This window comes from Azospirillum sp. TSO35-2 (assembly GCF_003116095.1).
Lineage (GTDB): Bacteria > Pseudomonadota > Alphaproteobacteria > Azospirillales > Azospirillaceae > Azospirillum.
Map to the genome: position 1 here is coordinate 1 of NZ_LGRA01000021.1, position 111,537 is coordinate 111,537.

At 69.5% G+C, this 111,537-nt stretch carries 112 protein-coding genes, 2 tRNA genes and 1 pseudogene (1 of these 115 only partly in view); 72 read left to right on the forward strand and 43 right to left on the reverse strand.

Features of this window, described 5'->3' with window-relative positions; genetic code table 11:
* Positions 1–1,257, reverse strand: a pseudogene (locus TSO352_RS16140) (mechanosensitive ion channel protein); the annotation flags it as partial.
* Positions 1,258–1,567: 310 nt separating this feature from the next.
* On the opposite strand from TSO352_RS16140, the gene TSO352_RS16145 reads away from it, so the two are divergent.
* Both TSO352_RS16145 and TSO352_RS16150 read left to right on the forward strand, forming a co-directional pair.
* Positions 1,568–2,281, forward strand: coding sequence for a sulfite oxidase-like oxidoreductase (locus tag TSO352_RS16145; protein WP_199231635.1), 714 nt, complete (start codon positions 1,568–1,570; stop codon positions 2,279–2,281).
* 55 nt (positions 2,282–2,336) lie between these two features.
* Positions 2,337–2,413, forward strand: a tRNA-Arg gene (locus tag TSO352_RS16150).
* A gap of 15 nt (positions 2,414–2,428) precedes the next feature.
* On the opposite strand, the gene ybaK is transcribed toward TSO352_RS16150, so the two are convergent.
* The 3 genes from ybaK to apaG all read right to left on the reverse strand — a co-directional run bounded on the left by ybaK (position 2,429) and on the right by apaG (position 4,488).
* Positions 2,429–2,911: a Cys-tRNA(Pro) deacylase gene (gene ybaK, locus TSO352_RS16155; RefSeq protein WP_199231636.1), complete on the reverse strand. Its 483-nt coding sequence runs from the start codon at positions 2,909–2,911 to the stop codon at positions 2,429–2,431.
* Between the two features lie 156 nt (positions 2,912–3,067).
* Positions 3,068–3,700: a GTP cyclohydrolase I FolE gene (gene folE, locus TSO352_RS16160; RefSeq protein WP_199231746.1), complete on the reverse strand. Its 633-nt coding sequence runs from the start codon at positions 3,698–3,700 to the stop codon at positions 3,068–3,070.
* A 395-nt stretch (positions 3,701–4,095) separates the two neighbouring features.
* Positions 4,096–4,488 (reverse strand): Co2+/Mg2+ efflux protein ApaG, encoded by a 393-nt coding sequence (apaG, locus tag TSO352_RS16165; protein ID WP_109108366.1) that lies wholly within the window; start codon positions 4,486–4,488, stop codon positions 4,096–4,098.
* A gap of 536 nt (positions 4,489–5,024) precedes the next feature.
* Here apaG and TSO352_RS16170 point away from each other — a divergent pair.
* The 17 genes from TSO352_RS16170 to pnp all read left to right on the forward strand — a co-directional run bounded on the left by TSO352_RS16170 (position 5,025) and on the right by pnp (position 25,279).
* Entirely contained in the window at positions 5,025–5,705 is a 681-nt protein-coding gene (locus TSO352_RS16170; RefSeq protein ID WP_109108367.1) for an N-acetyltransferase, read from the forward strand.
* 181 nt (positions 5,706–5,886) lie between these two features.
* Positions 5,887–7,335, forward strand: coding sequence for a tRNA (N6-isopentenyl adenosine(37)-C2)-methylthiotransferase MiaB (miaB, locus tag TSO352_RS16175; RefSeq protein ID WP_247872200.1), 1,449 nt, complete (start codon positions 5,887–5,889; stop codon positions 7,333–7,335).
* Positions 7,332–8,417 carry a PhoH family protein gene (locus tag TSO352_RS16180; protein WP_247872201.1) on the forward strand — a complete coding sequence of 362 codons (1,086 nt, stop codon included), beginning with the start codon at positions 7,332–7,334 and terminating at the stop codon, positions 8,415–8,417. The genes miaB and TSO352_RS16180 overlap by 4 nt, the downstream gene beginning before the upstream one ends.
* Positions 8,414–8,920 carry an rRNA maturation RNase YbeY gene (gene ybeY, locus TSO352_RS16185; protein WP_109108368.1) on the forward strand — a complete coding sequence of 169 codons (507 nt, stop codon included), beginning with the start codon at positions 8,414–8,416 and terminating at the stop codon, positions 8,918–8,920. The genes TSO352_RS16180 and ybeY overlap by 4 nt, the downstream gene beginning before the upstream one ends.
* Entirely contained in the window at positions 8,917–9,873 is a 957-nt protein-coding gene (locus TSO352_RS16190) for a hemolysin family protein (RefSeq protein WP_109108369.1), read from the forward strand. Before ybeY ends, TSO352_RS16190 begins: the two co-directional genes overlap by 4 nt.
* Positions 9,874–10,049: 176 nt before the next feature.
* On the forward strand, positions 10,050–11,654 hold the full coding sequence (gene lnt / locus TSO352_RS16195) for an apolipoprotein N-acyltransferase (protein ID WP_109108370.1): 1,605 nt from the start codon (positions 10,050–10,052) through the stop codon (positions 11,652–11,654).
* 129 nt (positions 11,655–11,783) lie between these two features.
* Complete coding sequence (locus TSO352_RS16200; RefSeq protein ID WP_109108371.1) at positions 11,784–12,278, forward strand: helix-turn-helix transcriptional regulator; 495 nt, start codon at positions 11,784–11,786, stop codon at positions 12,276–12,278.
* A 226-nt stretch (positions 12,279–12,504) separates the two neighbouring features.
* Positions 12,505–13,674: a methionine adenosyltransferase gene (gene metK / locus TSO352_RS16205; RefSeq protein ID WP_109108372.1), complete on the forward strand. Its 1,170-nt coding sequence runs from the start codon at positions 12,505–12,507 to the stop codon at positions 13,672–13,674.
* Between the two features lie 120 nt (positions 13,675–13,794).
* Positions 13,795–14,508, forward strand: a complete 714-nt coding sequence (locus TSO352_RS16210) for a tRNA (guanine(46)-N(7))-methyltransferase TrmB (RefSeq protein WP_109110675.1) — start codon at positions 13,795–13,797, stop codon at positions 14,506–14,508.
* 296 nt (positions 14,509–14,804) lie between these two features.
* Positions 14,805–15,305 (forward strand): ribosome maturation factor RimP, encoded by a 501-nt coding sequence (gene rimP, locus TSO352_RS16215; protein WP_109108373.1) that lies wholly within the window; start codon positions 14,805–14,807, stop codon positions 15,303–15,305.
* 91 nt (positions 15,306–15,396) lie between these two features.
* On the forward strand, positions 15,397–16,950 hold the full coding sequence (gene nusA / locus TSO352_RS16220; protein WP_109108374.1) for a transcription termination factor NusA: 1,554 nt from the start codon (positions 15,397–15,399) through the stop codon (positions 16,948–16,950).
* A gap of 58 nt (positions 16,951–17,008) precedes the next feature.
* On the forward strand, positions 17,009–17,770 hold the full coding sequence (locus TSO352_RS16225) for an RNA-binding protein (RefSeq protein WP_109108375.1): 762 nt from the start codon (positions 17,009–17,011) through the stop codon (positions 17,768–17,770).
* A 21-nt stretch (positions 17,771–17,791) separates the two neighbouring features.
* On the forward strand, positions 17,792–20,650 hold the full coding sequence (infB, locus tag TSO352_RS16230; protein WP_109108376.1) for a translation initiation factor IF-2: 2,859 nt from the start codon (positions 17,792–17,794) through the stop codon (positions 20,648–20,650).
* 306 nt (positions 20,651–20,956) lie between these two features.
* Complete coding sequence (gene rbfA, locus TSO352_RS16235; RefSeq protein ID WP_109108377.1) at positions 20,957–21,574, forward strand: 30S ribosome-binding factor RbfA; 618 nt, start codon at positions 20,957–20,959, stop codon at positions 21,572–21,574.
* Positions 21,564–22,502, forward strand: coding sequence for a tRNA pseudouridine(55) synthase TruB (gene truB / locus TSO352_RS16240; protein ID WP_109108378.1), 939 nt, complete (start codon positions 21,564–21,566; stop codon positions 22,500–22,502). The genes rbfA and truB overlap by 11 nt, the downstream gene beginning before the upstream one ends.
* A gap of 17 nt (positions 22,503–22,519) precedes the next feature.
* Positions 22,520–22,789 carry a 30S ribosomal protein S15 gene (gene rpsO, locus TSO352_RS16245; RefSeq protein WP_045581302.1) on the forward strand — a complete coding sequence of 90 codons (270 nt, stop codon included), beginning with the start codon at positions 22,520–22,522 and terminating at the stop codon, positions 22,787–22,789.
* Positions 22,790–23,167: 378 nt separating this feature from the next.
* Positions 23,168–25,279: a polyribonucleotide nucleotidyltransferase gene (gene pnp, locus TSO352_RS16250; protein ID WP_109108379.1), complete on the forward strand. Its 2,112-nt coding sequence runs from the start codon at positions 23,168–23,170 to the stop codon at positions 25,277–25,279.
* Positions 25,280–25,357: 78 nt separating this feature from the next.
* On the opposite strand, the gene TSO352_RS16255 is transcribed toward pnp, so the two are convergent.
* Positions 25,358–26,092, reverse strand: a complete 735-nt coding sequence (locus tag TSO352_RS16255) for an SDR family oxidoreductase (RefSeq protein WP_109108380.1) — start codon at positions 26,090–26,092, stop codon at positions 25,358–25,360.
* A 108-nt stretch (positions 26,093–26,200) separates the two neighbouring features.
* On the opposite strand from TSO352_RS16255, the gene TSO352_RS16260 reads away from it, so the two are divergent.
* The 12 genes from TSO352_RS16260 to TSO352_RS16315 all read left to right on the forward strand — a co-directional run bounded on the left by TSO352_RS16260 (position 26,201) and on the right by TSO352_RS16315 (position 35,199).
* Entirely contained in the window at positions 26,201–26,911 is a 711-nt protein-coding gene (locus tag TSO352_RS16260; RefSeq protein ID WP_109108381.1) for a YafY family protein, read from the forward strand.
* A gap of 111 nt (positions 26,912–27,022) precedes the next feature.
* Entirely contained in the window at positions 27,023–27,418 is a 396-nt protein-coding gene (locus tag TSO352_RS16265) for a VOC family protein (protein ID WP_109108382.1), read from the forward strand.
* Entirely contained in the window at positions 27,415–27,876 is a 462-nt protein-coding gene (locus TSO352_RS16270) for an EVE domain-containing protein (RefSeq protein WP_109108383.1), read from the forward strand. The genes TSO352_RS16265 and TSO352_RS16270 overlap by 4 nt, the downstream gene beginning before the upstream one ends.
* 256 nt (positions 27,877–28,132) lie before the next feature.
* Positions 28,133–28,864, forward strand: a complete 732-nt coding sequence (locus TSO352_RS16275) for a heme ABC transporter permease (RefSeq protein WP_109108384.1) — start codon at positions 28,133–28,135, stop codon at positions 28,862–28,864.
* Positions 28,865–28,870: 6 nt separating this feature from the next.
* Positions 28,871–29,116 carry a heme exporter protein CcmD gene (ccmD, locus tag TSO352_RS16280; protein WP_109108385.1) on the forward strand — a complete coding sequence of 82 codons (246 nt, stop codon included), beginning with the start codon at positions 28,871–28,873 and terminating at the stop codon, positions 29,114–29,116.
* Positions 29,113–29,577 carry a cytochrome c maturation protein CcmE gene (gene ccmE, locus TSO352_RS16285; protein ID WP_109108386.1) on the forward strand — a complete coding sequence of 155 codons (465 nt, stop codon included), beginning with the start codon at positions 29,113–29,115 and terminating at the stop codon, positions 29,575–29,577. Before ccmD ends, ccmE begins: the two co-directional genes overlap by 4 nt.
* A 7-nt stretch (positions 29,578–29,584) precedes the next feature.
* Positions 29,585–31,579, forward strand: coding sequence for a heme lyase CcmF/NrfE family subunit (locus TSO352_RS16290; protein ID WP_109108387.1), 1,995 nt, complete (start codon positions 29,585–29,587; stop codon positions 31,577–31,579).
* Positions 31,580–31,638: 59 nt separating this feature from the next.
* The gene (locus TSO352_RS16295) at positions 31,639–32,178 is read left to right on the forward strand and encodes a DsbE family thiol:disulfide interchange protein (protein WP_109108388.1); all 540 of its coding nucleotides are present in this window, start codon (positions 31,639–31,641) and stop codon (positions 32,176–32,178) included.
* Positions 32,178–32,648 (forward strand): cytochrome c-type biogenesis protein, encoded by a 471-nt coding sequence (locus TSO352_RS16300; RefSeq protein ID WP_109108389.1) that lies wholly within the window; start codon positions 32,178–32,180, stop codon positions 32,646–32,648. Before TSO352_RS16295 ends, TSO352_RS16300 begins: the two co-directional genes overlap by 1 nt.
* Positions 32,648–34,066: a c-type cytochrome biogenesis protein CcmI gene (gene ccmI, locus TSO352_RS16305; protein ID WP_109108390.1), complete on the forward strand. Its 1,419-nt coding sequence runs from the start codon at positions 32,648–32,650 to the stop codon at positions 34,064–34,066. The genes TSO352_RS16300 and ccmI overlap by 1 nt, the downstream gene beginning before the upstream one ends.
* A 131-nt stretch (positions 34,067–34,197) precedes the next feature.
* Entirely contained in the window at positions 34,198–34,773 is a 576-nt protein-coding gene (locus TSO352_RS16310; RefSeq protein ID WP_109108391.1) for a Smr/MutS family protein, read from the forward strand.
* Positions 34,774–34,797: 24 nt separating this feature from the next.
* Complete coding sequence (locus TSO352_RS16315; RefSeq protein ID WP_109108392.1) at positions 34,798–35,199, forward strand: helix-turn-helix transcriptional regulator; 402 nt, start codon at positions 34,798–34,800, stop codon at positions 35,197–35,199.
* 172 nt (positions 35,200–35,371) lie between these two features.
* On the opposite strand, the gene TSO352_RS16320 is transcribed toward TSO352_RS16315, so the two are convergent.
* The 7 genes from TSO352_RS16320 to hisB form a co-directional block, all read right to left on the reverse strand.
* Positions 35,372–35,740, reverse strand: a complete 369-nt coding sequence (locus TSO352_RS16320) for a histidine triad nucleotide-binding protein (protein WP_109108393.1) — start codon at positions 35,738–35,740, stop codon at positions 35,372–35,374.
* Positions 35,741–35,787: 47 nt separating this feature from the next.
* A complete protein-coding gene (locus TSO352_RS16325) occupies positions 35,788–36,111 on the reverse strand; it encodes a phosphoribosyl-ATP diphosphatase (protein ID WP_109110676.1) in 324 nt (107 codons plus the stop codon).
* A gap of 31 nt (positions 36,112–36,142) precedes the next feature.
* Entirely contained in the window at positions 36,143–36,934 is a 792-nt protein-coding gene (gene hisF / locus TSO352_RS16330) for an imidazole glycerol phosphate synthase subunit HisF (RefSeq protein WP_109108394.1), read from the reverse strand.
* Positions 36,934–37,680 (reverse strand): 1-(5-phosphoribosyl)-5-[(5-phosphoribosylamino)methylideneamino]imidazole-4-carboxamide isomerase, encoded by a 747-nt coding sequence (hisA, locus tag TSO352_RS16335; protein ID WP_109108395.1) that lies wholly within the window; start codon positions 37,678–37,680, stop codon positions 36,934–36,936. The genes hisF and hisA overlap by 1 nt, the downstream gene beginning before the upstream one ends.
* Positions 37,681–37,695: 15 nt before the next feature.
* Entirely contained in the window at positions 37,696–38,241 is a 546-nt protein-coding gene (locus TSO352_RS16340) for a GNAT family N-acetyltransferase (protein ID WP_109108396.1), read from the reverse strand.
* Positions 38,242–38,243: 2 nt separating this feature from the next.
* Positions 38,244–38,888, reverse strand: a complete 645-nt coding sequence (hisH, locus tag TSO352_RS16345) for an imidazole glycerol phosphate synthase subunit HisH (RefSeq protein WP_109108397.1) — start codon at positions 38,886–38,888, stop codon at positions 38,244–38,246.
* A gap of 73 nt (positions 38,889–38,961) precedes the next feature.
* Positions 38,962–39,585: an imidazoleglycerol-phosphate dehydratase HisB gene (gene hisB, locus TSO352_RS16350; protein WP_109108398.1), complete on the reverse strand. Its 624-nt coding sequence runs from the start codon at positions 39,583–39,585 to the stop codon at positions 38,962–38,964.
* Between the two features lie 146 nt (positions 39,586–39,731).
* On the opposite strand from hisB, the gene TSO352_RS16355 reads away from it, so the two are divergent.
* The 3 genes from TSO352_RS16355 to hslU all read left to right on the forward strand — a co-directional run bounded on the left by TSO352_RS16355 (position 39,732) and on the right by hslU (position 43,245).
* Positions 39,732–41,261, forward strand: a complete 1,530-nt coding sequence (locus TSO352_RS16355) for a S1C family serine protease (protein ID WP_109108399.1) — start codon at positions 39,732–39,734, stop codon at positions 41,259–41,261.
* A gap of 77 nt (positions 41,262–41,338) precedes the next feature.
* Positions 41,339–41,902, forward strand: a complete 564-nt coding sequence (hslV, locus tag TSO352_RS16360) for an ATP-dependent protease subunit HslV (protein ID WP_109108400.1) — start codon at positions 41,339–41,341, stop codon at positions 41,900–41,902.
* Between the two features lie 5 nt (positions 41,903–41,907).
* Positions 41,908–43,245 (forward strand): ATP-dependent protease ATPase subunit HslU, encoded by a 1,338-nt coding sequence (gene hslU, locus TSO352_RS16365; protein WP_109110677.1) that lies wholly within the window; start codon positions 41,908–41,910, stop codon positions 43,243–43,245.
* Between the two features lie 203 nt (positions 43,246–43,448).
* Here hslU and TSO352_RS16370 read toward each other — a convergent pair whose 3' ends face one another.
* Both TSO352_RS16370 and TSO352_RS16375 read right to left on the reverse strand, forming a co-directional pair.
* Entirely contained in the window at positions 43,449–44,666 is a 1,218-nt protein-coding gene (locus TSO352_RS16370; protein WP_109108401.1) for a murein transglycosylase A, read from the reverse strand.
* Between the two features lie 26 nt (positions 44,667–44,692).
* A complete protein-coding gene (locus TSO352_RS16375) occupies positions 44,693–45,388 on the reverse strand; it encodes a Tim44/TimA family putative adaptor protein (RefSeq protein ID WP_109108402.1) in 696 nt (231 codons plus the stop codon).
* Positions 45,389–45,613: 225 nt separating this feature from the next.
* On the opposite strand from TSO352_RS16375, the gene TSO352_RS16380 reads away from it, so the two are divergent.
* Entirely contained in the window at positions 45,614–46,225 is a 612-nt protein-coding gene (locus tag TSO352_RS16380) for an FxsA family protein (RefSeq protein ID WP_109108403.1), read from the forward strand.
* 201 nt (positions 46,226–46,426) lie between these two features.
* Positions 46,427–46,924 (forward strand): protein-export chaperone SecB, encoded by a 498-nt coding sequence (secB, locus tag TSO352_RS16385; protein ID WP_109108404.1) that lies wholly within the window; start codon positions 46,427–46,429, stop codon positions 46,922–46,924.
* A gap of 153 nt (positions 46,925–47,077) precedes the next feature.
* Here the strand turns inward: secB and rho are convergent, their stop codons facing one another.
* The 4 genes from rho to hemE all read right to left on the reverse strand — a co-directional run bounded on the left by rho (position 47,078) and on the right by hemE (position 51,360).
* Positions 47,078–48,334 (reverse strand): transcription termination factor Rho, encoded by a 1,257-nt coding sequence (gene rho / locus TSO352_RS16390; RefSeq protein WP_109108405.1) that lies wholly within the window; start codon positions 48,332–48,334, stop codon positions 47,078–47,080.
* Positions 48,335–48,693: 359 nt separating this feature from the next.
* Positions 48,694–49,122: a protoporphyrinogen oxidase HemJ gene (hemJ, locus tag TSO352_RS16395; protein ID WP_109108406.1), complete on the reverse strand. Its 429-nt coding sequence runs from the start codon at positions 49,120–49,122 to the stop codon at positions 48,694–48,696.
* A 28-nt stretch (positions 49,123–49,150) separates the two neighbouring features.
* Positions 49,151–50,257, reverse strand: coding sequence for a ferrochelatase (gene hemH, locus TSO352_RS16400; RefSeq protein ID WP_109108407.1), 1,107 nt, complete (start codon positions 50,255–50,257; stop codon positions 49,151–49,153).
* A 77-nt stretch (positions 50,258–50,334) separates the two neighbouring features.
* Positions 50,335–51,360, reverse strand: a complete 1,026-nt coding sequence (hemE, locus tag TSO352_RS16405) for a uroporphyrinogen decarboxylase (protein WP_109108408.1) — start codon at positions 51,358–51,360, stop codon at positions 50,335–50,337.
* Between the two features lie 510 nt (positions 51,361–51,870).
* Between hemE and TSO352_RS16410 the strand changes: the two genes are divergently transcribed.
* Genes TSO352_RS16410 through dnaQ form a run of 5 tightly spaced genes read left to right on the forward strand, consistent with a single transcriptional unit; the run spans position 51,871 to position 55,522 of the window.
* Positions 51,871–52,710, forward strand: coding sequence for a pyruvate, water dikinase regulatory protein (locus TSO352_RS16410; protein ID WP_109108409.1), 840 nt, complete (start codon positions 51,871–51,873; stop codon positions 52,708–52,710).
* Positions 52,707–53,321 (forward strand): Maf family protein, encoded by a 615-nt coding sequence (locus TSO352_RS16415; RefSeq protein WP_199231637.1) that lies wholly within the window; start codon positions 52,707–52,709, stop codon positions 53,319–53,321. Before TSO352_RS16410 ends, TSO352_RS16415 begins: the two co-directional genes overlap by 4 nt.
* Complete coding sequence (locus TSO352_RS16420; protein WP_109108410.1) at positions 53,318–54,184, forward strand: shikimate dehydrogenase; 867 nt, start codon at positions 53,318–53,320, stop codon at positions 54,182–54,184. The genes TSO352_RS16415 and TSO352_RS16420 overlap by 4 nt, the downstream gene beginning before the upstream one ends.
* Positions 54,185–54,192: 8 nt before the next feature.
* The gene (gene coaE / locus TSO352_RS16425) at positions 54,193–54,846 is read left to right on the forward strand and encodes a dephospho-CoA kinase (RefSeq protein WP_109108411.1); all 654 of its coding nucleotides are present in this window, start codon (positions 54,193–54,195) and stop codon (positions 54,844–54,846) included.
* Positions 54,839–55,522, forward strand: a complete 684-nt coding sequence (gene dnaQ / locus TSO352_RS16430) for a DNA polymerase III subunit epsilon (RefSeq protein WP_109108412.1) — start codon at positions 54,839–54,841, stop codon at positions 55,520–55,522. Before coaE ends, dnaQ begins: the two co-directional genes overlap by 8 nt.
* Positions 55,523–55,652: 130 nt before the next feature.
* Here dnaQ and TSO352_RS16435 read toward each other — a convergent pair whose 3' ends face one another.
* From TSO352_RS16435 to TSO352_RS16445, 3 genes are read right to left on the reverse strand one after another with little or no spacing between them, the layout of a single operon-like run.
* The gene (locus TSO352_RS16435; protein ID WP_109108413.1) at positions 55,653–56,627 is read right to left on the reverse strand and encodes a quinone oxidoreductase; all 975 of its coding nucleotides are present in this window, start codon (positions 56,625–56,627) and stop codon (positions 55,653–55,655) included.
* Between the two features lie 43 nt (positions 56,628–56,670).
* On the reverse strand, positions 56,671–57,168 hold the full coding sequence (locus tag TSO352_RS16440; protein WP_109110679.1) for a methylated-DNA--[protein]-cysteine S-methyltransferase: 498 nt from the start codon (positions 57,166–57,168) through the stop codon (positions 56,671–56,673).
* A 23-nt stretch (positions 57,169–57,191) separates the two neighbouring features.
* Positions 57,192–59,243, reverse strand: coding sequence for a thioredoxin domain-containing protein (locus TSO352_RS16445; protein WP_109108414.1), 2,052 nt, complete (start codon positions 59,241–59,243; stop codon positions 57,192–57,194).
* A 186-nt stretch (positions 59,244–59,429) separates the two neighbouring features.
* On the opposite strand from TSO352_RS16445, the gene TSO352_RS16450 reads away from it, so the two are divergent.
* From TSO352_RS16450 to TSO352_RS16480, 7 genes are all read left to right on the forward strand, one after another.
* Positions 59,430–59,681, forward strand: coding sequence for a DUF6489 family protein (locus TSO352_RS16450; protein ID WP_109108415.1), 252 nt, complete (start codon positions 59,430–59,432; stop codon positions 59,679–59,681).
* Complete coding sequence (locus tag TSO352_RS16455) at positions 59,678–60,037, forward strand: (2Fe-2S) ferredoxin domain-containing protein (protein WP_109108416.1); 360 nt, start codon at positions 59,678–59,680, stop codon at positions 60,035–60,037. The genes TSO352_RS16450 and TSO352_RS16455 overlap by 4 nt, the downstream gene beginning before the upstream one ends.
* A 16-nt stretch (positions 60,038–60,053) precedes the next feature.
* Positions 60,054–61,382, forward strand: a complete 1,329-nt coding sequence (mnmE, locus tag TSO352_RS16460) for a tRNA uridine-5-carboxymethylaminomethyl(34) synthesis GTPase MnmE (protein ID WP_109108417.1) — start codon at positions 60,054–60,056, stop codon at positions 61,380–61,382.
* Between the two features lie 113 nt (positions 61,383–61,495).
* Entirely contained in the window at positions 61,496–63,364 is a 1,869-nt protein-coding gene (gene mnmG, locus TSO352_RS16465; protein ID WP_199231638.1) for a tRNA uridine-5-carboxymethylaminomethyl(34) synthesis enzyme MnmG, read from the forward strand.
* Complete coding sequence (gene rsmG / locus TSO352_RS16470; protein ID WP_109108419.1) at positions 63,361–63,975, forward strand: 16S rRNA (guanine(527)-N(7))-methyltransferase RsmG; 615 nt, start codon at positions 63,361–63,363, stop codon at positions 63,973–63,975. The genes mnmG and rsmG overlap by 4 nt, the downstream gene beginning before the upstream one ends.
* 64 nt (positions 63,976–64,039) lie before the next feature.
* Positions 64,040–64,849 carry an AAA family ATPase gene (locus tag TSO352_RS16475; protein ID WP_109108420.1) on the forward strand — a complete coding sequence of 270 codons (810 nt, stop codon included), beginning with the start codon at positions 64,040–64,042 and terminating at the stop codon, positions 64,847–64,849.
* The gene (locus TSO352_RS16480) at positions 64,846–65,766 is read left to right on the forward strand and encodes a ParB/RepB/Spo0J family partition protein (RefSeq protein ID WP_109108421.1); all 921 of its coding nucleotides are present in this window, start codon (positions 64,846–64,848) and stop codon (positions 65,764–65,766) included. Before TSO352_RS16475 ends, TSO352_RS16480 begins: the two co-directional genes overlap by 4 nt.
* Before the next feature lie 217 nt (positions 65,767–65,983).
* Here TSO352_RS16480 and TSO352_RS16485 read toward each other — a convergent pair whose 3' ends face one another.
* The 5 genes from TSO352_RS16485 to TSO352_RS16505 all read right to left on the reverse strand — a co-directional run bounded on the left by TSO352_RS16485 (position 65,984) and on the right by TSO352_RS16505 (position 70,345).
* Complete coding sequence (locus TSO352_RS16485) at positions 65,984–66,478, reverse strand: dihydrofolate reductase (RefSeq protein ID WP_109108422.1); 495 nt, start codon at positions 66,476–66,478, stop codon at positions 65,984–65,986.
* A 33-nt stretch (positions 66,479–66,511) separates the two neighbouring features.
* Positions 66,512–67,678 (reverse strand): radical SAM family heme chaperone HemW, encoded by a 1,167-nt coding sequence (hemW, locus tag TSO352_RS16490; protein ID WP_109108423.1) that lies wholly within the window; start codon positions 67,676–67,678, stop codon positions 66,512–66,514.
* On the reverse strand, positions 67,666–68,265 hold the full coding sequence (rdgB, locus tag TSO352_RS16495) for an RdgB/HAM1 family non-canonical purine NTP pyrophosphatase (RefSeq protein WP_109110680.1): 600 nt from the start codon (positions 68,263–68,265) through the stop codon (positions 67,666–67,668). The genes hemW and rdgB overlap by 13 nt, the downstream gene beginning before the upstream one ends.
* A 12-nt stretch (positions 68,266–68,277) precedes the next feature.
* Complete coding sequence (gene rph / locus TSO352_RS16500) at positions 68,278–68,997, reverse strand: ribonuclease PH (RefSeq protein WP_109108424.1); 720 nt, start codon at positions 68,995–68,997, stop codon at positions 68,278–68,280.
* Between the two features lie 79 nt (positions 68,998–69,076).
* Positions 69,077–70,345, reverse strand: a complete 1,269-nt coding sequence (locus tag TSO352_RS16505; RefSeq protein WP_199231639.1) for an MFS transporter — start codon at positions 70,343–70,345, stop codon at positions 69,077–69,079.
* A 328-nt stretch (positions 70,346–70,673) separates the two neighbouring features.
* On the opposite strand from TSO352_RS16505, the gene TSO352_RS16510 reads away from it, so the two are divergent.
* Positions 70,674–72,938, forward strand: a complete 2,265-nt coding sequence (locus tag TSO352_RS16510; RefSeq protein WP_109108425.1) for an NADP-dependent malic enzyme — start codon at positions 70,674–70,676, stop codon at positions 72,936–72,938.
* 88 nt (positions 72,939–73,026) lie between these two features.
* Here the strand turns inward: TSO352_RS16510 and TSO352_RS16515 are convergent, their stop codons facing one another.
* Both TSO352_RS16515 and TSO352_RS16520 read right to left on the reverse strand, forming a co-directional pair.
* Positions 73,027–73,584 carry a GNAT family N-acetyltransferase gene (locus TSO352_RS16515; protein ID WP_109108426.1) on the reverse strand — a complete coding sequence of 186 codons (558 nt, stop codon included), beginning with the start codon at positions 73,582–73,584 and terminating at the stop codon, positions 73,027–73,029.
* A 29-nt stretch (positions 73,585–73,613) separates the two neighbouring features.
* The gene (locus tag TSO352_RS16520; protein ID WP_109108427.1) at positions 73,614–74,201 is read right to left on the reverse strand and encodes an XRE family transcriptional regulator; all 588 of its coding nucleotides are present in this window, start codon (positions 74,199–74,201) and stop codon (positions 73,614–73,616) included.
* 145 nt (positions 74,202–74,346) lie between these two features.
* Between TSO352_RS16520 and TSO352_RS16525 the strand changes: the two genes are divergently transcribed.
* From TSO352_RS16525 to TSO352_RS16555, 7 genes are all read left to right on the forward strand, one after another.
* Complete coding sequence (locus TSO352_RS16525) at positions 74,347–76,032, forward strand: ATP-binding protein (RefSeq protein WP_109108428.1); 1,686 nt, start codon at positions 74,347–74,349, stop codon at positions 76,030–76,032.
* 135 nt (positions 76,033–76,167) lie between these two features.
* Positions 76,168–77,211, forward strand: a complete 1,044-nt coding sequence (locus TSO352_RS16530; protein ID WP_109108429.1) for a PstS family phosphate ABC transporter substrate-binding protein — start codon at positions 76,168–76,170, stop codon at positions 77,209–77,211.
* Between the two features lie 43 nt (positions 77,212–77,254).
* Positions 77,255–78,637, forward strand: coding sequence for a phosphate ABC transporter permease subunit PstC (pstC, locus tag TSO352_RS16535; RefSeq protein WP_109108430.1), 1,383 nt, complete (start codon positions 77,255–77,257; stop codon positions 78,635–78,637).
* Positions 78,630–79,940, forward strand: coding sequence for a phosphate ABC transporter permease PstA (pstA, locus tag TSO352_RS16540; protein WP_109108431.1), 1,311 nt, complete (start codon positions 78,630–78,632; stop codon positions 79,938–79,940). The genes pstC and pstA overlap by 8 nt, the downstream gene beginning before the upstream one ends.
* 89 nt (positions 79,941–80,029) lie before the next feature.
* On the forward strand, positions 80,030–80,776 hold the full coding sequence (pstB, locus tag TSO352_RS16545) for a phosphate ABC transporter ATP-binding protein PstB (protein ID WP_109110682.1): 747 nt from the start codon (positions 80,030–80,032) through the stop codon (positions 80,774–80,776).
* A gap of 93 nt (positions 80,777–80,869) precedes the next feature.
* Positions 80,870–81,574 (forward strand): phosphate regulon transcriptional regulator PhoB, encoded by a 705-nt coding sequence (gene phoB / locus TSO352_RS16550; RefSeq protein WP_109110683.1) that lies wholly within the window; start codon positions 80,870–80,872, stop codon positions 81,572–81,574.
* A 178-nt stretch (positions 81,575–81,752) separates the two neighbouring features.
* Complete coding sequence (locus TSO352_RS16555) at positions 81,753–82,481, forward strand: SAM-dependent chlorinase/fluorinase (protein ID WP_109108432.1); 729 nt, start codon at positions 81,753–81,755, stop codon at positions 82,479–82,481.
* An 89-nt stretch (positions 82,482–82,570) separates the two neighbouring features.
* On the opposite strand, the gene TSO352_RS16560 is transcribed toward TSO352_RS16555, so the two are convergent.
* The 3 genes from TSO352_RS16560 to TSO352_RS16570 form a co-directional block, all read right to left on the reverse strand.
* Positions 82,571–83,296 (reverse strand): Bax inhibitor-1/YccA family protein, encoded by a 726-nt coding sequence (locus TSO352_RS16560; RefSeq protein ID WP_109108433.1) that lies wholly within the window; start codon positions 83,294–83,296, stop codon positions 82,571–82,573.
* A gap of 147 nt (positions 83,297–83,443) precedes the next feature.
* Positions 83,444–85,984, reverse strand: coding sequence for an FtsX-like permease family protein (locus TSO352_RS16565; protein ID WP_109110684.1), 2,541 nt, complete (start codon positions 85,982–85,984; stop codon positions 83,444–83,446).
* 187 nt (positions 85,985–86,171) lie between these two features.
* Entirely contained in the window at positions 86,172–86,915 is a 744-nt protein-coding gene (locus TSO352_RS16570) for an ABC transporter ATP-binding protein (RefSeq protein WP_109108434.1), read from the reverse strand.
* Positions 86,916–87,042: 127 nt separating this feature from the next.
* Here TSO352_RS16570 and TSO352_RS16575 point away from each other — a divergent pair, with 127 nt between their 5' ends.
* The 5 genes from TSO352_RS16575 (at position 87,043) to TSO352_RS16595 (ending at position 91,678) form a co-directional block, all read left to right on the forward strand.
* Positions 87,043–87,651: an arylesterase gene (locus tag TSO352_RS16575; protein ID WP_247872202.1), complete on the forward strand. Its 609-nt coding sequence runs from the start codon at positions 87,043–87,045 to the stop codon at positions 87,649–87,651.
* Positions 87,652–87,658: 7 nt separating this feature from the next.
* Positions 87,659–88,858, forward strand: coding sequence for an FIST N-terminal domain-containing protein (locus TSO352_RS16580; protein WP_247872203.1), 1,200 nt, complete (start codon positions 87,659–87,661; stop codon positions 88,856–88,858).
* 28 nt (positions 88,859–88,886) lie between these two features.
* Complete coding sequence (locus TSO352_RS16585) at positions 88,887–89,930, forward strand: NADP(H)-dependent aldo-keto reductase (protein ID WP_109108436.1); 1,044 nt, start codon at positions 88,887–88,889, stop codon at positions 89,928–89,930.
* 37 nt (positions 89,931–89,967) lie between these two features.
* Positions 89,968–90,513 (forward strand): RNA 2',3'-cyclic phosphodiesterase, encoded by a 546-nt coding sequence (thpR, locus tag TSO352_RS16590; protein WP_109108437.1) that lies wholly within the window; start codon positions 89,968–89,970, stop codon positions 90,511–90,513.
* An 82-nt stretch (positions 90,514–90,595) separates the two neighbouring features.
* Entirely contained in the window at positions 90,596–91,678 is a 1,083-nt protein-coding gene (locus TSO352_RS16595; RefSeq protein WP_109108438.1) for an NAD-binding protein, read from the forward strand.
* Here TSO352_RS16595 and TSO352_RS16600 read toward each other — a convergent pair.
* From TSO352_RS16600 to dnaK, 3 genes are all read right to left on the reverse strand, one after another.
* Entirely contained in the window at positions 91,638–92,804 is a 1,167-nt protein-coding gene (locus TSO352_RS16600; protein WP_109108439.1) for a GGDEF domain-containing protein, read from the reverse strand. The two genes, TSO352_RS16595 and TSO352_RS16600, sit on opposite strands and share 41 nt — an antisense overlap.
* Before the next feature lie 236 nt (positions 92,805–93,040).
* On the reverse strand, positions 93,041–94,201 hold the full coding sequence (gene dnaJ / locus TSO352_RS16605; protein WP_109108440.1) for a molecular chaperone DnaJ: 1,161 nt from the start codon (positions 94,199–94,201) through the stop codon (positions 93,041–93,043).
* Positions 94,202–94,349: 148 nt separating this feature from the next.
* Entirely contained in the window at positions 94,350–96,266 is a 1,917-nt protein-coding gene (gene dnaK, locus TSO352_RS16610) for a molecular chaperone DnaK (RefSeq protein ID WP_109108441.1), read from the reverse strand.
* A gap of 666 nt (positions 96,267–96,932) precedes the next feature.
* On the opposite strand from dnaK, the gene TSO352_RS16615 reads away from it, so the two are divergent.
* Positions 96,933–97,136 carry a hypothetical protein gene (locus TSO352_RS16615; protein WP_109108442.1) on the forward strand — a complete coding sequence of 68 codons (204 nt, stop codon included), beginning with the start codon at positions 96,933–96,935 and terminating at the stop codon, positions 97,134–97,136.
* Between the two features lie 139 nt (positions 97,137–97,275).
* Here TSO352_RS16615 and TSO352_RS16620 read toward each other — a convergent pair whose 3' ends face one another.
* The 3 genes from TSO352_RS16620 to ddpX all read right to left on the reverse strand — a co-directional run bounded on the left by TSO352_RS16620 (position 97,276) and on the right by ddpX (position 99,738).
* Positions 97,276–97,848 (reverse strand): hypothetical protein, encoded by a 573-nt coding sequence (locus TSO352_RS16620; RefSeq protein WP_247872204.1) that lies wholly within the window; start codon positions 97,846–97,848, stop codon positions 97,276–97,278.
* A gap of 107 nt (positions 97,849–97,955) precedes the next feature.
* Entirely contained in the window at positions 97,956–99,011 is a 1,056-nt protein-coding gene (locus TSO352_RS16625; protein WP_109108443.1) for a polysaccharide deacetylase family protein, read from the reverse strand.
* Between the two features lie 178 nt (positions 99,012–99,189).
* Complete coding sequence (ddpX, locus tag TSO352_RS16630; RefSeq protein ID WP_109110687.1) at positions 99,190–99,738, reverse strand: D-alanyl-D-alanine dipeptidase; 549 nt, start codon at positions 99,736–99,738, stop codon at positions 99,190–99,192.
* 164 nt (positions 99,739–99,902) lie between these two features.
* Between ddpX and tsaB the strand changes: the two genes are divergently transcribed.
* Together tsaB and TSO352_RS16640 are read left to right on the forward strand one after the other, a co-directional pair.
* On the forward strand, positions 99,903–100,622 hold the full coding sequence (gene tsaB / locus TSO352_RS16635) for a tRNA (adenosine(37)-N6)-threonylcarbamoyltransferase complex dimerization subunit type 1 TsaB (RefSeq protein WP_109108444.1): 720 nt from the start codon (positions 99,903–99,905) through the stop codon (positions 100,620–100,622).
* Positions 100,619–101,113, forward strand: a complete 495-nt coding sequence (locus TSO352_RS16640; RefSeq protein ID WP_109108445.1) for an N-acetyltransferase — start codon at positions 100,619–100,621, stop codon at positions 101,111–101,113. Before tsaB ends, TSO352_RS16640 begins: the two co-directional genes overlap by 4 nt.
* Positions 101,114–101,116: 3 nt before the next feature.
* Here the strand turns inward: TSO352_RS16640 and TSO352_RS16645 are convergent, their stop codons facing one another.
* Entirely contained in the window at positions 101,117–101,371 is a 255-nt protein-coding gene (locus TSO352_RS16645) for a sulfurtransferase TusA family protein (RefSeq protein ID WP_109108446.1), read from the reverse strand.
* Between the two features lie 89 nt (positions 101,372–101,460).
* Here TSO352_RS16645 and TSO352_RS16650 point away from each other — a divergent pair, with 89 nt between their 5' ends.
* The 4 genes from TSO352_RS16650 (at position 101,461) to TSO352_RS16665 (ending at position 104,053) form a co-directional block, all read left to right on the forward strand.
* On the forward strand, positions 101,461–101,874 hold the full coding sequence (locus TSO352_RS16650) for a MucR family transcriptional regulator (protein WP_109108447.1): 414 nt from the start codon (positions 101,461–101,463) through the stop codon (positions 101,872–101,874).
* Positions 101,875–102,140: 266 nt separating this feature from the next.
* Positions 102,141–103,037, forward strand: coding sequence for a GNAT family N-acyltransferase (locus tag TSO352_RS16655; RefSeq protein WP_109108448.1), 897 nt, complete (start codon positions 102,141–102,143; stop codon positions 103,035–103,037).
* A 7-nt stretch (positions 103,038–103,044) separates the two neighbouring features.
* A complete protein-coding gene (locus TSO352_RS16660; RefSeq protein ID WP_109108449.1) occupies positions 103,045–103,944 on the forward strand; it encodes a lysophospholipid acyltransferase family protein in 900 nt (299 codons plus the stop codon).
* Positions 103,945–103,979: 35 nt separating this feature from the next.
* Positions 103,980–104,053: transfer RNA gene (locus TSO352_RS16665), tRNA-Gly, on the forward strand.
* Between the two features lie 409 nt (positions 104,054–104,462).
* On the opposite strand, the gene TSO352_RS32965 is transcribed toward TSO352_RS16665, so the two are convergent.
* The gene (locus TSO352_RS32965) at positions 104,463–104,714 is read right to left on the reverse strand and encodes a hypothetical protein (RefSeq protein WP_146210769.1); all 252 of its coding nucleotides are present in this window, start codon (positions 104,712–104,714) and stop codon (positions 104,463–104,465) included.
* A gap of 366 nt (positions 104,715–105,080) precedes the next feature.
* On the opposite strand from TSO352_RS32965, the gene TSO352_RS16675 reads away from it, so the two are divergent.
* The 3 genes from TSO352_RS16675 (at position 105,081) to TSO352_RS16685 (ending at position 106,532) form a co-directional block, all read left to right on the forward strand.
* Positions 105,081–105,638: a YgjV family protein gene (locus TSO352_RS16675; RefSeq protein ID WP_109108451.1), complete on the forward strand. Its 558-nt coding sequence runs from the start codon at positions 105,081–105,083 to the stop codon at positions 105,636–105,638.
* A gap of 134 nt (positions 105,639–105,772) precedes the next feature.
* Positions 105,773–106,216 carry a PA2169 family four-helix-bundle protein gene (locus TSO352_RS16680; RefSeq protein ID WP_109108452.1) on the forward strand — a complete coding sequence of 148 codons (444 nt, stop codon included), beginning with the start codon at positions 105,773–105,775 and terminating at the stop codon, positions 106,214–106,216.
* 94 nt (positions 106,217–106,310) lie between these two features.
* On the forward strand, positions 106,311–106,532 hold the full coding sequence (locus TSO352_RS16685; protein ID WP_109108453.1) for a hypothetical protein: 222 nt from the start codon (positions 106,311–106,313) through the stop codon (positions 106,530–106,532).
* Here TSO352_RS16685 and TSO352_RS16690 read toward each other — a convergent pair.
* Positions 106,516–106,788, reverse strand: a complete 273-nt coding sequence (locus TSO352_RS16690; protein WP_109108454.1) for a DUF1289 domain-containing protein — start codon at positions 106,786–106,788, stop codon at positions 106,516–106,518. The genes TSO352_RS16685 and TSO352_RS16690 overlap by 17 nt on opposite strands.
* Positions 106,789–106,900: 112 nt before the next feature.
* Between TSO352_RS16690 and TSO352_RS16695 the strand changes: the two genes are divergently transcribed.
* Positions 106,901–108,643, forward strand: a complete 1,743-nt coding sequence (locus TSO352_RS16695) for a hypothetical protein (RefSeq protein ID WP_146210770.1) — start codon at positions 106,901–106,903, stop codon at positions 108,641–108,643.
* A 46-nt stretch (positions 108,644–108,689) separates the two neighbouring features.
* On the opposite strand, the gene TSO352_RS16700 is transcribed toward TSO352_RS16695, so the two are convergent.
* The 3 genes from TSO352_RS16700 to trpA all read right to left on the reverse strand — a co-directional run.
* Positions 108,690–110,051: a folylpolyglutamate synthase/dihydrofolate synthase family protein gene (locus TSO352_RS16700; RefSeq protein ID WP_109108456.1), complete on the reverse strand. Its 1,362-nt coding sequence runs from the start codon at positions 110,049–110,051 to the stop codon at positions 108,690–108,692.
* A 23-nt stretch (positions 110,052–110,074) separates the two neighbouring features.
* Positions 110,075–111,088, reverse strand: coding sequence for an acetyl-CoA carboxylase, carboxyltransferase subunit beta (gene accD, locus TSO352_RS16705; RefSeq protein WP_109108457.1), 1,014 nt, complete (start codon positions 111,086–111,088; stop codon positions 110,075–110,077).
* A 157-nt stretch (positions 111,089–111,245) separates the two neighbouring features.
* A protein-coding gene (gene trpA, locus TSO352_RS16710) for a tryptophan synthase subunit alpha (RefSeq protein ID WP_199231640.1) crosses the window boundary here: on the reverse strand, positions 111,246–111,537 show its 3' end. The gene runs 554 nt beyond the window's last position; only the last 292 of its 846 coding nucleotides appear in the window; the start codon falls outside the window, past its right edge; it ends in the stop codon at positions 111,246–111,248.

The window sequence follows — 111,537 nt, forward strand, 5'->3', positions numbered from 1 at the left end:
CAGGACGGTTACGGCGGTGCCGCGGGCCAGATACTCGAACCCGCCATAGACGTTCAGCACCCAGACGCCGAAGGTCACCACGACGTAGAGGATGGCCAGCACGTGCCAGATCTCGGCGAAGCGGCGGCGGGCGGAGCGCAGGACCGCGCCCTGCCCTTCCGCCTCGCGCCGCGCGGTGGCGACCGGGTCGCCGTCGCCCGACAGCGGGTTGCCGCGCATCCAGGCGGCGACGCTGGCACGGTTCTGCAGGATCAGCACGATCAGCATGCCGGCGATGACGACGCCCAGCAGCTTCAGCAGAGCGCCGTAGGCGCCCAGCGGCAGCCCCAGCACATAGGCGCCCTCGGCCAGGAAATAGCCGTAGACCGCGGCGGCGATCAGCCGGCGCGACCAGACATAGCAGCGCTGCGCCCCCTCGTCGCTGGTGTGGACCAGCCGCAGGTTGGCGGTGTCGGGCGAGAACAGCATCCGCACCAGGATCAGCAGCGCCTGGGTGATGACGGTGGCGTTGACCACCGCCAGCGCCACCAGACGCACGCGCGGCGCCGGTTCGGTCACCGACAGGATGGTGTAGGCGACGACGATGAAGCCGACGATCGGCGCCAGTTCCAGCACGGCGCGGCCCAGCAGCAGCGGCACGCGCAGCAGGGTGGAGCCGATGTGGCGCGACGCCAGCGCCCGCCGCGGCCGGCTGAGCAGCCACGCCACCCCGCGGCCGACCACCGCGCCGATGCCGAGGATCATCGCCAGTTGGACGCCGATCTGCACCCAGCGCTCGCGCGCGGTGTCGTCGCTCGCCTGCCGCTGGACCCAGGACAGCGCCCCCGGCAGGTCGGAGAAGACGTTGACCACCTGCACCAGCTGGCGGCTGACCACATCCATGCGCGCCGCCAGGAAGGACAGCGCGCGGGCGCCGATGGTCTGCGGCAGGGCCGACTCACCCTCCGCCTCCTTGGCCTGGGCGAGGCCGCGCTGGGCGGCGATCAGGCTGCGCAGCTGCGTCACCAGCTGGGTCCGCGCGTCCTGGTTCTCCAGCGTCGAGACCATGGATTCAAGCTGGTGGATGGTCGCCTCGTCGACCACGACGGGGACAGCCCCGCCCTGGGGCCCACCCTGGGCCGGGGCCGACGCGCCGCCGGCCGGCGCTGGTGCGGCAGCGGCGGGTGCGGGCGTGGACGCGGCGGCCAGGGTGGGTGCCGCCACGCCGAACAGCAGGGCGACAAGCAGCAGGACGGCCAAGCCGCCGGAAATGGACAAACGCCAAGCGCGTGCGAAGGGCGTGCGTGCGACGGGCGCTGCGAACCGGATCATCGGCAAATCACTCGACTGGTCTTGAAAACGGGCGGCGGGGGGCTCCCGGCCGGCCAATATCCACGGAATTGGGCGGCGGGAACCATCACCCGGAACTGTGGCTCGAATAAGCCGGGCTTCGGGAAGGTACGTCTCCCGCTTCCGCTTGCCAACCCGGCCATCCGTACCTTTTTTAAGCCGTGCCCATGCTTGACCCCCATGCTTGACCTCCATGGCTGGGATGACGAGATGTGGGCCGACACCACAGGGAACCGCCATGACCGACACACCCGCAGGAGCCAATGACGAGCCCGGCAACGGATCGGACGGCCCGGTCGAACGCGAGGGCGCCGTCCGCGACAAGCTGGTCGCCACCAAGGAGCAATGGGCCCGCGACGGCCGCGCGCTCACCGGCAACGCCGCCGACCCGGCGCGCGACCGGCTGCCGCCCGGCCAGCGGCTGGTGACGGACTGGCCGGTGCTCGACCTCGGCATCACGCCCAAGGTGACCACCGGCAACTGGACGCTGACGGTCGACGGGCTGGTGGAGAACCCGCTGTCCTGGCGCTGGGAGGATTTCCAGGCCCAACCGCAGGAGCGCTTCGTCTCCGACATCCACTGCGTCACCACCTGGTCGCGCTACGACAACCAGTGGGAGGGTGTCAGCGCCCGCCGCCTGCTGGAGCTGGCCCGGCCGAAGCCGGAGGCGCGCTTCGTCGTCTTCCACTCCTTCGACGGCTACACCACCAACGTCGCGCTGCCGGATTTCGACGATGACGGCGTGCTGCTGGCGACGAGCTGGGAAGGCCAGCCGATCAGCCGCGACCATGGCGGGCCGGTGCGCGTCGTGCTGCCCAAGCTGTATTTCTGGAAGAGCGCCAAGTGGGTGAAGCGGATCGAGCTGCTGGCCGGCGACCGCAGGGGCTACTGGGAGGTCCGTGGCTATCACAACCACGCCGACCCGTGGACGGAGGAGCGCTATTCGGACTGAAGGGCGGGAAAACCCACTTTCACCGCGGGAGCGAAAACGTTAAGGTGCGGCCCGTGGCCCCGTAGCTCATCAGGATAGAGCGCGAGTTTCCTAAACTTGAGGCAGCAGGTTCGAGTCCTGCCGGGGTCACCACCGCAATCTTATCCGTCAATGGGCGACGATCGCGCAGACCGTCGCCTTCGCCGCCTTGGCCAGATCGGCCGGCGCCAGCAGGATTTGCAGGCCGCGGCGGCCACCGTTCACCACCATCTCCGGCAGCGCTTCGGCGCTCACATCGATGAAGGTCGGCAGCGCCTTTTTCTGGCCGAGCGGACTGATGCCGCCGACCAGGAAACCGGTGGTTTTTTCCGCCAGCGCCGGGTCGGCCAGATCGGCCTTCTTCGCCTTGGCCGCCGCGGCGATCGCCTTGAGGTCGAGCTTGGCGGCGACCGGGATCACGGCGCAGGCCAGCCCCTTGGGCTCCAGCTGGACGATCAGCGTCTTGTAGACGATGGCGGGGTCGAGTCCGAGCGATTCCGCCGCGTGCAGGCCGATGGCGTCGGCCGACGGGTCGTAGTCGTACTCCATCAACCGGAAGGCGACGCCCGCCGCCTTCGCCGCGTTGACCGCCGGTGTCACCTTCGCCGCCATGCCCAGCATCCGTTCACTGCCCGATCACGGCCGCGAGCTTGGCAGAGCGGCCGACGCGGTGGCAAGGGGCTTTGCCCCCTCCCCAACCCTCCCCCGCTCCCGGCGGACCGAAGGTCCGTCCGATCGCGGGAGAGGGAGGGGGCACCGGCGCGAGGATCACTCCATCCCGCGCGAGGACGGGTTGCCGATCATCGTCAGGAACTCGCGGCGTGTCGACGGGTCGGTGCGGAAGGCGCCGAGCATGCGGCTGGTCACCATGGTCACGCCGGTCTTGTGGACGCCGCGGGTGGTCATGCACTGGTGCTGCGCCTCGACCACCACGGCGACGCCCTCAGGCTGGAGGACCTCGTCGATGGTGTTGGCGATCTGCGCCGTCATCTTCTCCTGGATCTGCAGGCGCTTGCCGTAGGCCTCGACCAGACGCGCCAGCTTGGAGATGCCGACGACGCGGCGGCGCGGCAGGTAGGCGACGTGCGCCTTGCCGATGATCGGCACCATGTGGTGCTCGCAGTAGGATTCGACGCGGATGTCGCGCAGCACGACCATCTCGTCGTAGCCGTCGGTCTCCTCGAAGGTGCGCGACAGGATCTCGACCGGGTCGATGCCGTAGCCGGCGAAGAACTCCTCGTAGGAGCGGACGACGCGGTCTGGCGTGCCGACCAGCCCCTCGCGCGACGGGTCGTCGCCCGCCCAGCGGATCAGCGTGCGAACCGCGTCCTCCGCCTCGGCACGGGACGGCTTGGCGATGGCGGGCGCGTCGGGACGGGGCCGGCCGGGGCCGCGAAGCACGTTCTCGGCGAGCGGAGTCTTGGTAGCCGTCACGGGGACTTCCTTTCCATGGCTGGGCAGCGCCTTGCGCCAGGCCGGCGGCGGGAACCGCGCAACGCGCCCATCGGTGTGTAGCGTCTGTACGGAGCGGGAACCCCGGTGGATCATTCCGCCGGCTCGAAAGCCGGTTTGGCCGCCAGCCCGAAAGCCGGTTTGGCCGCCGGCTCAAAGGCCGGACAGGCCGCCGCCCCGCGAGCCGGACCGGATGGCCGCTCCGGTCCGGGCAGCCCATCGCGTCGTTCTTCGGGAGTCCCAACATGGTTCCCGTCCTATGGCTTTCAAGATACGGACGGCAAGTGTGGTTGTCAAAGTCCAGATAAAATGCAACCTTGAGGTTTCTTTTCCGGTTCCGGCCGTCAGTTGAGCTGCATCGGCTGGTGCGGGCTGTCGAGCGAGAAGGCCGGGATGGTCACGTCGAAGGAACGGCCGTCCGCCCCCTCCATGCCATAGCTGCCGGCCATGATGCCGGACGGCGTGCCGAGCGGGGTGCCGCTGGTGTATTCGAAGTGGCCGCCCGGCTCCAGCACCGGCTGTTCGCCGACGACGCCGGGCCCCCGCACCTCCTGCACGCGGCCCATGGCGTCGGTGATGCGCCAGTGGCGGGTGCGCAGCCGCACCGTCTCGTTCCCCTCATTCTCGATGCGGACGTGATAGGCCCAGACGAAGCGCCCTTCGGCCGGGGCGGACTGGTCTTCCAGGAACACCGGCTGGACGGTGATGCGGATGTCGTGGGTGACGGCGGTGTACATGGCGGGGATCCGGTTGCGGGCGGTCCGGCGGCAAGGGGTTCCGCGGACGGGGTCCGGGAGCCGAGCGGCGATACGGCGCAGAATAAAGTCTGCCCCTCCCCACTGTCCAGAATCCAGGGGGCCGGAGGGCCGCGGGCCGGCGGTCCACCAAGTGGTACGACAATGGAAAAGCCGGGGAAAAGCCGGGGCGGCCACTCCCGCGACATCACCATCCCAAACCGATTCCAGGCCACGCACGGACATTGACACAGTCATGCAGGATGTCCGGGTCAGCATGGTCTTGCGACGGGGGGGCGACGATGATATATGCGCAAGTCCCAGCAACGGCCGATGAGCCTTGTCCATGTCTCGTTCGCACGTCCTTCGCATCCGACGACGGAGCCTCGCACCGCGATACGCGGTTGCGGCCGTCCTTGGGTCGCGTGCGAACGCCAAAGGCACATCGGGGACCTGACACCCCCGGCCTTCCGGCGGCGGCGCGATCCGCCCTTCAAAAGCCTTCTGAGAAGACTTTCTTCCCGCCGGGAGCCCCACGCATGATCATCATCGTCGAAGAGCCGAAGCACGCCGCCGCCATCGAAGCCCTGCTGGACGCGTCGTTCGGCCCCGACCGCTTCAACAAGACCGCCTACCGGCTGCGCGACGGCGTCGACTCCATCCCGGCGCTGAACCTCGTCGCCATCGAGCATGACGAGCACGGCCACGAGATCGTGGTGGGCACCATCCGCTATTGGCCGATCCTGGTCGGCGGCACCACCCCGACCCTGCTGCTCGGCCCCATCGCGGTGGCGGCGCACCTCCAGGGCAGCGGGCTCGGCAGCAAGCTGATCCGGATGAGCCTGAACAAGGCGGTGGCGCTCGGCCACAAGTCGGTCATCCTGGTCGGCGACGCCCCCTATTACGAGCGGTTCGGCTTCTCCCGCGCGCTGACGCTGGGCATGCAGATGCCCGGCCCGGTCGACATGAACCGGCTGCTGGGCCTGGAGCTGGTCGACGGCGCGCTGAGCGGCGTCGCCGGCATGATCGGCCAGGCGCCGAAGGCCGACGCGCTGGGCCGGCCGATGGCCGTGCCGGCCACCATGGCGGCCAACCTGGCGGGAGACACCTCCGTCCCTTTCAGCTTTCTGTTCAGCCGGACGGCGACGGAGCGAGTCTGGACTGACCGGGTGCGGACCGACTGGTTCTGGCGCGGCGGACTGCAAGCCGGGGCGGCGTGACGCTTTCGGATTGCGGAAAACGCCGTCTTTGCAAACATGGGTGGGGCGGAGCGGGATTGACTCGTTAAGCCCCACACGCGATACCATCTCTTCAGGAGCGGCGCCGGTCGGACGGCGTGCGGCGCGCCACGCAGCATCGTGAGCGCGCTATTCGTTTTTGTTCTGAGCGGAAGGGTGCGGGTTGACCAAGAAGCTGTTCATCAAGACCTGGGGCTGCCAGATGAACGTCTATGACTCCGCCCGCATGGCGGACGTCCTGGCACCGCTGGGCTACCAACCGGTCGATGAACCGGACGGCGCCGACATGGTGATCCTCAACACCTGCCACATCCGCGAAAAGGCGGCCGAGAAGGTCTTTTCCGAGCTGGGCCGGCTGCGGATCCTGAAGGACGGCAAGGCCGCCGCCGCTGCCAGGGGTGAGACCGACGGCCAGGACGGCCGGATGATCCTCGCCGTCGCCGGCTGCGTCGCCCAGGCCGAGGGCGAGGAGATCGTCGCCCGCGCGCCCTTCGTCGACATGGTCTTCGGCCCGCAGACCTACCACACCCTGCCGGAGATGGTGGCCAAGGCCAGCCGCGCCGCCGGCAGCGTGCTGAACACCGACTTCCCCGCCGAATCCAAGTTCGACTTCCTGCCCGAGGAGGCGGCGAGCCAGGGCGTCTCCGCCTTCCTGGCGGTGCAGGAGGGCTGTGACAAGTTCTGCACCTTCTGCGTGGTGCCCTACACCCGCGGCGCCGAGTTCTCCCGCCCGGCGGCCCAGATCCTGGCGGAGGCCCGGCGCCTGGTCGCCGGCGGCACGCGCGAGATCAACCTGCTGGGCCAGAACGTCAACGCCTGGCACGGCGACGGGCCGGACGGCGGCAGCTGGGGCCTCGGCCGGCTGGTGCGGGAGCTGGCGGAGATCGACGGGCTGGAGCGCATCCGCTACACCACCTCGCATCCCCGCGACATGGACGACGACCTGATCCGCGCCCATGCCGAGGTGCCGCAGCTGATGCCCTACCTGCATCTGCCGGTGCAGGCCGGGTCGGACCGCATCCTGGCGGCGATGAACCGCAAGCACACCGCCGACGATTACCGCCGGCTGGTCGACCGGCTGCGCACCGCCAAGCCCGACCTCGCGCTGTCCGGCGACTTCATCGTCGGCTTCCCCGGCGAGAGCGACGCCGATTTCGCGGCGACGCTGAAGCTGGTGACCGAGGTCGGCTATGCCCAGGCCTACACCTTCAAATACAGCCCGCGCCCGGGCACCCCGGCGGCGGTGGACGGCGCCCAGCTGTCGGAGGAGGTGAAGGAGGCCCGGCTGGCCGCGCTGCAGCAGTTGATCAATGCGCAGCAGGTCGCCTTCAACCACGGCTTCATCGGCCGCACCGTGCCGGTGCTGTTCGACCGGGTCGGCCGCCGCAGCGGCCAGCTGCTCGGCCGCAGCCCGTGGATGCAGTCGGTCCACGCCGAGGCGAACGAGCGGCTGCTCGGCCGCATCGTCACGGTGCGGGTCGACGCCGCCCTGGCCAACAGCCTTGCCGGCACCGTCGCCACCGGCGAATTCTCGACGTCTGCCATCGGGCCATCTTCCATCGGGTTGGCGCCCACCGGTCCCGTCACCCAAACTCTGGAGGCCAGCGCTTGAACGGTCAGCCCGAACGGCGTATCGACGTTCAATTCGACGACAACCGGCTGCTGCCGATGCTGTATGGCGAGCATGACCGCAACCTCGCCCGCATCGAAACCCTTCTGGGCGTGTCGCTGATCTCGCGCGGGAACACCCTGACCATTTCCGGCCCGCCCGAAGCCGCCGAAACCGCGCAGGCGGCGCTGAACACGCTGTACGCCCGGCTGACCCGTGGCCAGACCATCGACGGCGGCGAGGTCGACGGCGCCGTCCGCATGGCGACCGCCGACGGCGGCTCGACGCCGGGTGCGGACGAGCCGCGCAGCGCTGCCCAGGCCACCATCACCCGGGCCGAGATCGCGCTGCGCACCCGCCGGCGCGGTCCGATCACCCCGCGCTCGCCGACCCAGGCCGCCTATCTCCAGGCCCTGGCGGAAAGCGAGCTGGTGTTCGGGCTCGGCCCCGCCGGCACCGGCAAGACCTATCTGGCGGTCGCCCACGGGGTGGCGCTGCTGACCACCGGCCAGGTCGACCGCATCGTCCTGTCCCGCCCGGCGGTGGAGGCCGGGGAGCGTCTGGGCTTCCTGCCCGGCGACCTGAAGGAAAAGGTCGATCCCTACCTGCGCCCGCTCTACGACGCGCTGCACGACATGCTGCCGGCGGAACAGGTGAAAAAGCGGCTGGAATCCGGCGAGATCGAGATCGCGCCGCTCGCCTTCATGCGCGGCCGGACGCTGGGCAACGCCTTCGTCATCCTGGACGAGGCGCAGAACACCACGCCGATGCAGATGAAGATGTTCCTCACCCGCCTGGGCGAGGGCGGTCGCATGGTCGTCACCGGCGACATCTCGCAGATCGACCTGCCCACCGGCACCCGGTCGGGCCTGCGCGACGCGCTGGAGATCCTGCAGGGGGTGGAGGGCGCGCGCTTCGTCCGCTTCACCGACGCCGACGTGGTCCGTCACCCGATGGTCGCCCGCATCATCCGCGCCTATGACCAGGCCGATGCCCGGGCGGAGGCGCGCAAGCAGGCGCGCCGGGCCGCGTCCGACACCGGAATGACCACCGATGACGCCAGGATCGTTGGAGAACCGGAATGACCAGCGCGGTCGACGTCACTGTTTCACGTGAAGCCGGCGACTGGGCCGAGGACGCCGACTGGCTGGCCGAACGCGCCGCCCTGGCGGCGCTCGGCGCCACCTACGACGACGCGGACGGCCCGGCCGAACTGTCGGTCGTGCTGGCCGACGACGCGCTGGTCCACCGCCTGAACCGCGAGTATCGCGGCAAGGACAAGCCGACCAACGTGCTGTCCTTCGCCCTGACCGAAGCCGAGGAGCCGGACCCGGAAGAGGGCGTCCCGGTGATGCTGGGCGACGTCATCCTGGCCTATGAAACCGTCGCGCGCGAGGCATCCGAACAAGGAAAAGCCTTCGCCGACCACATGACTCACCTTGTGATGCATGGTGTTCTGCATCTGCTGGGCTATGATCACGAATCGGACGACGAGGCCGAGGAGATGGAGGCGCTGGAAACCCGGCTGCTCGCCACCCTCGGAATCGCCGACCCCTACGCCGCCAACCACCAACCACCGGACCAATGAGCGAGATATCCGACAGTCGCACGCCCCGTGATGACCACGGGGCCGAAGACCATTCCCTGGGCCACCTGTTCAAGGGGTGGATCCGCACCGTCTGGGGTGGGCGGGAAGACACGTCCCTGCGCGGCACGATCGAGGAACTGATCGCCGGGCTGGACGACGCCGCCGGCGAGGAGGGGGAGGAGTCGCTGGGGGCCGGCGAGCGCGCGCTGCTCACCAACATCCTCAAGCTGCGCGACCGCACCGTCGTCGACGTGATGGTCCCGCGCGTCGACATCGTCGCCGTCGACATCGACACCCCCTTCCCCGCCCTGGTCCAGCGCGTCGCCGAGGAGGGGCATTCCCGTCTGCCGGTGTACCGCGACACGCTGGACGACGTGGTCGGCGTCATCCACATCAAGGATGTGCTGACCCTGCTGGCCCAGCAGGCCATCGCGCCCGAGGGGCTGCGCCACAAGCCCGACCTGTCCGGCATCATCCGCGAGGCGAAGATCGTCGCGCCCTCCATGCATGTCCTCGACCTGCTGGTGCAGATGCGGCAGACCCGCCAGCATCTGGCGCTGGTGGTGGACGAGTTCGGCGGCATCGACGGCCTCGTCACCATCGAGGATCTGGTCGAGGAGATCGTCGGCGAGATCGAGGACGAGCATGACGAGGCGACCGCCCCGCGGCTGGTCGAACGCCCCGACGGCAGCCTGATCGCCGACGCCCGCCTGCCGATCGAGGATTTCGAGGAGCGGGTCGGCCCGGTGCTGACCGAGGAGGAGCGCGAGGACATCGACACGCTGGGTGGGCTGGTGGTCTCCATCGCCGGCCGCGTGCCCGGCCTCGGCGAACGGCTGGTCCACCCCTCCGGACTGGAGTTCGAGATCGTCGACGCCGACTCCCGCCGGCTGAAGCGCCTGCGTGTCCACAACGTCCCGGCCAACAGCGTGGAACTGGCGGAGACCGGGTGAGCGGCAGCGCCGACACCCCTCTCCCCCTGGTGCTTCTCTCCGGCTGGTGACGGCCCCCCGTCGCCACCCGCCACAGCAGGCTTGGCTGCCATCCCGCGCGGCATTACCTATGGCGCCGCACCACCCATGGCGCCGCACCCCCGGCGCCGCTCGCTGCCGCTGCCGGAGTTTCCGCTTTGACCGTCACCGACACGCTGCCCGTCCCGGCCCGGCTGGGCCGCGTCTCCATGCGTCTTGCCGCGCTGTCCGGCTGGCGCCGGCTGGCCGCCGCCGCCGCCCTGGGCGGGCTCGCCACCCTTGCGCTGCCGCCGGTGGACGCGCTGCCGGTCCTGCTGGTCGCCTTCCCGGGCCTGATCTGGCTGCTGGAGGGCGCGCGGAGCGGGCGCAGCGCCTTCGCCATCGGCTGGTTCTTCGGGTTCGGCCACCATCTGCTGGGGCTCTACTGGATCAGCGCCGCCCTGTTCACCGACATCGGGCGATTCTGGTGGGCGCTGCCGCTGTCGGCGGTCGGGCTGCCCATCCTGCTGGCGATGTTCAGCGGCGCCGCCACCCTGACCTTCCACGCGCTGCGGGGTCGCGGCGCCGGCGGCGGTCTGGCCCGGCCGCTGCTGTTCGCCGCCTGCTGGTGCCTGTGGGAATGGCTGCGCGGCCATGTCCTCACCGGTTTCCCATGGAACCTGATCGGCTATGGCTGGGTCGGGGTGCTGCCGGTGCTGCAGACCGCGGCGCTGATCGGTATCTATGGCCTGACCCTGGTGACGGTGCTGGTGGCGTCGCTGCCCGCCGCCCTGCCCGACCCTGCCAGCACGCCGCGCCGCGCCTGGGCGGGGTTCGCCGCCGGACTGGCGCTGCTGGCGGCGCTGGGCGGCTGGGGAACGTGGCGGCTGGCCGGCGCGGTGGACGAGCCGGTGCCCGGCGTTCGGCTGCGGCTGGTCCAGGCCGCCATCGACCAGCGGCTGAAATGGGCGCCGGCCGAGCGGGTTCAGCATTTCCAGAGCCACCTCGCCCTGTCGGCCGCACCGCCCGTCGATCCGTCGGCCCCGCCGCCGAACGTGATCATCTGGCCGGAGACCGCCGTCCCCTTCTTCGTCGAGGACGACGCGCGGGTGCGGCAGGCCCTGGCCTCGGTCATACCGTCCGGCGGGTTGCTGATCACCGGGGCGCCGCGCACCGACCTCGATACCTCCGGTGAGCGGCATTATTACAACAGTCTGATCGCGGTGGACGGCAGCGGCGCGGTGGTCGGCAGCTTCGACAAGTTCCACCTCGTCCCCTTCGGCGAGTACATGCCGCTGCGCCGCTGGGTGCCGGTCGACGCCATCGCCACCAACGGGGCCGAGTTCTCCCCCGGCCCCGGACCGCGCACCCTTCACCTGGGGACGGACCTGCCCCCCCTCAGCCCGCTGATCTGCTACGAGGGCATCTTCCCCGGCGCGGTGATCGACGGTACCGACCGGCCGCAATGGCTGCTGAACCTGACCAACGACGCCTGGTACGGCCACACCGCCGGACCGCACCAGCATTTCGCCATCAACCAGGTCCGGGCCGTCGAGGAAGGGCTGCCGCTCGTGCGCGTGGCGAATACGGGAATTTCCGGGGTGGTCGACGCCTACGGACGTGTGCAACAATTGCTCGGTCTGGGTGAGCGAGGGTTCATCGATACCACGTTACCGAAAGCACCGCAGGGAGCCACACCCTACGCCCGTATTAGGGACTGGATGTTCGGCATACTGCTTATTGCCTGTTTCTTTGGGTCCTTGGTCTCGCGATATCACCGGTGACGCCGCAATACGGGCATTCCGCCCCCACGTGTGAAGAAAATTCGTGTGACAGGTTTGACGCAAGCACACTTGACTGCATACGTGGATATGTCTTAACTAGGTTGCACAACCGTTACAGGGATAGACGAGATGCAAACAGAAACTGGAGCGCCGCGCGGGCGCCGTGCGGGTGCCGGCCGTCCGAAGACCGGAAAGCCGAATCCGATCGACGTGCATGTCGGATCCCGCGTCCGTCTGCGCCGCACTTTGCTCGGAATGAGCCAGGAGAAGCTGGGCGAGGCCATCGGCCTGACCTTCCAGCAGGTGCAGAAGTACGAACGCGGCGCGAACCGCATCGGCGCGTCCCGCCTGTTCGATCTCAGCCGCGTCCTGGACGTGCCGGTGTCGTTCTTCTTCGACGACATGCCGGCCGACGCCGCCGCCGCCCGGGTCGAGGACGATGAGGACGGCAACCCCGTCGAAGAGCGGGCCGCCGGCGCTTACGAGCCCGACCCGATGGCCAAGCGCGAGACGCTGGAACTGGTCCGTGCCTACTACAAGATCAGCGATCCGTCGGTGCGCAAGCGCCTGTTCGAGCTGACCAAGGCCGTCGCCAGCGCCGCCGTGGCCGAAGCTGCGGCGTAACACCACACGGCCTTGCCTTCGCCGAACGGGGGAACGCGCGGCTTGACCGCGCTCCCCCTTCGTCTACGTGCGGTGCGCCAAGGGGTCCCGAACTGCCACCGGCAGTTTTCTTGACCTCGGGGAAATTCCTTGTCAAAACCGGTCTTGGATCGGTGTCCTGCGGCCGCTGTACCGATCTGTCGTTTCGACTTATGAAATAGCGCGCCGCCGAATGCCGAGGTTCCCCGTGGCAAAGCTGAATTATGTCTTCACCAGCGAGTCCGTGTCGGAAGGTCATCCCGACAAGGTTTGTGACCGCATCTCCGACGCCATCGTCGACCTCTATCTTTCGCACGACCCCCACGCGCGCGTCGCGGTGGAGACGCTCGCCACCACCAACCAGGTCGTGCTGGCCGGCGAAGTCCGCGGGCCCGACAGCATCAAAGCCGAGCAGATGGTCGAAGTCGCCCGCGCCGCGGTGAAGGACATCGGCTACGAGCAGGACGGCTTCCACTGGGAAAAGATGGACGTCAAGTGCTTCGTCCACTCCCAGTCCGCCGACATCGCCGTCGGTGTCGACGCCGCCGGCAACAAGGACGAGGGTGCCGGCGACCAGGGCATCATGTTCGGCTACGCCTGCCGGGAAACCCCGGCGCTGATGCCCGCGCCGATCTACTACTCCCACGCCATCCTGAAGTCGCTGGCCGAAGCGCGCCATTCCGGCGCCGCCCCGCAGCTCGGTCCCGACGCCAAGAGCCAGGTGACGCTGCAGTACATCAACGGCAAGCCGACCCGCGCCACCGCCATCGTGCTGTCGACCCAGCACGCCGAGGGGCTGGACCAGGACGCCGTGCGTGAGATCGTGCTGCCGCACATCGTGAACTGCCTGCCGGAAGGCTGGATGTGCGATGCGCCGAACCTGTACGTCAACCCGACCGGCCGCTTCGTCATCGGCGGTCCGGACGGCGACGCCGGCCTGACCGGGCGCAAGATCATCGTCGACACCTACGGCGGCGCGGCCCCGCACGGCGGCGGCGCCTTCTCCGGCAAGGACCCGACCAAGGTCGACCGTTCGGCGGCCTACGCCGCGCGCTACCTCGCCAAGAACGTCGTTGCGGCGGAGCTGGCGGAGAAGTGCACGATCCAGGTGTCCTACGCCATCGGCGTGTCGAAGCCGCTGTCGGTCTATGTCGACACCCACGGCACCGGCAACGTCGACGAGGACCGTCTGTCCGACGTGCTGCAGCAGCTGGTCGACCTCAGCCCGCGCGGCATCCGCACGCATCTGGGCCTGAACAAGCCGATCTACGCCCGCACGGCCGCCTACGGCCATTTCGGCCGCGAGCCGGACGTGGACGGCGGCTTCTCCTGGGAGAAGACCGACCTGGTCGCCGATCTGCGCACCGCCTTCACCTGAACGCGCACATCCGTGTCTTGGGAAACGCAGGGGCCGGAAACGGCCCCTGCGTTCTTTTTTAGAGACCCCCTCTTTTCCGAACTGCGTCCCGCCATGACCGATCCCAAGCCGTCCGATCCCATGTCCCCCGATCTGGGCCCCGACTCCGGCACCCGCCTGTTCGGACGCCGCAAGGGCCGCCCGCTGCGCAAGCGCCGGACGGAGCTGATCGGCACGCTGCTGCCGACCCTGGAGATCCCGGTGCCCAAGCCCGGCGACCGCCTGGATCCGGCGACCCTGTTCGCAGCCCCCAGGCGCGACATCTGGCTGGAGGTCGGGTTCGGCAGCGGCCATCACCTCGCCTGGCAGGCGCGCCACAACCCGGACGTCGGCATCATCGGCGCCGAACCCTTCGTCAACGGGGTCGCCGCCCTGCTCGGCCTGCTGGAGGATGACGGGCTGGAGGACAATGTCCGGGTCCTGCCCGACGATGCCCGGCCGCTGCTGGATGCCCTGCCGGACGCGTCGATCGGCCGCGCCTTCGTGCTGTTCGCCGACCCCTGGCCGAAGAAGCGCCACGCCGACCGCCGCTTCATCGGGCCGGAGAACCTGCCGCGGCTGGCCCGCGTGCTGAAGGACGGGGCGGAGCTGCGGCTGGCCAGCGACGACATGGGTCTGGTGCGCTGGATGCTGGAACACACGGTCAAGCACCCCGACTTCGAATGGACGGCCCGACGCCCGGCGGACTGGCGGGTCCGGCCCGACGATTGGCCGGCGACGCGCTACGAGGAAAAGGCGATCATCGCCGGCCGCAAGCCGGTTTTCCTGCGCTTCGTCCGCCGCCCGCGCGCCTGATCGCGCCTGAACGCGGTCCATCGCAGCCGCCGATCCCCAGCCGCCCGTCACGCTTATCGCGGCCGTTGCACCGACCGTTCCGGAAAAGGCTTGCGGCTTCGGGCGGAATGGCTATATTCAGCCTCTGAGAACCCATACGGATCGGCGGCCCGGGCAACCGGGCCGGCGAGACGCTTTGCGGGTGGGCTTTTGCCCACTTATTTTTTTATCAGCGTGTGGCAACACGCGCTTCCTAAACCTCGTGTTGTGGAAACCTCGTCCGGTTCGATCCCGGCCGCAGGCTCAGGTCAGGTGGAATGGACGCTTCAGGTCGCATCGAACAGATCATCACGCCGTCAATCGAAGCCATGGGCTATGAGGTCGTGCGCGTTCAGATCTCCGGCGGCCAGCGCGCGGTTCTCCAGATCATGGCGGAACGCGCCGACGGCGCGCCCATGACGGTCGAGGATTGCGCCGACATCAGCCGGTCCGTTTCCGCCCTGCTGGACGTGGAAGACCCGATCCGCGAGGCTTATACACTGGAGGTCAGCTCGCCCGGCATCGACCGGCCGCTGACCCGACTGAAGGATTTCGAGCGTTTCGCCGGCTTCGAAGCCAGGCTTGAGACCCGACAGGCCGCCGACGGCCGCAAACGTTTCAAGGGCATGCTGAAGGGCGTCGAGGACGGCCTGGTGTGCATCGATACCGAACAGGGAGCCGCCCGGCTGGAGTTCGACAACATCCTGCGCGCCAAGCTGGTGCTGACGGACGATCTGATCCGCGCCAGCCAGGAGCAGCAGGACGGCCACCAGGCCTGACGGGTTCAGGACTGACCGGCTGACGCCGACCCGCCGTCCATGCATAACGCAAGACCGGCATCACGCAAGACCGACTCAGGAAGTGTAACGGATGGAACTGCTGCAAGTCGCTGACGCGGTCGCCCGCGAAAAGAACATCGACCGGGACGAGGTCCTGGAGGCGATGGAGCAGGCGATTCAGAAGGCCGGCCGCTCCAAGTACGGCCATGAGCACGACATCCGCGCCCGCATCGACCGCAAGACCGGCGACATCCACCTGACCCGCCACCTGGAGGTGGTCGAGACGGTGGAGAACGAGGCGACGCAGGTCACCCTGCCCTACGCCCAGCGCCGCAAGCCGGGCGCCAAGCTCGGCGACTTCCTGGTCGATCCGCTGCCGCCCATCGATTTCGGCCGCATCGCCGCGCAGACCGCCAAGCAGGTCATCGTGCAGAAGGTGCGCGACGCCGAGCGCAAGCGCCAGTTCAACGAGTACAAGGACCGCAACGGCGAGATCGTCAACGGTCTGGTCAAGCGCGTCGAGTACGGCAACGTCACCGTCGACCTGGGCCGCGCCGAAGCGATCCTGCGCCGCGACGAGCTGCTGCCGCGCGAGCACTTCAAGAACGGCGACCGCGTCCGCGCCTACATCTTCGACGTCCGCGAGGAACCGCGCGGCCCACAGATCTTCCTGTCGCGCACGCATCCCATGTTCATGGCGAAGCTGTTCGCCCAGGAAGTGCCGGAGATCTACGACGGCATCATCGAGATCCGGGCGGTCGCCCGCGATCCGGGGTCGCGCGCCAAGATCGCCGTGCACAGCAACGACAGCTCGATCGACCCGGTCGGCGCCTGCGTCGGCATGCGCGGCAGCCGCGTCCAGGCCGTCGTCGGCGAGCTGCAGGGCGAGAAGATCGACATTATTCCCTGGGCCAGCGAGGCGGCAACCTTCGTCGTCAACGCCCTGGCCCCGGCCGAGGTCGCCAAGGTCGTGCTGGACGACGACAACCACCGCATCGAGGTGGTGGTGCCGGACGACCAGCTGTCGCTGGCCATCGGCCGCCGCGGCCAGAACGTGCGCCTCGCCTCGATGCTGACCGGCTGGGACATCGACATCCTGACCGAACAGGAAGAGTCGGAGCGCCGGTCCGAGGAAATCCACAGCCGGTCCGGCCTGTTCATGAAGGCGCTGGACGTCGACGACGTGATCGCCCACCTGCTGGTCGCCGAAGGCTTCACCTCGGTCGAGGAGATCGCCTACGTCGAGACCGAGGAGCTGGCCGAGATCGAAGGCTTCGACGAGTCGGTCGCCGACGAGCTGAAGCAGCGTGCGCTCGCCTTCCTGGAAGAGCAGGATACGGTGGCGAACGAGCGCCGGCTGGAGCTGGGCGTCGAGGACATCATCGCCGAACTGACCGGCTTCACCGCCGTGCAGTTGGTCAAGCTGGGTGAGAACGGCGTGAAGACGCTGGACGATCTGGCCGACCTGGCCGGCGACGAGCTGGTCGAAATCCTGGGCAAGGACGGCCCCTCGGAAGAGGAGGCGAACGCGATCATCATGGCCGCGCGCGCCCACTGGTTCGAGGGTGAAGGCCAAGGTGGCGAAGCCGCCGCGGTCGCTCCGGTCGCCGAGGGTTCGGCCGAGGGACAGGGCGCGCAGGCCTGACAAGGGCCCGCACGCCGATTGGAACAATTTTGGGACCGCGTGAGCGGATGACGATCGGATGACCGAACGGAACGACGAACGGACACCGACCGCCGCCGAGGACGCGGTGCCCGACCTCGACGCTGCAGAGCACGAGGTCGCAGAGACGGAACGCCTGCCGGCGGACGACGAGAAGGGGCCCCTGCGCCGCTGCATCGCGTCGGGCACGGTCCACCCGAAGGGGGGTATGATCCGGTTCGTGATCGCCCCCGACGGCGAGGTGGTTCCGGATCTGGAAGAAGCGCTGCCTGGCCGAGGCCTTTGGGTCACGGCCGACCGGGATGCCCTGGCGAAGGCCATGAGCAAATCGGTGTTCGCCAAGGCGGCACGGCGGGCGGTCAAGGTGCCGCCCGATCTGGCCGAAAGGCTGGACCGGCTGCTGGAGCGGCGTTGTCTGAACGGCTTGGGCCTCGCCCGCCGTGCCGGACACGTCCTGGCGGGGTATGAGAAGGTGCGCGAGGCGTTGAAGGCCAACCAGGTCGGTCGTGCGGGTCCCCCGCCGGCCCTGCTGGTCGAAGCCGCCGACGGCTCGCTGGACCAGCGCGGCAAGGTGACGGCGCTCGCGCCGTCGCTGCCCGTGATCGACCTGTTCGTGTCGTCGGCCTTGGCCGCGGCGCTGGGGCGCGATCACGCGGTGCACGCCGTTGTGGCGCGGGGCAGGCTGGCTTCAGGGCTGGCCCGCGACGCGGCCCGCCTCAAGGGACTCCGAGGTCCTGCGGGGCAACAGGTATCTGATAAGGGCTGGGGAGTCGGCGATTCGGCCGGCCGGCCTGCGATGTAACGTCTGACCACTCGGGAACCGATGACCGATAGCAACGACCAGGACCAGAAAAAAGTCTTGCACCTAACCGGCGCCAGCAAAGGAAAGCTGGAGTCGAAGAAGCCGGTCGAGACCCAGGTCCGGCAGAGCTTCTCCCATGGCCGGTCAAAAGCGGTGACCGTCGAGGTCAAGCGCAAGCGTCATGTTGAAAAGGGTGCCGTGCCCGGCGTCGCCGACGGCGGCGCCGCCGCCCGTCAGGCTGCCCAGGGCCTGCCCATTCGCGGTGCGTCGGGGGGCCAGCGGCCCCGCGGCGGCGGTGCCCCTGCCGGGCGCCAGTTGACCCGTGAAGAGCTGGAATCGCGCCTGCGCGCGCTTCGTGGCGCCGCCGCGTTCGAAGAACAGCGCCGTGTCGAGGCCGAGGAAGAGGCGGTCCGCGCCGAAGCCCGCGCCGTCGAGGCCGCCGAACGCGCCGCCGCTGAACCGGAGATCGCTCCGCCCGACGCCGCCCCGCCGGCATCCGCCGATGCCCAGGCCCCGGCCCCGGCCGCGCAGGACGACATGCCGCCCGTCATCCTGGACGCCGACACCTTGCGCCAGCGCGAGCTGGACGAGATGCGCGCCATCCAGGAGGCCGAGCGCAAGATCGCCGAAGAGGCCGAGCGCCGCCGCAAGGAAGAAGAAGCCAAGCGCAAGGAAGTCGAGGACGCCAAGCGTCGCGACGCCGAGCCGGCGCCCCGCCGTGACGGCGGCCGCGACGGCGCCGGCCGCGATGGCGCGCGTCCGGTGGGTGCCCGTCCGGGTGCCGACCAGCGCCCCGGTGGCGCCGCTCCGGCCCGCCCCGCCGCCGACGCCGCTCCCGGCCGTCCGCAGCCGGGCGTCGGTGCCGCCCCGGCCCGCGCCGAGGAAGAGGACGACACCCGCCGCAAGGGTGGGCGCAGTGGTGCTCCGGCCAAGGCCGCGCCGGCCCGTCCGGCCGCCAAGGCTCCGGTCGGCGCCGACCGCCGCAAGGGCTCCAAGATGACCGTCTCGCAGGCGCTCAGCGACGATGGCAGCGACCGCACCCGGTCGCTGGCCGCCGTGCGCCGTGCCCGCGAGCGTGAACGCCTGCGCCAGATGAGCCGTCAGGAGACGGCGAAGGTCACCCGCGACGTCGTGCTGCCGGAAGTCATCACCGTCCAGGAGCTGGCCAACCGCATGGCCGAGCGTGGCGCCGACGTCATCAAGGCGCTGATGCGCATGGGCGTGATGGCCACCATCAACCAGACCATCGACGCCGACACCGCCGAGCTGCTGATCACCGAGTTCGGGCACCGCGTCCGCCGCGTGTCGGAGGCCGACGTCGAAATCGGCCTGCGCGCCACCGAGGAAGAGGGTGCGGTCCTGGTCTCGCGTCCCCCGGTCGTCACGATCATGGGCCACGTCGACCACGGCAAGACCTCGCTGCTCGACGCGCTGCGCCAGACCGACGTGGTGTCGGGCGAGGCCGGCGGCATCACCCAGCACATCGGCGCCTATCAGGTGCAGCTGGAGTCGGGTGCGAAGATCACCTTCATCGACACACCCGGTCACGCCGCCTTCACCGAGATGCGTGCCCGCGGCGCCAACGTCACCGACGTGGTCGTGCTGGTGGTCGCCGCCAACGACGGCGTCATGCCGCAGACCATCGAGGCGATCCGCCACGCCAAGGCCGCCAAGGTTCCGATCATCGTCGCCATCAACAAGTGCGACCTGCCGGATGCCAAGCCGGAGCGTGTCCGCCAGGAACTGCTCCAGCACGAGCTGGTGGTGGAAGAGATGGGCGGCGATGTGCTCGACGTCGAGGTGTCGGCCAAGGCCAAGCTCAACCTGCACAAGCTGGAAGAGGCCATCCTGCTCCAGGCGGAAATCCTGGAGCTGCGCGCCAACTCCGAGCGGGCCGCCGAAGGCGTCGTCATCGAGGCGAAGCTGGAGCGTGGTCGCGGTTCGGTGGCCACCGTGCTGGTCCAGCGCGGCACGCTGAAGGTCGGCGACGTGTTCGTGACCGGTGCCGAATGGGGCCGCGTCCGCGCCCTGATCAACGACCGCGGCCAGACCGTCAACGAGGCGGCCCCGGCCGTGCCCGTGGAGGTCCTGGGCCTGAACGGCACGCCGATGGCCGGCGACGACTTCTCCGTCGTCGAGTCCGAAGCCCGTGCCCGCGAGATCGCCGAGTTCCGCCAGCGCAAGAAGCGCGAAGCGGCGGTGGCGGCCTCGGCCCGCGGTTCGCTGCAGGACATGTTCAGCCGCATCCAGGCCGGCGAGGCCAAGGAACTGCCGGTCGTCATCAAGGGCGACGTGCAGGGCTCGATCGAAGCCATCGCCAGCTCGCTGGAGAAGCTCACGGCCGAGAACACCGAGGTCAAGGTCCGCGTCCTGCACAACTCGGTCGGTGCGATCAACGAGTCCGACATCACGCTGGCGAACGCGTCCAACGCGATGATCATCGGCTTCAACGTCCGCGCCAACCCGCAGGCCCGCGACCTCGCCAAGCGCGACGGCGTGGAGATCCGCTACTACTCGATCATCTACAACGTGATCGACGACGTGAAGGCGGCGCTGACCGGTCTGCTGTCGCCGACGCTGCGGGAACGCTTCATCGGTTACGCGACGATCCGCGAGGTGTTCAACATCACGAAGGTCGGCAAGGTTGCCGGTTGTATGGTCACGCAGGGCACCGTCAAGCGCGGCGCCGGCGTCCGCCTGCTGCGCGACAACGTCGTCATTCACGAAGGCACGCTCAAGACGCTCAAGCGCTTCAAGGACGAGGTCAAGGACGTCCGCGAGGGTTACGAGTGCGGCATGGCCTTCGAGAACTACGACAACATCCAGGCCGGCGACCAGATCGAAGCCTTCGAGATCGAGGAAATCGCTCGGGAGCTGTAAGGTCGACGCTGTAGGATCGACGGCCCGCCCGGCCCCTTCCGGCCCATCTTGCGATGGATCACCGGAGCGGGCCGGGCGGTTCTTCTTCTGTGTGGGGGCGTGGGACATGTCCTGCGCCCTATTTCACTGCGGTGATCGGAACTTCTGTTGCTTTGCTCCCGCGGGAGCAGCCGACACAAACCCCCACCCCATCCCCTCCCCCAATGGGAACGGTTCAGGGGTAGGTTGGGGTGGCAGGTCCCCATGTGTGATCAGCCGGAGACCTGAACCGGCCCCGGCACAAGACACCGACGAAAGACATCGACCATGGCCAGCAAGAAGCGCGGCGCGTTCGTCGCCGGCAAGCCCCCGTCCCAACGGCAACTGCGCGTCGGCGAGGAATTGCGCCACGCGCTCGCCGACCTGTTCCGCCGCGGGGACTTCTACGATCCGGAGTTGGCCTCGCTGAACGTCACCATCACCGAGGTGCGGGTCAGCCCCGATCTGTCGAATGCCACCGTCTTCTACGCGACGCTGGGCGGCGAGCGGATGGAGGAGGCGCAGACCGCGCTGCGGCGGGCCGCCGCCTTCCTGCGCGGCCAGGTCGCCCGCATGGTCAACCTGCGCCACGCGCCGACGCTGACCTTCGAGGCCGACACCTCGTTCGACTACGCCCACCACATCGACAACATCCTGCACAGCCCGGAGGTCGCCCGCGACCTCGGCGGTCATCCGCTGGGCCGCGTCAACGGCGACGACGACCATGACGAGGATGAGGACGACGGCTGGGACGAGGACGACGACGAGGACGGTGAGGACGACGACCTCGGCCCCGACGAGGCGGACGAGGACGCCGAAGACGAGGACGAGGACCGCGCCATGCTCGACGATGAGAGCAAGGGCGAGGCCGACGACGAGAGCCGGGGCGGCCGTCGTGGCTCGTAAGCGCAAGGGTACGCCGATCCATGGCTGGATCGTGCTCGACAAGCCCGAAGGCATGACCTCCACCCAGGCGCTGTCGAAGGTGCGCCGCCTGCTGAACGCCGAAAAGGCCGGACACGGCGGCACGCTCGACCCGCTGGCGACCGGCATCCTGCCGATCGCGCTGGGCGAGGCGACCAAGACGGTGTCCTACGCCATGGACGGCGCCAAGACCTACCGTTTCTCCATCCGCTGGGGCGAGCGCACCAGCACCGACGACCGCGAGGGCGAGGTGATCGACCGCTCCGACCACCGGCCGTCGACCGAGGCGATCCGCGCCGCCCTGCCCGCCTTCCTGGGTGAAATCGAGCAGGTGCCGCCGCAGTTCTGCGCCATCAAGATCGGCGGCGAGCGCGCCTACGACATCGCCCGCGAGGGCGACGCGGTCGATCTGGCCGCCCGCACCGTGCGCATCGACCGCTTCGAACTGGTCGAGGAACCCGACGCCGATCACGCCCTGTTCGAGGTCGATTGCGGCAAGGGCACCTACGTCCGTTCGCTGGCCCGCGACCTGGCGGAAGCGCTGGGCACCGTCGGTCATGTCGGGCTGCTGCGCCGCCTGCGCGTCGGTCCCTTCACGCTGGACGGCGCGATTTCCCTGGACGAATTGGCGGCAATCGAGCAAGGTGCCGCCGTCGAACGACTTCTGTTGCCGATCGAGACCGCGCTGGACGACATCCCGGCGCTGGCCCTGACCGAAGCGGAAGCGCACCGACTGAGGCACGGCCAGACGGTCGCTCTCCTCACCCGGCAGGACCGTGAACGCCTGATGGCGCTTCAGGGGGCTGACGGTGGGGATGGCACCGTCATTGCGCTTTTCGGCGGAAAGCCGGTGGCGTTGGCCCGTGTCGAGGGGGCGGAGGTCCGTCCGGTGCGCGTTCTCAACCTCTGAAGATTTAGGAGACCCCGATGTCGATTACGCCCGAGCGCAAGCAAGAGCTGATCAAGGAATATTCGCGCGGTGAGGCCGATACCGGTTCGCCCGAGGTCCAGGTGTCGATCCTGACGGAGCGCATCAGCAACCTGACCGAACACCTGAAGAGCCACAAGAAGGACTTCCACTCCCGCCGTGGTCTTCTGGTGATGGTCGGCCAGCGTCGTCGTCTTCTTGACTATCTCAAGAAGAAGGACAACTCGCGCTACGCCACGCTGATCGAGCGTCTGGGCCTGCGCCGCTGATCGGCGCACGGTTTCCGTGACCGGACGCGACCCCCGGCCCAACCGCCGTCCCGCCGAACCTTCGGGTTCCGGCGGACATGGCGCGATGGCCGGGGCGTCGGCCCGCGAGGCCGCGGTGTTTACGGCTGCATCATTTCGGAACTCGTCATTGGTTTATGGCAATAGAAACTCGATCTTGAGCGTTTCGTGACGGTTGGGCCGGCCCGTTTTCTTCGGGGACCGGCCTTTTTTGCATCCGCCGCGCCTCTATCTTGCTTCGTTATTCCTGTTGTCGTGCACCACATCCAATGCTTTCTCGCGGGGTCCTACGACCGATGGCCCCGGCCTTGAGCGGCAATCCGGCCGTTTTTCAGGGTGTCGGATGGAAGGAAAGAATCCATGTTCACTGTTCATCGTAAAGAAATCGAATGGGGCGGCCGCAAGCTGGTCCTGGAGACGGGCAAGATCGCTCGTCAGGCCAATGGCGCCGTTCTGGTGACCTACGGCGACACCACCGTCCTGTGCACCGCCGTCGCCGCCAAGGCGCCGAAGCCGGGCGTCGATTTCTTCCCGCTGACCGTCAATTACCAGGAAAAGGCCTTCGCGGCCGGCAAGATTCCCGGTGGCTTCTTCAAGCGTGAAGGCCGTCCGACCGAGAAGGAGACGCTGGTCAGCCGCCTGATCGACCGTCCGATCCGTCCGCTGTTCGCCGATGGCTTCCGCAACGAGACCCAGGTCGTCTGCACCGTGCTGAGCCACGATCTGGAGAACGATCCGGACGTCGTCGCGATGGTCGGCGCCTCGGCCGCGCTGACGATCTCCGGCATCCCGTTCCTGGGCCCGATCGCCGCCGCCCGCGTCGGCTACAAGAATGGCCAGTACATCCTGAACCCGACCCGGGACGAGGTCGGCGACAGCGATCTGGACCTGGTCGTCGCCGGCACCATCGAAGGCGTGCTGATGGTCGAATCGGAAGCCAAGGAGCTGACCGAGGAGGTCATGCTGGGCGCCGTCATGTTCGGCCACACCAACTTCCAGCCGGTGATCAACATGATCATCGACCTGGCCGAGGAAGCCGCCAAGGAGCCGTGGGACCTGCCGGAGCCGGCCTATGACCGCCCGGCCCTGAAGGCCCGCCTGCGCGCCACCGTCGGTTCCGACGTCGAGGCCGCCTACACCGAGACGGTGAAGCAGAGCCGCTACGAGAAGGTCGGCGCCGCCAAGGCGAAGGCCCTGGAAGCCCTGGCCGAAGAGTTCGACGCCCAGTCGATCGGTTTCGAGTTCAAGGAGCTGGAAGCCGACATCCTGCGCGGTGCCGTCCTGAAGACCGGCCGCCGCATCGACGGCCGCGACACCAAGACCGTGCGCCCGATCGTGTCGGAGGTCGGCATCCTGCCGCGCGCCCACGGCTCGGCCCTGTTCACCCGCGGCGAAACCCAGGCGCTGGTCGTGACCACGCTGGGCACCAGCCAGGACGAGCAGATCATCGACGCGCTCGAAGGCGAGTACCGCGAGCACTTCATGCTGCACTACAACTTCCCCCCGTACTCGGTGGGTGAAGCCGGCCGCATGGGCAGCCCGGGCCGTCGCGAGATCGGCCACGGCAAGCTGGCGTGGCGCGCCATCCACCCGCTGCTGCCGAAGAAGGAAGATTTCCCCTACACCCTGCGTGTCGTGTCGGAAGTCACCGAGTCCAACGGCTCCTCCTCGATGGCCACCGTCTGCGGCACCTCGCTGTCGCTGATGGACGCCGGTGCGCCGCTGATCCGTCCGGTCGCCGGCATCGCCATGGGCCTGATCAAGGAAGACCACGGCTTCGCCGTCCTGTCGGACATCCTGGGCGACGAGGATCACCTCGGCGACATGGACTTCAAGGTGGCCGGGACGGAAGTCGGCGTCACCGCGCTGCAGATGGACATCAAGATCACCTCGATCACCGAGGAGATCATGAAGATCGCGCTGGGTCAGGCCAAGGACGGCCGCCTGCACATCCTGGGCGAGATGTCGAAGGCGCTGACCGGCGCCCGTGAAGGCGTCAACGAGAACGCCCCGCGCATCACCGTGATCAACATCCCGAAGGAGAAGATCCGCGACGTGATCGGCTCCGGCGGCAAGGTGATCCGCGAGATCGTCGAGCAGACCGGCGCGAAGATCGACATCGACGACGACGGCACCGTCAAGGTGTCGGCGGTCGACCAGAAGAAGTCGGACGCCGCCATCGAGTGGATCAAGGGCATCGTCGCCGAGCCGGAGATGAACGTCGTCTACACCGGCAAGGTGGTGAAGGTCGTCGATTTCGGCGCCTTCGTGAACTTCCTGGGTTCGCGCGACGGCCTCGTCCACATCTCCGAACTGGCGCAGCAGCGCGTCGGCAAGGTGTCGGACGTCGTCGCCCAGGGTGACTCGGTGAAGGTCAAGGTCATCGGCTTCGACGACCGCGGCAAGGTCAAGCTGTCGATGAAGCAGGTCGACCAAGCCACCGGCGAAGACCTGACCAAGAAGGCGGAGTGATCCGTCCCACCCGGTTCGGGTAACGAAAAGCCCCGGTTCGCAAGAACCGGGGCTTTTTCTTTGCCGTCCGCGGGGACGTCAGCGCCCGCCAGCCACGTCGAGAATCGCCCCGGTGGTGTAGGACGCGGCGTCGCTCAACAGCCAGACAATGGCCTCGGCCACCTCGTCCGCCCGACCGGCCCGGCCGAGGGGGGCGTTGACGCCCAGACGCTGGGCGCGGCCGGGCTGACCGCCGCTGGCGTGGATGTCGGTGTCGATCAGACCGGGCCGGACCGCGTTGACCCGGACGCCTTGCGGCCCGAGTTCCTTCGACAATCCAATGGCCAGCGTGTCGAGCGCCGCCTTCGACCCGGCATAATCGACATACTCGAAGGGTGAGCCGAGCCGGGCCGCAGCCGAGGACACCAGGACGATCGATCCGCTCCCGCGTGGCGCCAGACGGCGTGCGCTCTCCCGCGCGCACAGATAGGCGCCGAAGACGTTCACCTCGAACACGCGGCGCATGCGCTCGGCCTCCATCTCGGCCAGCGGGCAGGAGGGCGCGACGATGCCGGCGTTGACGACCACGCCGTCGAGCGGCCCAAGCCGCTCTTCCGCCGCCTGGAACATGGCGACCACGTCGGCTTCGACCGCCACGTCGCCGCGCAGCGTCTCCGCCTGCCCGCCCGCCGCCCGCACCGCATCGGCGGTTTCCCGGGCGGCGGCGTCGTTGCCGACGTAATTGATGGCCACCGACCAGCCGCGGCCGCCGGCCAGCAGCGCGACGGACCGGCCGATTCCCCGCCCGCCACCGGTGATCAGGATGGTGGTCATGAGGTCCCCCTGGGTTGAGCCGCAACCATCGCGACACTATGCTCGACAGACCGGGGCGAACAGCCCAAACCCACCGTCCCGCCCCCTGCCCTCCACCCGCGGGTCCCCATGTCGCGCGCCGAACGTCTCCTCGATCTGATGCAGGTGCTGCGGCGGCATCGCCAGCCGGTCAGCGGGCGAGCGCTCGCGGCCGAACTCGGCGTCAGCCTGCGCACGCTCTACCGCGACATCGCGACCCTCCAGGCGCAGGGCGCGGCGATCGAGGGCGAGCCGGGAGTCGGCTATCTGCTGCGCGCCGGATTCCTGCTGCCGCCGCTGATGTTCACCGAGGAGGAGATCGAGGCGCTGGTGCTGGGGTCGCGCTGGGTGGTCGACCGCGGCGACAGCCGGCTGGGCGGGGCGGCGCGCAACGCGCTCGCCAAGATCGCCGCGGTGCTGCCGCCGGACAAGCGCGACGGGCTGGACGGCTCCGCCCTGCTGGTCGGTCCCGGTGAGCCGATCGGCGCAGGCGATAAGAGCGTCGCGGCCGGCGACGCCGAACTGGCGACCATCCGCGCCGCCATCCGCAGCGAACGCAAGCTGGAGCTGTCCTACCGCGACCGCGACGGATCGGACAGCCGGCGCACCGTCTGGCCCTTCGCGCTGGGCTTCTTCGACCGGGTGCGGGTGGTGGTGGCGTGGTGCGAGCTGCGCCAGTCCTTCCGCCATTTCCGCACCGACCGCATCCAGGCGCTGACGCTGACCGACAGCCGCTATCCCCGCCGCCGGCAGGCGATGCTGAAGGAGTGGCGGGCGGCGGAGGGCATTCCGCAACCCTGATCGCGCCACCCCGATCACCGCTGCCCGATCACTGCTGCCAGAAACTGACAGCATGGCGGCTTAGGCTTCGCTCCATCACCACACGACGATCACCCCATGATGGAGCCAGCGATGCCCACCCTCGATTTCGTCCTTCTCTACGTCGACAGCCCGGTCGCCAGCGCCGCCTTCTACGCCGACCTGCTGGGCAAACCGCCGGTGGAAGCCTCCGCCACCTTCGCGATGTTCGCCGCGGGAGAGGGGTTGATGCTGGGCCTGTGGTCACGCCACACGGTGGAGCCGGCGGCGACGGCACCCGGCGGCGGCGAGATCGCCTTCACCGTGGCCGACGCGGCGGCGGTCCGCGCCACCCACGCCGACTGGAGCGCCCGCGGCCTGCCGATCCTGCAGGCGCCGACGGCGATGGATTTCGGTCATACCTTCGTGGCACTCGACCCCGACGGTCACCGGCTGCGCGTGTTCGCGCCGTTGCCGCCGCAGGCCGACGACGCCGGGGCCCACCAATGAGCGGCGTCGTCACCGGGGCCGGCGCCTGGATCGCGGTCGCCAGCGCCGAGCATGTCCGGCGCGGACGGGCCGGCGGCTTCATGCAGGTCTGCCACGGCAAGGCGGCGCCGCTGCGGCGGATCCGGCCGGGCGACCGGGTCGCCTACTACTCCCCGACCGACCGTTTCGGCGCGGCGGACGGGCTGAAGGCCTTCACCGCCATCGGCAAGGTCCTGCCGGGCGATCCCTACCCCTTCGACATGGGCGGCGGCTTCGTCCCCTTCCGGCGCGACGTGGCGTGGTGGCCGGCCGACGAGGTGCCGATCCAGCCCCTGCTCGACCGGTTGGAGCTGACCGCCGGCCAGCGGAACTGGGGGTACAGGTTCCGTTTCGGCCTCGTGCCGGTCAGCGGCGGCGACATGGACCTCATCGCCGCGGCCATGGGGGCGGTCCTGGCGGCGGCGAGTATCGCAGCCTGACAAAATTCCGGCCGATGGCGGGGAAGAAACCACCCGCCGCCGGCGTCTCCTTCCTGGCAGCCCATCCCTTGTCCCAGTGTCGGTTCCCCATCCAGGCGGAACGGGGTGGCACCCCTCATACCTTCGTGTCAGAGTCGAACCTGCCGTGACGCTTCCTGACCGAGATCAAGGCGAAACCCCTCGCAGTCCGCCATACATGCGCCTATATCGTCCGCTAGCCTGACCAAGGTCATCTTTGTACCGAGGCCATCGTTCCATGCACCGTTTCGCCAACCCCGCCCGCTTCCTGCGCCTGTCGGCCGCGCTGCTGCCGTGGTGCGCCGGGGCGACCGTGATCCTGACGATCCTCGGGCTGTGGCTCAGCCTGTTCGGCTCGCCGCCCGACTACCAGCAGGGCGAGACGGTGCGGATCATGTACATCCATGTGCCCGCCGCCTGGATGAGCATGTTCGTCTACACCAACATGGCCGCCGCCGCCGCCGCCGGGCTGGTGTGGAAGCACCCGCTGGCCGACCTGTTCGCCAAGGCGGCCGCGCCGATCGGCGCCGGCTTCACCTTCGTCTGCCTGGTGACGGGGTCGCTGTGGGGGGCGCCGATGTGGGGCACCTGGTGGGTGTGGGACGCGCGGCTGACCAGCGTGCTGATCCTGTTCTTCCTGTATCTCGGCTACATGGCGCTGGTGAACGCCTTCGACGATCCGCAACGCGGGACGAAGGCGGGCAACATCCTGCTGCTGGTCGGCATCGTCAACGTGCCGATCATCAAGTTCTCGGTCGACTGGTGGAACACGCTGCACCAGCCGGCCAGCGTGGTGCGGATGGGCGGCCCCGCCATCGATGCCAGCATGCTGGCGCCGCTGCTGGTGATGGCCGCCGCCTTCACCGCCTATTTCCTGTCGGTCGTCATCCTGCGCCTGCGCACCGAGATCGCCCTGCGCAAGATCCAGACGCTGCGGCTGGCGGTGGCCGGTGATGGAATGCGGGGGTAAGGGACGATGAACGAGTTTTTTGCCATGGGCGGCTACGCCGCCTACGTCTGGCCGGCCTACGCCCTGGCGGCGCTGGTCCTGCTGGGGCTGCTGGCCGCGACCTGGAAGGGGCTGCGCGACGCCGAGACGACGCTGAAGGCGCTGGAAAGCGCCCGCCCGGCGCGCCGCCGGCCTCGCAACGCCGGACGGGCGTCCCTGAACGGCAGCGCCGACAACAGCGCCGGTTCGCCGGCGGAAGCGAGCGAAGGATGACCCGCAAGAAACGCCGCCTCTACATGCTGGGCCTCGCCCTCCTGGGGCTGGGCACGGCGACCGCCCTGGCGCTGACCGCCTTCCAGGACAACATCGTCTTCTTCTACAGCCCCAGCCAGCTGCAGACGCAGCAGGTCGGCGAGCGCAATTTCCGCCTGGGCGGGCTGGTCGAGGAAGGCAGCGTCCAGAAGCTGCCCGATGGCGTCACCACCGCCTTCCGCGTCACCGACACCGCCCACACGGTCGACGTCCGCTACCGCGGCCAGTTGCCCGACCTGTTCCGCGAGGGCCAGGGCGTGGTGGCCGAGGGGCGGATGACCTCCGGCGTCTTCGTCGCCCGCGAGGTGCTGGCCAAGCATGACGAGAAATACATGCCGCCCGAGGTGTCGGAGGCGTTGAAGCAGGCCGGCATGTACAAGAACCCTGCCGAATCCGCGACGAAGACCGCGAAGAAGGAGTAGCGGGACCGTGATCCCCGAACTCGGCCATTACGCGCTGGTGCTGGCGCTGTTCGTCGCGCTGGTGCAGACCGTGCCGCCACTGGTTGGCGCCGCCACCCGCAACGCCGCCTGGATGAACGTCGCGGTGCCCGCCGCCATCGCCCAGATGCTGCTGGTGCTGATCGCCTACGGCGCACTGACCTGGGCGCATGTGGTGTCCGATTTCAGCGTGCTGAACGTCGTGCAGAACAGCCACTCGCTGAAGCCGATGCTCTACAAGGTGTCGGGCGTCTGGGGCAATCACGAAGGCTCGATGATCCTGTGGATCGTCATGCTGACGGTGTTCGGCGCCGCGGTGGCGGTGTTCGGCCGCAACCTGCCGCCGACCTTGAAGGCGCGCGTGCTGGCGGTGCAGGGGCTGATCGGCATCGGCTTCCTGCTGTTCATCCTGATGACCTCCAACCCCTTCATCCGCGTCATCCCGGCGCCGCTGGACGGCAACGACCTGAACCCGCTGCTGCAGGATCCGGGGCTGGCCTTCCACCCGCCCTTCCTCTACGCCGGCTATGTCGGCTTCTCGATGGCCTTCTCCTTCGCCGTCGCCGCCCTGATCGAGGGGCGGGTCGATCCGGCCTGGGCGCGCTGGGTGCGGCCCTGGACGCTGGCCGCCTGGTCGACGCTGACCATGGGCATCGCCATGGGCTCCTGGTGGGCCTATTACGAGCTGGGCTGGGGCGGCTGGTGGTACTGGGACCCGGTGGAGAACGCGTCCTTCATGCCCTGGCTGGCCGGCACCGCGCTGCTGCACTCCGCCATCGTGGTGGAGAAGCGCGACGCGCTGAAGAGCTGGACCATCCTGCTGTCGATCGTCACCTTCTCGCTGTCGCTGATGGGTACCTTCCTGGTGCGCTCCGGCATCCTGACCTCGGTGCACGCCTTCGCCGTCGATCCCAAGCGCGGCATCTTCATCCTGGTGCTGCTGGCGGTCGCCACCGGTGGGTCGCTGCTGCTCTACAGCCTGCGCGCGCCGGCGTTGAAGGCTGGCGGCCTGTTCGCACCGATCAGCCGCGAGGGCGCGCTGGTGCTGAACAACCTGCTGCTGTCGACGGCGACGGCGACGGTGTTCATCGGCACGCTCTACCCGCTGTTCCTCGACATCATGAAGCTGGGCAAGGTGTCGGTCGGCGCCCCCTTCTTCAACGCCACCTTCGTGCCGGTCGCCATCCCGGTGGTGATCGCCATGGTGGTCGGCCCGTTCCTATCGTGGAAGCGGGCGGATCTGGGGGCGGCCCTGACCCGGCTGTGGGTCGCCGGCGTCGCCGTGGTGGCGGCGGTCGCCGTCACCGCCTATGTCCAGGCCGGCGGCGGTCCGCTGACGGCGCTGGTCGGCATGGCGCTTGCCGCCTGGGCCTTCGTCGGCTCGCTGGTCGAGTTCGCCGAGCGCATCCGCCTGTTCCGCGTGCCGATGGCCGACAGCTGGAACCGCGCGGTGCATCTGCCGCGCAGCGCCTGGGGCATGACCATTGCCCACGCCAGCATCGGCCTGTCGATCCTGGGCATGACCGGCACCTCGGCGTGGCAGACCGAATCGATCACCGCGATGAAGCCGGGCGACCACACCGCGGTGGCCGGCTACGAGTTCCGCTTCGACAGCGTCGGCCTGGTCGACGGCCCGAACTTCAAGGCGGAGCGCGGCGTCTTCACCGTCACCCGCGACGGCAAGCCGGTCGCCACGCTGGAGCCGGAACGCCGCAGCTACAGCACCACCCGGATGACGACGACGGAATCGGCGATCCACACCACGGTCTTCTCCGACCTGTATGTGGCGCTGGGCGACCCGACGCAGAACGGCTCCGCCTGGATCGTCCGTATCTACCACCACCCGCTGGTGCCGTGGATCTGGATCGGCGGCGTCGGCATGATGCTGGGCGGGCTGGTCAGCCTGACCGACCGGCGCTTCCGCGTCGGCGCGCCGGAACGGCGCCGCCGGCAGGGCAAAGCGGCCCCGCTTCCCGCCGAATGAGCGTGTCGGGTCGGCGTTTCGCCGGGCGAGTTGGCCGAGCTTGAGGATAACGAACGACGATGCGCCGCCTGCTGTATCTGCTGCCCTTCCTGCTGTTCATCGGGGTGGGCGTCGCCTTTTACCTGGGGTTCGAGCGTGACCCGCGCGACATCCCCTCCGCCCTGATCGACAAGCCGGCGCCGGTCTTCGACCTGCCGCCGGTGCCGGGCCAGCCGGCGACCGGCGGGCTGTCCTCCGCCAAGCTGGCGGGCGACGTCACGCTGGTGAACGTCTTCGCGTCCTGGTGCATCCCCTGCAAGGCGGAACACCCGGTCATCACCCGGCTGTCGCGCGAGCAGGGGGTGCCGGTCTACGGCATCAACTACAAGGACAAGCCGGAGGACGCGCTGACCTGGCTGTCGCGCAACGGCAACCCCTACGCCGCCATCGGCGCCGACCAGGATGGCCGGGTGTCGATCGACTGGGGCGTCTACGGCGTGCCGGAAAGCTACCTGATCGACCGCCAGGGCCGGATCCGCTTCAAGCATGTCGGCCCGCTGACCCCGCAGGTGGTGGAGGAACAGATCCTCCCGATGGTCAAGCATCTGAGGCAGGGCTGATGAAGCGCGTCCTTCTCGCCACGCTGCTGGCGCTGTCCACCCTGTCGCCCGCCCTGGCGGTGCAGCCCGACGAGATGCTGCCCGATCCGGCGATGGAGGCGCGCGCCCGCGACATCAGCCAGGAGCTGCGCTGTCTGGTCTGCCAGAACCAGTCGATCGACGACAGCAACGCGCCGCTGGCCCGCGACCTGCGCCTGCTGGTGCGCGACCGGCTGAAGGCCGGCGATAGCGACGACAAGGTGCTGGCCTTCGTCACCGACCGTTACGGCGACTATGTGCTGCTGCGCCCGCCCTTCAAGGCGACGACGCTGGTGCTGTGGCTCGGCCCCTTCGCGATCCTGCTGCTGGGGGCCATCGGCACCTTCCTGTTCCTGCGCGGGCGGCGTGGCGTGGCCGCCGGCGCCGACACCGCTCCCCTGAGCGCGGATGAGCGGCGGCGGCTGGACGCCCTGCTGCGGAAAGACGAGTGATGCTGTTCTGGATTCTCGCCGCCACGATGACCGCGGGCGTGCTGTTGCTGATCGTGCCGCCGCTGCTGCGGTCGCCCGGATCCGGCTCCGACCGTCCGCTCGGCCGTGACGCCTTCGACCGTGAAGTCTACCGCGACCAGCTGGACGAGCTGGAGCGCGACCGCGCGCGCGGCCTGATCAACGACGCCCAGACCGAGGCCGCCAAGGCCGAGATCGCCCGCCGCATGCTGGCGACCACCGACACGGAGGGAGGCGCCGCCGGCGCCGCGCCGCGCGGTGGCCGGATCCTGGCCATCCTGCTGGCGCTGGTGGTGCCGGTCGGCGCGCTCGCCGTCTACAGCACGACCGGCCATCCGGAGCTGCCGGCCCAGCCGCTTGCATCGCGCAACCTGGAACAGGAACGCGGCGGCCCGCCCAAGAGCGTGCTGGCGGCGATGGACAAGCTGAAGGCGCAGCTCGCCGAGAATCCAGCCGATCTCCAGGGCTGGATCATCCTGGGGCAGGCCTACGTCAAGATGGGCCGCAACACCGACGCCGCCGACGCCCTGCGCCACGCCGTGGCGCTGAACAAGGACGATCCGGAGCTGCAGGGCCTGTTCGGCGAGACGCTGGTGTCGGCCAACGACGGCACCGTGCCGGAGGAGGCGGTCATCGCCTTCGACGCCGTGCTGGCCAAGGAGCCCAAGGACGCGCGCGCCCGCTTCTTCGTCGCGCTCGGCCGCTACCAGGCCGGCGACCAGCGGGGGGCGCTCGACCGCTGGCGCGCGTTGATGGCGGATTCGCCGGCCAACGCGCCGTGGGTGCCGGTGCTGCGCGACCAGATCCGCGAGGCCGCGGTCGCCCTGAACCTCGACCCGGCCAGCGTGACGCCGCAGCCGCTGCCGGCGCAGACCACGGCGGACAGCTCGGGCGCGGCGCAGCCGGCCGGGCAACCCGAGACCGCGCAGCCCGCCATGCCGGCGGAGCAGCAGGAGATGATCCGCGGCATGGTCGCCAACCTCGCCGCCCGGCTGGAGGCCGACCCGTCGGACATCGACGGCTGGCTGAAGCTGGTCCGCTCCTACGGCGTGCTGGGCGAGCCGGCCAAGGCGCTGGACGCCGCCCGCAAGGCGCGCGACCACGCGCCGGGCCGCGCCGACGTGCAGGTCGCCTACGCCAACGCCGTGCTGCAGAACGAGCCGCGCAGCGAGACGCCGCGGGCGTTGCCGACCGAGGCGACCACCGCGCTGCGCGCCGCGCTGCAGGCCGATCCGGACAATCGCGACGCGCTGTGGCTGCTCGGCCTCGACGCGATGGCCGCCGGCCGCCGGGACGAGGCGGTGGCCCATTGGGGCAAGCTGATCGCCCAGTTCAAGCCGAGCGACCCGGAATACACCCTGTTGAAGGGGCGTTTGGACGCGTTGAAGGCCGGGGGCTGAGCGCTCTCCCGCTGTTTGGCCGATCGCACCTTTTCGTTTGCGTTGCGGCAACACACATTGACAGGGGCGCGCCGACGGGCTTTATCCGGCGGCGTCGCCCCTTTTCCCTGTCCGCAGAAGGTTCCGCGCCGATGACCCGCAGACGACTGCCCACGCCCGACGAGCGGCGCCTGTGGCGGATCGCCATGCGCGACGCCGAGCCGCTGCCGGGCCGTCAGGCCGAGCTGGAACCGGAGCCGCAGCCGCTGATGACCGAGCTGATGGACGAACCGGTCGCCACCAGCCTCGTGCCACCGCCCAGCCCGCGCCGTTCCTCCTCCCCGGGCGGCGGCGGCCGGCCGCCGCTGCCGCCGCTGACCCCCGGCTCGACCGCCAACATCGACCGCCGCACCGGCGACCGCTTCCGCCGCGGCGAGCTGTCGATCGACGGCCGCATCGACCTGCACGGCATGACCCAGGCCCAGGCGCACCACGCGCTCGCCGGTTTCGTCCATCGCGCCTGGAACGAGGGGCGGCGCTGCGTGCTGGTCATCACCGGCAAGGGCAGCTTCGGCAGCCTGGGCATCCTGCGGCAGGCGACCCCCCGCTGGCTGGCGGATCCGGCGCTGCGGCCGATGGTGCTGGCGATCCAGCCGGCGCAACCCAAGGATGGCGGCGACGGCGCGCTGTATGTCTTGATCAAACGGCGCCGCGACCGTAAGGACTGAGTCCCAACCCCTGAGGGACGTCTCATGACCCCGTTCGGCGAACGGGTCCGGTCGCTGCGCGACGCCAAGGGCGTGACGCTGAAGCAGATGGCGACCGACCTGTCCATCTCGTCCGCCTATCTGTCGGCGCTGGAGCATGGCAAGCGCGGCCAGCCCTCGCCGCAGCTGGTGCGGCAGATCTGCGCCTATTTCGGCATCATCTGGGACGAGGCGGAGGAGCTGGAGCGGCTGGCGGATCTGTCCCACCCGCGGGTGACGGTCGACACCGCCGGCCTGACCGCCAAGGCGACCGAACTGGCCAACCGCCTGTCGGAACGCATCGCCGACCTGGACGAGGAGCGGATCGCGGCGCTGCTGGCGATTCTGGACGCCGCCCCGCCGCCGAAGCTGAACGGCCGGCGCCGGGTGGCGGCGCGGCGGCGGTAGGGGCGATGGAGGAGTGTCGGCTGGCGATGCCCCCTCCCCGACCCTCCCCCGCTTGTCCGCGGGAGAGGGAGTAAGTTCCGAAGCGGCGGCAGTCCCCTCCACCGCGATCGGACCGGCCTTCGGCCGGCCGAGGGCGGGGGAGGGTTAGGGAGGGGCAGAACGCCTGTCAGCCTCAACCTTTGCCGATCATCCGCCCGAGGTCGCGGCCGGCGAAGAGGTGGATGTGCAGGTGGGGCACTTCCTGGTGGGCCGCTTCGCCGCAGTTGGACAGGGTGCGATAGCCGGGGCCGTCGGCGCCGAGCATGCGGGCGACCTCGCCCACCGCGCGGAACAGGCCGGCGATCTCGGCGTCCGACCCCTTGGCGGTGAAATCGTCCATGTCGATGTAGGGCCCCTTGGGGATCACCAGCACATGGACCGGCGCCTGCGGGTCGATGTCGTGGAAGGCGAGCGCGTGCTCGGTCTCGTGGACCTTCTTGCACGGGATTTCGCCGCGCAGGATGCGGGCGAAGATGTTGTTGCTGTCGTAGCTCCTGGCCATCGCTGTCCCTTTCCTGGTTCCGCCTCGGTCCTGATCAGGATGCCCTGTCAGGACTTGCGGGACTTCTTCTCGTCGATGCCGCTGGTGCCCTCGCGCTGGGCCAGCTTGCTCCAGACCTCGGCCGGCTCCAGCCCGCAATCGGCCCACAGCACCAGCAGGTGATAGAGCAGGTCGGCGGATTCGGCGGCCAGCGCCGCCTTGTCGCCGCGCACCGCCTCCAGGATCGCCTCCACCGCCTCCTCGCCGACCTTCTGGGCGATCTTGGCGGTGCCGCGGCTGTAGAGCTTCGCGGTGTAGGAGCTTTCCGGATCGGCGCCCTTGCGCGACTGCACGGTGACGAACAGCCGGTCCAGCACCTCCGCCGACGGCATCGGCGGTGCCTTGTCGGCGCCCTTCTTTCCGTCAGCCATGCGTGGCCTCCAGCGTGGCGGCGGCGGCCGGGCGCACCGGCACGCCGGCGGCGCTCAGCGCGACCTTCGCCTGACCGATGGTGTAGGTGCCGAAATGGAAGATCGAGGCGGCGAGCACCGCGGTGGCGTGCCCCTCGCGGATGCCCTCCACCAGATGGTCGAGCGTGCCGACGCCGCCCGACGCGATCACCGGGATGCGGATCGAGTCCGCCACCGTGCGCGTCAGCTCCAGGTCGAAGCCGCTCTTGGTGCCGTCGCGGTCCATCGAGGTCAGCAGGATCTCGCCCGCCCCCAGCGATTCCATCCGCTTGGCCCACTCCACCGCGTCGATGCCGGTGGCGTTGCGGCCGCCGTGGGTGAAGACCTCCCACTTGCCGGGCGCCGTCTTCTTGGCGTCGATGGCGACGACGATGCACTGGGCGCCGAACTTCTCCGCGCCCTCGCGCACGAAGTCGGGGCGGTGGATCGCCGCGGTGTTGATCGACACCTTGTCGGCGCCGGCCAGCAGCAGCTTGCGGATGTCGTCGACCGTGCGGACGCCGCCGCCGACGGTCAGCGGCATGAACACCTGCTCGGCGGTGCGGCGCACCACGTCGAAGATGGTGTCGCGGTTTTCATGGCTGGCGGTGATGTCGAGGAAGGTCAGCTCGTCCGCGCCCTCGCGGTCGTAGACGCGGGCCTGCTCCACCGGATCGCCGGCGTCGACCAGATCGACGAAGTTGACCCCCTTGACGACCCGGCCGTCCTTGACGTCCAGGCAGGGGATGACGCGCATCTTCAGCATCAGTCGGCGTCCTCGATGGCGGGGGCGGACAGCAGCGCCAGCGCCTCCTTGGGGTCGATCCGCCCGTCATACAGCGCGCGGCCGCAGATGACGCCCTCGATCCCGGTGTCCTCCTCGACCTTCAGGGCCTTGAGGTCCTCGATCGACGACACGCCGCCCGACGCGATCACCGGCGTGGTCAGGTGGAAGGCGAGGTCGGAGGTCGATTCCACGTTGACGCCGCCCATGGCGCCGTCGCGGTTGATGTCGGTGTAGATGATGGCGGCGACGCCGCAATCCTCGAACTTCAGCGCCAGATCCAGCGCCCTGATGTCGGAGGTCTCGGCCCAGCCGGCCACCGCGACGTAGCCTTCACGGGCGTCGATGCCCACCGCGATCTTGCCGGGGAATTCCCGGCAGGCGGCCTTGACCAGATCCGGGTCACGCAGCGCCACCGTGCCCAGGATGACGCGGCTGATGCCCTTTTCCAGCCACATGCCGATGGTGCTCAGGTCGCGGATGCCGCCGCCGAGCTGCACCGGGATGGTCACCGCCTTCAGGATGCTCTCCACGGCGGCGCCGTTGACCGGCTTGCCTTCGAAGGCGCCGTTCAGGTCGACCAGATGCAGCCACTCGAAGCCCTGGCTCTGGAACAGCCGGGCTTGGTCGCCGGGGTCGTTGTTGAAGACCGTGGCCTGGCTCATCTCGCCGCGCAGCAGGCGGACGCAGGCACCGTCCTTGAGGTCGATGGCGGGATAGATGATCATCGCGGGCGTCTCGTCCTATGGCGTGGCTGGCGAGGTGGAGTCGGGTTGCAGGTCTTTGCAGTAGAAATGTCCGGCCAGGGGCTTGCCCTGCACCAGCGCGTAGAAGGGGTGGGTGCCCCATCGCTTGAAGCCGAGCGTCTCGTACAGCGCGATGGCGGCCTCCTGCGTCACGCGGACGTCGAGGTTCAGCACCTTGAATCCGGCGGCGCGCGCCTCCTCCACCACGGCCAGCGTCAGCCGGCGGGCGAGCCCGTGGCCGCGCGCCCAGGGGGCGACGAAGCTGGTGGTGAGCTGGGCGGAGTGGGCCTGCGCCTCGTTGTTGCGCGGCGGCTTGACCAGCTGGGCGGATCCGGCGACGACGCCGTCCAGGCGGGCGACGAACAGGATGCGTTCCGGCACCACCAGCACGCCCTTCCAGAAACGCTCCATCACGTCGCGCGGCGGCGGCTCGACCCAGCCGAAGCCGCCGCCGGCGCGGATGGCATCGTCGGCCGCGTCGCACAGGTCGTGGAGGTCGGCGGTCTTGAGCGTCTCCACCCGGTCGACGGCGATCTCCGCCATCGTCAGACCTTCCAGCGCAGGAAGTTGGCGATCAGCGCCAGACCGGTCGCCTGGCTCTTTTCCGGGTGGAACTGGGTGCCGACCAGATTGTCGCGCCCGACCACCGCGGCGAACGGCCCGCCGTAATCGGCCGAGGCGATCAGCGTGTCCGGGTCGTCCAGCTTGAACTGGTAGGAATGGACGAAATAGGCGTGCGCCCCCTCCGGCAGCCCGGCCAGCACCGGGTGGGGATGGCGGATGTTCAGCTCGTTCCAGCCCATGTGCGGGATCTTCAGGGCCGGATCCGCCGGCTCCAGCTTCACCACCTCGCCCCTGATCCAGCCGAGCCCCTCGGTCACGCCATACTCGCGCCCGCGCTCCGCCATCAACTGCATGCCGACGCAGATGCCGAGGAACGGCCGACCGCGGCGGTGCACCACCTCCTCCAGCGCCTCCAGCATACCGGGAACCTCCGACAGGCCGCGCTTGCAGTCGGCGAAGGCGCCGACGCCGGGCAGCACGACGCGGTCGGCGTTGCGCACCGCGTCGGCGTCCGAGGTGACGAGGACGGAGTAGGAGGCTTCGGCCTCACCGGCGGCGCGCTCGATCGCCTTGGCGGCGGAGCGCAGGTTGCCGGAGCCGTAATCGATCAGCGCGACCGTTTCCATGGACGTGACATACCTTCACATGGGCCGACAGAACGGCCTTCAAATGGGACGGCGGAAAACCCGGATCCGGCCGTCAGAGCGAGCCGCCCAGCGTGCCCTTGGTGGACGGCACCGCGTCGCGTTTGCGCGGGTCGATCTCCACCCCGGCGCGCAGCGCGCGGGCAAGCGCCTTGTAGCAGCTTTCCACGATGTGGTGATTGTTCTCGCCATACAGGTTCTCGACGTGCAACGTCACGCCGGCCGCCATGGCAAAGGCCTGGAACCACTCCCGGAACAGCTCGGTGTCGAAGTCGCCGATCTTGTCGCGGGTGAAGTTCACCTTCCAGATCAGATAGGGCCGGTTGGAGAAGTCCAGCGCCACCCGCGTCAGCGTCTCGTCCATCGGGATGTAGGAATGGCCGTAGCGCTGGATGCCCTTGCGGTCGCCCAGCGCCTTCGCCACCGCCATGCCGATGGCGATGCCGCTGTCCTCGGTCGTGTGGTGGTAATCGATGTGCAGGTCGCCGTCGGCCAGCACCGTCAGGTCCATCAGGCTGTGGCGCGACAGCTGCTCCAGCATGTGGTCGAGGAACCCGATGCCGGTCTTGACGTCGTAGACGCCGGTGCCGTCCAGGTTCACCGCGACCCGGATCCGGGTTTCGGTCGTGTTCCGCTCGATCGAGGCGCGGCGGCCGCCGTTGGTAGGGCTCTGGTCCATGGCGGTTTTGTAGCAGGAAGCTTACGCACGCGCCAGCGCGCGGCACGAATGCCCGACCCCTGTCCACTCCGCCATTGGTTCTAATGATTGTCGGGAAAAGGTGTGCGGGGTACAGTCCTTCACACTTCCTGCGTGCATAGTCCGATATGAAGCCCGACCCGCGCCGTTTCGCCGCACTCTCCACCGCCCTCCTGCTGCTGCCAATTCTGGCGGGCTGCCAGACCGCGGTCCCCGCCTCGCCGTCGCGGCCGGCGCCGGCGGTCGCTCCCGGTACGACGGCGCCCTTCCGTTTCGGCGAGCTGGCGATCGGCTCGATGCGACGTGGGATGCAGATCGGCCGCTATGTCTGGGGCCTGGACTGCGCCCCGCCCTACGACGACGTCTATTGGACCAGCGGCGTCAACATGCGGCGCGGCGCCACCTTCGACGAACGCTTCGGCGAGACGATGACCGCCGCCGGTTTCGACGTGGTCGGCCGGCTGGGCGGACCCGACAGCCCCGACGGCAACCGCAGCCGGGCGCGCTTCACCGTGCAGGGCGACCTGACCGACGTGCGGCTGGAGCTGTGCCACCGCAGCCACTGGCTGACCGGCGCCGACAAGGGCACGTCGGGCAGCGGCAGCGTCAAGGTCGATTGGACCGTCTACGACGCGCGCAGCGGCCAGCTGGTCCACCGCCTCGCCACCACCGGCACCGCCACGCACGACAATGGCGTCCCCCAGGGCGACACGCTGCTGATCGAGGAGGCCTTCGCCGGCGCGGTCGAGGCGTTGGCCGGCGACGGCGGCTTCCGCACTCTGCTGTCGGGTGGCGGCGTGCCAGCCGCCTCCGCAACTCCGGGAATGGCACCGCGTCCCGTGGCGGCCGCAGCCGGATCCGCAGCCGGATCCGGCCCGCTTCCGCTGACGCCGGCCGCGCCATCGATGGCTTTCCCGCCCGCTGCGGCAAGCCGTCTGCTGCTACGAACCAGCGCCGGATCCGGCCGGACCGCCGTGGCCCGGGTGCCGGTCGCCGGGGTCCATGGTCTGGTGATCGGCGAGACGGAGGTCGGGGGCGAGGCGCAGGCGGTGCTGCTGGCGCCGGTCCCCGGATCCGACCCCACCGTCACCGTGCGTCCGGCGCGCGGGGTGGAATTGACCGGCTGGGTGGTCGGGCGCGACACCGCCAGCGGCTTCGCCCTGTTGCGGGTGCCGGCACGGCTGGCCGCCCTGCCCCTGCGCACCGTCGCCCTGCGGATCAGCGAACCGGTGCGGGCGGTTCCGGACGGAGGGGGGCGGGAGATCGCCGGGATCGTCGGCGGGCTGCTGTCCGATGACGGCGCCAAGGGCTCGCTGATCCAGGCGGATCTGGGCTCCGCCGCGCTGTTCGGTGGGGTGACCGAGGCCGGCGACCCGCTGCTGGACGGCAACGGCGCGCTGGTCGGGGTGGCGGTGGCGTCCGGTCGTTCGGTGGTGACACCGGCCGGGCTGGTCGAGTTCCTGGCGCTCGGTCCCCTGCTGAACCGGCTGGGGGCGGATCCGGTGGGCGGGGCATCGTCGGACCCTGCGCTGTCCGGGTCGTCGCCCGACCGTGGTGGACCGCGCGCGACGGATCGCGGTGGCCGGCGCCGCGACGCCAAGGCTCCACCGGCGTGGCAGGAGGACGCGCTTGACGGGGACGGCGACCCTCCCACATAGACCGGATGCCCGAACGAACGCCGTCGAGATTGATCGCGACGGTGGGCGGTATCCCCTTTTCCCAACGTGGTTCCCGCATGACCTACCCAGCGTCCAACCCCCACGATCCCATTCAGTGGCACGGAACCACCATCCTGTCGGTGCGCAAGAACGGTCAGGTGGTGATCGCCGGCGACGGGCAGGTCTCGGTCGGTCCGACGGTGATGAAGGCGAACGCGCGCAAGGTGCGCTGGTTGGCCGGCGGCGCGGTGATGGCCGGTTTCGCCGGCGCCACCGCCGACGCGATGACCCTGTTCGAGCGGCTGGAAGCCAAGCTGGAGCAGTATCCCGGCCAGCTGACCCGCGCCTGCGTCGAGATGGCGAAAGACTGGCGGACCGACCGCTACCTGCGCCGGCTGGAAGCGATGATGGCGGTGGCCGACAAGACCGTCAGCCTGGTGCTGACCGGCAACGGCGACGTGCTGGAGCCGGAGGATGGGCTGATCGGCATCGGCTCCGGCGGGTCCTACGCCCTGTCGGCGGCACGCGCGCTGATCGACATCGACGGCATGGACGCGGAGGCGGTGGCGCGCAAGGCGATGAAAATCGCCGCCGGCATCTGCGTCTACACCAACGAAAACGTCACCCTGGAAAAGCTGTGACCGCCATGACGACCCCGACTGTCTCCCCCGACACCGCCGCCTTCAGCCCGCGCGAGATCGTCTCCGAACTGGACCGCTACATCGTCGGCCAGAACGAGGCCAAGCGCGCGGTCGCCATCGCCCTGCGCAACCGCTGGCGCCGGCAGCAGCTGCCCGAGGGCCTGCGGGAAGAGGTCCTGCCCAAGAACATCCTGATGATCGGCCCGACCGGCGTCGGCAAGACCGAGATCGCCCGCCGCCTCGCCAAGCTGGCCCAGGCGCCCTTCCTGAAGGTGGAGGCGACCAAGTTCACCGAGGTTGGCTATGTCGGCCGCGACGTCGAGCAGATCGTCCGCGATCTGGTGGAGGCCGCCATCGGCCTGACCCGCGAGCGGCTGCGCAAGGAGGTCGCCGCCAAGGCGGAGCTGCGGGCGGAGGAACGCGTGCTCGACGCGCTGTGCGGCGACAGCGCCAGCCCCGACACCCGCGCCAAGTTCCGCAAGATGCTGCGCGAGGGCACGCTGAACGACAAGGAGATCGAACTCCAGGTCGCCGACAGCGGCGCCGGCGCCATGCCGACCTTCGACATCCCCGGCATGCCGGGCGCCCAGATGGGCATGCTGAACCTGAACGACATGTTCGGCAAGATGATGGGCGGCCGGACCAAGACCCGCCGCATGACAGTCGCCGAAAGCCACGGCGTGCTGCTGGCCGAGGAATCGGACAAGCTGCTGGACCAGGAAAAGGTGGTGGCGGAGGCGATCCGCGCCGTCGAGCAGAACGGCATCGTCTTCCTGGACGAGATCGACAAGATCTCCGCCCGTTCCGACGCGCGCGGCGCCGACGTCAGCCGCGAGGGCGTGCAGCGCGACCTGCTGCCGCTGATCGAGGGCACCACGGTGTCGACCAAGCACGGCCCGGTGAAGACCGACCACATCCTGTTCATCGCGTCGGGCGCCTTCCACATCGCCAAGCCGTCCGACCTGCTGCCGGAGCTGCAGGGCCGCCTGCCGATCCGGGTCGAGCTGAAGGCGCTGAGCCAGGACGATTTCAAGCGCATCCTGACCGAGCCGGAAGCCAGCCTGATCCGCCAGTACAAGGCGCTGATGCAGACGGAGGAGGTCGATCTGGTCTTCACCGACGACAGCATCGCCGAGTTGGCCCGGCTCGCCGCCGAGATCAACAGCTCGGTCGAGAACATCGGCGCGCGGCGCCTGCACACCGTGCTGGAGCGCCTGTTGGAAGAGATCAGCTTCGCCGCCAGCGACCGCGCCGGCGAAACCATCACCATCGACGCCGCCCTGGTCCGCGAGCGGGTCGGCGATCTGGCGAAGAACGCCGATCTGTCGAAGTTCATCTTGTAATGGGGTGTGGGGGTGCTTGCTTCGGGTGCCCCCTCCCCATCCCTCCCCCGCTTCGCGGGAGAGGGGGCAGGATACTTGCCAGGAGCTTTGACACGCAGCGGCGGAGTTCCCTCTCCCGCGAAGCGGGGGAGGGTTAGGGAGGGGGCAATCGACGCCAACACCCTCCACCCTGCTTCACGTGAAACATTCCCCGCCCGGGCGCCCTACCCGCCCGCCGCCGCCACCTTCACGCTCTTCGGCAGCAGCAGGGCATAGCTCCCGCGGCTCTTCATCACGCCGGCCTTCTGCTCCGCCTCCGGGCCGTGACCCCAGAAGACGTCGCCACGCACCGGGCCGCGGATGGCGCCGCCGGTGTCCTGGGCAACCAGCAGGCGCTGCAGGCGCTGCTTGCCGTCCAGCGGGTCCTCGGCGTCCAGCCAGACCGGCACGCCGTAGGGCATGAACTTGGAATCCACCGCCAGGCTGCGGCCCGGCGTCAGCGCCACGCCCTGGGCGCCGTTCGGGCCGTCGCCGTTCAGGACCTGGAAGAAGACGTAGGACGGGTTGACGTTCATCAGCGCCGTCGCCTGGTCGGGATGGGCGCGCAGCCAGTCGCGGATGGTCTGCAGCGAGACCTCCTCGCGCTTCAGCGCGCCGCGGTCGATCAGCTCCTTGCCGATGGCAACGTATTTGTGGCCGTTCTGACCGGCGTAGCCGACGCGCATCTCGCTGCCGTCGGCCAGCCGGATCCGCCCCGATCCCTGGATGTGCAGGAAGAAGGCGGCGATCGGGTCCCTGACCCAGGCCAGTTCCAGCCCCTTGCCGGACAGCGAGCCGGCAACGATGGCGGCGCGGTCCTCATAGGGTTTCAGGCGGCCGTCGACCACCCGGCCGGCGGTGCGCTCGCCCTTCCAGCGCTCGGCGAACTCGCCGAGGTCGACCATCACCAGATCGGATGGCCGACGGTAGAGCGGCACCGGGTAGGCCGGATCCGGGCTGCGGCTGCCCTCCAGCTCGGCCTCGTAATAGCCGGTGAACAGGCCTTCGCGTGCGCCGTTGTTGCCAGCGGCGTAGGGGGTGAAGTTGGCCTCGAAGAAGGCGCGGACGGCGGCCTCGTCACCCGGCGGCAGCGTGGCGAGCCGGGCGCAGGGCGCCAGCCAGTCGCCGATGCTGCCGCCCACCCCGTTCGGCCCGACCGGCCGATCGGCCGGCTGGCCCTTGAAGCGGGCGCAGGAGCGGGACAGCGCCGGAACCGCTTCGGCGACGCGGTCGGACGACCAGCCCGGCAGGGCGGTGAAGGGGATCGGCGCCAGCGTCAGCGCGTCGGGCGCCGGCTTCGCCTCCTCCTTGCGGTCGCAGGCTGAAAACAGCAGCGCCACCGCACCCAGCAGCAGGGCGGTGGCGCGAAACCGGCGGGACACCGCCGGAACCAAAGCGGACATCGCGGAAGCCCCAGTCACTGAAACAGTCACTGAACCGGGCGAACCTCGACCAGCGACCAGTTCGGGTCGCGCGAGCGGGTGTTGCGGGCGAAGGTCCAGACGTCGACATTCTCGACCAACGCCTTGGGATCGCCGTCGATCACCGCGCCGTTGCGGTCGCGCACGACGTTGATCTGGTCGGTGACCAGACGGACCGTCACCCGGGCGGTGCGCGCGGCGTCGAGCCTGGCCTCCACCACCTCGGCCTCGCGGACATACTCGATGCGGGCCTCGTGCTGCTCGCCGGCGGCTTCGCGGTCTCGGATGACGCGGTCAAAGCTGGCGTAGACATCGTCGGCCAGCAGCGGGCGCAGCGTGGCGGTGTCGCCCCGGGCAAAGGCGTCGACGATCATGCCGAAGGCCGCCTTGGCACCTTCCAGGAAATGCTTTTCATCGAAGGTCGGGTCGGCGGCCCGGATCTGGTCGATGGAGGCGGCCAGCGACAGCGGCTCGTCCGACACCGGCGCGTCCGACAGGGGTGCGGCATCAGGTCGCGGCCGGTTGCGCTCCGGCAGGGTGACGACGTTGTCGGGCTTGGTCGGGGCGGGGGACGCGGTGAAGGGATTGGGACGCTCGCGCTCCTCCCCCGTCCGGCGGCCCAGGACGCTGCGCAGCCGGTAGACGAGGAACGCCGCGATCATCGCGAAAATGATGATCTCGATGAACACGAACCCGTCTCCCATCATCTGTTCCTTCCCGAGCGCCCCTGGCGCGTTCGGCCTGGGGCTGCCTGATTGTGTGAGGCCGGCGCATCTGGCGACGCCACCCCTGGACCTTGCGGCCGGGCGGCATTACGTGTTGCGAGGCCCGGCAAACGAAACCGCCGAATGGATGGGCCCAACCGGCTTTCGACCGGACGACCTATCCAAACCTAGATAGGGGCAGAGAGCCCGAAGAGCAAGGACACCATGAATCCCCTGCTGTTGATCCTTCTTCTGCCGATCCTGGAGATCGTCGGATTCATCCAGGTCGGCGACTGGATCGGCGCCGGGCCGACGATCGGCCTGCTGGCCTTGTCGGCGCTGGTCGGGATGATCCTGGTCCGGCACCAGGGGCTGGGATCGCTGACCCGGGCGCAGGCCGCGGCCGCGCGTGGCGAGGCACCGATCGGCACCGTGCTGGACGGCTTCTGCGCGGTGTTCGCCGGCATCCTGCTGATCATCCCCGGCTTCCTGACCGACCTGCTGGGACTGGCGCTGCTGGTGCCGCCGTTGCGCCGCGGCCTGGGCCGCTGGCTGCTGGGCCGGATCGGCGGCGGGTTGCCGGTCTTCACCACGGGGCCGGGGGCTGGCTTTGGCCGGGGAACCGGAGCCGGGGGGTTCGAGGGCTTCGGCGAAACCGCCGGCGATCCGTTCCGGCCCGGCCAGGATCACGGCCGCGGCGCCAGCTCCGCCCCCGGGGTGATCGACGGCGATTACCGCGACGTCACGGCGGACGAGCACAGCCGCCGGACCGGCGCCGAGGCGCCCCGCCTGTCGGATTCACAATGGGGGAAGCACCGCCCGGATGAGCGGGGCTGAGGCGTCCGCCGCGTGGTGGTTTCCGTTGGCAGGACGGCCGATCCGTGATAGCCAGCCGTTGGGCGAAGGTACAACCATCGCGAACCAAACCCTGTCACCCCACCATATCCGGGTCGGCCCGCCACCCTGCCCTGCCCCACGCCGACCTGACGGCGATCCGGGGCAACCGGGACGGCCGGGCCGGCGATTCAGGAGTCCGTTATGTCCGATCAGATGAGCAACGGTGCCGAGCAGCAGCAGGCGTCCTCGCTGCCGATGCATATCCTCGCGCAGTATGTGAAGGACTTCTCGTTCGAGAACCCCAACGCTCCGCAGAGCCTGCTGCCGAACCAGCCGCAGCCGCAGGTCAACATCGGCGTCGACGTCCAGGGCCAGAAGGTCGGCGAGGACATCTATGAACTGACCCTCCAGCTGCGCTGCGAAGCCCGCCAGGAAGAGACCGTCGCCTTCATCGTCGAGCTGTCCTACGGCGCGCTGTTCCAGTTCCCCGGCCTGCCGGAAGAGCATCACCGCCCGGTGCTGATGATCGAAGGCGCGCGGATGATCTTCCCGTTCGCCCGCGCCATCATCTCCAGCGCGACCCGCGAAGGCGGCTACCCGCCGCTGATGATCAACCCGATCGACTTCGCCGAGCTGTACCACCGCCAGAGCGGCCAGCAGGCCCAGGGCGGCGCGCAGCCCCAGCAGCCGCCGTTCTGATCCGGGACGGTTCGCTGCCGGGCTGAAAAGCCGGCATGAAAAAGGGCGGGTGGCCGACAGGCCCCCGCCCTTTTTTCTGTCCGGTTCCCGGCAAGACCGTCCCGGATCCACGGCGGAACCGCCGCGGATCCGGAGGGTGCCGGGTGGATCCGGCTACTGGTTCATGCTTTCGAAGAAGTCGTTGTTCGACTTGGTGTGCTTCAGCTTGTCGACCAGGAAGTCGACCGCGTCGGTCACGCCCATCGGCATCAGGATGCGGCGCAGGATCCACATCTTCGACATGGTGCCCTTGTCGACCAGCAGCTCCTCCTTGCGGGTGCCCGACTTGGAGATGTCGATGGCCGGGAAGGTGCGCTTGTCGGAGAGCTTGCGGTCCAGCACGATCTCGGAGTTGCCGGTGCCCTTGAACTCTTCGAAGATCACCTCGTCCATGCGGCTGCCGGTGTCGATCAGCGCAGTGGCGATGATGGTCAGCGAACCGCCCTCCTCGACGTTGCGGGCGGCGCCGAAGAAGCGCTTGGGCCGTTGCAGCGCGTTGGCGTCGACACCGCCGGTCAGCACCTTGCCGGAGCTGGGAACCACCGTGTTGTAGGCGCGGGCGAGGCGGGTGATCGAATCCAGCAGGATGACCACGTCGCGCTTGTGCTCGACCAGGCGCTTGGCCTTCTCGATCACCATTTCCGCGACCTGGACGTGGCGGGTCGCCGGCTCGTCGAAGGTGGAGCTGATGACCTCGCCGCGGACCGAGCGAGCCATGTCCGTCACTTCTTCCGGACGCTCGTCGATCAGCAGGACGATCAGGTAGGCTTCGGGGTGGTTGGTGGCGACCGAATGGGCGATGTTCTGCAGCATCACCGTCTTGCCGGTGCGCGGCGGCGCCACGATCAGCCCGCGCTGCCCCTTGCCCAGCGGCGCCACCAAGTCGACGATGCGGCCGGTCAGGTTCTTCTTGGTCGGGTCCTCGACCTCCATCCGGATGCGCTCTTCCGGGTAGAGCGGCGTCAGGTTGTCGAAGTTGATGCGGTGACGGACCTTGTCCGGCGTGTCGAAATTGATCGTGTTGACCTTCAGCAGGGCGAAGTAGCGCTCACCGTCCTTGGGCGAGCGGATCTGCCCTTCCACCGTGTCGCCGGTGCGCAGGCCGAAGCGGCGGACCTGGCTGGGGCTGACATAGATGTCGTCGGGACCCGGCAGATAGTTGGCTTCCGGCGAGCGCAGGAAGCCGAACCCGTCCTGCAGCACCTCCAGCACGCCGTCGCCGAAGATCGGAATATCGTTTTCGGCCAATTGCTTGAGGATCGCGAACATCATGTCCTGCTTGCGCAGCGTGCTCGCGTTCTCGATCTGCAACTCCTCCGCGAACGCCAGAAGTTCGGCGGGGCTTTTGCACTTCAGCTCTTGGAGATGCATGGGAATGCCTGTGAAATCATCATGCGGGGAGTGACCTGGGGAAGTGCCTGATATCCCGGCCGCATCCGGTGGGGCGGCGAAGGCCGCGATGCGGTCGCGTCGGTCGGGCGGCGAGTGGCGCCTGGACAGCCGGGCGATGAGCGTCCGGAAGGTGGACGCACGGAACCGGGTTGCCAGCCACCAGGCCCGGCTCAAGAACGGAGCGTCGGATCGGCAGATGTGGGCGTGGGAGGCCACGGAGCGAAAAACCCCGTGGTCCTCACATGGTTATCGGATCGGCACGCGCAAGTCAAACGAAAGCGAAACCCGCAAAGGTCGTGAAACCCGCTTTTTCCGGTGCTTGGAAGGTTGCCGGACGCTCAGAACGGCTTCACGATCACGAAGATGACGATGCCGATCATCAGCAGCGTCGGCACCTCGTTGGCGATGCGGTAGAAACGCTGCGGCCGGGTGTTGCGGTCCTGGGCGAAGTCGCGCTGCCAGCGGCCCATCATGATGTGGCTGACGGTCAGCAGCAGCACGAACAGCAGCTTGGCGTGCAGCCAGCCCTGCTTCATCCATTCCGGCGTCAGCACGATCATGGTGATGCCGAACACGTAGGACGCCGTCATCGCCGGGTCCATGATGGCGCGCAGCAGGCGGCGTTCCATCACTTTGAAGGTCTCCGACGCCTCGGATCCGGCCGCCACCTGGCAATGGTAGACGAACAGCCGCGGCAGGTAGAGCAGCCCCGCCATCCAGGCGATGATGCTGATGACGTGCAGCGCCTTGATCCATTCGTACAGCACCGGGCGTGTTCCCTTCGGTCGTTTCGGTTCAGCGCCGCGCCTGCGGACAGCCGGAGAAGTTGGCCGGGCAGATCCGGTCGCCGTTCTGGGCGCAGATCGGCGCCTTGTTCGCGACGGTTTGCCGCACCAGCCGGGCCAGCCCGTCGATGAAGCCGGGATGCACCCCCACCGTCGGCACCCGGGTGAAGTGCGGCACCCCGGCCTCCTTGGCCAGGTGGCGGTATTCGATCTCGATCTCGACCAGCGTTTCGGAATGCTCCGACACGAAGGCCATCGGCACCACCAGGATCGGCACGCCGTCCTGCCCGGCCCGGCGGATCTCGGCGTCGGTGCTGGGGCCGATCCACTCCATCGGGCCGACGCGGCTCTGGTAGCAGCTGACCCAGTCGAGCTGGTCGACGCCCAGCGCCGCGGCGATCGACTCCGCGGTGCGCTCGCACTGCCACTGATAGGGGTCGCCGGCGGCCACCACCTTCTTGGGCAGCCCATGGGCGGAGAACAGGACGCGCGGCGTGCCATGGGCCTTGGCCGCCTCGTACAGCGGGCGGATCTGATCCGCCGCCGCGTCGATGAAGCCGGGCTGGGTCGGGTAGCAGCACAAGAGCCGGGTCGGCGCGGCCAGCCCGACGGTCTGCGCCGCCTCGTCCCACGCCTTGGCGCTGGACGCCGTCGTGGTGGTCGAGAATTGCGGGTAAAGCGGCAGCAGCACGACCAGATCCGGGTCGTAGGCCTTCACCTGCGCCGCCGTCTCGGCGCTCATCGGGTGCCAGTAGCGCATGGCGATGAACACCCGCGCCTCGGCCCCGCCGCCAGCCGGATCCGCCTCCCGATCGGCCGCCAGCCGCGCCTCGAGCGCGGCCGCCTGGGCCTGGGTGTTCTCCAGCAGCGGCGACTTGCCGCCGATCTGGGCGTAGATCGCCGTCGCCGGCTTCGCCCGCCGACCCGAGATCAGGCTGGCGATCAGGAAGCGGAACGGGTTCGGCAGCCGGATGATGGCCGGGTCGGCGAACAGGTTGAACAGGAACGGCCGCACCGCCTCGGGGGCGTCGGGCCCGCCGAGGTTGAACAGGACGACGGCCACACGCCGCGGTTGACGGCCGGGGCCGGTGGAAGGCTGGGGAGGCTGCTGGCTCATGGTCCCGCTAAACTGGAGCGTCGCAGCAGCTCTGTCCAGCCCCCCGTCACCGCTTTTTCAGCCGCTTAGCCGCCCGGTCAGCCGCGGTTCGGCCACGCGCGCAGCAGACGCGCCAATTCGGCGACATGCTCCGGCGGCGTCGACTGGATGACGCCATGGCCCAGGTTGAAGACGAAGGGCCGCGGCGTCAGCGCCTCCAGGATGTCCCAGGCCGCCTCCGCCATCGTCTTGCCGCCGACGGCCAGCATGATCGGGTCGAGGTTGCCCTGCACCGGAACGCGCGGCTGCAGCGTGCGGGAGGCCCAGACCGGCGACACCGTGGTGTCGAGCCCGACGGCATCGACCCCGGTGTCGGCGACGTAATCCTCATAGGCGTGGCCGGCGCCGCGCGGGAAGCCGATGATCGGGGTGTCCGGGTGCTTCGCCTTCACCAGCGCGACGATCCGCCGCGTCGGCTCGATCACCCAGCGGCGGAACTGGCCGACCGGCAGCACGCCGGCCCAGCTGTCGAACAGCTGCACCGTCTCCGCCCCCGCCTCGATCTGCCGGCAGAGATAGTCGGCGGTCACCTCGACGATCAGGTCGATCAGCTGGCCGAAGCCCACCGGGTCGCCGTAGGCCCAGCGCTTGACGTGCGCGTACTCCTTCGACCCCGCCCCTTCGACCATGTAGCAGGCGATGGTCCAGGGAGCCCCCGCAAAGCCGATCAGCGTCGTCTGCTCGGGAATGGCGGTGGAGAGCCGGCGCACCGTCTCGTAGACCGGCGCCAGCGTCTCGTGGAAGCGGTCGCGCGACAGCCGCTTCAGGTCCTCGACGTTACGGACCGGATCCAGCTTCGGCCCCTCCCCTTCGAGATAGGCCAGCGGCTGGCCCAGGGCGTGCGGCACCACCAGGATGTCGGAGAACAGAATCGCCGCGTCCATGCCGTAGCGGCGCAGCGGCTGCAAGGTCACCTCGACCGCGAAGTCGGGGTTGTAGCAGAGGTCGAGGAAGCTGCCCGCCTTCGCCCGCAGCTCCCGGTACTCCGGCAGGTAACGCCCGGCCTGCCGCATCAGCCAGAAGGGCGGACGGGCGTGCGCCTCCCCCGCCAGGGCGGCGAGCATCGGTTTGCGGGCGGGCTTCTGATCGGCAGGGTTGGAAGCGGACAAGACGGTGCGTTCCCCTAGGGTCGGGTTTCGTGTCCCGGCGTTGGACAGCCGGATTCCGGGCAGGGTTCCGGGCAGGTTTTCGGAACCGGTTTATCCCCTCTTCTTCACTATATTCTTTAATGGGAGAAAGGAAGAGGAGGTAGTGGATGCCTGTGGATAACGGTGATCCCCGACCGCCGCGGATCTATCCACAGATCCGGCCCGGCTTTGCTGCATGTGCGCGGATCTGTGGACGATTCGGAGCACTACCGTCGGAAACGGCGGAAATGCTATAGCTGGGCGAACGGGAGTCCCGTGGATAACAGCGCGGACGGGGGCGGATCTTCCCAGCTTCCGAACCGGTCGGCGAAGTTGTCCCGCAGAGGGCCGTACGGGGGAGGAGACATCCCCCATCTGGGATGGAACGGAGGCAGATCCGGTTGTCCACAGGACAGGCCGGAATTCTCCACAGCATGTTGGGGACGGATGAAACAGTTCCACCTACATCTCGTATCCGATGCGACCGGCGAGACGATCAACAGCGTGGCGCGCGCCTGCGTCATCCAGTTCGACGACGTCCGGCCGGTCGAGCATTTCTGGAATCTGGTGCGCACCGATCGCCAGCTCGACCTTGTGCTGGAGGGGATCCGGGACAACCACGGGCTGGTGATGTTCACCCTGGTCGACGAGACGCTGCGCCGCCGGCTGCAGGATTTCTGCCGCGAGATGCAGGTGCCCTGCATCCCCGTGCTCGATCCGCTGATCAACGCGCTCGCCGCCTTCCTGGGCGTCGAATCCCAGCGCCAGCCCGGCCGCCAGCATGTCCTGGACGCCGAGTATTTCAGCCGCATCGACGCCGTCGACTTCGCGCTGTCGCACGACGATGGCCAGTCGAACTGGGACCTGCACGAGGCCGACGTCGTGCTGATCGGCGTGTCGCGCAGCTCCAAGACGCCGACCTGCATCTATCTCGCCAACCGCGGCATCAAGGCGGCGAACATCCCGCTGGTTCCCGGCAGCCCGCTGCCGGCCGAGGTCGATCTGCTGACCCGGCCGCTGATCGTCGGGCTGACCAAGGACCCCGATCGCCTGGTGCAGATCCGCCGCAACCGGCTGAAGCTGCTGAACCAGGGCGAGGGATCGAGCTACGCCGATCCCGAGGTGGTGCGGTCGGAGGTGCAGGAGGCACGGCGGCTGTTCAGCCGGCGTGGCTGGCCGGTGATCGACGTCTCCCGCCGCTCCATCGAGGAGACCGCGGCCGAGATCATGATGCTGCTCGCCCGCCGGCAGAGCGCCGGCTTCACCCCGGAAGGGAAGAAGACGTGAGCGTGCCGTCCCTGGTCCCCAGCCTGGTCCTGGCGTCGGGATCGCGCACCCGCGCGGAGATGCTGGAACGGGCCGGCCTGACCGCGACGCTCGACAAGCCGCTGGTCGACGAGGAGGAGGTCAAGCTCGCCGGCCGGGCCGAGGGCGTCTCGGCCGAGGCGGTCGCCGAGACGCTGGCCGAGCTGAAGGCCCAGCGCGTCACCCGCCGCCACCCCGGCGCGCTGGTGATCGGCGCCGACCAGATGCTGGAGTGCGACGGGGTCTGGTTCGACAAGCCGACCGACCGCGCCGCGGCGCGCACCCAACTGCTGGCGCTGCGCGGCAAGACCCACCAGCTGGTCAGTTGCGCCGTGGTCGTGCGCGACGGCGCGCGGATGTGGCACAAGGTGGACCGCGCCCGGCTGGCCATGCGCGACTTCAGCGACGCCTTCCTCGACGACTATCTCGACCGCGTCGGCGACGACGTGTTGCACTCGGTCGGCGCCTACCAGTTGGAAGGGCTGGGCGCGCAACTGTTCCAGCGGGTCGAGGGCGACTTCTTCACCATCCTCGGGCTGCCGCTGCTGCCGCTGCTCGGGTTCCTGCGCGTGCATGGAGTGGGCAAGGAATGACGACCGTCCGTACGATTACCGGGAAGGCCAAGCTGGCCGGCGTGATGGGCTGGCCGATCGGTCATTCGCGCTCGCCCCGGCTGCACGGCTGGTGGCTGCAGCACTATGGCATCGACGGCGCCTATGTGCCGCTGGCGGTGGCGCCGGAGCGCGCCGAACAGGCGATCCGTGCCCTGCCGGCACTGGGCTTCCGCGGCTGCAACGTCACGGTGCCGCTGAAGGAGATCGCCTTCCGCACCGTCGACCGGCTGGACGACACCGCGCGGCGGATGGGGGCGGTCAACACCATCGTCGTGGCGGAGGATGGCGCGCTGGAAGGCGGCAACACCGACGGCTTCGGCTTCCTCGAGAATCTGCGCGCCGAGCAGCCGGACTGGACGGCGGAGCGTGGCCCGGCCGTGGTGGTCGGCGCCGGCGGGGCCGCCCGTGCCGTGGTGGTCGCCCTGCTCGACGCCGGCGCGCCGGAGGTCCGGCTGATCAACCGCACCCGCACCCGCGCCGAGGAGCTGGCGGCGGATCTGGCCGCCGTTGGGGTGACGGGCGCGGTGACGGTGGTCGATTGGGTTTCACGTGAAACAGCGTTGGACGGCGTTGCGTTGCTCGTCAACACCACGACCCAGGGCATGGCGGGCCAGCCGGCGCTCGACCTGTCGCTGCGCGCCCTGCCCGTCTCGGCGCTGGTCAACGACATCGTCTATGTGCCGCTGGAAACGCCGCTGCTGGCCGAGGCCGGGGCGCGCGGCAACCCGGTGGCCGGCGGCATCGGCATGCTGCTGCACCAGGCGCGGCCCGGCTTCAAGGCGTGGTTCGGCGTCGAGCCGCAGGTGACGGCGGAGCTGACCCGCTTCGTGCTGGAAGGCTGAGGCCGGCGATGGTCGTGCTGGGCCTGACCGGCTCCATCGGCATGGGCAAGAGCACCGCGGCCGGCATGCTGAAGGCGATGGGCGCGCCGGTCTGCGATTCCGATGCGGTGGTGCACCGGCTGCTAGGCCCAGGTGGCCGTGCGGTGCCGGCGATCGACGCCGCCTTTCCCGGGGTGGTGATCGACGGCGCGGTCAGCCGACCGGCGCTGGGGGCGGCGGTGTTCCGCGACCCGTCGGCGCTGAAACGGCTGGAGGCGATCCTCCACCCGATGGTCCAGGCGGGGCAGCGCGACTTCCTCGCCGGCGCGGCGCGGCGCGGCGCCAAGATTGCCGTGCTCGACATCCCGCTGCTGTTCGAAACCCACGGCGAGCGGCGGGTCGACGCCACGGTGGTCGTCTCCGCCCCCTTCCCCGTTCAGCGGGCGCGGGTGATGGCCCGCCCCGGCATGACCGCGGAGAAGTTCGCCGGCATCCTCGCCCGCCAGATGCCCGACGCTGAAAAACGCCGGCGCGCCGACTATGTCGTGCCGACGGGTGCCGGTCGGCTGGTGACGCGGCGGGCGCTTCAGGGCATTGTGCGCGACGTGGTGCGGCGACGTGGCCGTCATTGGCCGCCGCGCGGCTATCAACCGGGGCAAATGGGACAAGTCCATCATGCGTGAGATCGTTCTCGACACCGAAACCACGGGCTTCAAGCCGGAGGAGGGTCACCGGCTGGTCGAGATCGGCTGCATCGAGCTGGTCAACCACCTCGCCACCGGCGAACGCTTCCACGTCTACATCAACCCCGAACGCGACATGCCGCCCGACGCCTTCGCCGTCCACGGGCTGAGCACCGAGTTCCTGGCCGACAAGCCGCTGTTCAACGACGTCGCCGCCGACTTCGTCGCCTTCATCGGCGACGCGCCGCTGGTGATCCACAACGCCGCCTTCGACATGAACTTCCTGAATTGGGAGCTGAAGATCGCCGGCTACCCGACGATGCCGAAGGAGCGCGCCATCGACACGCTGCTGATGGCGCGCAAGAAGTTCCCCGGCTCGCCGGCCACTTTGGACGCGCTGTGCAAGCGCTTCGGCGTCGACAACTCCAACCGCACCCTGCATGGCGCGCTGCTCGACGCCCAACTGCTGGCGGAGGTCTATCTGGAGCTGCTGGGCGGCCGCCAGACCGGCTTGGCGCTTGCCTCCGGCCCGGTGACCCGCAGCGGTTCGGCCGGCAGCCTCCGCATCGACCGTCCTTTCCGGGAGGCCCGCAACTTCGCCGTCAGCGACGACGAGGCCGCGGCGCATGCGGAGATGGTGAAGAAGCTGAAGAACGCGCTGTGGGCGGTGGAGTAGATCCCGCCAATCACCCTCACCCCATCCCTGCCGCCGCCTTACGGGAAGGCGGCGGCAGTCCCCCCTCCCACAACGCGGGGAGGGTTAAGGTGGGGGCAATCGCCAGCCTAACCCTCTACGGTGCCAACCCTTACGGCACCAGCACCGTCGACCCCGTCGTCGCCCGCGATTCCAGCGCCCGGTGCGCCTCGGCGGTGTCCTTCAGCGCATAGCGCTGGTTGACCGTGAAGGTCACCCCACCGTTCTTCACCGCGTCGAACAGCTCCGCCGCCGACGCCATCAAATCCTCGCGCTTGGCGGTGTAGGTCGCCAGCGTCGGCCGGGTCACGTACAGCGAGCCCTTGGTCGCCAGCAGCGCGAGGTCAAGCGGCGCCGGTGCGCCCGACGCGGCGCCGAACAGCACCATCAGGCCACGCGGCCGCAGGCAGTCCAGCCCGCCGAGGAAGGTCGTCTTGCCGACGCCGTCATAGACCACCGGCACGCCCTGCCCGTCGGTCAGGTCCTTGACCCGGGCGACGAAATTCTCGCGGGTGTAGTCGATGGTGTGGTGGCAGCCATGGGCCCTCGCCAGCTCGGCCTTGTCCGCCGACCCGACGGTGCCGATGACGGTGGCGCCGAGATGCCGCGCCCAGGAGCACAGCAGCAGCCCGACCCCGCCGGCCGCCGCCTGGACCAGGATGGTGTCGCCGGGCTGCACCGCGTAGGTGCTGCGCAGCAGATACTGCGCGGTCAACCCCTGGAGCAGGGTGCCGGCGGTCGCCTGCTCGTCGAGCCAGCTCGGCAACGGGACCAGACGGTCGGCGGCGATCAGACGGCTCTCGGCGTAGGCGCCGATCGCCATGGCGTAGCCGACGCGGTCGCCGACCTTCAGCGTGGTGACGTCCGGGCCCAGCGCCTCGACCACGCCGGTCGCCGCCATGCCGATCACCGCCGGCAGATCCGGCAGTTTGTAGACGCCGGCGCGCTGATAGACATCGATGTAGTTCAGCCCGACCGCGGTCTGGCGGATGCGCACCTGACCGGGGCCGGGCTCGCCGACCTCGATCTCGTCCCAGCGCAGAACCTCCGGCCCGCCGTGTTCGTGAATGCGGATCGCGTGCACCATGGTGGTTGGTTTCCTTGACGAGTGGTTGTCTGATGTCCGGGGGTCAGAGCAGCGCGAACTGTTCCGCCGCCGCGCCGTTGCCCTGCCCGATCGCCGCGTGCCGCCGTTCCAGCGCCAGCAGCCACGCCTTGGTGTCGAGCCCGCCATGCCCGGAATAGCCGCCGGCCGCGCCGCCGCTGGCCAGCACCCGGTGGCAGGGAATGATGATCGGGATCGGGTTGGCGCCACAGGCGCCGCCGACCGCGCGCGGCCCGCTGCTCAGCATCCTGGCCATCCCGCCATAGGTCGCGGTGCCGCCATAGGGGATCGCCAGCATCGCCGTCCACACGCTCTGGCGGAACGGTGTGCCCGCCGGCTTCAGCGGCAGATCGAAGCGCTGCAGCCGCCCGGCGAAATAGGCGTCCAACTGCCGCGCCGTCTCCGTCAGCACGGCGTCGGGCGCGTCATGGTCGAAGCGGCCCCAGCCGACCGAAGTCAGGGCGCTTCCGTCGCTCGTCAGCATCAGGGAACCCAGCGGGCTGTCGATGGTCAGGCGTCCCATGAACTCCTCCCTCATTGTATGGTTCAGCCGTGCGCCGTCAGCAGCGCCGCCAGATCCGCCGGCGTCGTCACCGGTGCCGAGCAGGTCATGCCGCGGCAGACGTAAGCCGTCGCGACGCCGTCGCGCATGCCCTTTCCCTGCGCCGGATGGCTGGCCGGCAGATCCGCCCCAGGCGCGAGCACGGTCAGGATGCGGTTGGGCAGCGAGCGGCCGAGCACGGTGCGGCGCAGGGCCTCCGTCTCCGCCGCCTTGGGCGGGCCGACGATGACGATCTGCAGCGGCGCGTGCATCAGCTCCACCGCGTTCAGGAAGGTCGGCAGCGGGAAGAAGTTGCGGGCCAGTTCGCCGGAGAAGGCGGCGGCGAGCGCGTCGGCCCGCTCCCGATAGGCGTCGTCGCCGGTGCGGTGGAACAGCGTCGTCAGCACCGCCAGCATGGTGCCGTTGCCGCTGGGCGTCGCGTTGTCGTAGGCGCTCTTGGTGCGGACGATCAGCCCCTCCGCGTCGTCGGCGGTGAAGAAATAGCCGCCGCTGGTGCTGTCCCAGAAATGCGCGTCGAGCGTCGCCACCCAAACTTTCGCTTGGTCGAGCGCCGCCGGATCCCCCGTCGCCTCGTGCAGGGCGAGCGCCGCCCGCGCCATGTGGGCGTAGTCGTCGAGCATGCCGGCGTGCTTGCCCTGGCCGTGGCGCCAGCTGTGGCAGAGCCGCCCGCCACGGTCCATCCGGTCGCGGACGAAGGCGAAGGCGCGGCCGGCGGCGTCCAGCCACTCCGGTTCGTCCAGCGCCAGGGCGGCGTGGGTCAGCGCTGCGATCATCAGGCCGTTCCAGTCGGCCAGCACCTTGTCGTCCCAGCCTGGCCGCACCCGCTTGGCGCGCGCCCGCAGCAGCACCTCCCGCCCCTTGGCGAGCGTCGCCTCATCGGCGTCGTCGGCCAGCGGCAGGCTGCCCAGCCGGTTGAGGATGGTCGCCCCTTCCCAGTTGCCGCCCGGTATGACCTCGTAGACGCGCTTGAACAGCGCCAGCCCGTCCGGACCCAGCGCCGGGCCGAGCAGCCGGTCGACCTCCTCCTCGTTCCAGACGTAGAAGAGGCCCTCCTCCCCCTCGCTGTCGGCGTCGAGCGTCGCGGCGAAGCCGCCGCCGTCGGCGATCATCTCGCGCAGCAGCCAGCCGACCGTTTCACGGACGCGCGTCTCCAGCAGCGGGTCGCGCGTGTCCTGCCAGACCAGAATCATCAGGTCGAGCAGCTCGGCGTTGTCGTACAGCATCTTTTCGAAATGCGGCACCAGCCAGCGTTCGTCGACCGAATAGCGGGCGAAGCCGCCGCCGAGATGGTCGTAGATGCCACCCTGCGCCATGTTGGCCAGCGTGTTGGTCACCGCCTCGCGGAACGGCTCGCGCCCGGTGCGCTGCCACGCCCGCCACAGCAGTTCGAACAGCGGCACCTGCGGGAACTTCGGCGCGCTGCCGATCCCGCCGTGGATCGGGTCGACCTCGCGCAGCAGCCGTTGGGCGATCTGGTCGAGCGCCCCGGCGTCGACTGCGCCGGCCGACCGGTTCTCGCCCAGCCCGGTCAGGGCCGCTTTCAGCGCGCCGACATTCTTGGCGACCTTGTCCGGTTCCTGGGCGTAGGTGCCGGCGATCCCGCGCAGCACGTCGGGGAAGCCGGCGCGGCCATAGCGCGGCGCCGGCGGGAAATAGGTCCCGCCCCAGAAGGGTTCGGCGTCCGGCGTCAGGAACATGGTCAGCGGCCAGCCGCCCTGCTGCCCCAACAGCGCCAACGCCGACTGGTAGATGGTGTCGAGGTCGGGCCGCTCCTCGCGATCGACCTTGATGCTGACGAACAGCTCGTTCATCAGCTCGGCGATCGCCGGATTCTCGAAGCTCTCATGCGCCATCACGTGGCACCAGTGGCAGGCGGCGTAGCCGATCGACAGCAGCACCGGCTTGTTCTCCGCCTTCGCGCGGGCGAAGGCATCATGTCCCCAGGGCATCCAGTGCACCGGGTTGTCCTTGTGCTGCAGCAGATAGGGGCTGGTCTCCCGGCTCAGCAGGTTCGCGCCCAACGGAGTGGCCGGCATGGCGGTGTTCCATCTGTTGGTGGTCTTACGGGTGAGGTCCCGTGAAACAATAGGTGGCGCCGGGGTGGCGTTGCGCCAGTGCATCCTATCTGTATAGTGGGACATGAGCCGCAACCGGGCTCAACCCCAAAATCGTCTTGGTCGGTGCACGCCATCCCCGGTGGGCGCCGCGCAGAGGGGGCAGCCATGAAAATCACCGTCGACATCGACTGCACTCCGGACGAGGCCCGGCAATTCCTGGGCCTGCCGGATGTGAAGCCGATGCAGGACGCCATGATGCACGAGATCCAGGAACGGATGCGTGCGAACCTCCAGGCGATGGACCCGGACACCATGCTGAAGACCTGGCTTCCGGCCGGCATCCAGGGCATGGAGCAGATGCAGAAGATGTTTTGGTCCCAGATGGCCTCGGCCCTGGGCCAGGAAGGACGAAAGTGAGCGACCCGAAATCCTATTTCGAAGCCCATGTCTTTTGTTGCACCAACCGCCGCCACGATGGCCACCGGCGCGGATCCTGCGCCGCCCAAGGTTCGGAGAAGCTGCGTGATTATATGAAGGCCCGCGCGCGCGAACTCGGCTTCGACGGCAAGGTGCGGATCAATTCCGCCGGTTGCCTCGACCGCTGCGAGCTGGGGCCGACGCTGGTGATCTACCCGGAAGGCGTCTGGTACACCTATCACAGCACCGCCGACATCGACGACATCCTGCAGACCCATCTGGTCGAGGGCCGGCGGGTCGAGCGGCTGATGCTGACGCCGGAGCAGCGGGAGCTGCGGCCCGAGCAGCGCGGTTGATCGGCCGATCCCCACCATGACCGCGACCATCTTCGCGCTCGCCACCGCCCCCGGCCGATCCGGTGTGGCGGTGGTTCGCGTTTCGGGACCGGGGGCCGGATCCGCCCTCGCCGCCCTGACCGGCCGTTCGCTCCCCGCGCCGCGCCGCGCCGTGCTGACCCACCTGCGCGATCCCGCGACCGGCGACGCGCTGGACGACGCGCTGGTCCTGCGCTTCACCGCTCCGGCCAGCTTCACCGGCGAGGATGTGGTGGAACTGCACCTGCACGGCGGCCGCGCCGTGGTGACCGGGGTGGTCGAGGCGCTCGGCGCCCTGCCCGGCCTGCGGCTCGCCGAACCCGGCGAGTTCACCCGCCGCGCCTTCGAGAACGGCAAGCTCGACCTGACCGAGGCCGAGGCGGTGGCCGACCTGATTGACGCGGAAACCATGGCGCAGCGGCGCCAAGCCCTGCGCCAGATGGACGGCGCGCTCGGCCGGCTCTACGACGGCTGGCGGGAGCGGCTGACCCGCGCGCTCGCCCACATCGAGGCCGACATCGACTTCGCCGAGGATGATCTGCCCGGCGGCGTCGCCGACGCGGTGCGGCCGGTGGTCGCGGCTCTCGCCGACGAGATCGCCGCGCATCTCAACGACGGCGGTCGCGGCGAGCGGCTGCGCGAGGGGCTGCACATCGCCATCGTCGGCGCGCCCAACGCCGGCAAGTCGAGCCTGCTGAACGCGTTGGCCCGCCGCGACGCCGCCATCGTCTCCGCCCGCGCCGGCACCACCCGCGACATCATCGAGGTGCATCTCGACCTCGGCGGTTATCCCGTCGTGCTGGCCGACACCGCCGGCCTGCGCGAGGCCGCCGCCGACGAGGTCGAGGAGGAAGGCATCCGCCGCGCCCGCGACCGGGCGGCGCGCGCCGACGTGAAGGTGGCGGTGTTCGACGCCACCGCCCTGCCCGACCTTGACCCGGCGACGCTGGCGTTGATCGACGGCGACACGGTGGTGGTCTTCAACAAGACCGATCTCGCCGGCCCGGTCGACGTCCGGCCGGATCTGTCCCCGGTCCTGGTTTCGGCCCACACCGGTGCCGGGTTGAAGGAACTGGAGGAGCGGTTGACCGCTTTCAGCGCCGACCGCCTTGCCATCGGCAGCGCGCCATCGCTGACCCGCGCCCGCCACCGCGCGGCGCTGACCGAATGCCGGGAGTCGCTGCTGCGCGCCTTGGATGCGTCGCTGCCGGAACTGGCGGCGGAGGATGTCCGCCTCGCCAGTCGCGCGCTCGGCCGGATCACCGGGCGGGTCGATGTGGAGGATTTGCTGGACGTGATCTTCCGGGACTTCTGCATCGGCAAGTGAGGCGGTGTTTCACGTGAAACAAGGGATGGGACGGGGACGCCCGCAACCACTCTTCCCATATGTCTCCGCCCCGCCTCTTGGATCCGCCGCAGCGTTCCGCTATGGTCCCGCGCATGCGAAGCTTTGACGTCATCGTTGTCGGCGGCGGTCACGCCGGCTGTGAAGCGGCCGCGGCGGCCGCGCGCCTGGGTGCGCGCACGCTGCTGCTGACCCACAAGATCGAAACCATCGGCGAGATGTCCTGCAACCCCGCCATCGGCGGCTTGGCCAAAGGCCATCTGGTGCGGGAGATCGACGCGCTCGACGGCGTGATGGCGAAGGCCATCGATCGCGGCGGCATTCAGTTCCGCATCCTGAACCGCAGCAAGGGACCCGCCGTCCGCGGCCCGCGGGCCCAGGCCGACCGCAAGCTGTACCGGCAGGCGATGCAGAGCCTGCTGGCGGCGCAGGAGAACCTGGTCATCGAGGCCGGCGGTGCCGAGGACCTGATCGTCGACGCCGATCACCGGATCACCGGCGTGGTCACTGGCGCCGGCGAGACCATCGCCGCCGGTGCCGTCGTGCTGACCACCGGCACCTTCCTGCGTGGCCTGATCCACATTGGCGAGGAACGCACCCCGGCCGGCCGCGTCGGCGAGGCGCCGTCGATCGGTCTGTCCGACACGCTGGCTCGGTTGGGCTTCCCGCTCGGCCGCTTGAAGACCGGCACGCCGCCGCGGCTCGATGGCCGCACCATCGATTGGGACGCGCTGGAGAAGCAGCCGGGCGACACGCCGCCGCCGCCCTTCTCCTACCTGACCGAGCGGATCGACACGCCGCAGATCGATTGCGCGATCACCTGGACGACGCCGGAAGCGCACGCGCTGATCCGCGCCAACCTGCACCGCGCCCCGATGTACTCCGGCCAGATCACCGGCACCGGTCCACGCTATTGCCCGTCGATCGAGGACAAGGTCGTCCGCTTCGCCGAGAAGGAGCGGCACCAGATCTTCCTGGAGCCGGAGGGGTTGGACGATCCGACCGTCTACCCGAACGGTATCTCGACCTCCCTGCCGCGCGACGTGCAGCTTGGTATCCTCACCAGCATGCCGGGGCTGGAGCGGGTGGTGATGATGCGTCCCGGCTACGCCATCGAGTACGACTATGTCGACCCGCGCGAGCTGAAGCCGACGCTGGAAACCCGCCGGGCGCCGCGGCTGTTCCTCGCCGGTCAGATCAACGGCACCACCGGTTATGAAGAGGCGGCGGCCCAGGGCCTGATGGCCGGCATCAACGCCGCGCTGTCGGCGGGCGGCAATCGCGACGGCTTCGTGCTCGACCGTGCCGACGCTTACATCGGCGTGCTGATCGACGACCTGATCGGCCGGGGCACCAACGAGCCCTACCGCATGTTCACCTCGCGCGCCGAATACCGCCTGCTGCTGCGCGCCGACAACGCCGACCAGCGGCTGACCGCCAAGGGCGTCGCCATCGGTTGCGTCGGCTCGGAGCGCCGCGAGGCCTTCGCCGCGAAGAGTGCCGCGCTGTCGGCCGGCCGTGCCATGGTCGCCGCCTTGCAGGCGACCCCGGCGGAGCTGGCGCGGCAGGGCGTTCCGGTCAACCAGGACGGCGTGCGCCGCAGCGCCGCCGACCTGCTGCGGTATCCCGACATCGACCTCGCCGCCCTCGCCCGCCTGTGGCCGGAGCTGGGCGGCATCGCGCCGGAGATCGCAGAGCAGTTGGAGATCGACGGCAAATACGCCGGCTATCTCGGCCGGCAGGAGGCCGACATCCGCGCCTTCCGCAAGGATGAATCGCTGGCCCTGCCCGATGACATCGACGTCGACGGCATCGGCAGCCTGTCGGCGGAGATCCGTCAGAAGCTGCGGCAGTCACGCCCGGCGACGCTGGGTGCGGCGGCACGGATTCCCGGCATGACCCCGGCGGCGCTGGTCGCCCTGCTCCGCCATGTGAAACGACGCGACGCGGTGGCGGCGGAATGACGAACTTCGATGCGGTGGCGTTCCAGGAGGCCACCGGTGTTTCACGTGAAACACTCGACCGCCTGAGCGCCTACGAGGCGCTGCTGCGCAAGTGGCAGCAGACGATCAATCTGGTCGGCCCCTCCACCCTGCCCGAGGTCTGGCGCCGGCACTTTCTCGACTCCGCGCAGCTCTACCCGCTGCTGCCGCCGGGGACCCGGGTGCTGGTCGATCTCGGCAGCGGCGCCGGCTTTCCCGGTCTGGTGCTCGCGATCCTCGGCGTGCCGCAGGTCCATCTGATCGAGAGCGACGTGCGCAAAGGCGCCTTCCTGCGCGAGGTGGCGCGGGTCTGCGCCGCCCCCGCCACCGTCCACACCAAGCGGATCGACGCCGTCACCGGGATCGAGGCCGACGTGGTCACCGCGCGCGCCCTGGCGCCGCTGGCGGATCTGCTGGCTTGGGCGCATCCCTTCATCGGGTCGCGCGGCACCGGCCTGTTCCTCAAGGGCCAGAACCTGGACGACGAATTGACCGCCACCACGCAATATTGGAGAATGCGGCCCGAGCGATTCGACAGCCGCACCGACCCGACCGGAACCATCCTGCGCGTGAGCGCGCTTGAGCGTGTCTGAGCCCAAGCGCGTCCGACAGCACCGTCCGTCATCATCCTGCCAACCGGTTTCCCGAGAGGCTGCCATGTCCGCCGTCACCCGTCCCCCCGCCACCCCCCATGCCCGAGTGGTCGCCATCGCGAACCAAAAGGGCGGCGTGGGCAAGACCACGACGACCATCAACCTCGCCACCGCGCTCGCCGTCATCGGCAAGCGGGTGCTGGTGATCGACCTCGATCCGCAGGGCAACGCCTCCACCGGGCTCGGCATTCCGCGCTCCGACCGCCGCGTCGGCATCTACGACGTGCTGTTCGACGACGTGGCGTTGGAAAGCGCGGCGATCCCGTCCGCTGTGCCGAACCTGTCGATCATCACCTCGTCGGTCGACCTGTCGGGCGCCGAGATCGAGCTGGTCGGGGCGGAACGGCGCGAATTTCGCCTGCGCGAGGCGGTCGCCAACAGCGCGCTGGAATACGACTACGTCCTGATCGACTGCCCGCCGGCGCTGGGCCTGCTGACCCTGAACGCCCTGGTGGCGTCGCACGCGGTCATGGTGCCGCTGCAGTGCGAGTTCTACGCGCTGGAGGGGCTGAGCCATCTGGTTCGCACCATCGAGCGGGTGAAGCGCGCCTTCAACCCGAACCTCGACATCCATGGCGTCGTGCTGACCATGTTCGACAAGCGCAACAACCTGTCGGACATGGTGGCCGCCGACGTCCGCGGCTTCTTCGGGGAGAAGGTGTACGACACCGTGATCCCGCGCAACGTCAAGGTGTCGGAGGCGCCGTCGCACGGCAAGCCGGTGCTGATCTACGACATGCGCTGCCCCGGTTCGCAGGCCTACATCCACTTGGCGGGCGAGGTGCTCCGCCGCGAGAAGAGACTGAGCGCATGATCGACGACACCAAACGCGCCGACAGCGGCGGCGCCCGCCGTGCCAGCCTGGGCCGCGGCCTCTCCGCCCTGTTCGGCGAATCGACCGAGGATTACTCGGCGCTCGACAAGGTGCGCCAGTCCAAGCAGGTGCCGATCGAGTTCGTCCATCCCGGCAAATACCAGCCGCGCCACCGCTTTGACGAGGAGGCGCTGCAGGGCCTCGTCGAGTCGATCCGCGACAAGGGCATCCTCCAGCCCCTGCTGGTCCGCCGCGACGCCGAGGATTCGAACTCCTACGAGCTGATCGCCGGCGAACGGCGCTGGCGTGCGGCGCAGATCGCCGGCCTGCATGAGGTGCCGGTCGTCATCCGCGACCTCAGCGACCGCGAAGCGCTGGAAATCGCGCTGATCGAGAACATCCAGCGCCAGGATCTGACCCCGTTGGAAGAGGCGGAGGGCTACCGCCGACTGATGGAGGAGTTCGAGCACACCCAGGAGGATCTGGCCCGCGCCGTCGGCAAGAGTCGCAGTCACGTCGCCAACATGATGCGTCTGCTGGCGCTGCCGGATCCCGTCAAGACCATGGTGCAGGACGGCGCCCTGACCGCCGGCCATGCCCGCGCCCTGCTGACCGCCCCGGATCCGGTGTCGGTCGCGCGCGAGGTGGTGACCCGTGGCCTGAACGTCCGCCAGACCGAAGACCTGATGCGCGGCGACGCGCCGAAGGCGAAGAAGGGCAACGGTGCCGCCGGCGGATCCGGCGCCGCGCCGTCGGTGAAGGACGTCGACCTGATCAATCTGGAGGAGGAGATCTCCGCCCGCATCGGTCTGAAGGTCGCGATCAACCCGCAAGGTCAGCGCGGGACGATCACCATCCACTACCAGACGCTCGACCAGCTCGACGACGTGCTGCACCGCTTGGGCGGGGAGGATTGAGGGGGCGCTTTCCACGACGGACGTGAGCTTACCGTTGCCCTCGCCGTAGCATCCAACGTGATCGTCATTCCCGCGAGGGCGGGAATCCAGCCGTTTGAAGCGCTCGAGCCGGAGGTTTGGATCCCCGCCTTCGCGGGGATGACATCGAAGTGCGAGCAAGCGGGTTCTGCAGCCTCCGCGTCATGAGCAGAAAAAGAACGCTGCCACAAGGCCGCCTCTACCCCCGCACCCGCTCCAGATCGATGTAGCGGTAGGTCAGCCCATTCTCCCTCATCGGTTCGCTGGACCACAGCTCGGTCCAGTCCGGGCCGATCTCCGGCATGACCGTGTCACCCTCCACCGCTTGGTCCAGGCGGGTCAGATGGAGGCGGTCGGCGATCGGCAGCGTCTCGTGGAACAGCGCGGCACCGCCGATGACGCACAGCTCGGCCGCTCCGGCCTGCCGTGCCCAGGCGATGGCGGGCTCCAGCCCGGAAAACCAGCGGGCGCCCTCTTGTTCGTCGGGGGGCACGTGACGGCTGACGACGAGGTTGTCGCGTCCGGGCAGCGGCCGGCGGGGCAGCGAGTCCCAGGTCCGGCGGCCCATCAGGATCGGCTTGCCGAGGGTCAATTCCTTAAACCGTTTCAGGTCGCCGGGCAAATGCCAGGGCAGGCCGCCGTCGCGGCCGATCACGCCATTCGCCGCCATGGCGACCACGAGGCTGATGCGCATGCCCTGCCCTCTCCCACCCTGACGGAACCAACGTTACGCCAGCAAGGCGCTTAACACCGCGTTCAACCGCTGCAACCCGCCCGGCGTCGCGCGCAGGCGGCCGGCGTCGCGGACCAGAAAACCGCCGTCGACCAGCCGGGTCAGCGCCGCCGGATCAACCAACGCGTCGAGCGGCCGGCCGGTTTCCTCGACCAGACGGGCCAGTGGCACGCCTTCGCTCAGGCGCAGCCCCATCATCAGCAGCTCGGTGCCGCGGGCGTCGCGGTCGACCGGATCCGGGGTGGCGGCGCCGTGGCCGTCGCGCTCGACCCGCTCCAGCCAGATCTCCGGGGCGCGGTGGGCGCGGGTGGCGAACTTCTCGCCGTTCAGGGTCAACCGGCCATGGGCGCCGGGACCGATGCCGACATAGTCGCCATAGCGCCAATAGGTCAGGTTGTGACGGCTTTCCTCGCCGGGACGGGCGTGGTTGGAGATCTCGTAGGCCGGCAGTCCGGCGGACGACAGACGGCTCTGCGTCGCCTCATAGAGGTCGCCGGCCAAGTCCTCGTCGGGCAGCACCAGATCGCCGCGGGCGTGCAGCGGGTAGAAGGCGGTGCCCTCTTCGATCGTCAGCTGGTAGACGGACAGGTGGCCGACGGCGTAATCCAGCGCGCGGGCCAGCTCCGCCTCCCACGCCGCGACGCTCTGGCCGGGGCGGGCGTAGATCAGGTCGAAGGAAAAGCGGTCGAAGGTCCTGGCCGCCAACTCGATCGCGCCGGTCGCCTCCGCCGCGCTGTGCTGGCGGCCGAGAAAGCGGAGCGAGGCGTCGTCCAGCGCCTGGATGCCGAGCGACACCCGGTTGATGCCGGCGCTGCGGAAGGCGCGGAACTTGTCGGCCTCGACCGAGGTCGGGTTGGCCTCCAGAGTCACCTCCAGCCGGTCGGCGACCGGCCAGCGTTCGGCGATGCGGTCGAGCAGGGCGCCGACGGTCGCCGGCTCCATCAGCGATGGGGTGCCGCCGCCGAAGAAGACCGAGGTGACGGTGCGGCCGGATGTCAGGTCGGCGTAATGGTCCAACTCGCGCAGCAACCCGGCCCGCCAGCGGTCATGGTCGACCCGCTCGCGGACATGGCTGTTGAAATCGCAGTAGGGGCACTTCGACTTGCAGAAGGGCCAGTGGACGTAGACGGCAAAACCGGGATCGCTGCTCAACGGAAACACCGCTCCACCAGCTGGCGGAAGGCCTCGGCGCGGTGGCTCATCTCGTGCTTCTTCGCCGGGTCCATCTCGCCGAAGGTCAGTTCATGACCATCGGGCAGGAACATCGGGTCGTAGCCGAAGCCCTGGGACCCACGCGGCGGCCACACCAGCGTGCCGTAGCAGCGGCCTTCCACCGTCTCGACATGACCGTCGGGCCAGGCCAGCGACAGGGCGCAGACGAAATAGGCGCTGCGGTCGGCCTGCCCGGCCAGACCGTCCTCGACCTTGCGCATCGCCAGGGCGAAGTCCTTTTCCGGACCGGCCCAGCGGGCGGAGTAGATGCCGGGGTCGCCGTTCAGCGCCGGCACCACCAGCCCGCTGTCGTCGGCAAGCGCGACGTGGCCGGCCGCGGCGGCGGCCTTCGCCTTCAGTTCGGCGTTGGCGATGAAGGTCGTGCCGGTTTCCTCCGGCTCGGGCAGGCCCAGCTCCCCGGCCGCGGTGAAGGTGGCGACGTAGGGGCCGAGCAGATCGGCGATCTCGCGCACCTTGCCCTTGTTGTGGCTGGCGATGACGAGGGTGTCGCCGGTGAAGCGGCGGGGAGCGGACATGGTCATGAACCCTTACTTGATGCCGAGGACCTGCCGCTGCAACGCCACCAGCTCATTCACGCCCTTGCGGGCGAGGGCCAGCAGTTCCATGAACTGCGGCTCGGAGAAGGGGGTGTCCTCGGCGGTGCCCTGGATTTCGACGATGCCGGCCTTGCCGGTCAGCACGAAGTTGGCGTCGGCCTGCGCCTTGGAATCCTCGTCGTAATCGAGGTCCAGCACGGCGTTGCCCTTGTAGAGGCCGCAGGAGACGGCGGCGACCTGGTCGGTCAGCGGCATGGTCTTCAGCGCGCCGATCTGCATCAGGTGCTGGCAGGCCAGATGCAGCGCGACATAGCTGCCGGTGATGGCGGCGGTGCGGGTGCCGCCGTCGGCCTGGATGACGTCGCAGTCGATCTTGATCTGCTTCTCGCCGAGCGCCGAGCGGTCGGTGACGGCGCGCAGCGCGCGGCCGATCAGGCGCTGGATCTCCTGGGTGCGGCCGGACTGCTTGCCCTTCGCCGCCTCGCGGTCGGTGCGGCTGTGGGTGGAGCGCGGCAGCATGCCGTATTCCGCCGTCACCCAGCCCAGCCCGGTGTTCTTGAGGAAGCGCGGCACCGTCTCGTCCACGCTGGCCGTGCACAGCACATGCGTGTTGCCGAAGCGCACCATGCAGGACCCCTCGGCGTAGCGGCTGAAGCCGGGTTCGAGGGAAACGGTGCGCAGTTGGTCGAGGGCGCGGCCGGAGGGGCGCATGGGCATCAATCCGATGGTCGTTTGCAGTCGGCCGGAAGCTAGCGACTCCGCCCTGCCCCGTCCAGAGCCGTGTCCGTGCTCATTGTGGGGGCACCGCGGGGACGGCGGCCGGGAGGACGGGCCGGGTGGAGCGTTCCAGCAACAGCGTCAGCACCGGCACGACCAGCCCGAGCGCCAGGGACACCGCGGCCATGGTCGTCACATGCTCCAGCCGGCCGTCGGGCGCGTTGGTCAGGATCTCCGCCGACAGGAAGGCGCCGAAGGCCGAACTGAGATGCTGCACGGCGGACACCAGCGCCATGAAGCCGGCGCGCTCCTGCGGGTCGGGCACCCGGGAAAAGGCGGCGCCGTTGGCGACCATGCGGATGCCGACGAACATCATGAAGAAGGGGAACAGGGCCAGCACCGGCATCCAGGGCCGGTAGCCGACAAAGGCGGTGTAGATCACCGCGCACAGCCCGACCGTCGCCGCGAAGGTCACCGGGGCGGCGCCGTGGCGGTCGACCAGCCGCCCGGCCCAGCGCGCGGTGAGCAGGCTCAACGTGCCGCCGGTCAGGTAGACCAGGCTCAGATGGTCGCGCGGGAAGCCCAGGTTGCCCTGCACATAGGCGGCGATGTTGGGGACGATCATGAATTGCTGGACCTGCACCGCCGCCACCGTGGCGTAGGCGAGCAGCACCTTGCGCCGCGACAGCAGCGCCGTCATCCGCACGATCATGCCCGCCATCCCCTCCGTCGTCCCGGCGGTCAGATGGCCGCGCTGCGGCGGCAGGATCGTGATCGCGGCGGCGGTGACGATCAGGCCGGCGAGCGCCACGGCGAAGAAGGGGGTGCGCCAGCCACCCCACAGCGCCAGCTCCAGCCCGACCGGCACCCCGGCGATGGCGGCCAGCGAGAAGGCGGACATCACCGTTCCCATCGCCAGGCCGCGGCGCTGCGGCGCCACCTGGTCGGTCACCGTGGCGATCGCCACCGCCATCGCCGGCCCGCCGAACAGCCCGGCCAGCACGCGCGCGGCCAGCAGCGACGGGAAATCCCAGGCCAGCCCGCCGAGCGCGGTGGCGATCACCAGCCCGGCCATGGCGACCGCCAGGGCGCGGCGGCGGTCGAAGCGGTCGAGCACCATCGATCCGACCAGCCCGGCCAGCGCGGCGGCGGCGGTGTAGGCGCCGCCGATGTAGCCGATGTGGGCGGCCGGAATGCCGAGCGCCCGCGCGAAGTCGGGGCCGAGCGGCATCACCATCATGAAGTCGAGGATGTTGATGAACTGCACCGCCGCGATCACCAGCGTGATGCGGCGCTCGCCCGGCGTCAGTGTGGCGGGCAGCCTGTTGGGCGTCGGGGACACGGCTGGCGGCTCCGGCGTGGACGGTGGCGACGAGAGGGGTGGGACCGGTTGTGCGGGAGGCTCCGATCACATCGCATGGTAACAGGCCCCGGCGGCCGGCCCCAACACCCGGGGCATGCGTGCGGAGCGCATCAGATAGGACCGTCAATGAACGGGATATGTCGCCAATCACCTTGGAAATGCATGATTCGTACAAAATCCGGACAAAGGAGACTTGGCGGATTGCGCATCGGGCGTTTAACATCGCGGCCCCACCGTCGGCAGCGCACGCAAAAATGCCCAAAGACGACCGACGGGCATCAGCACTCCGTTGAGGAACACGACACCCATGTCCGACAACAAGCGCGTCACCGACGAAGAGGCCCTGCTGTTCCATTCCAGCGGCCGACCCGGCAAGCTGGAGATCACGCCGACCAAGCCGCTGACGACCCAGCGCGATCTGGCGCTGGCCTATTCGCCCGGTGTGGCGGTGCCTTGCCTGCGCATCGCCGACGACCCCTCGCTCGCCTATGACTACACGGCCAAGGGCAACATCGTCGCCATCATTTCCAACGGCACCGCGGTGCTGGGGCTGGGCGACCTGGGCGCGCTGGCCGGCAAGCCGGTGATGGAGGGCAAGGCGGTGCTGTTCAAGCGCTTCGCCGACGTCGACGGCATCGACCTGGAGGTCGACACCCGCGACGTCGACGAGTTCGTCAACTGCGTGCGCTTCCTCGGCCCCAGCTTCGGCGGCATCAACCTGGAAGACATCAAGGCGCCCGACTGCTTCATCATCGAGGAACGTCTGCGCGAATTGCTGGACATTCCGGTCTTCCACGATGACCAGCACGGCACCGCGATCATCGCCGCCGCCGGCCTGATCAACGCCTGCGACATCACCGGGCGCAGGCTGGAGGACATCAGGATGGTGGTGAACGGCGCCGGCGCTGCGGGCATCGCCTGCGCCGAGCTGTTCTGCACCATGGGTGTTTCACGTGAAAACATCACCCTGTGCGACACCAAGGGCGTCGTCTACCGCGGCCGCACCCAGGGCATGAACCAGTGGAAGTCGTCCTTCGCGGTCGACACCGACAAGCGCACGCTGGAAGAGGCGGTGGCGGGTTCCGACGTGTTCGTCGGCCTGTCGGCCAAGGGCGCCATGACCCCGGCGATGGTGGCGTCGATGGCGGCCAAGCCGATCATCTTCGCGCTGGCCAACCCCGACCCCGAGATCACGCCGGAGGAGGTCAAGGCGGTGCGCAGCGACGCCATCGTCGCCACTGGTCGCTCCGACTATCCGAACCAGGTCAACAACGTCCTGTGCTTCCCCTACCTGTTCCGCGGTGCGCTCGACGTCCGCGCCACCACGGTCAACGAGGCGATGAAAATTGCCGCCGCCAGGGCGCTGGCCGCGCTGGCGCGCGAGGACGTGCCGGACGAGGTCGACGCCGCCTATTCCGGCCGCCGTCTGCGCTATGGGCCGGACTACATCATCCCGGTGCCCTTCGACCCGCGCCTGATCGTCACCGTTCCGGCCGCCGTGGCGCAGGCCGCGATGGAAAGCGGCGTGGCGCGCAAGCCGATCGTTGACCTGTCGGGCTACCGGCATTCCTTGCGCACCCGCCTGGATCCGACCGCCGACAGCCTGGAGCTGATCCTGGAGAAGGTGCGGGCCAACCCGCGCCGCGTCGTCTTCGCCGAGGGCGAGGAGGAGCGGACGATCCGCGCCGCCATGGCCTTCCGCAGCGGCGGCTACGGCACCCCGGTGTTGATCGGGCGTGAAGAGGTGATTCAGGAGCAGCTGGTGGCGATGGGCCAGCCCCACATCCAGTTCGAGATCCACAACGCCCGCCTGTCCGACGCCAACCGCCGCTACGCCGACCATCTCTACCGCCGGCTGCAGCGCAAGGGCGCCCTGCTGCGCGATTGCCAGCGGATGGTCAACCAGGACCGCAACGTCTTCGCCGCCTGCATGGTGGCGCAGGGCGACGCCCACGCCATGGTGACCGGCCTGACCCGCAGCTTCGGCGTCGCCTACGAGGAAATCCGCCGGGTCATCGACCCCAAGGCGGCCGAGCCGGTGTTCGGCCTGCACCTGTTCATCACCCGCAACCGCACCGTCTTCATCGCCGACACCACCGTCCATGTCCGTCCCGACGGCAAGACGCTGGCCGACATCGCGGTCGGGGCGGCGGCCAAGGCCCGGCAGATGGGGCACGAACCGCGGATTGCGCTGCTGTCCTTCTCCAACTTCGGCCAGACGCCGCATCCGAACACCGACCCGCTGCGCGAGGCGCTGGCGATCCTCGACAGCCGCCGTGTCGATTTCGAGTATGACGGCGAGATGTCGGCCGACGTGGCGCTCGACTACCAGCTGATGAAGCGGGTCTACCCGTTCTCGCGGCTGTCCGGTCCGGCCAACGTGCTGATCATGCCCGGCCTGCACTCGGCCAACATCTCGGCCAAGCTGCTGAACAAGATGGCCGGCGGGCAGATGATCGGCCCGCTGCTGATCGGTTTGGACAAGCCGGCCCAGATCGTCAGCATGGGCTCCTCGGTCAACGACCTCGTCACCGCCGCGGCGCTCGCGGCGCACGATTCGCTGCCGTGGTGACGTGAGGCGTTCCACTCCCGGCGTCCCCTCTCCCCGCTTTCGCGCGAACGTCGTTAGCGCGAAAGCGGGGAAGTAGGAGATCCGTCCGTCACCCCAGCGCCTTGTAGAAATAGGTCGTGTCGCAGAAGCCGCCTTCGGGCCACAGGGCGTAGTTCGGGATGACGCCGACCTTCACCCAGCCGGCGCGCGCGTACAGGCGTTCGGCGTCGGGGGACGCGGTGTCGAGCACCAGCAGGGTCTTGCCGGCGGCCCGTGCCGCGTCCTCGGCGGCCTGCATCAGCAGGGCACCGACGCCGCGGCGGCGGGCGCGGCGGTGGACCAGCATCTTGGACAGGTCGGCGCGGTGCGGCTGGTTCGGCGGCTGATCGACGACCAACTGGACGGTGCCCAGAATCCCCTCACCATCCTGCGCCACCAGCAGGATGCGTTCGCCGCGCTCCACCCCGTTGGCCACGCCGTGCCAGAAGCCCGTGGCGGTGTCACGGGCGAGCGGCGTCATGAAGCTGACCGACGCGCCGCCCGCCACGCAATCCATCAGCACGTCGGCCAGGGCGGAAACGGCGGCGCGGGCTTCGGAACCCGACAGTGCGCGGACCGTGACGGCGGCCGCTTCCGTTCCCGGATCGGCCGGACAGACGCCTTTCATGGTGGTTCTCCCCCAGCGTTTAACGGCGTTTAACGGGGTCGCCCGTCGGTGGTCAGCGCCACGATGTAGCGGGCGGGCCGGTCGGTCGGGTTGTGGAAGCCGGTCGGCCGGTCGAGCCGCATGGCGAGGCAGTCGCCGCCGGACAGGCGGTGCGTCTCCTCCCCCACCGTCAGCTCGATGGTGCCGTCCAGCAGATAGACCTGCTGGTCGACCGTCGTCGCGCGGGCCCCGCTGTCGTAGGACACGCGGGCGCCGGGCGGCAGCTCCACCTCCACCAGTTCGATCGGCGAGGGGAAGCCGGGCGGCGACAGGTTGCGGCGGCGGTAGCCGGTCGCCGGGTCCTGCCACGCGATCTGGTCGGCACGGCGGGCGACCGGGCTGGCGTTGGCGCGCTCGGCGTCGGCGAACAGCGCCGCCAGCGTCACCCCCAGCCCGGCGGCCAGCCGGTCGAGCACGGTGGCGGTCGGGCTGCTTTCCCCGCGCTCGACCAGCGAGATCATGGAGCGGCTGACGCCGGAGCGTTCCGCCAAGCCGTCCAGCGTCAGGCCGCGCTCCGCCCGCAGGGCGCGCAGGCGCGTGGCGAGGCGGCGGTCGATGTCGTTTTCCGTAGGTTCCATGATGGTAGAATGGCTGTCCAATTTGTTGGAGTCAACGCTCCGCCCCATTGTGGCCGGCGTGAATCTTTTATGACCGCCGCGCACCGGCCGCGGCGATGGTGTAGAACGGCCCATCACGCCCCTGCCCCACATCGGTGCCGACCCCATGCGCCTGAAGGCGTTGCCGCCCACCCCGCTGCTGATCGCCGTCCTGCTGATGCTGCTGCCGCTGCTGGGCGTCCTGGCGCTGGCGGTGGAGGCCGGCGCGTTGCATGGCGGATTGGCGCTGGCCGCCGCGGTGGCGGCGCTGGCCGGCGCCGGGCTGGCGCTGCGCACTTACCGCCGCGACGCCGACGCGATCACCGATTATGCCGCGCAGCTGGCGGAGTCCGACGAGCCCTCGGCATCGGGGGGGCCGCCGGCCGGCACGCCGTCGGCGCTGCGGGCGCTGGCGGTCACCATCGGCCGGCTGCACCGGGTCGGGCTGCGGCGGGCCGAGCGGGTGCGGATGCAGCTCGACGCCAACGATTCGATGTTCGACGCCCTGCACGACCCGCTGCTGCTGATGGACGCCGAGCGGCAGGTGGTGCGCGCCAACCTCGCCGCCCGCGCGCTGTTCGGCGACAAGGTGGTGGAGCGCGACCTCGCCTCCGCGCTGCGCACCCCGGCGGTGCTGGAGGCGGTGGACGCCGTGCTGCGCGGCGGTGCCTCCCGCGTCGTCGAGTTCACGCTGCCGGTGCCGGTCGAACGCAGCTTCGAGGCGCAGGTCAAGCCGTTCCAGCGGCTGGAGCCGCAGCCCGACCCCACCCTGCTGGACGGCGAGGAGGAGGACGGCGAACCGGCGCCCCGTCCGCCGATCGTCGCCCGTCTGGCGATCCTCACCCTGCACGACGTCACCGCCGCCCGCCGGTCGGAGCAGATGCGCGCCGACTTCATCGCCAACGCCAGCCACGAGCTGCGCACGCCGCTGTCCTCGCTGCTCGGTTTCATCGAGACGCTGCGCGGGCCGGCCCGGGACGATCCGGAGGCGCAGGATCGCTTCCTGGCGATCATGCACGACCAGGCGAGCCGGATGACCCGGCTGGTCAACGACCTGCTGTCGCTGTCGCGGATCGAGTTGGACGAGCACATGCCGCCCAACGGCCGCGTCGACGTGGTGGAGGAGCTGGAGAACGTCATCGCCGCGCTGGAGCTGAAGGCGGCCGAGCGCCGCATCCGCCTGCGGCTGGAGGCGCCGGACGACCTGCCGCCCGTCGTCGGCGACGAGGACCAGCTGACCCAGGTCTTCCAGAACCTGGTGAGCAACGCGATCAAGTACACGCGCGCCGACACCGACGTCACCGTCACCGTGGCGCTGGCCGACGGCGCCGCGGTCGGCTTCACCGGCCTGCCGCCGGGCGCCACCGCCGGGAGCGGGGCCGGTCCCGGCCCCGGCCCCGGCCCCGGCAAGGACCGGCGTGCCCCGCGTGGCGGCACCGCCATGGTGTCGGTGTCGGTGCGCGACCATGGCGACGGCATCGCCCGCACCCACCTGCCCCGGCTGACCGAGCGCTTCTACCGGGTCGACGCCGCGCGGTCGCGCGCCATGGGCGGCACCGGGCTGGGGCTGGCCATCGTCAAGCACATCCTGAACCGCCACCGCGGCCGGCTGACCATCGAGAGCGAGGTCGGGGCCGGCAGCGCCTTCACCGTCTACCTGCCGGCGGCGAGCGAAGCCGTTTCCTCCTCTCCCCCCGGGGGAGAGGGCCGGGGTGAGGGGGACAAGCGGCAGGACGCTCGGGGAAGGGCTGCGGCGCTTCCCCCTCACCCCAACCCTCTCCCCGGGGGGGAGAGGGGGCTTGGCGGTCTGTGAGAGTGCCGGCTCCGCTTGTCATTTCGGTGACGGTGTCATGAAAGCGTCATAAAACTGCAATCAATTGGTCGCCCTCGCCGGCTATGGTCCGCGCCATCGGAACGACCGCCGACATCCCGCAGGAGGGGCTTCCCCGTGACCACCCGGACGCACGTCTTCACCGCGGCCGCCCTGGCCCTGGCGCTTTCCGGCGCGGCGGGGGCGGCACAGGCCCAGTCGCGCGACCAGATCCGCGCCGTCGGCTCCTCCACCGTCTTCCCGTTCACCACCGCGGTGGCGGAGGCGTTCGGCAAGACCGGCAAGTTCAAGACGCCGGTCGTCGAATCGACCGGCACCGGCGGCGGGCTGAAGCTGTTCTGCGCCGGCGTCGGCCCGGCCCACCCCGACATCGCCAACGCGTCGCGCCGCATCAAGAAGTCGGAGATCGACCAGTGCGCCGCCAACGGCGTCACCACGATGACCGAACTGAAGATCGGCTACGACGGCATCGCCCTGGCCTCGTCGAAGAAGGCGCCGCCGGTGGCGCTGTCGACCGTGCTGCTGTGGAAGGCGCTGGCCAAGGAGGTGCCGGTCAACGGCGCCCTGGTCGCCAACCCCTACAAGCTGTGGTCGGACATCGACCCGTCGCTGCCCAAGGCGGCGATCGAGGTGCTGGGCCCGCCGCCGACCTCCGGTACGCGCGACACCTTCAACGAGCTGGTGATGCTCGAAGGTTGCCGGAAGCTGGCGGAGGTCGCGGCGGCCGTGCCCGACGACAAGGCGCGCGAGCGCGCCTGCATGACGATCCGCGAGGATGGCGGCTACGTCGAGGCCGGCGAGAACGACAACCTGATCGTCCAGAAGCTGGGCGCCAACCCCAACGCCTTCGGCGTCTTCGGCTACAGCTACCTCGACCAGAACCACGACACCCTTCAGGCGGCGACGATGGACGGGGTGGCGCTGACCGCCGAGACGGTCGCCGCCGGCCGCTACGAGCTGTCGCGCCCGCTCTACATCTACGTCAAGAACGCGCACGCCGGCGTCATCCCGGGCATCCGCGAGTTCATCGGCGAATACACCTCCGAACGCGCGCTGGGCGACGACGGCTATCTGGTCGACAAGGGCCTGATCCCGGAGCCGAAGGCGCTGCGCGAGGCGGCCCGCGTCCTGGCGGTCAACCTGACGCCGCTGCAGTTCTGAGCCTAAGCCCCACGCCATCCTTCCCGGCCCCGAGCGACCCCGCATGCAGCTGACCCTTCTCGCCCTGATCCTGGCCCTGCTCACCGTGATCGGCTTCCAGCTCGGCCGGTCGCGCGCGGCGGCGTCCGTCGGCGGGCGGGTGGCGGAGCTGCATTCGGTCCCCTCCTACCACGGCCTCTACGTCGCGCTGTGGGCCGGGCTGCCGGCGGCGGCGCTGTTCGTGCTGGGAACCGCGTCGGAAGGCTGGCTGGCGATGCAACTGGTGCTGTCCGGCCTGCCCGACCGGCTGACCGCCGGCGACGTCCAGTCGCTCAGCCTGCTGAAGGCCGACATCCTCAACCTCGCCCATGGCGTCGCCACCGGGCGGGAACCCGACCCGGCGGTGGTTGCGGCGGCCCGGCGCTACACCAGCCTGCGGAGCCTCGCCGACTGGAGCCTGCTCGCCGTCGGCGCCAGCCTCGCCGTCGCCGGGCTCGCCTGGGGCCGGCACCGTGTCGGCCCGGACCTGCGCGCCCGCACCGCGGTGGAGCGGGTGACCCGGGTGGCGCTGGTGGTCTGCTCGCTGGTCGCCATCGTCACCACGGTCGGCATCGTGCTGTCGCTGCTGTTCGAGGCGCTGCGCTTCTTCACCGTCGTCTCGCCGCTCGACTTCCTGTTCGGCACGCATTGGAGCCCGCAGATGGCGATGCGGGCCGACCAGGTCGGCTCCAGCGGGTCGTTCGGCGCCATCCCGCTGTTCGCCGGCACGGCCTTGATCACCGTGGTCGCCATGCTGGTGGCGGTGCCGATCGGGCTGATGGCGGCGATCTACATGTCGGAATACGCCGGCCGCGGCGTGCGCATCTGGCTGAAGCCGGCGCTGGAGATCCTGGCCGGCATTCCGACCGTGGTCTACGGCTTCTTCGCCGCGCTGACCATGGCGCCCTTCGTCCGCTCGGTCGGCGGGGCGTTGGGGCTGGACGTCAGTTCGGAATCGGCGCTGGCCGCCGGCATCGTCATGGGGGTGATGATCATCCCCTTCGTCAGCTCGCTGTCCGACGACGTCATCAACGCGGTGCCGCAGAGCTTGCGCGACGGCTCCTACGGCCTCGGCGCCACCAAGTCCGAGACGATCAAGCAGGTGGTGCTGCCCGCCGCCCTGCCCGGCATCGTCGCCGCGGTGATGCTGGCGGTCAGCCGCGCCATCGGCGAGACGATGATCGTTACCATGGCGTCGGGCCTGACCGCCAACCTGACCGCCAACCCGCTGCAGGCGGTGACCACCGTCACCACCCAGATCGCCACCCTGCTGGTCGGCGACCAGGAGTTCGACAGTCCCAAGACGCTGTCGGCCTTCGGCCTCGGCCTCGTGCTGTTCGGGGTGACGCTGTGCCTCAACGTGGTCGCCCTGCGGGTGGTCCAGACCTATCGGGAAAAATATGACTGACCTTGTGGAGCACGAGGCGCGCCCCGCCCCGCCCCCCGCACCGCCGGCATCGTTGAAGTCCCGCCACCGCAGCGAGGCCTTTGCCCGCCGCCTGCGCGCCCGTCACGCCGCCGAACGCCGCTTCCGGCTGGCCGGGGCCGCCGCGGTGGGGCTGGCGGCGCTGATGCTGGTGCTGCTGCTGGGCTCCATCGTCTCCAAGGGCTACAGCGCCTTCTGGGAAGCCCGGATCCGGCTGGAGGTGACGCTGGACCCGGCCGAGGTCGCCGACCGCAACTACAACGCCCTGCTGCGCCGGGCGCTCTACGCCCAGTTCCCGCAAGTGACCGACCGGGCCGGCAAGCGCACGCTGAACGACCTGCTGTCGTCCGGCGCGCCCTACGAGCTGGAGGCGATGGTCGTCAAGGATCCCGCCATCGTCGGCACCACCCGGACCCTGTGGGTGCGTGCCGACGACGAGATCGACCAGCTGCTGAAGGGCCATTACCGCCGCGACCTGCCGGAAGCCGAACGCGGCCTCAGCGACGCCAAGGTCGCCGCGGCCGACGCGCTGCTGGCGTCGGCTGCGCTGGCGCAGGGCTTCAACACCACGCTGTTCACCGCCGGCGACAGCCGCGAGCCGGAACAGGCCGGCGTCGGCGGCGCCATCGTCGGCTCGCTGCTGACGCTGCTGGTGACGATGGCGCTGTCGGTGCCGGTCGGTGTCGCCGCCGCGGTCTATCTGGAGGAGTTCGCGCCGAAGACCCGCTGGACCGACCTGATCGAGGTGAACATCAACAACCTCGCGGCGGTGCCGTCGATCATCTTCGGCCTGCTCGGGCTGGCGGTGTTCCTGGGCTTCTTCGGGATGCCGCGCTCCGCCCCGCTGGTCGGCGGGCTGGTGATGGCGCTGATGACGCTGCCGGTGATCATCATCGCCTCGCGCGTCGCGCTGAAGGCGGTGCCGCCCTCGATCCGCGAGGCGGCGCTGGGCATCGGCGCCTCGCCGCTGCAGACGGTGCTGCACCATGTGCTGCCGCTGGCGATGCCCGGCATCCTGACCGGCACCATCATCGGCATGGCCCGCGCGTTGGGCGAGACGGCGCCGCTGCTGATGATCGGCATGGTCGCCTTCATCGTCGACGTCCCCCACGGCCTGACCGACAGCGCCACCGTGCTGCCGGTGCAGATCTACATGTGGGCCGACAGCCCCGAGCGCGCCTTCACCGAGCGCACCTCGGCGGCGATCCTGATCCTGCTCGGCTTCCTGATCCTGATGAACGGGCTGGCCGTGATCCTGCGCAAGATGTTCGAGAGGCGGTGGTGATGGCCACGACCATTCAGACCCAACTGAAGCTGCGGCCCAGTGGTGACCGGCGCGCCGACCAGCGCGGCGACGGGGCGCCGGCCAACAAGATGACCGCCCGCGGCGTGGCGGTGTTCTACGGCGCCAAGCAGGCGTTGAAGGGGATCGACCTCGACATCCCCGAGAACCGGGTGCTGGCGCTGATCGGCCCGTCCGGCTGCGGCAAATCGACCTTCCTGCGCTGCCTGAACCGGATGAACGACACCATCGACGGCTGCCGGGTCGAAGGGCGCATCGCGCTGGACGGCGAGGACGTCTACGGCAAGACCATCGACGCGGTGCAACTGCGCGCCCGCGTCGGCATGGTGTTCCAGAAGCCGAACCCCTTCCCCAAGTCGATCTACGACAACATCGCCTACGGCCCGCGCATCCACGGCCTCGCGTCGGGCCGCGACGAGCTGGACGAGGTGGTGCAGACCTCGCTGAAGCGCGCCGGCCTGTGGGCCGAGGTGAAGGACCGCCTGCGCGAACCCGGCACCAGCCTGTCCGGCGGCCAGCAGCAGCGGCTGTGCATCGCCCGCGCCATCGCCGTCAGCCCGGAGGTGATCCTGATGGACGAGCCCTGCTCGGCGCTCGACCCCATCGCGACCGCCCACATCGAGGAGCTGATCGACGAGCTGCGGGCCAACTACACCATAGTCATCGTCACCCACAACATGCAGCAGGCCGCCCGCGTGTCGCAGCGCACCGCCTTCTTCCACCTGGGCGAGATGGTGGAGTGCGACGACACCGAGGACATCTTCACCAACCCGCGCGACGAGCGCACCCAGGGCTACATCACCGGCCGCTATGGCTGAGCCCTTCCGGTCGCTTCCGCCCCTCCCCTCCTTTGTTGAAAAGGCTGTGCCATGCCGGTTAACGTCGAGACGCGCGCTGTGAACGGAGCCACCATGAACGCGGCCCTGAAGCCGCTCGTCCTGATCGTCGAGGACGAGGCCGACATCCTGACGCTGTTGAAGTACAACCTGGAAAAGGAAGGCTTCCGCGTCGCCACCGCCAGCGACGGCGAGGAGGCCCTGCTGGCCGCCGGCGAACAGACGCCGCACATCGTGCTGCTCGACTGGATGCTGCCGCTGATGAGCGGGCTGGAGGTCTGCCGTCAGCTCCGCCGCAACGCCAAGACCCGCGACATCCCGATCATCATGCTGACCGCCCGCGGCGAGGAAGGCGACCGGGTGCGCGGCCTGAACTCCGGCGCCGACGACTACATCACCAAGCCCTTCTCGCCGACCGAGCTGGTGGCGCGGATGCGCGCGGTGCTGCGCCGCGCCTCCCCCGGCATCACCGACGAGATCCTGACCTTCGCCGACGTCACCATGGATCTGGCGGCCCACCGCGTCCGCCGCAACGGCCGCGACGTCCATCTCGGCCCGACCGAATTCCGCCTGCTGCGCCACTTCATGCAGCATGCCGGCCGGGTCTTCTCGCGTGAGCAACTGCTGGACCTGGTGTGGGGCCACGACGTCTATGTCGAGCCGCGCACCGTCGACGTCCACATCCGCCGCCTGCGCAAGGCGATGAACGAAGAGGACGAGCTGGACCTGATCCGCACCGTGCGGTCGGCGGGGTACGCGTTGGATACGAAGTCGATGTGAGGGTTTCCGCTACGCGTGCCCCCTCCCCATCCCTCCCCCGCCCTCGGCGGGAGAGGGGGTAGGAGCTTTGGGGACGTGTGGTGGAGTCCCCTCTCCCACCGAAGGTGGGGGAGGGTTAGGGAGGGGGCACAGCACTCCCCCCTGACATCCCCCACCCGGCGGCGCTACACTGCCCGCCATGATCCTGCTCTTCACCGATTTCGGCCTGACCGGCCCCTACACCGGGCAGATGAAGGCGGTGCTGGCGCAACAGGCGCCCGGCATCCCCGTCATCGACCTGTTCGCCGACGCCCCCGCCTTCGACCCGCAGCTCTCCGCTTATCTGCTGGCCGCCTACGCCCCGGCCTTTCCCGTCGGCAGCGTCTTCCTCTGCGTCGTCGATCCCGGTGTCGGCACCGACCGGCGGCCGGTGATGGTGGAGGCCGACGGGCGCTGGTTCGTTGGGCCGGACAACGGGCTGTTCGCCCTCCTCGCCCGCCGCGCAACATCGCTAAACGCCTGGACCATCGACTGGATTCCGGACCGGCTGTCGGCCAGCTTCCACGGCCGCGACCTGTTCGCCCCCGTCGCCGCAAATCTGGCAACCGGACAACCGGTGGAGCGCAGCCTGCTCCCCTCTGCTGCCATCGACCGCCCAGGCTGGCCGGATGAGCTGTCGCGCATCGTCTATGTCGACGTCTACGGCAACGCCATGACCGGGATGCGCGCCGCGACCGTCCCGCCCGACGCGGTGCTGACCGCCGGCGGCACCCGCATCGGCCGCGCCCGCACCTTCGGCGACGTCCGGCCCGGTGAAGCGCTGTGGTACGGCAATTCCAACGGGCTGGCCGAGATCGCCGTCAACCAGGGGCGGGCCGACCGCGCGCTGGGGCTGACGGTGGGCGAGGCGGTGAGCGTCGGTCCCTGAAGCGCACAAACAAAACCGCCCGGAAGCGGTGGCTTCCGGGCGGCTGGTGAACGGTCGGCGTCTGAACCCCAGGTGACGGGCCTCGGGGATCAATCGTTGTTGCGCTGGCCCATGAACTGCAGCAGGAACTGGAACAGGTTGATGAAGTCCAGGTACAGCGTCAGGGCGCCCATCAGGGCGAGCTTGCCGGTGCTCTCGTGATCGTAGCCCTCGGCGTAGCTTTCCTTGATCGCCTGGGTGTCGTAGGCGGTCAGGCCGGTGAAGATCAGCACGCCAATGGCGGAGATCGCGAAGTGCAGGGCCGGCGACTGGAAGAAGATGTTCGCCAGTCCGGCGATCACCAGGCCGACGACGCCCATGATGAGGAACGAGCCCATCTTCGACAGGTCGGCCTTCGTCGTGTAGCCGTACAGGCTCATCGCCAGGAAGGTGGCGGCGGTGACGAAGAAGGTCAGCGCGATCGACGCGCCGGTGAAGACCAGGAAGATGGCCGACATCGACAGGCCCATCGCGCCGCAATAGGCCCAGAAGATCATCTGGGCGGACGCGAAGGAGAGGCGCTGGATGCCGAAGGACAGCACCATGACGAACGCCAGCGGGGCCAGCATGACGACCCACTTCAGCGGCGTGCCGAAGATGGCCTGGAGCATGGCCGGGCTGGACGACACCAGGGCCGCGACCAGACCGGTCAGGATCAGGCCGGCGCCCATGTAGTTGTACACGCGCAGCATGTGCTGCCGCAGGCCTTCGTCGAAGTATCCCCGATCTGTCGCGCGGCCCACGGTCGCGAAGCGGTTAAAGGTCGGGTCTGCCATGGTTCGGTATCCTCGGTGGAATAGGGTGGTCCCGTCGCCATGACATATTGGCGAGTCCGTCAGGCGGTTCAATAGGAATCGAAAGCGGTTTTCCTAGATGAAAAAGCTTTCACGATTTGTTTTGAGTCCCGCTTTTCCGCAGTCCAATCATTCGTTCCGAAGCAATGGCGCCGACGGCTGGCCCAACGCCCGCCAAGTACCATAGAACCCGAAAGCAAGCGTGATCGCCGTGCTCAGCAGCGCGGTGGTGACGACCGCCGACGGCAGGAAGCTCCACTCCCAGTGCATCAGGAAGCGCAGCACCGCCCAGGCGGTCAGCGTGCCGATGGCGCCGGCGATCAGCGCGGTGGTCAGGCCGAGCAGCCCGTATTCCAGCAGGAAGGCACGCAGCACGTCGCCCCGGGTTGCCCCCAGCACCTTCAGCACCACCGCGTCGTAGACCCGGCGGCGGTGCCCGGCGGCGACGGCGCCGGCCAGCACCAGCGTGCCGGCGGCCAGCGTGATGCCGGCGACGATGCGCACCGCGGTGCCGATGTTGCCCAGCATCTCCGCCACCGTGTCCAGCGCGTCCTTCACCCGCACCAGCGTGATGTTGGGGAAGCGCTGCAGCACGGCGCGCTGGACCGCGGTCTCGGCGTCCGGGGTGGCGCGGACGGTGGCGATCCAGGTCTGCGGCGCGCCCTCCAGCGTGCCGGGGGCGAAGACCATGGTGAAGTTGATCGCCATGCTGCTGAAATCGGCGGCGCGGATGTTGGCCACCTTGGCTTCGATGGTGCGGCCCAGGATGTTGATCGCCAGCGTGGCGCCGGGGCCGATGCCGAAGGCGTCGGCGACGCTCTGGTGGATGGAGATCAGCGGCGGCCCGGCATAGTCGGCCGGCCACCACGACCCGGCGGTGACCGACGAATGCTTGGGCAACGCCGCGGAATAGGTGATGCCGCGGTCGCCGGCCAGGATCCAGGCCTGCTCCGGGTTGACCAGCGCCTTCTCGGCGTCCTGGCCGTTCACCCGCTCGATCCGGCCGCGCAGGCTGGGCACCGCCTCGAAGGCGCTGGTGCCGGGGATGCCGGCGACGAGGTCGCGCAGCGGGTCGAACTGGTCGCGCTGGATGTCGACGAAGAAGAAGCTGGGGGCGTCCTGTGGGATCGTCTCCGACACCCGGCGGGCGAAGTTGCCCTGGATCAGCGCGATGGCGACCAGCACCGTCAGCCCAAGCCCGAGCGACAGCACCACCGCCCCGGTTGGGTTGCCCGGCCGGTGCAGGTTGGCGAGCGCCAGCCGCAGCCCCGGCCGCCCGGCGCGGACGAAGGGGCCGCGCCCGACCCGCGCCGCCGCCCAGGTGACCCCTGCCGCCGCGGCGCGGAAGGCCAGGAAGGTGGCGATCGAGCCGCCGACGAACCACAGCGCGAACAGCTTGTTCTCGGCCGTCAGCACCGCCAGCCCGGCGAGCGCCAGCGCCGCCAGCCCCATCGCCGCCAGATAGGGCGCGCGCGGCCGCCCGCCCGCCGGGGTGATGACGTCGCGGAACAGCGCGCCCGCCGGCACCTCGCGCGCCCGGCCCAACGGCCACAGCGAGAAGGTCAGCGCGGTCAGCAGGCCGTAGAGCGCGGCGAGCGCCAGGGCGCCGGGATAGACGCCGATGTGCGCCGACACCGGCAGCACGCCGTCCAGCAGCCGCCCCAGCGCCAGCGGCGCCACGGCGCCCAGCGCCAGCCCGATGACGATGCCCAGCAGCGCCAGTGCCAGGATCTGTGCCAGATAGAGCTGGAACACCAGGGCACCCGGCGCGCCGACGCATTTCAGCATGGCGATGGTGCGGGCGCGCGAGTCGAGATGGCTGCGCACCGCGTTGCCCACCCCGACCCCGCCGACCAGCAACGCGGTCAGCCCGACCAGCGTCAGGAACAGCGTCATCCGGTCGATGAAGCGCTCGACCTGCGGCGAGGCGTTGGTGTAGTCGCGCAGCCGCCAGGGCGCGTCGGGGAACCGCGCCTTCAGCCGCTCCTGCCACGCCGTCAGGTCGGTCGCCGGCGGCAGCGCCAGCTTGACGCTCCACCAGGTCAGGCTGCCCGGCTGCAACAAGCCGGTGCCCTCCAGCGACGGCAGCGCCACCAGCAGCCGCGGCCCGAGCGAGAAGGCGTTGGAGGAGGCGCGGTCCGGCTCGCGGTCCAGCACCGCGGCGACGCGGTAGGCGCCCTCGCCGACATGGATGGTGTCGCCGGGCTTCACCCCCAGCCGGTCGACCAGGCTGGCCTCGACCACCGCGCCCCAGCGGCCGTCCGTCTTCGCCAGCGCGTCCTTCAGGTCGCCGCCGCCCTGCAGGGTGACGGTGCCGTAGAGCGGGTAGAGGTCGTCCACCGCCTTCAGTTCGACCAGCGAGGCGCGCGCGTCGTCGGCCCCGCGCGCCATCGCCCGCATCTCGGCGGCGGTCGACACCCGGCCGTCGGCCCGCAGCGCCGCCATCTGCTCGTCGGTCGGCGGGCTGTAGAGCTGGCGTACCGCGACGTCGCCGCCCAGGATGGCGCGTCCGTCGCTGGCCAGCCCGTCGAGCAGCCCGCTCGACACCGACTGCACCGCGGCGATGGCGGCGACGCCGAGCGCGAGGCAGGCGAGAAAGACCCAAAACCCTTTCAGCCCGGTGCGCAGCTCGCGCCGGGCCAAGCGGAGGGCGAGGCGGAGGTTGGTCATGTGGGCCTCGCTGGCGTGCAACGCGTGGTGGCGGACGCCCCCTCCCTAACCCTCCCCCGCTCTCGCGGGAGAGGGAACTGCCGCGGCCTCGCAAACTCCCCCTCTCCTGCCGAAGGCGGGGGAGGGAGGGACCCGCGGCGAAGCCGTGGGAGGGAGGGGGCACTCAACGCTTGCGCAGTCATCCCCCTCACTCCCCCGCCACCTGGACGCGCGGGCGCCGTGCCGCGGTGCCGTCGTCGGCGATGCGGCCGTCGGCCAGCCGGATGGTGCGGTCGCAGCGGGCGGCGAGGCTGGGGTCGTGGGTGATCAGCACCAGGGTGGTGCCGCGGCGCTCGGCCAGATCGAACAGCAGCGACACGATGGTGGCGCCGGTGTCGAGGTCGAGGTTGCCGGTCGGTTCGTCGGCCAGCAGCAGCGTGGGCTCGGTGACGAAGGCGCGGGCCAGCGCGGTGCGCTGCTGCTCGCCGCCCGACAGCTGGCCGGGGTAATGGTGGATGCGGTGGCCCAGCCCGACCGACTCCAGCCCGGCGCGGGCGCGGTCGAAGGCGTCCGACACGCCGGCGAACTCCAGCGGGATGGCGACGTTCTCCAGCGCCGTCATCGTCGGCACCAGATGGAAGGCCTGGAAGACGATGCCGACGTGGCGGCGGCGGAAACGGGCCAGACCATCCTCGTCCAGCCGGCCCAGATCCTGGCCGGCGACGCGGACGGTGCCGCCGCTGGGGCGCTCCAGGCCGGCCATCACCATCATCATCGTCGACTTGCCGGACCCGCTGGGACCGACGACGCCGACCCGCTCGCCGGGCTCCACCCGAAGATTAACGCCCCGCAGGATGTTGACGGGTCCGGCACCGCTGTCCAATCTCAAGTGGACGTCGTCGAGATCGACGATGGAGTTCGGCGACGTTGCAGAGGACTGGACCTTGGACATGCGGATCTCGCACAAGCGGAAAGGACCATCGCCATATGGCATGGTCCGCAGAGCTTTCAACGCGTGGGCTTTCAACAACGGGTGGCGTGGCGCCGTTCTCGCGCTGCTCTTCACCGCAGGGGTATCGATGACCAGTCCGACCGGCGCCATCGCCGCCGCGCCCGTCAAGCTGCTGGCGCTGGGCGACAGCCTGACCGCCGGCTATGGCCTGCCGGAGCCGCAGGGCTTCACCAGCCAGCTGCAGAAGGCGCTGACCGCCAAGGGCTACGCCGTCACCGTCGTCAACGCCGGGGTGTCGGGCGACACCACCGCCGGCGGCCGCGCCCGGCTGGACTGGGCGCTGGCCGACAAGCCGGACGCCGCCATCGTCGAGCTGGGCGCCAACGACATGCTGCGCGGGCTCGACCCCGGCCAGGCCCGGGCGAACCTCGACGCCATCCTGAAGAGCCTGCAGGAGCGCAAGGTGCCGACGCTGCTGGCCGGCATGCTGGCCTCCCCCAGCCTGGGCAAGCCCTACACCGACGCCTTCAACGCGATCTATCCCGATCTGGCGGGCCGCTACGGCGTGCCGCTCTACCCCTTCTTCCTCGATGGGGTGGCGCTCGATCGCGCGCTGATCCAGCCGGACGGGCTGCATCCGAACGCCCAGGGCGTCGCGGTGATCGTGGAGCGTATCCTGCCCGCGGTCACCAAGCTGCTCGACAGCCTGCCCCAAACCGCCAAGACCGGAGGCTGAGACCGCCATGACGATGTCCGACGCCGTTCCCGCCTCCACCGCCGCCGCCGATGCCACCACCGCCGATGACGGCCTGCGCTTCCACGCCGCCTGCGCCGCCGGGGCGGAATGGGGACCGGTGGTGAAGGCCTGCCTGGACCGGCTGGGTCCGGTCGCCGGCTGCAACATCGGCTTCCTCTACCTCACCGACGGGCTGGCGGAGCACGCGACCAGCATCGTCACCCTGCTGCGCAGCCTGACCGGCATCCGCAACTGGGTCGGCACCGTCGGCATCGGCGTGATGGCCAACGGCGACGCCCTGTTCGACGAGCCGGGCATCGCGGTGATGGCCGCCCGCCTGCCGGACGACGGCTTCCGCCTGTTCCCCACCCTGACCGACGGGCTGGACCCGCTGCGGCGCAGCGCCGGCGGCTGGCTCGACCGCAACGGCGCGGCGCTGGCGCTGGTCCATGTCGACCCGCGGCACGCGGACATGGCCGGGCTGGTGTCGGCGCTGTCGGAACAGGCCGGCGTCTTCCTGGTCGGCGGCCTCGCCGCCTCGCGCGGGGAGTACCCGCAATTCACCCTGACGGAGGATGGCGGCGCGGTGTCCGACGTGTCGGACGGCGGCGTGTCGGGGGTGCTGTTCGCGCCGTCGGTCGCGGTCGCCACCGCCCACACCCAGGGCTGCCGCCCGATCGGGCCGACGCGCACCATCACCGCCAGCGACGACAACATCATCCTGGAGATCGACGGCCGCCCGGCGCTCGACGTGTTCAAGGAAGACATCGGGCCGGAGCTGGCGGCCGACCTGCGGCAGGTCGCCGGGGTGATCTGCGCCGGGCTGCCGATCGCCGGGTCGGACACCCAGGACTATCTGGTCCGCGACCTCGTCGCCATCGACCCGCGCGCCGGCTGGCTGTCGATCGCCGAGCGGGTGACGACCGGCCAGCCGCTGCTGTTCACCCGCCGCGACCCCGAGAGCGCCGCCGCCGACATGCGCCGGATGCTGGACAGCCTCAAGAAACGGGTGAAGGCGACGCCGAAGGGGGCGGTGTATGTCAGCTGCATCGCCCGCGGACCCAACCTGTTCGGCAGCGCGGACGCCGAGCTCGCGATGATCCGCGAGACGTTCGGCGCGGTGCCGCTGGTGGGGTTCTTCGCCTCGGGCGAGGTGTCGCACAACCGGCTTTACGGATACACCGGCGTGCTAACGCTGTTCCTGTAAAGACCACCACGGATAAGGAACGTTCGGGATGCAGCATCGTCCGCTCGGCCGCACGGGTCTGTCGGTCAGCGCCATCGGCCTCGGCACCATGACCTGGGGGGGCCAGAACACCGAGGCCGAAGGCCACGCCCAGATGGACGCTGCGCTCGACCGCGGGATCAACTTTTGGGACACGGCGGAGATGTACGCCATCCCGCCCACCGCCGACACCTACGGCAAGACCGAGGAGATCATCGGCAGCTGGTTCCAGTCGCGTGGCAAGCGCGACCGGGTGATCCTCGCGAGCAAGATCATCGGCGCGCCGGCCGGCGGCTTCGGCTGGGTGCGCGAGGGCAAGTCGCGCCTCGACCGCGCCAACCTCTTCGCCGCGGTGGAGGCCAGCCTCGCCCGGCTGAAGACCGACTACATCGACCTTTACCAGCTCCATTGGCCAGACCGGGTGACCAACCGTTTCGGCCAGCGGACCTACCAGCACAAGCCGCAGCAGGACGGCGTGCCGATCGAGGAGACGCTGGCGGCGCTGGGCGAGCTGGTCGCCGCCGGCAAGATCCGCCATGTCGGCCTGTCGAACGAATCGCCGTGGGGCGTGATGCGTTACCTGCGCGCGGCCGAGGTCGCCGGGCTGCCCCGCGTCGCCTCGATCCAGAACGCCTACAACCTGCTGAACCGGACCTTTGAGAACGGCCTGTCGGAGGTGGCGCTGCGCGAGGATGTCGGGCTGCTCGCCTACTCGCCGCTGGGCGCCGCGACGCTGACCGGCAAGTACCTGCACGGCGCGGTGCCGCCGGGCAGCCGCCGCTCGCTCGACCACCGGGGCTCGCGCTACGCCACCGTCAACGCCGACGCCGCGACGGAGGCCTATCTGGACATCGCCCGCCGCCACGGTCTGGCGCCGAACCAGATGGCCATCGCCTTCACCCTGCAGCAGCCCTTCGTCACCTCGTCGCTGATCGGGGCGACGACGATGGAGACGCTGATCTCCAACATCGAGTCGATCGACGTCACCCTGTCCCCGGAGCTGCTGGCGGAGATCGACGCCGTCCACAACCGCATGCCGGATCCGTGCCCGTAAACCGCCCCTGAAACCTGTCCCGGGAGTTGGCCCGCCGATGCTCCGCCTGTTCGTCGCCCTCGACCTGACGGCGGAAATCCGCCAGCGCCTCGCCGGGCTGGGCGGCGGGGTGCCGGGCGCGCGCTGGACCGAGCCGTCGAACCTGCACCTGACCCTGCGCTTCATCGGCGAGGTGCCGGACGACCAGGCGATGGACATCGACGCGGCGCTGGCGGAGCTGCGGGCGCCGGCCTTTTCCCTGACCTTCGATGGGGTCGGCGTCTTCGGCACCGGCCGGCGGGCGCGCGTGCTGTGGGCGGGGGTCGAGCGCAACGAGGCGCTGGCCCACCTCCAGGCCAAGGTGGAATCGGCGGTCGTCCGCTGCGGCCTGCCGGCGGAGGAGCGGAAATTCTCGCCCCACATCACGCTGGCCCGGTTGAAGGACCCGCCGGCCGACCGCATCGGCCGTTTCCTGTCCGACCGCGGCCTGTTCCGCGCCGGCCCGATGGCGGTGGAGCACGTCACGCTCTACCGCAGCCATCTCGGCAACGGCGGCGCGGTGTACGAGGCGCTGCGGGAGTATCCGCTGGGGAGTGTTGAATAAGCATCGCGTTCGCCGTCCGACGGGCGCCGTCCTGCGTTCACACCTTCAGTGCCCATGGGAAATCCAAACGGACGGATGGTCGATGCAGAAGCCGGTCGAGCCGCGACTCCGCGACAGGCGGCGGGCCAAGCCTTCGCTGCGCAACGGGCGGCTTCTGCATGTCCGCTCCGGCCTGTCGCCGGAAAAGACCCTGCTTGTCCGCGTCACCATCGTCGTTGCGCTGATCGCGCTGGTCATTGCGGTGTTCTGGTTCGACCGCGACGGGCTGAAGGACCAGATCGACGGCACCATCAGTTTCCCCGACGTCCTCTACTTCGCAATGATCACGGTGACCACCGTCGGCTATGGCGACATCGTTCCGGTCAGCCACACCGCCCGGCTGATCGACGCCTTCGCGGTTACGCCGATCCGTGTCTTCATCTGGTTCATCTTCCTGGGCACCGCCTATGAACTCGTCGTGCAACGGATCGTGGAGGAATTCCGATTGAGCCGGATTCAAAAGCAGCTGCATGGGCATGTCGTGCTGTGCGGCTTCGGTCACAGCGGGTTCATCGCCGCGCAGGAAACCCTGTCCAAGGGCCATCCCGGCGACCAGATCGTCATCATCGACGAGTCGGAGGAGCGTATCCAGCTGGCCGCCGACGCCGGCTTCATCGGTCTGCGCGGCGACGCCACCAGCGAGGACACGCTGATCAAGGCCTGTGTCGGCCAAGCGAAGGCGGTGATCGTCAGCACCGGCCGCGACGACACCACCATCCTGGTGATCCTGACCGTGCGCCACCTGTCGGCCGCCACCAAGATCGTCGCCAGCATCAAGCAGGAGGAGAACATCAAGCTCGCCAACCTCAGTGGCGCCGACCTCGTCGTGTCGCCGCCGAAGATCGGCGGCTACCTGATGGCCGACGCGGTGGAGAGCCAGCACGCCACCCCGTTCCTGTGCGACCTGATGTCGGCCGGCGGCCAGATGGTCCTGGCCGAACGCCGGGCGGAACCCGACGACGTCGGCAGGACGATGGCGGAGGTCGCCGCCGGCCTGGTGGTGCAGGTCCACAGCCATGGCCGCACCGTCGCCTTCACCGAACGCAACCGCTACATCATCCAGCCGAACGACCTGCTGCTGATCATCAGCCCGCCGCAGCCGGGCGGAGAGGCGGAGCCCCGGTAGCCTCCACCCCGACGACGCGGTTCTTGCCGTCCTGCTTGGCGCGGTACATGCGGTGGTCGGCCAGCTCCACCAGGGCTTCCCAGTCGGCCGGACGGTCGACGTTCTGTTCGGCGATGCCGATGCTGGCGGTCTGGCTGGCGCCGTCCGGCCGCTTGCCGAAACCGGCGCGGCGCATCCGCTCCACCGCGATCATCGCGCCTTCCACCGGGGTGTCGGGCATGATGACCAGGAACTCCTCCCCACCCCAGCGGACCAGCGCGTCGGACTGGCGCAGCAGGCTGCGGATGGTGTTGGCGGCGTGGCGCAGGACGCGGTCGCCCTCGTCATGGCCGAAACGGTCGTTCACCGCCTTGAAGTCGTCGAGGTCGACGAAGATCGCCGACAGCGGCTGTGCCGCCCGCTCGGCGTGGGCGACCTGGAGCTTCAGCAGCTCCTCGCCGATGCGGCGGGAGAAGGCGCCGGTCAGCGCGTCGTGCGACGCCTGCTCCAGCAGCGCGACCATGAAGTGAAGCTGGCTGATCGCGGCGAGCGTCGCCACCACCGCGATCAGCGCCAGCAGCCACAGCGCGCTGATGTAGGACGGGAACGGCATCACCAGCGAGCCGTAGAAGCCGGCGGCGAGATGGGCGGCCAGCATGGGGGCGGCGAACACGGCACCCTCCACCGCGGTCAGCGGGAAGACGCTCAGCCCGGCCACCATGACGAAGGGCAGATAGCCGTAGCCGGCGCTGACGGCGATGCGCAGGTCGTCCATCCCCTGCCCGTAGAGCAGCGGATGGGAGATGGCGAAGAACAGGGTCGGGATCGCCAGCAACGCCGCCAGCCGCCGCCAGGCGCCGGCCAGATCCTCGCAGGACCGCCGGTCGAAGGCGAGCGTCAGGAAGGCGGCGCTGGCGGCCAGGCGCAACGCGATCAGCCAGACGGCGAGCGACCAGTCGAAGACGGTGACGTCGATGGCGATCCACAGCGGCGTCAGCACGCCGAACACCATCGCCACCATGCGCACGCGCGACTGGATCATCGCCGCGCGCCGACGATGAAGGATCGGCGTGTGGCCGGCGGGGTGGATCAGGTCGGGCAACTCATCGCCGCGAACGAAGGCGGCGAGCAGCGTGTCGGTCAGCATGCAGCGGCCCACCCCCGGCGCGCGGCCGGACATTTCGGCGAAAGAGTTACCATGAAGGGTGATTACACGCGCGTGCGCGGCCCGGCAACGGGTTTCGTGCGGGCCCGCCGGCCGAAGCAACCCGGTGGCACGGCGAAGGCTTGGGCATGCGACAAAAAGTAACGGGCGGCGCGTTGAAGCGCCGCCCGTCCTGTTCGCCCATTCCTGCCCGGCCGTCTTTGCCGGCGATGTGCCCGTCAGTCCTTCAGGTCTTCCCACAGCTCCTTCACCTTGGCGAAGAAACCTTCGGACTGCGGGTTGGACCCTTCCTTGGCGGCGCCTTCGAACTCGCGCAGCAGTTCCTGCTGGCGCTTGGTCAGGTTCACCGGGGTTTCCACCACCGCCTGGATGTACATGTCGCCGCGCTGGGCGCTGCGCAGCACCGACATGCCCTTGCTCTTGATGCGGAACTGGTGGCCGGACTGGGTGCCCGGCGGCACCGTCACCTTGGTGCGGGTGCCGTCGATGGTCGGCACCTCGACCGAGCCGCCCAGCGCCGCCGTGGTCATCGGGATCGGCACCCGGCAGTGGATGTTGGCGCCGTCGCGCTGGAAGATCGGGTGCGGCGCCAGGGCCAGGAAGATGTAGAGGTCGCCCGCCGGCGCGCCGCGCAAGCCGGCCTCCCCCTCCCCCGCCAGGCGGATGCGGGTGCCGTCCTCGACGCCGGACGGGATGTTGACCTGGAGCGTCTTCTCCTTGCGCAGCCGGCCGGAGCCGCCGCAGTTCTTGCAGGCGTCCTTGATGACCTTGCCGGCGCCGTGGCAGCCGGGGCAGGTGCGCTCGATGGTGAAGAAGCCCTGCTGTGCCCGCACCTTGCCGTGGCCCTGGCAGGTCGGGCAGGTGATCGGCTGGGTTCCCGCCGCAGCGCCCGAGCCGCTGCAGCTGTCGCACTGCACGGTGGTCGGCACGCGGATGGTGGTCTGGGTGCCCTTGAAGGCATCCTCCAGACTGATCTCCAGGTTGTAGCGCAGATCCTGGCCACGGCCGGACACCCCGCCGCCGCCACGGCCGCCGCGGCCGCCCATGAACTCGCCGAACATCTCGTCGAAGATGTCGGCAAAGCCACCGCCGCCACCGCCGAAATCGAAGTTGAAGCCGCCGGCGCCGGCGCCCGCACCGGGTCCCCGCCCGCCTTCGAAGGCGGCGTGGCCGAACCGGTCGTAGGCCGCGCGCTTCTGATCGTCCTTCAGGACCTCATAGGCTTCGCTGATTTCCTTGAACTTCTGCTCGGCGTCCTTGTCACCCTGGTTGCGGTCCGGATGGTACTGCATCGCCATCTTGCGATAGGCTTTCTTCAGCTCATCCGCACTGGCGCTCTTCGCCACACCGAGCAGCTCGTAATAATCCTGTTTCGCCATGGGGGCCGACCGCCTTTGAGTCGTTCTGGTCCAAACTGTCCGCGTCGCGTCGGACCCTGACCCCAGCATACCGAAGGCCCGCCGCCGGGAAAAGGCGGCGGGCCATCGATGCTCGCGTCAGATCCGTATCAAAAAGAGGCTGGCGTCCTTACGCCGACTTCTTCTTGTCGTCCTGGACCTCTTCGAAGTCGGCGTCGACGACGCCCGGCTCGTTCGGCTGGGCGCCCGGCGCCTCGCCGCCCGCAGCCGGGGCCTCGCCCTGGCCGGCCTTGTACATCGCCTCGCCCAGCTTCATCGACACCTGGGCCAGCGCCTCGGTCTTCGCCTTGATCCCCTCCAGGTCGTCACCGTCGAGCACCGACTTCAGCTCGGTGACGGCGGCTTCGGCCGCGGACTTGTCGGAGGCCGGGATCTTGTCGCCGTTCTCCTTGATGGTCCGCTCGGTGGTGTGGATCAGGGCGTCGGCGTGGTTGCGGGCGTCGACCAGCTCGCGGCGCTTCTTGTCCTCGGCCGAATGGGCCTCGGCGTCCTTCACCATCTTCTGGATGTCGGCGTCCGACAGGCCGCCCGACGCCTGGATGCGGATCTGCTGCTCCTTGCCGGTCGCCTTGTCCTTCGCGGTGACGCTGACGATGCCGTTGGCGTCGATGTCGAAGGTCACCTCGATCTGCGGCACGCCGCGCGGGGCCGGCGGGATGCCGACCAGATCGAACTGGCCGAGCGCCTTGTTGTCCTGCGCCATCTCGCGCTCGCCCTGGAAGACGCGGATGGTGACGGCGTTCTGGTTGTCCTCGGCGGTCGAGAAGGTCTGGCTCTTCTTCGTCGGCACCGTGGTGTTGCGGTCGATCAGGCGGGTGAAGACACCGCCCAGCGTCTCGATGCCCAGCGACAGCGGGGTGACGTCGAGCAGCAGGACGTCCTTGACCTCGCCCTTCAGCACGCCGCCCTGGATGGCGGCGCCGATGGCGACGACCTCGTCCGGGTTGACGCCGCGGTGCGGCTCACGGCCGAAGAACTGCTTCACCGCGTCGATGACCTTGGGCATGCGGGTCATGCCGCCGACCAGGATCACCTCGTCGATCTCGCTGGCCTTCAGGCCGGCGTCCTTCAGGGCCGCCTTGCAGGGCTCGATCGTGCGCTGCACCAGCTCGTCCACCAGGGCTTCCAGCTTGGCGCGGGTCAGCTTGATGTTCAGGTGCTTCGGACCGGTCTGGTCGGCGGTGATGAAGGGCAGGTTGACTTCGGTCTGCGTGGTGGACGACAGCTCGATCTTTGCCTTTTCCGCGGCCTCCTTGAGGCGCTGCAGCGCGAGCTTGTCCTTGCGCAGGTCGATGCCCTGCTCCTTGTGGAACTCGTCGGCGAGATACTCGATGACGCGGCTGTCGAAGTCCTCGCCACCCAGGAAGGTGTCGCCGTTGGTCGACTTCACCTCGAACACGCCGTCGCCGATCTCCAGCACGGAGATGTCGAAGGTGCCGCCGCCCAGGTCATAGACCGCGACGGTGCCGGAGCCCTTCTTTTCCATGCCGTAGGCGAGCGCCGCGGCCGTCGGCTCGTTGATGATGCGCAGGACTTCCAGCCCGGCGATCTTGCCGGCGTCCTTGGTGGCCTGGCGCTGGCTGTCGTTGAAGTAGGCCGGGACGGTGATGACCGCCTGCGTGACCTTCTCGCCCAGATAGTTCTCGGCGGTTTCCTTCATCTTGGTGAGGATGAAGGCGCTGATCTGGCTGGGGCTGTACTTCTTGCCGTGCGCCTCGACCCAGGCGTCGCCGTTGTCGCCGGAAATGATGCGGTAGGGAACCAGACCCTGGTCCTTCTTCGTCAGCGGATCGTCGAAACGGCGGCCGATCAGACGCTTGATGGCGAAGAGGGTGTTTTCCGGATTGGTGACCGCCTGACGCTTGGCCGGCTGGCCGATCAGCCGCTCGCCGCCCTGGCTGAAGGCGACCATCGACGGTGTGGTGCGTGCACCTTCCGCATTCTCGATGACCTTGGCGCTGCCGCCTTCCATCACGGCGACGCACGAGTTCGTGGTGCCGAGGTCGATACCAATCACTTTGCTCATGTTCAGCCTCTTTCGTTCGGCAGATGCGTGGCGGCCCGTCGATTCCGGCACCGCCGCGATCCCCTGGGGTCGGTGAAACGTCGGTGGAACGCTGGGGGTCTATCCCGTGCTGGCGGAGATATAGGCGGAGCCGTTTCGGGCTGCAACAGGGTGGCGCCCCTTTCGACCCGCAAAAGCGGCGAAAAAGCACGCGCCCCAGTGGGCGGGCGGGGTGCGCCCGGAAAAGCTTCGCTTCCGAAGAGAATACGTGCGTATTCAAAGACGCGGGGGTATATACTCGGGTATTCTCCCGGTTCTGATTCAAATCGTCACATCGGTTACAAGTCACTAACGCTTCGACTGTAAACGAACTGCCGACGTTAACCTTTCATTAACAAGCAATGGCGTGATCGTCCTGCGAGAATCAATTCCGAGTTGCTGTAATTATTCATGATCCGGCGAATCCAATAGTGAAAACCCGAAAGGAATATGCTATCTCCTTTGCGCTATAGGGGATAACCGCATGGCAGCCGTGACGAAACGGGTCCGGCGACTGCGGATGGACCGACCGGCCGCGCTTTCGTCCACGGGACGGAACGCCCGGCGGAACCGCGGACGTCCCTCCTGAGGTTGTGAGCAAAGCCGGTCGTACCGACGCTGGTCGTACAGTTGTGAAAGGGACGTGCGATGATGGATGAACGACGCGACGTGGCCTTGGCCATCAAGTCTTGCCTGGACAGCCTGATGAGCGACGCGGCGCGTTGCGATCTGGAGGACCTCGTGCGCTTCATCAGCCTCGCCGCCATGGCGGCGGAGGAGGCGGCGGTCGCTCACGATCCCAAGGCGGGGCATCTCAAGGCGCTGATGGCCAGCAGCGCCGGCCACTGCTGACCGGCCACCGCTGACGGGGGAAACGGCCGCGCGTCAGCGGCCTCATCCCGTCAGATTTCGGGACCGGATTTCGGGACCGGATTTCGGGCCGTGAGCGACAGCGTGCGCCCACGACCGCCTGTGTTCCCAACGGCGTGCTCTACAGAATCTCCGCGGTGCGGATCGCGTCGTCGATGCGGCCCAGCGTCTCGGCGCAGGATTCGTCACCGTCCATCAGCGCGGGCAGCGCGAAGCTGAACATGGCAACGGCCGCCGCACCCGCGCGCACGGCCCCGACCAGCCACAGGTAATGGGTTTCGGCCCGGCCGTCCTCGTCCGTGCGCATCATCGCCTGGGCGATCACGGCGCCGTCGGGTCGGCTGTCCACCGTGCGGTCCCCCGCCCGCGGATCCTGCGGCCGGACGAACCGCAAGGCAATCTCCTGAAGGGTGTCGGCGACCGGGGATCCGCCATCCGGCCGCGGGACCACCCGGTCGGTGACCAGGCGCAGCACGCCGGCGGCCGGCGGCGGCGGCCGGAAGGTGCCGACGGGCTGGCCTTCATGCTCCTCCACATCGACGGCCCAGCCGGGCGGCAGCCGGAACCGCACCGTGTCGGCCCAACCGATATCCCGGCCGATATCCCGGCCCGGCTCGCCGCCGTCCGGTCCTGCTCCCTGTGGCCCCGCTCCATGCTGCCCGCCGGCACCGCCACCGTGCGTGTCGTCCGCCATCATCCGCTCCCACGACGTTCAGACGGCGCGCCGCATCCGCGCGCCACCGGCCGCAGCATAGGCGGCGGCGCCGCCGGAGCCAATCCCCGCCCCTTTGGGCGGTGCGATCATTCCGGAATGAGGAACTGCACGCCCAGCCAGCGCCAGCGCCCGTCGGAGGTCGGCAGGGTGCAGTTGACGCGGGCGCGGCCGGGCGGGAAGGCGTCCTTGATGCGGACCTCCACCCGATCCTCGGCGATGCGCTCCAGCGCGGTCCGGCCCTGGCCGGCGGCGAAGCAGGCCAGCTTGGAGCTGTCGCCGACGCCCTCGCCGATGGTGAAGCCCAGCGGCGGCGGGTTGACGGTGACCAGCGGGTCGTCGGGCGTCAGGTCCGACACCGGCAGCGGCAGGGCGTTGGCGGCCAGTTCGAACCGGTCGGCGCTGCCATAGGTCTCGTTCATCACGAAGCGCGGCAGGCTCCACGGATCGGCTTGGCCGTGCAGCACGCCCGACTGCTGGCCGAAGGCGGCGACGAAGCCCTGGTCGACGACCAGTTGCCGCACCGCCAGCGAATATTCCCCTTGCGGGTAGGCGAACAGGGTCGGGCGCCGGCCCAGCTCCGCCTGGAAGCGGTCGGACATCCGGCGCAGGTCGGCCGCGACCTCCTGCGGGCTGCGCGGCACCAGCGACTGGGTGGAGGTGCCGAGCGCGCCGATGGTGACGCCGGCCGCCGCCATCTGCCGGATCTCCGCCCAGGTCATGTGGGCGGGCGACCCGCGGTCGACGGCGTCGGTGGCGACGAACAGGGTGAAGGGCAGGCCGGCCGCCTTCAGCCGCGGCCACGCCTCGGCGTAGGCGGAGCGGCTGGCCTCGTCGATGGTGATCGCCACCGTGCGGTCGGGCAGCGGCTTGCCGTTGCGCAACGCCTCCAGGATCTTGGGCAGCGGCAGGACCTCATAGTCCCCGTCGGTCAGTTCGTTCAGATGCGCTTCGAACTGGTCGAGGCGGATGCTGATCGAGGGATTCTGGTCCTCGCCGAAGCGGTCATAGGCGAACACGACGGCGCTGGCGCCGGACGCGGACGGCGCGGATTCGGCGGCGGCGGGCCACGACGCCGGGGCAAGCGCCGTCCAAACGGACAGCACGGCGGCGGTGAGCATCCTGACGGCACGACGGAACGGCATGGCGTCCTGCGGAAACGGCTGGTCGGGACGACCTCCGCCCCGACGCAAAGGGTGTGCCACAGTCTCCGCCGCCCGAACAAGCGCGGACCACGTCTTTCTTGCGGAGGGTTGCGATGCGGTGCGCGCATGCAACAATCGTCTGCGGGCGCCGGTGTCGCACGCGCCGGTGGAGGCGGCGTTACATCAGCCGCCCGCCCGCCGCCGCATCGGTCAGCAGCGGGTAGCGTTCGGCGTTCGGCAATTGATAGTGCCACCATTCCGACGGGTAGTGGTCCCAGCCGGCGGCGGCCATCACCCCCAGCAGCATGGCGCGGTTGCGCTGCTGTTCGGTGGTCAGGTCGCTGCGGCCGTGGTGGGACCGTTCGGTCATCGCGTCGAACCCGGTGCCCATGTCGAGCGGCACGCCGGCGGTGTCGGCCAGCGTCAGGTCGACGGCGACGCCGCGCGTGTGGTTGGAGCCCAGGCGCGGGTCGGCGATGTAGGTCGGGTCGGCGAAGGCGTGCCAGAGCCGCCATTGCGCCTCGGCCGGGCGGAAGGCATCGTAGACCCGCAGCCGGCAGCCGATGCCGCGGGCCAGCCGGATCGCGTCGGTCAGCCGGCGCGCGGCGTCCGGGTGCAGCAGGCACACCGGCGCGCGGTAGATCGGCGCACCCGACAGGTTGTCAGCGGTGGCGTAGAGAAGCTCCAGGTCGACGTCAAAGGCCGGCGGCACGATCTCGGTCAGCATGATGTGGGCAACCATAGGGGCGGGAACATGGATGGACGGCCGGTCTAGCATGATCCCGCATCGGCCATGAAGATGCAGTCTGCCATGGGGCGTCTCCCGCAAATGAGGGATTGTGCCGGCGGTGGGTTTGTGCTGAAGGCTGCGGTTGCAACAAGGGTGGGATAATGAAGGTTCTGGGTCTGGATACCGCGACGTCGGGCTGTTCGGCCGCGCTTTGGCAAGGACAGGCGCCGGGGCAAGCGGGCGACGGCGAACCCCGCGTGACCGTCCGCCGCCACGCTCCGATGGCGCGCGGGCAGGCGGAGGTGCTGGTGCCGCTGGCGCAGGAGGTGCTGGCGGAGGCCGGCGTCGGTTTCGCCGACCTCGACCGCGTCGCCGTGACGGTGGGGCCGGGGGCCTTCACCGGCCTGCGCATCGCGCTGGCGGCGGCGCGCGGCATCGCCGTCGCCCACGACCTGCCGGTGGTCGGCGTCACCAGCTTCGACGCCATCGCCCACGGCATCCCGTCGGCCGAGCGCGCCGGCCGCGCCGTTCTGGTCGCCGTCGACAGCCGGCGGGTGGAGCCGTTCCTGCAGTTGTTCGACGGCGACCTTACCCCGCTGGGCGATCCGGCGATGCCCGACCCGGCGGCGATCCCGGCATGGCTCGACGCGCTGTGCCCGTCGGGGCCGCTGCTGCTGGCCGGCGATGCCGCCGCCGCGCTGCGTCCGCTGCTGGCCGGCCGGCCCGACCTGATCATGGCGGCGGGCGACGGGCTGCCCGACGCGGCGGTGGTCGCGGCGCTGGGGGCGTCGCGTCCCACCGGTTTGCCAGTAGAACCCTTCTATCTGCGCCCGCCCGACGTCACCCTGCCGAAAGCGGCCATCCCGAAGGCCGGGGCATGACCGGCCCCTCCCCCTCCCCTGCCCCGGGCTTCCGCCTGCACCGCGCCGGTCCGCTGGAGGCCGGGGTGGTGGCCGCCCTCCAGCAGGCCTGCTTTCCCGACGATCCCTGGGACGAGGCGTCGGTCGCCACGCTGACCGGTCCACCCGGCGGCTTTGCCGTGCTGGCGCTGGGCGGGGAACCGGATGGCGCGCCGGTCGGCTTCGTCATGGCCCGCGTGGCGGGCGAGGACGCCGAGATCCTGGCGATCGGGGTGCTGCCGGCCGCCCGGCGGACCGGTGTCGGCCGCCGGCTGGTCGAGGCCGCTGCCGCCGGGTCGCATGACCTGGGCGCTACTGCGCTGTTTCTTGAAGTCGCCGAGGACAATCAGGCGGCTTGGACTCTATACAAGGCCTGCGGCTTCTTTTCCGTCGGCCGGCGGCCCGGATATTACAAGCGCCCCGACGGCCGGGTGGCCGCGCTTGTGCTGCGCCGCGATCTGGGTGGGGCATAGGGGTTAATTTTTTCGCACGATCAGGCGGTGGACCCCATGGGGGTCATCCTTCCGTTCAGGCTGCACAGACAGAATGCTGTGGCCCAATTCGATCAAGGATCGTGGTACATTTTCCAAGGGTTCGCCGGCATTCAGCCGGACTTCGAGGGTTTGGCCCGCGTCCATCCGCTCGACCATCAACTTGGTCTTGACGAAGGTTAACGGACAAACCTGCGAGGTGATGTCGAGAAACAAGTCTGTGGAGCTTTTTTCGGTCACCGATTCCTCTTGGTTCCAAAGGATGGATATTGCGCGCCGCAGAAAACCTCTTTATATGGAGAGGTACGAATGCCGCGGAGCAAGCTTACATGAGCAACGGGTCCCCTTCCAACGCGCTGTTGTCTCTGACCACGGAGATCGTGGCGGCGCATGTCTCGAACAATACAGTGGCTCTGACCGATCTTCCGACGCTGATCGAGCAGGTCTACAAGTCGCTGGCCAACGTCGGCACGGAACCCGTGGTGGCTGAAGAGCGCCCGCAGCCCGCGGTGCCGATCAAGAAGTCGGTCACGCCGGACTATATTGTCTGCCTGGAAGATGGCAAGAAGCTGAAGATGCTGAAGCGCCATCTCAAGACAGCGTACAATATGACCCCAGAAGACTACCGTGACCGCTGGGGCCTGCCGGCCGACTACCCGATGGTCGCGCCGAACTACGCCCGCCAGCGCAGCTCGCTGGCCAAGCAGATCGGTCTCGGCACGCGCGCTCGCCGCGGCGCCTGAACCGTTGCCGGGTCGCGCGCCCGCATGGCTCGGGCGCGCCGTGGCCCGCCGCACCGCCTTTCGCCGCCGCCTCGTCCCGCTGATCGCGCGCGGCGCTGCCGCCCTGACGCCGTCGGCCTGACGATGTCGGTTGACCGGCAACCTGCGCTTCGTGTTATGCCTTGCGGTGTGTGCGACGCTGTTCGTTCCGACGTGGCCGCCCGGGCCCGACGGTGACGAATGGCGGCATGGCACAACGTCCCGAACCACCGCAGCGGACCGTCGACATGGCTGATGCAAGCTTGGACCAGACGGGCATGGCCCGGCCGCGCCCGGAGCGGAGCGAGGCGGACGCCCGGACGGCGGAGGCCGCAAACGCGACGGCCAAGGCGATGGACGGCATCCGCCTGGGCACGCTGGAGGTCCGGCTGGCCGAAACCGCCGCCGAGATCGACTGGGCGCAGGCCCTGCGCTACCGCGTCTTCTATGACGAGATGGCGGCGATCCCTTCGGCCGCGATGCAGGCGCAGCAGCGCGATTTCGACGATTTCGACGGGGTGTGCGACCATCTGCTGGTCATCGACCACGCCCGCGGCAACGGCCCCGACATGGTGGTCGGCACCTATCGCCTGATCCGTCGCCCCGCCGCGGCGAAGACCGGGCGTTTCTATTCCAGCGACGAGTACGACATCCGCCCGCTGCTCGACTACCCCGGCGAGATCCTGGAGCTGGGGCGGTCCTGCGTCGACGCCGGCTACCGCTCGCGCGGCAGCATGCAACTGCTGTGGCAGGGCATCGCCGCCTATGTCTTCCAGCATGACATCGCCCTGATGTTCGGCTGCGCCAGCCTGCCCGGCACCGATCCCGGCGCGCTGGCCGAACCGCTGTCCTACCTGCACCATCACCATCTGGCCCCGCCGGAGCTGCGGGCGACGGCGCTGCCCGAGCGCTACGTCTCGCTCGACCTGATGCCGAAGGACCGGATCGACCCGCGGCGCGCGCTGAACGTGCTGCCGCCGCTGATCAAGGGCTATCTGCGGCTGGGCGGCTTCATCGGCGACGGCGCGGTGATCGACCACCAGTTCAACACCACCGACGTCTGCATCGTGGTCAAGACCGACCTGATCACCGACAAGTATTTCAAGCATTACGAACGTCGCAGCCGCGACGGCCAAGCCGGCTGAGGCGGTGATGACCCGTACCGCGCGCGCCCTGGGGTCCTCCCCCCGCGGGGCTCTGCGTCTGACGCTGTATCTGCTGTGGACGGTGATCCTGATCCCGGTGCAGGCGCTGGCGGTCGCGCGGGGCTGGCGGCTGAACCGCGGCCTGCCGGTCTTCTATCACCGCGTCTGCACCCGTCTGATGGGGCTGGACGTGGTGGTGCGCGGCGACCGGGCGGCCGACGGTCCGGTGATGTTCGTGTCCAACCATTCCTCCTACCTCGACATCACCGTGCTGGGGTCGCTGATCCCCGGTTCCTTCGTCGCCAAGACCGAAGTCGGGAGCTGGCCCTTCTTCGGCCTGCTCGCCAAGCTGCAGCGCACGGTGTTCGTCGAACGCAAGGCGCGCTCGACCGTCGGGCAGCAGCGCGACGATCTGGGCGGTCGCCTGGAGTCCGGCGACAGCCTGATCCTGTTCCCGGAGGGCACCTCCAGCGACGGCAACCGCACCCTGCCCTTCAAGACGGCGCTGTTCGCCGTCGCCTCGCGCCGGATCGACGGCCGTCCGCTGACGGTGCAGCCGGTCAGCATCACGCCGACCCGGCTGGACGGCATCCCGATGGGTTTCGCCTTCCGCCCCTTCTACGCCTGGTACGGCGACATGGACCTGGTGCCGCACCTGTGGCAGGCCTTCCGTCTCGGCGGCATGACGGTGGAGGTGGAGTTCCACCCGCCGGTGACCATCGACGGCTTTTCCAGCCGCAAGGCCCTGGCCGACCATTGCCACCGCGTGATCACCCAGGGCGTGGCCCGCGCGGTTTCCGGCCGTCCCGACGCTCCGCGCCCGACCGACGCCTCCCTCGCCACCACCGAGACCACGCCCTCTCCCGCCGCTCCCACGATCAGCGATGCGGCGCACGGGAGTGCTTGAATCCGCTGCCGCGGTCGCCTATAAACAGCGGGCGCGCGGGTGTAGCTCAATGGTAGAGCAGAAGCTTCCCAAGCTTACGACGAGGGTTCGATTCCCTTCACCCGCTCCAACCGCACCGCTTTGGTTGGCGCTCGCACACTCCCCGTTTTAAAATCTGGTCCCTAAAACCTAAAAGTCTGGTCGGTGACGTCCGATCGATGAGCGGTTTGCCGTGATCGTGCAAACGGGCGCTCTCTTTTGCGTTTCGGGTTCGCCGTGCGCGCCGTTGCCGGAAAGGTGGAGGGCCGTAGGCTTGCTGGGTTCCACCCCCAGCCGCGAGGGAAACGCCGTGCCCCCGATCGAACGAGCCCGCCGGTTGAGCCGGTCCCTGCAAGCCCGCTTCCGCATCGACCTGTTCTCCGCTCTCGTGGAACGGGATTTCGAACGGCGCTTGGCCGAAGCCATCCTCGACGCGGAGCGCGACGCTTACCGGCGGGGTCGGGATGCCGCGCTGGCGGGGTCGGACGGTGATGCTGCCGTCACTTGCCCAGGCGGGAGCGCTGACCGGGTGTGGCTGGCTGGGCGCTCCACGGCCATGTGAGGCCGGCGCGTTCGGCACAGCCGTAATGCCAGGGGTTCTGGTCGCCGTGGCCCGCCCAATGCGCCTCGCCGGTTCGGATCGCCCGGCCGCAGGACCGGCACAGCGGCACGTTGCGCCCCGGCTGTCCGCCGGTGGTGCATGGCGCGCCGGCCCAGGCCAGCGAGGCGGGATGTCGTCCGTACAGCGTCATCGATGGCCCCCTTATCGCTGTTCCCCCATTCCGATCCGGTCCCGGCATAGGTGGCAGGACCAAGGCGAGCGGAGCATGCCGTCCTTGGCCGCCGCTGCCAACGGCACGGAAGGACAGGTCCAACCTGATCGGTCGGCGGCGGCTCCGCACCGGTTCAGACGATGGGGCCGCCCAGGGAAGGCGCAATATTCGCCACCGGACTCTCCCGCGAACACATGGTCGGTCGGGTGAACAGTCGAGGTCACCCGAGCGGTCATCTTTTCGTCCGCTTCCGGTCACACCCCTGTTCATACCCAGTTAACCATCAGGACCTAGCGTGCGACGCCTTCGCTGCGGTGCAGCGTGTTCTTCACGCGAAGGCGTTCCATGACGGTCTTTCTGCTGGATTATCTTCCGACCCTCTCCGCCATCTCCCTGATCACGGCGACCGGCTGTGCCGGTCTGGTGGCCGGAACCCTGTCGACCCTGCTCGGCGACCGGCGGGCGATCCTGGCGGCACAGGCGACGGCGTCCTCGCTGTTCCTCGTCCATTTCCTGTGCCTGGGCGCCCGGACCGGCACGCTGATGTGCCTGCTGGGGCTGGTGCAGATGGCCGTACGCTGCCGGACCCGACCGTCGCGCGGGCTCGAGCTGCTCTATGGCCTGACGGTGCCGGCCGCCCTGGCGGTCGCGGCGCTGACTTGGCAGGGGCCGCTGTCGGCGCTGTCGGCCGCCGGTTTCCTGCTGGCCACGCTCGGCCGCTGGCAGGGCGCGGTCGGGCCGATGCGGCTGTTCTTCGTGGCGGCGACGCTGGTCGGCGCCGGTCACAACGCGCTCGCCGGATCGGCCTTCGGGCTGGCGTCCGACGCGATGGCGCTCACCGGCCATGGCTGGAGCCTGTGGCGCGCCGGTGTTGGCCGTGGCGCCGCCACGGCCACGGCGTGAGCTGGTCACGGGGGCGGATGGACGCGGATGGATGGTGAGTGGCCCGCTCCGAATGGTCATGACCCCCGGTGGGAACATTCGGCCCGGCGGCCGGGTTGTGCCAGCGACGGGGATGCACCGGAGGACCTGCCACCATGGAAAAAGCCGAGATCGTCGATACGCTCAACGACCTGATCCGCATCGTCGAAGACAGTCACGAGGGCTATCGCCAGGCGGCCGAGAGCGCCGAGGACGAGGATCTGAAGGCGCTGTTCAACGACCTCGCCGCCCAGCGCGGCGCCATTGTCCGCGAAGTCCAGCGTCTGGTCGCCGAACAGGGCGGTGCGCCCGACATGGGCGGCACGATGATGGGCGGCGCCCACCGTTTCTTCCTGGAGCTGAAATCCGCGGTGCTCGGCCATGACCGGGCCGCCATCATCACCGAGGTCGAGCGCGGGGAAACCGAATGCCTGCGCCGCTATGACGAAGCGATGGCCAAGGAGCTTCCCCTGCCGATCACCGCGGTGATCGCCCAGCATCTCGACCGCATCCGGGTCGACCGTGACCGCATGGCGGCCTTGCGCGACGTGGTGGCATGATGGTGCGTCGCAGCATTGCGGGGGGTCCAACCAGGGCGTAGGCTTTCGTTGGTGGTCTTAACCACCGCTCCACCGTTCACCTGGACATGGATTGATGAACAGCAACAAATCGACCAATGATCTGGTCACCGAGGGCGCCTTCGCCCTGTACCGGGCGGAAAACGCCCACCGCGTGGCCGAGTTCAAGAAGTCCGACAACGCCGAAGCGGCCATCGCCGCCGATTTCGACGCCTATCGCAGCCGCTATCTGCGGAAGTTCAAGGACTTCATCGACAGCCTGTCCGAACAGGGCCTGACCGTCACCCGCGCGGCGTGAGACCGCCGGGCAGCCGGCCCGGCAGCCCCGTCGTCTCCGGCAGCCCCGCACCCGACACCCTGCCCTCTGCCGCCGTACGGCGCCGGCCCGCTGCGGCCAGCGCTGCACGGCGGCCGGCGGGGTCCAGACCACGCCACGCCGTGATGTCCTCCAGCGTGCGATAGCAACCGACACAGATTCCATCGGCGTCCAGCGTGCACAGCCGGACGCAGGGTGATGGAACGGGCTCCGGATCGGGATCGCGGCACAGGGGCATGCCCGGACTGTGCCAAGCCGGCGGAGCCGCGGCAAGCGTCCAGGCTCGGAACAAGCGCCCGAAACGGATGGGAAAGCCGCGGGCGCGCCGCTATACTGCGGGCATGGCCCGCATGCTGTTCCTTCGTGACATCGACGCCGACGTGCAATTGCGCTGCCGCGCCTGCGGGCATGGCGGCGTCCTGCCCCGTGCCATGCTGGAACGGCGGTTCGGCCCCAATTACCCGGTGCTGTCGATCGCGCCGCACTATCGCTGTTCGCGCTGCGATTCCCGCGACATCGAAAGCCGCCCGATCCTGGTCGAGCCGCCGGCCGCCGCCAACGAGGAGCCGTCCTTCGACGCCCCGCTGGCGGCGTTGCAGGGGCTGCTCGCCTCGTTCCGCGGCACCGGCCGGGAAGAGGATGAGCCGGAACCCCCGCCGCCCGCCCGCCGTGCCGACCCCTCTCCGCCGGTCGCTCTTCAACCGGCTTCGCCGGCGCGTCCACAACCGGCTCCGCCGGCTCGGCCGAAGCCGGTCCCGCCGACCAAGCCCTTGGCCGAACTGGTGGCCGACGGACCGCCCGACGACGATGCCGACCCGCTGTGGGAACCGGTGTCGCTGGCCGACATGGCCGCCCGGCTGGGCAACGCCGAGCCGCCGGCCGACGACGACGCGGCCGAGGAACTGGACGACGGCTGGGACGACAGCGGGAGCGCCGACTCTGGCAAGGCCGGCATCGCAAAGCGTGATCAGGCGCCGGCCGACGACGACGCGGAGGACGACGGTGCGGACGAAACGCTGACGGCGCTGCATCGCCTGTTGGCGCAGACCGGTTGGAACGACGACCCGCCGGAACAGGGACGCGTTGCCGGAAGGCGGCGGTCCGACGACGACTTTGACAACGCGCCGGACGATGGCTGGGGCGAGCCCGACCGGCGCGGCAGCCGCGCCGCGGCCTTCGACATTGAGGACCGGGGCGACGACGACCAGGACGAGGGCGATGAAGGCGCGCCCGCCGTCTTCTCGCACAAGGCGCTGGTGCGCGACGATTTCGAGGACGAGCCGGAAACCGGGGAGACCGGTGACGAATCCGAAGACTGGTCGGCCGAACGGTGGAACGCGGAGGATGAACCGTCGGACGACGACATCCTGTCCTTCGCGATCCGCGACCCGGAGAAGCCCACGCCGCGGCCGGCCCGATCCGAAGCGTCCGCCAAGTCACCGTCCAAACCGTTGCCGCCCCAACCGGCTACGGAACCGCTCGATTTCGACCAGCACCGGGCGGAACGGCGCGCGCAGCGCCCGCCCCCGCCGGCGGATGACGAGGATGGGTTTGACCGGACGTTGGCGGCGTTGCGGTCGATGATCGAGGACGCGGCGAGCGAACCGCTGGCCCCGACCGCCGGCGGCAAGCCGCGCGCCGCCGACCGCCGCCCTGCCCCGGCCGCCGACGACAGTGCGATGGACGACAGTGCGATGGACGACGGCGAGCCGGATTCCGATCCGGCCGCGCAATCCTGGGCGGGACCGACGGATGATCGGCCCCATGACCCGCCCGATGATCGGATGGACGATCACGACCGGCCGGCGTCGGGCCGCCGCTCCGCCCAGGAGCGCGAGATCGAAGAGGCGATGAAGGCCCTGCGCACTCTGGTCGAGGAGGACTCCCCGGCGGAGCCGCCCTTGCCGAAACCGCGCGCCGGCAAAGCCCGCCCGCCCGAGCCGCTGCCCGAACGTCGGGCGCCCGAGGCGGATGCCCCACCGGACGATGCCAAACCGGGAAAGCCGGCGGCCGGGCACGAGCCGACGCCGCTCAGCAAGACCATTGCCGCGCTGCGCGGCATGCTGGAACTGGACGGCCGCCGCAAGCGCTGACCGGGACGGGAGTTCGCCCCGGTTGGACGTGGTCGGCGGACGGCGCTCAGCCGTTGTCGGCCAGCACCGATCCGGCGAGATAGAGCGAGCCACAGATCAGCACGCGGGCCGGGCCGGGCCGGTGGGCGACCAGATCGGCCAGGGCGGCGTCGACCGTGTCGGCCGCCGCGCTGTCGCGGATGCCGCAGATCCGGCCGGTTTCCGACGATTCCTCGGCGGTGAAGCTGGCCTCCTCGCCGGGAATCGCCACCGCGCGCAGGGCGTGGGTGAATGGGGCGATCGGGCCGAGGAACTCGTACGGGTCCTTGCTCGACAGCATGCCGTAGATCAGCAGCAGCGGCAGCGCGCGGCCATCACCGCCGCCGCCGGACCGCTCCTGCGACCAGTCGACCGCCTGACGGGCCAGCGCTTCACCCGCGCTGTCGTTGTGGCCACCGTCCAGCCACAGCTCCCAGCCCGGCGGCAGCCGGTCGGCCAGCGGGCCGCGCGTCAGGCGTTGCAGCCGCGCCGGCCACTCGACGGCGGTCAGGCCGCGGCGCACGGCGTCGTTGTCGACCGTCAGCGGCAGATGGTCGAGGCAGGCGATCGCCACCCCGGCGTTGGTGATCTGGTGCGCGCCGGCAAGGCCCGGCATCGGCAGGTCGAGGCGTCGCGTCGCGCTTTCGAAGCGGAATCCACCGGCTTGCGGCGTGACCGACCAGGGCTGGATCGGCGCGGCGATGGCGGTGGCGCGCAGGGTCAGCGCCCGCAGCGCGTCGGCCTCGGGCTGCGGCGCCAGCACCACCGGCACGCCGGGCTTGAAGATGCCGGCCTTCTCGCTGGCGATCTCCAGCAGGGATTCGCCGAGGAACTGGCGGTGGTCGTAGGAGATGCGGGTGATCGCCGTCACCGCCGGCCGATCCACCATGTTGGTGGCGTCCAGCCGGCCGCCCAGCCCGGTTTCCAGCAGCACGACGTCGGCCGGCACGCGGGAGAAGGCGAGGAAGGCGGCGACCGTCGTCACCTCGAAGAAGGTGATCGGGTGGCCGGCGTTGGCAACCTCGCATTCCTCCAGCAGGGCGGCCAGATGGTCGTCGTCGATCAGCCGGCCGGCCAGCCGGATGCGCTCGTGAAAACGCACCAGATGCGGCGAGGTGTAGACATGGACACGGTACCCCGCCGCCTCCAGCATCGCGCGCAGGAAGGCGACCGTCGACCCCTTGCCGTTGGTGCCGGCGACATGGACCACCGGCGGCAGCTTGCGCTCCGGATGGTCCAGCGCCGCCAGCAGCCGCCGCACCCGGTCCAGCGACAGGTCGATGACCTTGGGGTGCAGCCCCTTCAGCCGGTCCAACACCGGGTCGGCCCGGTTCGCGGCGGAACGGGCTGCTGGCTGGGACGGGGCGGGCGGAGGGGCGGCGTCGATCATGGTCGTCTCGAAGGTCGCGAGGGTCAGTCGTCGCCGGCCTGGACCGGGGCGGCCGGAGCGGCGGCCTGTCCCGCGGCCTGGGCGGCGACCGGCTGGGCGGCGCTGGGCTGGGCGGTCGGCGGGATCACCTCCGCCTCCACCGGCTGCGCGGCGCTGAGGTCGACGTCCACCGGTTCCGCCGCGTCGATGCGCGGGGTCATCAGCAGGCCGATGCTGCGCGACAGCGTCGGGCGCAGGTCGCGGCGGTGGACGACCATGTCGACCATGCCGTGCTCCAGCAGGTATTCGGAGCGCTGGAAGCCCTCGGGCAGCGTCTCGCGGATCGTGCTTTCGATGACGCGGGCGCCGGCGAAGCCGATCTGCGCGCCCTTCTCGGCGATGTGGATGTCGCCCAGCATCGCGAAGCTGGCGGTGACGCCGCCGGTGGTCGGGTCGGTCAGCACGACGATGTAGGGCAGGCCGGCTTCCTTGACCATCTCCACCGCGATGGTGGTGCGCGGCATCTGCATCAGCGACAGGATGCCTTCCTGCATGCGGGCGCCGCCCGACGCCGACACGACGATCAGCGGCGCGTGCTTGGCCACCGCCAGCCGGGCGGCGGTCAGCAGCCCCTCGCCGACGGCGATGCCCATCGAGCCGCCCATGAAGCCGAAGTCGAAGGCGGCGACCACGGCGGCATGGCCGCCGATGCGGCCCTCGCCGACGACGATGGCGTCGGTGCGGCCGGTCTTGGTCTGCGCTTCCTTCAGGCGGTCGGTGTAGCGCTTCTGGTCACGGAACTTCAGCGGGTCAGCGACCGACTTCGGCAGCTCGACACCCTCATAGGCGCCGTCGTCGAACAGCGATTCCAGCCGCTTGATCGGGTCGAGCCGCATGTGGAAGCCGCAATGCTGGCAGACATGCAGGTTGTCTTCCAGATCGCGGTGGAACAGCATCGACTCGCAGCTCGGGCATTTGTGCCAGAGGTTGTCGGGCACTTCCTTGCGGGCGTAGAGCGCGCGGATCTTGGGACGGACGTAGTTGGTAAGCCAGTTCATGGAACGCCTTTCAACGACACGGCGATATGCTGAAGCCCGGCGCCGGCCCGACACATGGGTCGGTGCCTCGCCGGGCCGTTTCAGCCGTCTGCCGCCGTGAGCGATCGTGTTGGGGGTGTCGTAAAGCTGTTTGCCGTTCTTGTAAACCGTCCGCCGGTCACCCCCGCGCCGCGCGCACGCCCTCGGCCAGTTCGCGGACGAAGCCCAGCACGTCCTCGACCGTGCCCGGCCGGACCGTGCCGCTGCCGTCCAGCCCGTCGGCCAGCCGGGTGACGATGGCAGAGCCGACCACCGCGGCGTCGGCGATGCGGGCGACGTCGGCGGCCTGCGCCGGCGTCTTGATGCCGAAGCCGACGGCGACCGGCAGGTCGGTGTGGCGCTTCAGCCGTTCCACCGCCGCGTCGATGGCGGTGTTGGCGGCGCTGGCGGTGCCGGTGATGCCGGCGATC

Coding starts and splice junctions, on each gene's coding strand:
- TSO352_RS16145 (WP_199231635.1), top strand. CDS start 1,568: ATGACCGACACACCCGCAGGAGCCAATGACGAGCCCGGCAACGGATCG.
- ybaK (WP_199231636.1), bottom strand. CDS start 2,911: ATGGCGGCGAAGGTGACACCGGCGGTCAACGCGGCGAAGGCGGCGGGC.
- apaG (WP_109108366.1), bottom strand. CDS start 4,488: ATGTACACCGCCGTCACCCACGACATCCGCATCACCGTCCAGCCGGTG.
- TSO352_RS16170 (WP_109108367.1), top strand. CDS start 5,025: ATGATCATCATCGTCGAAGAGCCGAAGCACGCCGCCGCCATCGAAGCC.
- ybeY (WP_109108368.1), top strand. CDS start 8,414: ATGACCAGCGCGGTCGACGTCACTGTTTCACGTGAAGCCGGCGACTGG.
- TSO352_RS16190 (WP_109108369.1), top strand. CDS start 8,917: ATGAGCGAGATATCCGACAGTCGCACGCCCCGTGATGACCACGGGGCC.
- TSO352_RS16200 (WP_109108371.1), top strand. CDS start 11,784: ATGCAAACAGAAACTGGAGCGCCGCGCGGGCGCCGTGCGGGTGCCGGC.
- TSO352_RS16210 (WP_109110675.1), top strand. CDS start 13,795: ATGTCCCCCGATCTGGGCCCCGACTCCGGCACCCGCCTGTTCGGACGC.
- rimP (WP_109108373.1), top strand. CDS start 14,805: ATGGACGCTTCAGGTCGCATCGAACAGATCATCACGCCGTCAATCGAA.
- nusA (WP_109108374.1), top strand. CDS start 15,397: ATGGAACTGCTGCAAGTCGCTGACGCGGTCGCCCGCGAAAAGAACATC.
- TSO352_RS16225 (WP_109108375.1), top strand. CDS start 17,009: ATGACCGAACGGAACGACGAACGGACACCGACCGCCGCCGAGGACGCG.
- infB (WP_109108376.1), top strand. CDS start 17,792: ATGACCGATAGCAACGACCAGGACCAGAAAAAAGTCTTGCACCTAACC.
- rbfA (WP_109108377.1), top strand. CDS start 20,957: ATGGCCAGCAAGAAGCGCGGCGCGTTCGTCGCCGGCAAGCCCCCGTCC.
- rpsO (WP_045581302.1), top strand. CDS start 22,520: ATGTCGATTACGCCCGAGCGCAAGCAAGAGCTGATCAAGGAATATTCG.
- pnp (WP_109108379.1), top strand. CDS start 23,168: ATGTTCACTGTTCATCGTAAAGAAATCGAATGGGGCGGCCGCAAGCTG.
- TSO352_RS16255 (WP_109108380.1), bottom strand. CDS start 26,092: ATGACCACCATCCTGATCACCGGTGGCGGGCGGGGAATCGGCCGGTCC.
- TSO352_RS16260 (WP_109108381.1), top strand. CDS start 26,201: ATGTCGCGCGCCGAACGTCTCCTCGATCTGATGCAGGTGCTGCGGCGG.
- TSO352_RS16265 (WP_109108382.1), top strand. CDS start 27,023: ATGCCCACCCTCGATTTCGTCCTTCTCTACGTCGACAGCCCGGTCGCC.
- TSO352_RS16270 (WP_109108383.1), top strand. CDS start 27,415: ATGAGCGGCGTCGTCACCGGGGCCGGCGCCTGGATCGCGGTCGCCAGC.
- TSO352_RS16275 (WP_109108384.1), top strand. CDS start 28,133: ATGCACCGTTTCGCCAACCCCGCCCGCTTCCTGCGCCTGTCGGCCGCG.
- ccmD (WP_109108385.1), top strand. CDS start 28,871: ATGAACGAGTTTTTTGCCATGGGCGGCTACGCCGCCTACGTCTGGCCG.
- ccmE (WP_109108386.1), top strand. CDS start 29,113: ATGACCCGCAAGAAACGCCGCCTCTACATGCTGGGCCTCGCCCTCCTG.
- TSO352_RS16295 (WP_109108388.1), top strand. CDS start 31,639: ATGCGCCGCCTGCTGTATCTGCTGCCCTTCCTGCTGTTCATCGGGGTG.
- TSO352_RS16300 (WP_109108389.1), top strand. CDS start 32,178: ATGAAGCGCGTCCTTCTCGCCACGCTGCTGGCGCTGTCCACCCTGTCG.
- ccmI (WP_109108390.1), top strand. CDS start 32,648: ATGCTGTTCTGGATTCTCGCCGCCACGATGACCGCGGGCGTGCTGTTG.
- TSO352_RS16310 (WP_109108391.1), top strand. CDS start 34,198: ATGACCCGCAGACGACTGCCCACGCCCGACGAGCGGCGCCTGTGGCGG.
- TSO352_RS16315 (WP_109108392.1), top strand. CDS start 34,798: ATGACCCCGTTCGGCGAACGGGTCCGGTCGCTGCGCGACGCCAAGGGC.
- TSO352_RS16320 (WP_109108393.1), bottom strand. CDS start 35,740: ATGGCCAGGAGCTACGACAGCAACAACATCTTCGCCCGCATCCTGCGC.
- TSO352_RS16325 (WP_109110676.1), bottom strand. CDS start 36,111: ATGCCGTCGGCGGAGGTGCTGGACCGGCTGTTCGTCACCGTGCAGTCG.
- hisF (WP_109108394.1), bottom strand. CDS start 36,934: ATGCTGAAGATGCGCGTCATCCCCTGCCTGGACGTCAAGGACGGCCGG.
- hisA (WP_109108395.1), bottom strand. CDS start 37,680: ATGATCATCTATCCCGCCATCGACCTCAAGGACGGTGCCTGCGTCCGC.
- TSO352_RS16340 (WP_109108396.1), bottom strand. CDS start 38,241: ATGGCGGAGATCGCCGTCGACCGGGTGGAGACGCTCAAGACCGCCGAC.
- hisH (WP_109108397.1), bottom strand. CDS start 38,888: ATGGAAACGGTCGCGCTGATCGATTACGGCTCCGGCAACCTGCGCTCC.
- hisB (WP_109108398.1), bottom strand. CDS start 39,585: ATGGACCAGAGCCCTACCAACGGCGGCCGCCGCGCCTCGATCGAGCGG.
- TSO352_RS16355 (WP_109108399.1), top strand. CDS start 39,732: ATGAAGCCCGACCCGCGCCGTTTCGCCGCACTCTCCACCGCCCTCCTG.
- hslV (WP_109108400.1), top strand. CDS start 41,339: ATGACCTACCCAGCGTCCAACCCCCACGATCCCATTCAGTGGCACGGA.
- hslU (WP_109110677.1), top strand. CDS start 41,908: ATGACGACCCCGACTGTCTCCCCCGACACCGCCGCCTTCAGCCCGCGC.
- TSO352_RS16370 (WP_109108401.1), bottom strand. CDS start 44,666: ATGTCCGCTTTGGTTCCGGCGGTGTCCCGCCGGTTTCGCGCCACCGCC.
- TSO352_RS16375 (WP_109108402.1), bottom strand. CDS start 45,388: ATGGGAGACGGGTTCGTGTTCATCGAGATCATCATTTTCGCGATGATC.
- TSO352_RS16380 (WP_109108403.1), top strand. CDS start 45,614: ATGAATCCCCTGCTGTTGATCCTTCTTCTGCCGATCCTGGAGATCGTC.
- secB (WP_109108404.1), top strand. CDS start 46,427: ATGTCCGATCAGATGAGCAACGGTGCCGAGCAGCAGCAGGCGTCCTCG.
- rho (WP_109108405.1), bottom strand. CDS start 48,334: ATGCATCTCCAAGAGCTGAAGTGCAAAAGCCCCGCCGAACTTCTGGCG.
- hemH (WP_109108407.1), bottom strand. CDS start 50,257: ATGAGCCAGCAGCCTCCCCAGCCTTCCACCGGCCCCGGCCGTCAACCG.
- hemE (WP_109108408.1), bottom strand. CDS start 51,360: ATGCTCGCCGCCCTGGCGGGGGAGGCGCACGCCCGTCCGCCCTTCTGG.
- TSO352_RS16410 (WP_109108409.1), top strand. CDS start 51,871: ATGAAACAGTTCCACCTACATCTCGTATCCGATGCGACCGGCGAGACG.
- TSO352_RS16420 (WP_109108410.1), top strand. CDS start 53,318: ATGACGACCGTCCGTACGATTACCGGGAAGGCCAAGCTGGCCGGCGTG.
- coaE (WP_109108411.1), top strand. CDS start 54,193: ATGGTCGTGCTGGGCCTGACCGGCTCCATCGGCATGGGCAAGAGCACC.
- dnaQ (WP_109108412.1), top strand. CDS start 54,839: ATGCGTGAGATCGTTCTCGACACCGAAACCACGGGCTTCAAGCCGGAG.
- TSO352_RS16435 (WP_109108413.1), bottom strand. CDS start 56,627: ATGGTGCACGCGATCCGCATTCACGAACACGGCGGGCCGGAGGTTCTG.
- TSO352_RS16440 (WP_109110679.1), bottom strand. CDS start 57,168: ATGGGACGCCTGACCATCGACAGCCCGCTGGGTTCCCTGATGCTGACG.
- TSO352_RS16445 (WP_109108414.1), bottom strand. CDS start 59,243: ATGCCGGCCACTCCGTTGGGCGCGAACCTGCTGAGCCGGGAGACCAGC.
- TSO352_RS16450 (WP_109108415.1), top strand. CDS start 59,430: ATGAAAATCACCGTCGACATCGACTGCACTCCGGACGAGGCCCGGCAA.
- mnmE (WP_109108417.1), top strand. CDS start 60,054: ATGACCGCGACCATCTTCGCGCTCGCCACCGCCCCCGGCCGATCCGGT.
- mnmG (WP_199231638.1), top strand. CDS start 61,496: ATGCGAAGCTTTGACGTCATCGTTGTCGGCGGCGGTCACGCCGGCTGT.
- rsmG (WP_109108419.1), top strand. CDS start 63,361: ATGACGAACTTCGATGCGGTGGCGTTCCAGGAGGCCACCGGTGTTTCA.
- TSO352_RS16475 (WP_109108420.1), top strand. CDS start 64,040: ATGTCCGCCGTCACCCGTCCCCCCGCCACCCCCCATGCCCGAGTGGTC.
- TSO352_RS16480 (WP_109108421.1), top strand. CDS start 64,846: ATGATCGACGACACCAAACGCGCCGACAGCGGCGGCGCCCGCCGTGCC.
- TSO352_RS16485 (WP_109108422.1), bottom strand. CDS start 66,478: ATGCGCATCAGCCTCGTGGTCGCCATGGCGGCGAATGGCGTGATCGGC.
- rdgB (WP_109110680.1), bottom strand. CDS start 68,265: ATGTCCGCTCCCCGCCGCTTCACCGGCGACACCCTCGTCATCGCCAGC.
- rph (WP_109108424.1), bottom strand. CDS start 68,997: ATGCGCCCCTCCGGCCGCGCCCTCGACCAACTGCGCACCGTTTCCCTC.
- TSO352_RS16510 (WP_109108425.1), top strand. CDS start 70,674: ATGTCCGACAACAAGCGCGTCACCGACGAAGAGGCCCTGCTGTTCCAT.
- TSO352_RS16515 (WP_109108426.1), bottom strand. CDS start 73,584: ATGAAAGGCGTCTGTCCGGCCGATCCGGGAACGGAAGCGGCCGCCGTC.
- TSO352_RS16520 (WP_109108427.1), bottom strand. CDS start 74,201: ATGGAACCTACGGAAAACGACATCGACCGCCGCCTCGCCACGCGCCTG.
- TSO352_RS16525 (WP_109108428.1), top strand. CDS start 74,347: ATGCGCCTGAAGGCGTTGCCGCCCACCCCGCTGCTGATCGCCGTCCTG.
- pstC (WP_109108430.1), top strand. CDS start 77,255: ATGCAGCTGACCCTTCTCGCCCTGATCCTGGCCCTGCTCACCGTGATC.
- pstA (WP_109108431.1), top strand. CDS start 78,630: ATGACTGACCTTGTGGAGCACGAGGCGCGCCCCGCCCCGCCCCCCGCA.
- pstB (WP_109110682.1), top strand. CDS start 80,030: ATGACCGCCCGCGGCGTGGCGGTGTTCTACGGCGCCAAGCAGGCGTTG.
- phoB (WP_109110683.1), top strand. CDS start 80,870: ATGAACGCGGCCCTGAAGCCGCTCGTCCTGATCGTCGAGGACGAGGCC.
- TSO352_RS16555 (WP_109108432.1), top strand. CDS start 81,753: ATGATCCTGCTCTTCACCGATTTCGGCCTGACCGGCCCCTACACCGGG.
- TSO352_RS16560 (WP_109108433.1), bottom strand. CDS start 83,296: ATGGCAGACCCGACCTTTAACCGCTTCGCGACCGTGGGCCGCGCGACA.
- TSO352_RS16565 (WP_109110684.1), bottom strand. CDS start 85,984: ATGACCAACCTCCGCCTCGCCCTCCGCTTGGCCCGGCGCGAGCTGCGC.
- TSO352_RS16570 (WP_109108434.1), bottom strand. CDS start 86,915: ATGTCCAAGGTCCAGTCCTCTGCAACGTCGCCGAACTCCATCGTCGAT.
- TSO352_RS16575 (WP_247872202.1), top strand. CDS start 87,043: ATGACCAGTCCGACCGGCGCCATCGCCGCCGCGCCCGTCAAGCTGCTG.
- TSO352_RS16580 (WP_247872203.1), top strand. CDS start 87,659: ATGACGATGTCCGACGCCGTTCCCGCCTCCACCGCCGCCGCCGATGCC.
- TSO352_RS16585 (WP_109108436.1), top strand. CDS start 88,887: ATGCAGCATCGTCCGCTCGGCCGCACGGGTCTGTCGGTCAGCGCCATC.
- thpR (WP_109108437.1), top strand. CDS start 89,968: ATGCTCCGCCTGTTCGTCGCCCTCGACCTGACGGCGGAAATCCGCCAG.
- TSO352_RS16595 (WP_109108438.1), top strand. CDS start 90,596: ATGCAGAAGCCGGTCGAGCCGCGACTCCGCGACAGGCGGCGGGCCAAG.
- TSO352_RS16600 (WP_109108439.1), bottom strand. CDS start 92,804: ATGCTGACCGACACGCTGCTCGCCGCCTTCGTTCGCGGCGATGAGTTG.
- dnaJ (WP_109108440.1), bottom strand. CDS start 94,201: ATGGCGAAACAGGATTATTACGAGCTGCTCGGTGTGGCGAAGAGCGCC.
- dnaK (WP_109108441.1), bottom strand. CDS start 96,266: ATGAGCAAAGTGATTGGTATCGACCTCGGCACCACGAACTCGTGCGTC.
- TSO352_RS16615 (WP_109108442.1), top strand. CDS start 96,933: ATGATGGATGAACGACGCGACGTGGCCTTGGCCATCAAGTCTTGCCTG.
- TSO352_RS16620 (WP_247872204.1), bottom strand. CDS start 97,848: ATGGCGGACGACACGCACGGTGGCGGTGCCGGCGGGCAGCATGGAGCG.
- TSO352_RS16625 (WP_109108443.1), bottom strand. CDS start 99,011: ATGCCGTTCCGTCGTGCCGTCAGGATGCTCACCGCCGCCGTGCTGTCC.
- ddpX (WP_109110687.1), bottom strand. CDS start 99,738: ATGCTGACCGAGATCGTGCCGCCGGCCTTTGACGTCGACCTGGAGCTT.
- tsaB (WP_109108444.1), top strand. CDS start 99,903: ATGAAGGTTCTGGGTCTGGATACCGCGACGTCGGGCTGTTCGGCCGCG.
- TSO352_RS16640 (WP_109108445.1), top strand. CDS start 100,619: ATGACCGGCCCCTCCCCCTCCCCTGCCCCGGGCTTCCGCCTGCACCGC.
- TSO352_RS16650 (WP_109108447.1), top strand. CDS start 101,461: ATGAGCAACGGGTCCCCTTCCAACGCGCTGTTGTCTCTGACCACGGAG.
- TSO352_RS16655 (WP_109108448.1), top strand. CDS start 102,141: ATGGCTGATGCAAGCTTGGACCAGACGGGCATGGCCCGGCCGCGCCCG.
- TSO352_RS16660 (WP_109108449.1), top strand. CDS start 103,045: ATGACCCGTACCGCGCGCGCCCTGGGGTCCTCCCCCCGCGGGGCTCTG.
- TSO352_RS32965 (WP_146210769.1), bottom strand. CDS start 104,714: ATGACGCTGTACGGACGACATCCCGCCTCGCTGGCCTGGGCCGGCGCG.
- TSO352_RS16675 (WP_109108451.1), top strand. CDS start 105,081: ATGACGGTCTTTCTGCTGGATTATCTTCCGACCCTCTCCGCCATCTCC.
- TSO352_RS16680 (WP_109108452.1), top strand. CDS start 105,773: ATGGAAAAAGCCGAGATCGTCGATACGCTCAACGACCTGATCCGCATC.
- TSO352_RS16685 (WP_109108453.1), top strand. CDS start 106,311: ATGAACAGCAACAAATCGACCAATGATCTGGTCACCGAGGGCGCCTTC.
- TSO352_RS16690 (WP_109108454.1), bottom strand. CDS start 106,788: ATGCCCCTGTGCCGCGATCCCGATCCGGAGCCCGTTCCATCACCCTGC.
- TSO352_RS16695 (WP_146210770.1), top strand. CDS start 106,901: ATGCTGTTCCTTCGTGACATCGACGCCGACGTGCAATTGCGCTGCCGC.
- TSO352_RS16700 (WP_109108456.1), bottom strand. CDS start 110,051: ATGATCGACGCCGCCCCTCCGCCCGCCCCGTCCCAGCCAGCAGCCCGT.
- accD (WP_109108457.1), bottom strand. CDS start 111,088: ATGAACTGGCTTACCAACTACGTCCGTCCCAAGATCCGCGCGCTCTAC.